This is a genomic window from Mesorhizobium sp. M1334, assembly GCF_040317995.1.
Lineage (GTDB): Bacteria > Pseudomonadota > Alphaproteobacteria > Rhizobiales > Rhizobiaceae > Mesorhizobium.
The window spans coordinates 55,197-170,539 of sequence record NZ_JAMYLM010000010.1; the positions used below are offsets into that span (position 1 = coordinate 55,197).

Annotated in this window: 97 protein-coding genes, 9 pseudogenes and 1 riboswitch (2 of these 107 cut by a window edge); of the genes and pseudogenes, 44 read left to right on the plus strand and 62 right to left on the minus strand. The window is 60.8% G+C overall.

The window, feature by feature from the left end; translation table 11 throughout:
- Nucleotides 1-204, plus strand: a pseudogene (locus NKH17_RS18530) (alkylphosphonate utilization protein) (it extends 104 nt beyond the left edge of the window).
- Nucleotides 205-551: 347 nt separating this feature from the next.
- On the opposite strand, the pseudogene NKH17_RS18535 reads toward NKH17_RS18530, so the two are convergent.
- The 10 genes and pseudogenes from NKH17_RS18535 to NKH17_RS18580 all read right to left on the minus strand — a co-directional run.
- Nucleotides 552-1,424, minus strand: a pseudogene (locus tag NKH17_RS18535) (DUF7007 domain-containing protein); the annotation flags it as partial.
- Nucleotides 1,421-1,897: a UCP036055 family protein gene (locus NKH17_RS18540; RefSeq protein ID WP_352971718.1), complete on the minus strand. Its 477-nt coding sequence runs from the start codon at nucleotides 1,895-1,897 to the stop codon at nucleotides 1,421-1,423. The gene NKH17_RS18540 and the pseudogene NKH17_RS18535, both read right to left, overlap by 4 nt.
- A gap of 97 nt (nucleotides 1,898-1,994) precedes the next feature.
- On the minus strand, nucleotides 1,995-3,740 hold the full coding sequence (locus tag NKH17_RS18545) for a ParB N-terminal domain-containing protein (protein ID WP_352971721.1): 1,746 nt from the start codon (nucleotides 3,738-3,740) through the stop codon (nucleotides 1,995-1,997).
- A gap of 663 nt (nucleotides 3,741-4,403) precedes the next feature.
- Nucleotides 4,404-4,874 carry a Ros/MucR family transcriptional regulator gene (locus NKH17_RS18550; RefSeq protein ID WP_352971723.1) on the minus strand — a complete coding sequence of 157 codons (471 nt, stop codon included), beginning with the start codon at nucleotides 4,872-4,874 and terminating at the stop codon, nucleotides 4,404-4,406.
- A gap of 957 nt (nucleotides 4,875-5,831) precedes the next feature.
- Nucleotides 5,832-10,894: pseudogene (locus tag NKH17_RS18555) on the minus strand (helicase-like domain-containing protein).
- An 86-nt stretch (nucleotides 10,895-10,980) separates the two neighbouring features.
- Complete coding sequence (locus tag NKH17_RS18560) at nucleotides 10,981-11,379, minus strand: DUF3085 domain-containing protein (protein WP_352971725.1); 399 nt, start codon at nucleotides 11,377-11,379, stop codon at nucleotides 10,981-10,983.
- Between the two features lie 10 nt (nucleotides 11,380-11,389).
- Entirely contained in the window at nucleotides 11,390-11,995 is a 606-nt protein-coding gene (locus NKH17_RS18565; protein WP_352492053.1) for a DUF1419 domain-containing protein, read from the minus strand.
- Nucleotides 11,996-12,331: 336 nt separating this feature from the next.
- Complete coding sequence (locus tag NKH17_RS18570; RefSeq protein WP_352754216.1) at nucleotides 12,332-13,231, minus strand: DUF3991 and toprim domain-containing protein; 900 nt, start codon at nucleotides 13,229-13,231, stop codon at nucleotides 12,332-12,334.
- Between the two features lie 180 nt (nucleotides 13,232-13,411).
- Complete coding sequence (locus NKH17_RS18575) at nucleotides 13,412-13,600, minus strand: hypothetical protein (protein WP_352971727.1); 189 nt, start codon at nucleotides 13,598-13,600, stop codon at nucleotides 13,412-13,414.
- A gap of 1,042 nt (nucleotides 13,601-14,642) precedes the next feature.
- A complete protein-coding gene (locus NKH17_RS18580) occupies nucleotides 14,643-15,275 on the minus strand; it encodes a hypothetical protein (protein WP_352971729.1) in 633 nt (210 codons plus the stop codon).
- Nucleotides 15,276-15,774: 499 nt separating this feature from the next.
- On the opposite strand from NKH17_RS18580, the gene NKH17_RS33425 reads away from it, so the two are divergent.
- Nucleotides 15,775-16,083, plus strand: coding sequence for a MucR family transcriptional regulator (locus NKH17_RS33425; RefSeq protein WP_502899340.1), 309 nt, complete (start codon nucleotides 15,775-15,777; stop codon nucleotides 16,081-16,083).
- Between the two features lie 188 nt (nucleotides 16,084-16,271).
- On the opposite strand, the gene NKH17_RS18590 is transcribed toward NKH17_RS33425, so the two are convergent.
- The gene (locus NKH17_RS18590) at nucleotides 16,272-16,484 is read right to left on the minus strand and encodes a cold-shock protein (RefSeq protein ID WP_352567414.1); all 213 of its coding nucleotides are present in this window, start codon (nucleotides 16,482-16,484) and stop codon (nucleotides 16,272-16,274) included.
- 706 nt (nucleotides 16,485-17,190) lie between these two features.
- Entirely contained in the window at nucleotides 17,191-17,976 is a 786-nt protein-coding gene (locus tag NKH17_RS18595; RefSeq protein ID WP_352971732.1) for a GGDEF domain-containing protein, read from the minus strand.
- Between the two features lie 295 nt (nucleotides 17,977-18,271).
- Here NKH17_RS18595 and bioB point away from each other — a divergent pair, with 295 nt between their 5' ends.
- From bioB to bioZ, 5 genes are read left to right on the plus strand one after another with little or no spacing between them, the layout of a single operon-like run.
- Nucleotides 18,272-19,258, plus strand: a complete 987-nt coding sequence (gene bioB, locus NKH17_RS18600) for a biotin synthase BioB (RefSeq protein WP_352972019.1) — start codon at nucleotides 18,272-18,274, stop codon at nucleotides 19,256-19,258.
- Entirely contained in the window at nucleotides 19,255-20,403 is a 1,149-nt protein-coding gene (locus NKH17_RS18605; RefSeq protein ID WP_352971735.1) for an 8-amino-7-oxononanoate synthase, read from the plus strand. The genes bioB and NKH17_RS18605 overlap by 4 nt, the downstream gene beginning before the upstream one ends.
- Nucleotides 20,400-21,038 carry a dethiobiotin synthase gene (bioD, locus tag NKH17_RS18610; protein ID WP_352971738.1) on the plus strand — a complete coding sequence of 213 codons (639 nt, stop codon included), beginning with the start codon at nucleotides 20,400-20,402 and terminating at the stop codon, nucleotides 21,036-21,038. Before NKH17_RS18605 ends, bioD begins: the two co-directional genes overlap by 4 nt.
- Nucleotides 21,035-22,300, plus strand: a complete 1,266-nt coding sequence (locus tag NKH17_RS18615; RefSeq protein ID WP_352971741.1) for an adenosylmethionine--8-amino-7-oxononanoate transaminase — start codon at nucleotides 21,035-21,037, stop codon at nucleotides 22,298-22,300. The genes bioD and NKH17_RS18615 overlap by 4 nt, the downstream gene beginning before the upstream one ends.
- Entirely contained in the window at nucleotides 22,297-23,280 is a 984-nt protein-coding gene (bioZ, locus tag NKH17_RS18620; RefSeq protein ID WP_352971744.1) for a 3-oxopimeloyl-[acyl-carrier-protein] synthase BioZ, read from the plus strand. The genes NKH17_RS18615 and bioZ overlap by 4 nt, the downstream gene beginning before the upstream one ends.
- A 399-nt stretch (nucleotides 23,281-23,679) precedes the next feature.
- Here the strand turns inward: bioZ and NKH17_RS18625 are convergent, their stop codons facing one another.
- On the minus strand, nucleotides 23,680-24,591 hold the full coding sequence (locus tag NKH17_RS18625; protein ID WP_352700143.1) for a DMT family transporter: 912 nt from the start codon (nucleotides 24,589-24,591) through the stop codon (nucleotides 23,680-23,682).
- A 136-nt stretch (nucleotides 24,592-24,727) separates the two neighbouring features.
- Here NKH17_RS18625 and NKH17_RS18630 point away from each other — a divergent pair, with 136 nt between their 5' ends.
- Nucleotides 24,728-25,615: a LysR family transcriptional regulator gene (locus NKH17_RS18630; protein WP_352972022.1), complete on the plus strand. Its 888-nt coding sequence runs from the start codon at nucleotides 24,728-24,730 to the stop codon at nucleotides 25,613-25,615.
- A 285-nt stretch (nucleotides 25,616-25,900) separates the two neighbouring features.
- On the opposite strand, the gene panC is transcribed toward NKH17_RS18630, so the two are convergent.
- Both panC and panB read right to left on the minus strand, forming a co-directional pair.
- Nucleotides 25,901-26,794: a pantoate--beta-alanine ligase gene (gene panC, locus NKH17_RS18635; protein WP_352971748.1), complete on the minus strand. Its 894-nt coding sequence runs from the start codon at nucleotides 26,792-26,794 to the stop codon at nucleotides 25,901-25,903.
- Between the two features lie 16 nt (nucleotides 26,795-26,810).
- Nucleotides 26,811-27,635: a 3-methyl-2-oxobutanoate hydroxymethyltransferase gene (panB, locus tag NKH17_RS18640; RefSeq protein ID WP_352971751.1), complete on the minus strand. Its 825-nt coding sequence runs from the start codon at nucleotides 27,633-27,635 to the stop codon at nucleotides 26,811-26,813.
- Between the two features lie 338 nt (nucleotides 27,636-27,973).
- Here panB and NKH17_RS18645 point away from each other — a divergent pair, with 338 nt between their 5' ends.
- The 6 genes from NKH17_RS18645 to NKH17_RS18670 all read left to right on the plus strand — a co-directional run bounded on the left by NKH17_RS18645 (nucleotide 27,974) and on the right by NKH17_RS18670 (nucleotide 34,379).
- Nucleotides 27,974-28,939 (plus strand): NUDIX hydrolase, encoded by a 966-nt coding sequence (locus NKH17_RS18645; RefSeq protein ID WP_352972025.1) that lies wholly within the window; start codon nucleotides 27,974-27,976, stop codon nucleotides 28,937-28,939.
- Nucleotides 28,940-29,004: 65 nt separating this feature from the next.
- Nucleotides 29,005-29,979, plus strand: a complete 975-nt coding sequence (nadA, locus tag NKH17_RS18650; RefSeq protein ID WP_352971753.1) for a quinolinate synthase NadA — start codon at nucleotides 29,005-29,007, stop codon at nucleotides 29,977-29,979.
- Nucleotides 29,976-31,517 carry an L-aspartate oxidase gene (locus tag NKH17_RS18655; protein ID WP_352971756.1) on the plus strand — a complete coding sequence of 514 codons (1,542 nt, stop codon included), beginning with the start codon at nucleotides 29,976-29,978 and terminating at the stop codon, nucleotides 31,515-31,517. Before nadA ends, NKH17_RS18655 begins: the two co-directional genes overlap by 4 nt.
- On the plus strand, nucleotides 31,517-32,398 hold the full coding sequence (nadC, locus tag NKH17_RS18660; RefSeq protein WP_352971758.1) for a carboxylating nicotinate-nucleotide diphosphorylase: 882 nt from the start codon (nucleotides 31,517-31,519) through the stop codon (nucleotides 32,396-32,398). The genes NKH17_RS18655 and nadC overlap by 1 nt, the downstream gene beginning before the upstream one ends.
- A gap of 52 nt (nucleotides 32,399-32,450) precedes the next feature.
- A complete protein-coding gene (locus NKH17_RS18665) occupies nucleotides 32,451-32,651 on the plus strand; it encodes a hypothetical protein (protein WP_352971760.1) in 201 nt (66 codons plus the stop codon).
- A 270-nt stretch (nucleotides 32,652-32,921) separates the two neighbouring features.
- Nucleotides 32,922-34,379, plus strand: a complete 1,458-nt coding sequence (locus NKH17_RS18670; RefSeq protein WP_502910606.1) for an NAD-dependent succinate-semialdehyde dehydrogenase — start codon at nucleotides 32,922-32,924, stop codon at nucleotides 34,377-34,379.
- 280 nt (nucleotides 34,380-34,659) lie between these two features.
- Here the strand turns inward: NKH17_RS18670 and NKH17_RS18675 are convergent, their stop codons facing one another.
- The 5 genes and pseudogenes from NKH17_RS18675 to NKH17_RS33430 all read right to left on the minus strand — a co-directional run.
- Nucleotides 34,660-36,246 carry an E2 ligase fold family C protein gene (locus NKH17_RS18675; protein WP_352971765.1) on the minus strand — a complete coding sequence of 529 codons (1,587 nt, stop codon included), beginning with the start codon at nucleotides 36,244-36,246 and terminating at the stop codon, nucleotides 34,660-34,662.
- A 4-nt stretch (nucleotides 36,247-36,250) separates the two neighbouring features.
- Nucleotides 36,251-36,691 (minus strand): Mov34/MPN/PAD-1 family protein, encoded by a 441-nt coding sequence (locus tag NKH17_RS18680; protein WP_352971768.1) that lies wholly within the window; start codon nucleotides 36,689-36,691, stop codon nucleotides 36,251-36,253.
- A gap of 44 nt (nucleotides 36,692-36,735) precedes the next feature.
- A complete protein-coding gene (locus tag NKH17_RS18685) occupies nucleotides 36,736-37,356 on the minus strand; it encodes a putative metal-binding protein (protein WP_352688818.1) in 621 nt (206 codons plus the stop codon).
- On the minus strand, nucleotides 37,353-37,658 hold the full coding sequence (locus NKH17_RS18690; protein ID WP_352971772.1) for a DUF2604 domain-containing protein: 306 nt from the start codon (nucleotides 37,656-37,658) through the stop codon (nucleotides 37,353-37,355). Before NKH17_RS18690 ends, NKH17_RS18685 begins: the two co-directional genes overlap by 4 nt.
- A 138-nt stretch (nucleotides 37,659-37,796) precedes the next feature.
- Nucleotides 37,797-38,022, minus strand: a pseudogene (locus NKH17_RS33430) (aldehyde dehydrogenase family protein); the annotation flags it as partial.
- Between the two features lie 160 nt (nucleotides 38,023-38,182).
- On the opposite strand from NKH17_RS33430, the gene NKH17_RS18695 reads away from it, so the two are divergent.
- Nucleotides 38,183-39,190, plus strand: coding sequence for a phosphotransferase enzyme family protein (locus NKH17_RS18695; protein ID WP_352971775.1), 1,008 nt, complete (start codon nucleotides 38,183-38,185; stop codon nucleotides 39,188-39,190).
- A 466-nt stretch (nucleotides 39,191-39,656) separates the two neighbouring features.
- Here NKH17_RS18695 and NKH17_RS18700 read toward each other — a convergent pair whose 3' ends face one another.
- Nucleotides 39,657-39,923: a hypothetical protein gene (locus NKH17_RS18700; protein ID WP_352971778.1), complete on the minus strand. Its 267-nt coding sequence runs from the start codon at nucleotides 39,921-39,923 to the stop codon at nucleotides 39,657-39,659.
- A gap of 333 nt (nucleotides 39,924-40,256) precedes the next feature.
- Here NKH17_RS18700 and NKH17_RS18705 point away from each other — a divergent pair, with 333 nt between their 5' ends.
- Nucleotides 40,257-41,912, plus strand: coding sequence for an MFS transporter (locus NKH17_RS18705; RefSeq protein WP_352971781.1), 1,656 nt, complete (start codon nucleotides 40,257-40,259; stop codon nucleotides 41,910-41,912).
- A gap of 212 nt (nucleotides 41,913-42,124) precedes the next feature.
- Here NKH17_RS18705 and NKH17_RS18710 read toward each other — a convergent pair whose 3' ends face one another.
- A complete protein-coding gene (locus NKH17_RS18710) occupies nucleotides 42,125-42,664 on the minus strand; it encodes a DUF309 domain-containing protein (RefSeq protein ID WP_352971784.1) in 540 nt (179 codons plus the stop codon).
- A 159-nt stretch (nucleotides 42,665-42,823) separates the two neighbouring features.
- Here NKH17_RS18710 and pmtA point away from each other — a divergent pair, with 159 nt between their 5' ends.
- From pmtA to ald, 8 genes are all read left to right on the plus strand, one after another.
- The gene (gene pmtA, locus NKH17_RS18715; RefSeq protein ID WP_352536261.1) at nucleotides 42,824-43,420 is read left to right on the plus strand and encodes a phospholipid N-methyltransferase PmtA; all 597 of its coding nucleotides are present in this window, start codon (nucleotides 42,824-42,826) and stop codon (nucleotides 43,418-43,420) included.
- 181 nt (nucleotides 43,421-43,601) lie between these two features.
- Nucleotides 43,602-43,718: riboswitch (TPP riboswitch) on the plus strand.
- A gap of 103 nt (nucleotides 43,719-43,821) precedes the next feature.
- Nucleotides 43,822-45,657, plus strand: a complete 1,836-nt coding sequence (gene thiC / locus NKH17_RS18720; protein WP_352971787.1) for a phosphomethylpyrimidine synthase ThiC — start codon at nucleotides 43,822-43,824, stop codon at nucleotides 45,655-45,657.
- A complete protein-coding gene (thiO, locus tag NKH17_RS18725) occupies nucleotides 45,654-46,655 on the plus strand; it encodes a glycine oxidase ThiO (protein WP_352971790.1) in 1,002 nt (333 codons plus the stop codon). Before thiC ends, thiO begins: the two co-directional genes overlap by 4 nt.
- Nucleotides 46,624-46,821: a sulfur carrier protein ThiS gene (gene thiS / locus NKH17_RS18730; RefSeq protein ID WP_031253541.1), complete on the plus strand. Its 198-nt coding sequence runs from the start codon at nucleotides 46,624-46,626 to the stop codon at nucleotides 46,819-46,821. The genes thiO and thiS overlap by 32 nt, the downstream gene beginning before the upstream one ends.
- A gap of 3 nt (nucleotides 46,822-46,824) precedes the next feature.
- Nucleotides 46,825-47,598, plus strand: coding sequence for a thiazole synthase (locus tag NKH17_RS18735; RefSeq protein ID WP_352971794.1), 774 nt, complete (start codon nucleotides 46,825-46,827; stop codon nucleotides 47,596-47,598).
- On the plus strand, nucleotides 47,595-48,200 hold the full coding sequence (locus NKH17_RS18740) for a thiamine phosphate synthase (RefSeq protein WP_352971797.1): 606 nt from the start codon (nucleotides 47,595-47,597) through the stop codon (nucleotides 48,198-48,200). The genes NKH17_RS18735 and NKH17_RS18740 overlap by 4 nt, the downstream gene beginning before the upstream one ends.
- Nucleotides 48,191-48,946: a hydroxymethylpyrimidine/phosphomethylpyrimidine kinase gene (locus tag NKH17_RS18745; protein WP_352971800.1), complete on the plus strand. Its 756-nt coding sequence runs from the start codon at nucleotides 48,191-48,193 to the stop codon at nucleotides 48,944-48,946. Before NKH17_RS18740 ends, NKH17_RS18745 begins: the two co-directional genes overlap by 10 nt.
- Nucleotides 48,947-49,392: 446 nt before the next feature.
- Nucleotides 49,393-50,508: an alanine dehydrogenase gene (gene ald, locus NKH17_RS18750; protein ID WP_352971803.1), complete on the plus strand. Its 1,116-nt coding sequence runs from the start codon at nucleotides 49,393-49,395 to the stop codon at nucleotides 50,506-50,508.
- Between the two features lie 741 nt (nucleotides 50,509-51,249).
- Here the strand turns inward: ald and NKH17_RS18755 are convergent.
- Nucleotides 51,250-53,934, minus strand: coding sequence for an AAA family ATPase (locus tag NKH17_RS18755; RefSeq protein ID WP_352971806.1), 2,685 nt, complete (start codon nucleotides 53,932-53,934; stop codon nucleotides 51,250-51,252).
- A 527-nt stretch (nucleotides 53,935-54,461) separates the two neighbouring features.
- Here NKH17_RS18755 and proA point away from each other — a divergent pair.
- Genes proA through NKH17_RS18770 form a run of 3 tightly spaced genes read left to right on the plus strand, consistent with a single transcriptional unit; the run spans nucleotide 54,462 to nucleotide 64,193 of the window.
- Nucleotides 54,462-60,425: an anti-phage protein ProA gene (gene proA, locus NKH17_RS18760; RefSeq protein ID WP_352971809.1), complete on the plus strand. Its 5,964-nt coding sequence runs from the start codon at nucleotides 54,462-54,464 to the stop codon at nucleotides 60,423-60,425.
- A 13-nt stretch (nucleotides 60,426-60,438) separates the two neighbouring features.
- Nucleotides 60,439-61,563, plus strand: coding sequence for a metallophosphoesterase family protein (locus NKH17_RS18765; protein WP_352971812.1), 1,125 nt, complete (start codon nucleotides 60,439-60,441; stop codon nucleotides 61,561-61,563).
- Nucleotides 61,560-64,193: an AAA family ATPase gene (locus NKH17_RS18770; RefSeq protein WP_352971815.1), complete on the plus strand. Its 2,634-nt coding sequence runs from the start codon at nucleotides 61,560-61,562 to the stop codon at nucleotides 64,191-64,193. Before NKH17_RS18765 ends, NKH17_RS18770 begins: the two co-directional genes overlap by 4 nt.
- Before the next feature lie 21 nt (nucleotides 64,194-64,214).
- On the opposite strand, the gene NKH17_RS18775 is transcribed toward NKH17_RS18770, so the two are convergent.
- Both NKH17_RS18775 and NKH17_RS18780 read right to left on the minus strand, forming a co-directional pair.
- The gene (locus NKH17_RS18775; RefSeq protein ID WP_352971818.1) at nucleotides 64,215-64,592 is read right to left on the minus strand and encodes a DUF5615 family PIN-like protein; all 378 of its coding nucleotides are present in this window, start codon (nucleotides 64,590-64,592) and stop codon (nucleotides 64,215-64,217) included.
- Nucleotides 64,593-64,596: 4 nt separating this feature from the next.
- The gene (locus NKH17_RS18780) at nucleotides 64,597-65,247 is read right to left on the minus strand and encodes a DUF433 domain-containing protein (RefSeq protein WP_258598851.1); all 651 of its coding nucleotides are present in this window, start codon (nucleotides 65,245-65,247) and stop codon (nucleotides 64,597-64,599) included.
- Nucleotides 65,248-65,666: 419 nt separating this feature from the next.
- Here NKH17_RS18780 and msuE point away from each other — a divergent pair, with 419 nt between their 5' ends.
- The 8 genes from msuE to NKH17_RS18820 all read left to right on the plus strand — a co-directional run bounded on the left by msuE (nucleotide 65,667) and on the right by NKH17_RS18820 (nucleotide 72,337).
- Nucleotides 65,667-66,224, plus strand: a complete 558-nt coding sequence (gene msuE / locus NKH17_RS18785; RefSeq protein ID WP_352971821.1) for an FMN reductase — start codon at nucleotides 65,667-65,669, stop codon at nucleotides 66,222-66,224.
- A gap of 173 nt (nucleotides 66,225-66,397) precedes the next feature.
- The gene (locus NKH17_RS18790; RefSeq protein WP_352972029.1) at nucleotides 66,398-67,723 is read left to right on the plus strand and encodes an LLM class flavin-dependent oxidoreductase; all 1,326 of its coding nucleotides are present in this window, start codon (nucleotides 66,398-66,400) and stop codon (nucleotides 67,721-67,723) included.
- 70 nt (nucleotides 67,724-67,793) lie between these two features.
- Nucleotides 67,794-68,723, plus strand: a complete 930-nt coding sequence (locus NKH17_RS18795; protein ID WP_352971824.1) for a TauD/TfdA dioxygenase family protein — start codon at nucleotides 67,794-67,796, stop codon at nucleotides 68,721-68,723.
- A 29-nt stretch (nucleotides 68,724-68,752) separates the two neighbouring features.
- Nucleotides 68,753-69,844 carry an ABC transporter substrate-binding protein gene (locus NKH17_RS18800; RefSeq protein ID WP_352971827.1) on the plus strand — a complete coding sequence of 364 codons (1,092 nt, stop codon included), beginning with the start codon at nucleotides 68,753-68,755 and terminating at the stop codon, nucleotides 69,842-69,844.
- A gap of 166 nt (nucleotides 69,845-70,010) precedes the next feature.
- On the plus strand, nucleotides 70,011-70,688 hold the full coding sequence (locus NKH17_RS18805; RefSeq protein ID WP_352971830.1) for an ABC transporter permease: 678 nt from the start codon (nucleotides 70,011-70,013) through the stop codon (nucleotides 70,686-70,688).
- The gene (locus NKH17_RS18810) at nucleotides 70,685-71,509 is read left to right on the plus strand and encodes an ABC transporter permease (protein ID WP_352971833.1); all 825 of its coding nucleotides are present in this window, start codon (nucleotides 70,685-70,687) and stop codon (nucleotides 71,507-71,509) included. Before NKH17_RS18805 ends, NKH17_RS18810 begins: the two co-directional genes overlap by 4 nt.
- Nucleotides 71,506-72,135, plus strand: coding sequence for an ABC transporter ATP-binding protein (locus NKH17_RS18815; RefSeq protein ID WP_352971836.1), 630 nt, complete (start codon nucleotides 71,506-71,508; stop codon nucleotides 72,133-72,135). The genes NKH17_RS18810 and NKH17_RS18815 overlap by 4 nt, the downstream gene beginning before the upstream one ends.
- Nucleotides 72,110-72,337, plus strand: a complete 228-nt coding sequence (locus tag NKH17_RS18820; protein ID WP_352971839.1) for a hypothetical protein — start codon at nucleotides 72,110-72,112, stop codon at nucleotides 72,335-72,337. The genes NKH17_RS18815 and NKH17_RS18820 overlap by 26 nt, the downstream gene beginning before the upstream one ends.
- A gap of 331 nt (nucleotides 72,338-72,668) precedes the next feature.
- Here the strand turns inward: NKH17_RS18820 and NKH17_RS18825 are convergent, their stop codons facing one another.
- Genes NKH17_RS18825 through NKH17_RS18835 form a run of 3 tightly spaced genes read right to left on the minus strand, consistent with a single transcriptional unit; the run spans nucleotide 72,669 to nucleotide 75,699 of the window.
- On the minus strand, nucleotides 72,669-73,499 hold the full coding sequence (locus NKH17_RS18825; protein WP_352971842.1) for an ABC transporter ATP-binding protein: 831 nt from the start codon (nucleotides 73,497-73,499) through the stop codon (nucleotides 72,669-72,671).
- On the minus strand, nucleotides 73,496-74,278 hold the full coding sequence (locus NKH17_RS18830) for an ABC transporter permease (RefSeq protein ID WP_352971845.1): 783 nt from the start codon (nucleotides 74,276-74,278) through the stop codon (nucleotides 73,496-73,498). Before NKH17_RS18830 ends, NKH17_RS18825 begins: the two co-directional genes overlap by 4 nt.
- Before the next feature lie 8 nt (nucleotides 74,279-74,286).
- Nucleotides 74,287-75,699 carry an ABC transporter substrate-binding protein gene (locus NKH17_RS18835; RefSeq protein WP_352971848.1) on the minus strand — a complete coding sequence of 471 codons (1,413 nt, stop codon included), beginning with the start codon at nucleotides 75,697-75,699 and terminating at the stop codon, nucleotides 74,287-74,289.
- 207 nt (nucleotides 75,700-75,906) lie between these two features.
- On the opposite strand from NKH17_RS18835, the gene NKH17_RS18840 reads away from it, so the two are divergent.
- Entirely contained in the window at nucleotides 75,907-76,842 is a 936-nt protein-coding gene (locus NKH17_RS18840; RefSeq protein ID WP_352971850.1) for a Crp/Fnr family transcriptional regulator, read from the plus strand.
- 19 nt (nucleotides 76,843-76,861) lie between these two features.
- On the opposite strand, the pseudogene NKH17_RS18845 reads toward NKH17_RS18840, so the two are convergent.
- Nucleotides 76,862-77,337: pseudogene (locus tag NKH17_RS18845) on the minus strand (Tn3 family transposase); the annotation flags it as partial.
- 33 nt (nucleotides 77,338-77,370) lie between these two features.
- Here NKH17_RS18845 and NKH17_RS33435 point away from each other — a divergent pair.
- Nucleotides 77,371-77,460 (plus strand): annotated as a pseudogene (locus NKH17_RS33435) (recombinase family protein); the annotation flags it as partial.
- Nucleotides 77,461-77,525: 65 nt separating this feature from the next.
- Here the strand turns inward: NKH17_RS33435 and NKH17_RS18850 are convergent.
- Complete coding sequence (locus NKH17_RS18850) at nucleotides 77,526-78,197, minus strand: glyoxalase superfamily protein (RefSeq protein WP_352971853.1); 672 nt, start codon at nucleotides 78,195-78,197, stop codon at nucleotides 77,526-77,528.
- A 3-nt stretch (nucleotides 78,198-78,200) separates the two neighbouring features.
- Between NKH17_RS18850 and NKH17_RS18855 the strand changes: the two genes are divergently transcribed.
- The gene (locus NKH17_RS18855; protein WP_352971856.1) at nucleotides 78,201-78,425 is read left to right on the plus strand and encodes a hypothetical protein; all 225 of its coding nucleotides are present in this window, start codon (nucleotides 78,201-78,203) and stop codon (nucleotides 78,423-78,425) included.
- A 20-nt stretch (nucleotides 78,426-78,445) separates the two neighbouring features.
- Here the strand turns inward: NKH17_RS18855 and NKH17_RS18860 are convergent, their stop codons facing one another.
- The 23 genes and pseudogenes from NKH17_RS18860 to NKH17_RS18970 form a co-directional block, all read right to left on the minus strand.
- The gene (locus NKH17_RS18860) at nucleotides 78,446-79,402 is read right to left on the minus strand and encodes a HEAT repeat domain-containing protein (protein WP_352971859.1); all 957 of its coding nucleotides are present in this window, start codon (nucleotides 79,400-79,402) and stop codon (nucleotides 78,446-78,448) included.
- A gap of 1 nt (nucleotide 79,403) precedes the next feature.
- Entirely contained in the window at nucleotides 79,404-79,637 is a 234-nt protein-coding gene (locus NKH17_RS18865) for a 4Fe-4S dicluster domain-containing protein (protein WP_352884581.1), read from the minus strand.
- A gap of 10 nt (nucleotides 79,638-79,647) precedes the next feature.
- Nucleotides 79,648-81,384 (minus strand): fumarate reductase/succinate dehydrogenase flavoprotein subunit, encoded by a 1,737-nt coding sequence (locus NKH17_RS18870; protein WP_352971862.1) that lies wholly within the window; start codon nucleotides 81,382-81,384, stop codon nucleotides 79,648-79,650.
- 9 nt (nucleotides 81,385-81,393) lie between these two features.
- Nucleotides 81,394-81,681, minus strand: a complete 288-nt coding sequence (locus NKH17_RS18875; RefSeq protein WP_352971865.1) for a gamma-butyrobetaine hydroxylase-like domain-containing protein — start codon at nucleotides 81,679-81,681, stop codon at nucleotides 81,394-81,396.
- 127 nt (nucleotides 81,682-81,808) lie between these two features.
- Nucleotides 81,809-82,029: pseudogene (locus NKH17_RS18880) on the minus strand (pantoate--beta-alanine ligase); the annotation flags it as partial.
- On the minus strand, nucleotides 82,017-82,073 hold the full coding sequence (locus NKH17_RS18885) for a hypothetical protein (RefSeq protein ID WP_352726026.1): 57 nt from the start codon (nucleotides 82,071-82,073) through the stop codon (nucleotides 82,017-82,019). The gene NKH17_RS18885 and the pseudogene NKH17_RS18880, both read right to left, overlap by 13 nt.
- Nucleotides 82,074-82,510: 437 nt before the next feature.
- Complete coding sequence (locus NKH17_RS18890) at nucleotides 82,511-83,296, minus strand: ABC transporter permease (RefSeq protein ID WP_352971868.1); 786 nt, start codon at nucleotides 83,294-83,296, stop codon at nucleotides 82,511-82,513.
- Entirely contained in the window at nucleotides 83,293-84,144 is an 852-nt protein-coding gene (locus tag NKH17_RS18895; RefSeq protein ID WP_352971871.1) for an ABC transporter permease, read from the minus strand. Before NKH17_RS18895 ends, NKH17_RS18890 begins: the two co-directional genes overlap by 4 nt.
- Complete coding sequence (locus NKH17_RS18900) at nucleotides 84,137-85,270, minus strand: ABC transporter ATP-binding protein (protein WP_352971874.1); 1,134 nt, start codon at nucleotides 85,268-85,270, stop codon at nucleotides 84,137-84,139. Before NKH17_RS18900 ends, NKH17_RS18895 begins: the two co-directional genes overlap by 8 nt.
- On the minus strand, nucleotides 85,246-86,361 hold the full coding sequence (locus NKH17_RS18905; protein ID WP_352971877.1) for an ABC transporter substrate-binding protein: 1,116 nt from the start codon (nucleotides 86,359-86,361) through the stop codon (nucleotides 85,246-85,248). Before NKH17_RS18905 ends, NKH17_RS18900 begins: the two co-directional genes overlap by 25 nt.
- A 264-nt stretch (nucleotides 86,362-86,625) precedes the next feature.
- Nucleotides 86,626-86,824, minus strand: a pseudogene (locus NKH17_RS18910) (hypothetical protein); the annotation flags it as partial.
- Nucleotides 86,824-87,002: pseudogene (locus tag NKH17_RS18915) on the minus strand (glutamate dehydrogenase); the annotation flags it as partial. The pseudogenes NKH17_RS18910 and NKH17_RS18915, both read right to left, overlap by 1 nt.
- Before the next feature lie 6 nt (nucleotides 87,003-87,008).
- The gene (locus tag NKH17_RS18920; protein WP_352971880.1) at nucleotides 87,009-88,961 is read right to left on the minus strand and encodes an acetoacetate--CoA ligase; all 1,953 of its coding nucleotides are present in this window, start codon (nucleotides 88,959-88,961) and stop codon (nucleotides 87,009-87,011) included.
- A gap of 178 nt (nucleotides 88,962-89,139) precedes the next feature.
- Entirely contained in the window at nucleotides 89,140-89,844 is a 705-nt protein-coding gene (locus NKH17_RS18925) for an ABC transporter ATP-binding protein (RefSeq protein ID WP_352971883.1), read from the minus strand.
- Nucleotides 89,837-90,595 carry an ABC transporter ATP-binding protein gene (locus tag NKH17_RS18930; protein ID WP_352971885.1) on the minus strand — a complete coding sequence of 253 codons (759 nt, stop codon included), beginning with the start codon at nucleotides 90,593-90,595 and terminating at the stop codon, nucleotides 89,837-89,839. Before NKH17_RS18930 ends, NKH17_RS18925 begins: the two co-directional genes overlap by 8 nt.
- Nucleotides 90,588-91,520 carry a branched-chain amino acid ABC transporter permease gene (locus NKH17_RS18935; protein ID WP_352971888.1) on the minus strand — a complete coding sequence of 311 codons (933 nt, stop codon included), beginning with the start codon at nucleotides 91,518-91,520 and terminating at the stop codon, nucleotides 90,588-90,590. Before NKH17_RS18935 ends, NKH17_RS18930 begins: the two co-directional genes overlap by 8 nt.
- Nucleotides 91,520-92,383, minus strand: a complete 864-nt coding sequence (locus NKH17_RS18940; RefSeq protein WP_352971891.1) for a branched-chain amino acid ABC transporter permease — start codon at nucleotides 92,381-92,383, stop codon at nucleotides 91,520-91,522. The genes NKH17_RS18935 and NKH17_RS18940 overlap by 1 nt, the downstream gene beginning before the upstream one ends.
- Before the next feature lie 67 nt (nucleotides 92,384-92,450).
- Nucleotides 92,451-93,710, minus strand: coding sequence for an ABC transporter substrate-binding protein (locus tag NKH17_RS18945; RefSeq protein ID WP_352971894.1), 1,260 nt, complete (start codon nucleotides 93,708-93,710; stop codon nucleotides 92,451-92,453).
- A gap of 35 nt (nucleotides 93,711-93,745) precedes the next feature.
- Complete coding sequence (locus tag NKH17_RS18950; protein ID WP_352971896.1) at nucleotides 93,746-94,522, minus strand: SDR family oxidoreductase; 777 nt, start codon at nucleotides 94,520-94,522, stop codon at nucleotides 93,746-93,748.
- Nucleotides 94,519-95,409, minus strand: coding sequence for a beta-keto acid cleavage family enzyme (locus NKH17_RS18955; protein ID WP_352971899.1), 891 nt, complete (start codon nucleotides 95,407-95,409; stop codon nucleotides 94,519-94,521). Before NKH17_RS18955 ends, NKH17_RS18950 begins: the two co-directional genes overlap by 4 nt.
- Nucleotides 95,406-97,160: a hydantoinase B/oxoprolinase family protein gene (locus NKH17_RS18960; protein ID WP_352971902.1), complete on the minus strand. Its 1,755-nt coding sequence runs from the start codon at nucleotides 97,158-97,160 to the stop codon at nucleotides 95,406-95,408. Before NKH17_RS18960 ends, NKH17_RS18955 begins: the two co-directional genes overlap by 4 nt.
- Nucleotides 97,160-97,660 (minus strand): hydantoinase/oxoprolinase family protein, encoded by a 501-nt coding sequence (locus tag NKH17_RS18965; protein ID WP_352971905.1) that lies wholly within the window; start codon nucleotides 97,658-97,660, stop codon nucleotides 97,160-97,162. The genes NKH17_RS18960 and NKH17_RS18965 overlap by 1 nt, the downstream gene beginning before the upstream one ends.
- Nucleotides 97,657-99,171, minus strand: a complete 1,515-nt coding sequence (locus NKH17_RS18970; protein ID WP_352971908.1) for a hydantoinase/oxoprolinase family protein — start codon at nucleotides 99,169-99,171, stop codon at nucleotides 97,657-97,659. The genes NKH17_RS18965 and NKH17_RS18970 overlap by 4 nt, the downstream gene beginning before the upstream one ends.
- Before the next feature lie 172 nt (nucleotides 99,172-99,343).
- Between NKH17_RS18970 and NKH17_RS18975 the strand changes: the two genes are divergently transcribed.
- The gene (locus NKH17_RS18975; protein WP_352971911.1) at nucleotides 99,344-100,042 is read left to right on the plus strand and encodes a GntR family transcriptional regulator; all 699 of its coding nucleotides are present in this window, start codon (nucleotides 99,344-99,346) and stop codon (nucleotides 100,040-100,042) included.
- Between the two features lie 439 nt (nucleotides 100,043-100,481).
- Entirely contained in the window at nucleotides 100,482-100,892 is a 411-nt protein-coding gene (locus NKH17_RS18980; protein WP_352971914.1) for an acyl-CoA thioesterase, read from the plus strand.
- Nucleotides 100,893-100,907: 15 nt separating this feature from the next.
- Here NKH17_RS18980 and NKH17_RS18985 read toward each other — a convergent pair whose 3' ends face one another.
- The 3 genes from NKH17_RS18985 to NKH17_RS18995 form a co-directional block, all read right to left on the minus strand.
- Nucleotides 100,908-101,144 (minus strand): hypothetical protein, encoded by a 237-nt coding sequence (locus tag NKH17_RS18985; protein ID WP_352971917.1) that lies wholly within the window; start codon nucleotides 101,142-101,144, stop codon nucleotides 100,908-100,910.
- Between the two features lie 50 nt (nucleotides 101,145-101,194).
- A complete protein-coding gene (locus NKH17_RS18990; RefSeq protein WP_352971920.1) occupies nucleotides 101,195-102,652 on the minus strand; it encodes an NAD-dependent succinate-semialdehyde dehydrogenase in 1,458 nt (485 codons plus the stop codon).
- Nucleotides 102,653-102,798: 146 nt separating this feature from the next.
- Nucleotides 102,799-104,178, minus strand: a complete 1,380-nt coding sequence (locus NKH17_RS18995) for an aminotransferase (RefSeq protein ID WP_352971923.1) — start codon at nucleotides 104,176-104,178, stop codon at nucleotides 102,799-102,801.
- A 98-nt stretch (nucleotides 104,179-104,276) separates the two neighbouring features.
- On the opposite strand from NKH17_RS18995, the gene NKH17_RS19000 reads away from it, so the two are divergent.
- Genes NKH17_RS19000 through NKH17_RS19015 form a run of 4 tightly spaced genes read left to right on the plus strand, consistent with a single transcriptional unit; the run spans nucleotide 104,277 to nucleotide 108,036 of the window.
- Nucleotides 104,277-105,158, plus strand: coding sequence for a transketolase (locus NKH17_RS19000; RefSeq protein ID WP_352971926.1), 882 nt, complete (start codon nucleotides 104,277-104,279; stop codon nucleotides 105,156-105,158).
- On the plus strand, nucleotides 105,155-106,132 hold the full coding sequence (locus tag NKH17_RS19005) for a transketolase family protein (RefSeq protein WP_352971929.1): 978 nt from the start codon (nucleotides 105,155-105,157) through the stop codon (nucleotides 106,130-106,132). The genes NKH17_RS19000 and NKH17_RS19005 overlap by 4 nt, the downstream gene beginning before the upstream one ends.
- 35 nt (nucleotides 106,133-106,167) lie before the next feature.
- A complete protein-coding gene (locus NKH17_RS19010; protein WP_352971932.1) occupies nucleotides 106,168-107,295 on the plus strand; it encodes an aspartate aminotransferase family protein in 1,128 nt (375 codons plus the stop codon).
- A gap of 57 nt (nucleotides 107,296-107,352) precedes the next feature.
- The gene (locus NKH17_RS19015; protein ID WP_352971935.1) at nucleotides 107,353-108,036 is read left to right on the plus strand and encodes a GntR family transcriptional regulator; all 684 of its coding nucleotides are present in this window, start codon (nucleotides 107,353-107,355) and stop codon (nucleotides 108,034-108,036) included.
- A gap of 44 nt (nucleotides 108,037-108,080) precedes the next feature.
- Here NKH17_RS19015 and NKH17_RS19020 read toward each other — a convergent pair whose 3' ends face one another.
- The 6 genes in view from NKH17_RS19020 to NKH17_RS19045 are tightly spaced (at most 29 nt apart) and all read right to left on the minus strand, a layout consistent with a single transcriptional unit that may run on beyond the window.
- Entirely contained in the window at nucleotides 108,081-109,874 is a 1,794-nt protein-coding gene (locus tag NKH17_RS19020; RefSeq protein ID WP_352971937.1) for a hydantoinase B/oxoprolinase family protein, read from the minus strand.
- Between the two features lie 29 nt (nucleotides 109,875-109,903).
- Nucleotides 109,904-111,544 (minus strand): hydantoinase/oxoprolinase family protein, encoded by a 1,641-nt coding sequence (locus NKH17_RS19025; RefSeq protein ID WP_352971940.1) that lies wholly within the window; start codon nucleotides 111,542-111,544, stop codon nucleotides 109,904-109,906.
- A complete protein-coding gene (locus NKH17_RS19030) occupies nucleotides 111,441-111,962 on the minus strand; it encodes a hydantoinase/oxoprolinase N-terminal domain-containing protein (RefSeq protein WP_352971943.1) in 522 nt (173 codons plus the stop codon). The genes NKH17_RS19025 and NKH17_RS19030 overlap by 104 nt, the downstream gene beginning before the upstream one ends.
- 16 nt (nucleotides 111,963-111,978) lie before the next feature.
- Nucleotides 111,979-112,968: an ABC transporter permease gene (locus NKH17_RS19035; protein ID WP_352971946.1), complete on the minus strand. Its 990-nt coding sequence runs from the start codon at nucleotides 112,966-112,968 to the stop codon at nucleotides 111,979-111,981.
- Complete coding sequence (locus NKH17_RS19040; RefSeq protein WP_352971949.1) at nucleotides 112,961-113,935, minus strand: ABC transporter permease; 975 nt, start codon at nucleotides 113,933-113,935, stop codon at nucleotides 112,961-112,963. The genes NKH17_RS19035 and NKH17_RS19040 overlap by 8 nt, the downstream gene beginning before the upstream one ends.
- Nucleotides 113,932-115,343, minus strand: the 3' portion of a protein-coding gene (locus NKH17_RS19045; protein WP_352971952.1) for a sugar ABC transporter ATP-binding protein. Its footprint extends 91 nt past the window's final position; only the last 1,412 of its 1,503 coding nucleotides appear in the window; its start codon lies beyond the right edge, outside the window — the gene reads right to left on this strand; the stop codon is at nucleotides 113,932-113,934. Before NKH17_RS19045 ends, NKH17_RS19040 begins: the two co-directional genes overlap by 4 nt.

Sequence of the window (115,343 nt, forward strand, 5' to 3'; positions counted from 1 at the left end):
GCGCGATGCCGCCGGCAATGTGCTCGCCGATGGCGACTCCGTCGTCCTCGTCAAGGACCTCAAGGTCAAGGGTGCCGGCCAGACCCCTGAAGCAGGGGACCGTGATCAAGTCGATCCGGCTCCGAAAATCCCGAAGAAATCGATTGCCGCCATGATGCGATCAAGGGGCTGGTGTTGCGAAGCGAATTCGTACGCAAGCGCTAAGCAGGCACCAGTATTAGGCACGCAGCAGGTCCTGCGGGATCCTGTCACGCAGTGCTGCGATTGCAGCGTCCTGCCTGGCCAGTTTGCGTGAGAGCGCATCGATTTCGTGCTGCCTTTCCTGTGTGATCGCGGCAAGGTTCGATCGATACCGTTCCAGAAAGGTCCTGGCATCAGCAGCGTTTCGGCGTTGGGGGTCGGTACGCTGGGGCTTTAATTGCGGAATAATCGCCGCCATCCGCCTCAGGATCTGCCGGTCGATCATTTCGAGTTGGCGCTGTGTCTGGCGCCGAGCCTCCTCCATGCGAAAGAGCTGTGCGCGGCGACCGGAGACGGACATTATGTGTCCCCCCCTGCCAATCCATGAAGCTCGAAGTCCCGCCATAGACGCGATGGCGCGCAACGTCGATGACGAATCCAAAGCGGCCGACATGGTATTCGTCGGTCGCAACGAGAAAGCGACGTTCCTCCGTGCCCGGTCCGCGCCTGCCGCCAGGGGTCGCGATAACCTCGGTGAAACCGGGCTGGTGCCCGGAACGGATCGCCGACACCACGATCCAGTCATCGGTATGCTTCTCGAAAAATGCCCGCTCGTCCTTTTTCGCGGATTGGCCGGGTTCGAGAACCCTCCCGTGGATCGCCTCCCAGGCATCCGGGTACCAGTCGCGGATCGACTTTTCCGCACAAGCCCTCTCGAAGTCCGTGAAGAGTTGGGGGAAGGCTTGGGCGACGGCCGCCCAATGGCAGTCCTCTTCATACCAGCCATCATTGGCACGGAGCATCTCATGGACTTTGCGATTTCGCTCCGCCGACAGATGGAACCCGCCATGGCCTGCCGTCGAGTGAGCCACGACGCCCTCGGCATAGACGGTCGCTCCCTGCGACGTTCCCCATGGCGTGTGGGCTCGGGAGTGGATTTCGCGACGTCCGAGAGCCGCGCGCTGCTGCTGGTGGAGGGCGCTCTCCTTGACATGCGCGCGAAACGCCGCCTCATCGGCAAGCTCTCCGGCATGGCCGTAGAAATCGCCGCGCGTCCATTCGGCCATGGGCCGGCGGATACGCCAGCCCGTGACAAGATAGTGCCGGCCATCGCGGGCCGGAGCCATGGCGAAGGCGTGCTCACCGACAAGGGCAACGCAAAGCCCATCGGCGCTTCGGCCAAAAGTAACTTCCGGAGAACCGGGGGGTTCGACGACATGGGTTTCAGAAGTTCGCGCAGTCATGCTGCCGTCCTCCCTTCTACGGTGTCCGCCGCTACGGTGTCGGCCACGACCTGCTGAAACACGGCGTTCGGATAGCCGTGGCGGGTCAGCCATTCCTCGGCGGCCGCGCGATTGGCGGCAAGATGGACAAGCTCCGCATCGTCGCCGGCGCGGTCGAGCACCAGGACGGAGCCGATTGCGGGTCGCTCCTTGACCGAAAACTTCAGGTCGCTGTTCACCCAAAACGTCTGGTGGACGCGCAGCACAATGGTTCCCTGACTGCCATAGTCGCCCTTGTGCAGGGTGATCGAGGCGGGCAGCGTCGTACTGCCGATGCGGGCCTCGGCCTGTTTGCGGACCAGGCGACCGCCGCCGTTGCGATTTTCCCAGGCTGCGAGCTTCTTGCGATGCCGCTCTGGCGGGCGTGGGGATCCGTCGGAATAAGTCACGATGGATGCGAGTGGAACAAGGTCATAGATCAATTGGGCGGACATAGTTTTCTCCGTGGTGCTCATGGTGGAAACAGAACCGCCGCCGGTGATGTGCCGGCGGCGGAATGATCGTTCGGAGGAAAAGGTAAGGCGCAGCCGCCTACTCGGCGGCCATCTTGTAAGGCTCGGTCTGTTCGTCAGTGAGGTCCTCCTCCTGCGGAGCGGGGTCCTCGCCGACGTAGTCATGCGCGGGCTCGACAGCCGCATCGCCGTCAAGCTCGTCCTGGTCCTCGGTCGTGCCGTCGTCCTCGGGCTGTTGCCTGGCCTCGTTCTTCTTCAGCCAGGAGGTCAGCTTTTCGGGAGTGGACGCAAACCGCGCCGACGGGTGGACGAAGCGGCCTTCCTTGAAATGCTCGACCAGGGCCGCACGGGTATCCTTGACCTTCTGACGGGGCAGGACCGATGTATCCGCGCAGGCGGCTTCCAATGCCTGCCGCGACAGGCATGATAGGAAATCCTCCGTCCCCATGTTGGCCAAGAAGTTGTCGGCGGCGATGAGGTCGCCGGCGACACGGGCGACAACGCCGCTGTCCGAGCGATTCTCCCTGCAGGACAGAACGTCGATCAGCAAGGACCGCACGGCGATGCGCAGCGTGTCCATGTCGAACGCGAGCTTGCCCTCCTTATCGAACAGGCGCGCGGCATGTTCGCCGAGGCCAGCCGGCCCGTAATAGGAGATGTCGCGGGCACCACATGCCACTGTGACATTCTGGCCGGCGAAGGCGAGAACGAGCAGCGCCATCAGCGTGTCGTCCTCGATCGGTGCGCGCGACAGCGCCTCATGCAGTGCGTCGGTACGCAGGTCGCCGATCATCTCCATGCCTTTGCGCGTCACCTCCGGACGCGGCTTTGCCGTAACGACGATATCATCGCCATCGACCGCGACATCGTCGCCATTCTTGTCCTTGGACTTTTTGGCCGCCGGCATGCGGTACGCGACCGACTGCACCTTGCCGTCACGGTCAAGATACATGGCGGTGTGATCGGATTTCGACGGCTTACCGTACACACGCTCGGCCTTGGCCGGCAGCTTCGGCTCGCCCCACTGACCGGCTTCCACGATCACGCCACGCTTGGGCACAGCGTTTGCCATCCACTCCTGCTGGGCGCCAAGAAAGGCCTCGACATCCGTCGTGTAGCGGCTGTCCTCGTCGGCCGGAGCGAACAGGTCCTCGACCCAGGCAATGCCGTAGGCCTGGGCGAGATCGTCACCGAAGCTGGCGTCGCGCGCGTACATGCGGCGCTTCGTCAGGCCCTGCGCCACGCTCCACCACGACACCTGGGGATCGGCCTTGGAGGGCTTGTGCTTCTTCCAGACCTCCTTCTGTTCATCAAGCGAAGCCGAGGCGATGGTGCGCAACTGCTGCTCGTTGGGCATGTCGCCCTTGGCCATCTGCTCCAACATGGCCGGCAGAACGTTGGCCAGCAGGCGCAGCTTCCTGATCTGGCGGACGGGCAGCGCCAAAGCGACGGCGATCGCTTCCTCGGTCCAGCCGAGCGCGACCAGCCGCTCAATGGCGCGCCATTGGTCGACGGGATTGAGCTGCTCGTGAGCGAGCGTTTCCGCTAGCGAGCGCATGGCGCCGCCATCCTCGGCCCTCTCGATCACCAGCACGGCGATCTCTTCGAGACCGGCCGCGATCGCCTGCTTCACCCGACGATGGCCGGCATCGATGACGTAGCCATTGCCGCCATCGGTCTCCAGCGCGACGACAGGCGGCTGCACGATGCCGACGGCACGGATCGTAGCCAGCAGCAGCGCGTCGGCCTGCGGACTCGATTTCGAGCGTCGCGCCTTGTCAGGGTTATCCTTCAGCGCGCGCGGGTCGACAAACTTCAGTTCCATGGGGATGCTCCTTCAAGGGTTTTGCGGACACCGCTGATCGCTGCGTCCTTCCTCGTCTTCTTCCTGAAGACATCCCCCGGCCCGCGGAGCGGGCGGGCCGGTGCACCTGCGGCCGAGCATCCCTGCCCGGCTGGCCGAGCGGGGCTAACCGCCCTGCGCAGGACGACGCGGCCGGGATCGCGAGCGGCGCGGTTGAGCGCCAGCGTCAGCGGCCCGCCCGATCTGCGAGCGGGTTTTATTCCTCCTAAGTTTTCCTTTCCTCAACCCTGCGACGTAGATCGGGGCATGGCGATAAGCGGAACGGTTCTCTGCCTTGGCGCGGCCGCTCCGTGGCGAAAGCTCACAGGCTTTTTGTTCTACGTTGGTTTTTCTGAAGAGAAACCCGGGTGCTAGCGAGGGAACCTGGCATTGTCTCATTTCGGGACTAAAGTGTTGGCATTGCGCTTGCTTCGGTCGTGGTGCCGGTGGATCCCGGTCCTGATCGCTTACTTTGATCAGGTCTAGGCTCGCCGGGCTTGAGGTGGTTGGGGTTTCTTCGCCCGGCGAGTTCCGCCACGCTAAGAACAAAGGCCGGCGCCCTCGCTGGAGCTTATCCGAATGGCGCCGGCCACGGGCGGGATTGGGATCCGCCGCGCCTTGACATAGCTGAGTCGTTACGTAGCGTCAGGTGGTGGCGGACACTTTGGCTTTCCGCTTCGCGGGTGCCTTCTTGGCTGGTGCGACGGGTTCAGCCTTGCGTCCAAGCCCGATGGACTTCGCCAGTTGCGAGCGCTGAGCGGCGTAATTCGGAGCCGTCATCGGATAGTCGCGCGGCAAGCCCCACTTCTCGCGATAGGCGTCCGGCGTCAGACCGAAGTCCGTGCTAAGGTGCCGCTTCAGGGATTTGAATTTTTTGCCGTCTTCCAGGCAGATAATGAAATCTGGCGTCACCGACTTCTTCGGGTTGACCGCGGGAGTTTGCGGCTCAACGACAGGCGCGATCGGCGTACCAAGCCCGGACAGAGACATGTGCACGGATGCGATTAGTTCAGGCAGGCCGGTAGCCGGTACAGGGTTCTTACTTACGTAGGCGGACACAATCTCCGCAGTAAGCTCGGCTAGTTCGGCGGCGCGGCGGCCGGATTCTTCTGTCAATGTGTCGGTCCTTTTGTCTGATTTGTCCCATCTCTATTTGAGCAATGTCCAGTACGCAACCGGGCCTGATCTATTCTAAGCCAATGATAGCGACCGGCATTGCGGCGCTGGGCAAGAGCGACGCCAAAATTGACGCGTTCTTTTTGGCCGCGACTTTGCTGTAGACCATAAAACTGACGGCCTATCAGCCATCTAAGTGACGGACCTATTATATGCCGATTGGCTAAAACGGAACGTCCAACGGACAAGTACGGAACTAAAGCGGTTACATTCAGACCTTGCTTGCATGGTGAAAGACTTTAGTCTTGCCGTCTTATGGTAAAGAACGGAAGTTGATCGGCACGACATAGGGCGGCCCCGCAGCGGATCAATAGCAGACTGAACTTAGGCGGCTATGGTGCGAACGCGGAAGTCGGGTCAGATGCGCTTGCAGTCCTTAAGCCCCAGGCGTATCCGCTGGCCTTCCGCGAACGCAAGGGCGAACGATTCCAGGTCGAATGATCGGGTAAGTTCTTCGCCGTTCCCAACAACACGGACGAACCACTCGCCCATGGCCTCGACTATCTCAACGGACGTGTGGTTTGCGCCGCCTTTGGTGTCGTCCGTCGCAACTGCCTCGTGTCTGGATGGGACAAGACGAACAATATGAGTGCTCGCCTTTCAGGCGCTAAAAGGCCGGCGCCTACTTTTGCGGGGGGCTCTGGCAGGCGCCGGCCGGACGGTCCAATCAGGTCCGCCGCGATGATCCAGTTAGCTGATTCTTGACGTTTACGTCATGTGGTCTGGCTGGCCGGAGCCGAGCATGACCGAAACGTGGCATCAACATGGGTAAGCAGTTCGGCGCGCCTCTGCATCGCCTGCACCCGAGCCACCTTGAACCTTTGCCGCCGGTCAATGACTGACATGAGCGGCAGCCTGTATCGAGCCTGCTATGCGGCTGCACGCGGATCCTGGCCATCAATCGAAAGACGCAAGATCGTTTTCGATTTCCGCAAGCTGCCGGCGCTTCTCAGCCAGTTCACCAGAGAATCCGAACTCGCCGCCCTGACGCGAGCGATAGGAGGTGAGCCTGAAGTCGGCATCCTCAAGACGCTGGCGGTATTGTACCTGCTCGCTCTCGAAGCCGGCCAAGGCATGCTCGAGGCGAGAAATCGCACCAAGCGGCGTGGTGGTCACCGGCAGCTCGATTTCATAATCGGCGCCGGTGCGCATCAGCATGGTGGCATAGCGGTAGCCGTCCTTGCCGAAACGCTCGCCGGAAAATGCCAAACCGAACCCGCCGATGGAGGCAATAGTGGTTTCGCCCTCCTGCTGAAGCTGCACGAGTGTCAGGATTTCCTTCATCAGCGCACGACCGGCGAGTTTGCGCTCCGTGAACGCGTCGCCCCCGACCACCATGCGGAACCCATCGCCGGTCGTCGGCACGAGGCGCTCGATATCCTTGGCCACCTCGCCGATGCGCCGGGTCGCGTATTCGATATCGCGCTCGGCGTCGCGGATCTGCCGTCGAACGGCGTGCTCATCATCAATGTGGGCCGCGCGAAGCCGCTCCAGACGGGCAATGTCCGCCTCCAGACCTGCCTTCTGCATCAGACGTGGATCGCCCGAGGCGATCGCCTTGGCCATCGCGAACTGGTTGGCCTGCCCCTCACCCATATCCTCCAACCGCCGAATGGACGTGTCTCCGGAAAGGGCGGCCGCGATGAACCGGGCCTTGCGCTCGTTGTTCTGCCACATCTGGGCGTCCATCGATCCTTCCGTGGCGTAGGCGAAGATATCGACGACATCGTGCTGGTTGCCCTGCCGCAGGATACGACCTTCACGCTGCTCGATCTGGGAGGGAAGCCACGGCACATCGAGGTGATGCAGCGCCTTGAGGCGGAGCTGCGCGTTGACGCCGGTGCCCATCGTGTCGGAAGAGCCGACCAGGAACCGGATTTTTCCAGCGCGCACATCACCGAACAGGCGCTGCTTGGCCTCCGACTTCTTGAAATCCTGCATGAACGCAATTTCCGATGCCGGAACGCCCCTGCGGACCAGTTCGTCCCTGATCCAGCGATAGGCCGAAAAGCCTCTGGTTTTCTCGACGCTGATCGTGCCGAGATCGGAAAAAATCATCTGCGCTGCGCCAGGAAGCTCGAACGGCTTGCCGTCGGCGCGGACATAGCTGCTTTGCGCTGTTTCTTGCCAGATACGGAAGGCATTGCCGATCAGATCGTTGAGCTTGTTGTCCGGCTCATTGTCATTGTCGGGATCAACCAGGCGCAGGTCGATAGCAGCGTGCCGGCCATCGGTGATAACCGACAGCAGGATGTCGTCACCGGCTTCTGCCGGACCGTCGCGTTCCTCGATCGCCTTGATGCGGGCGTCGAGCACCATCTGGTAGCGCTTGAAGGCGGCGGACGGCTTGGCGGTGATGATCTGACGCGCGCCGGTCGAAAGCGCCGGCACCTTCACATAGTCGCGAAGGTCTTGCGGCATCACCACATCCGCGAAGGAGCGGAACATTGCGATCAGCTCCGGCACGTTGACGAAGGTGGCGAAGCGCGTCACCGGCTTGTATTTGCCGGATGGCTGCAATTCGAGTTCAGTCGTGACGTCGCCGAAGGTCGAAGCCCAGGCGTCGAATTCGTGCAGGCCGCGCTGAAGCAGCGCCTCGTAACCGAGATAGCGCTGCACCGAGAACATCTCGCCAAGCGTGTTGGTGATCGGTGTGCCCGAGGCCAGCACGAGCGACCGGCCCGGATTCTTCGTCTCCACGAACCGGGATTTGACATAAAGGTCCCAGGCCCGCTCCGAGCCGTTCGGATCGACGCCCTTGAGCGTCGACATGTTGGTGGCGAAGCTGAGCTTCCTGAACTCCTGGGCTTCATCGACGATGATCTGGTCGACGCCGACCTCGGAGATGGTGAGCAGGGCATCCTTGCGGGTCGCCAGCGCCTCCAGCCGTTCCTTGAGCCCCTCCTTCAGCCGCTCGAGGCGCTTGCGCGAGACGCGGTCGTCGCTCTCGACCTTGGTCAGCAACGTCTCGTAGAGTTCCAGTTCGTCGTGGATCATCTGTTGCTCGAACGCCGACGGCACGCCGATGAAGCGGAAGGCGCTGTGGGTGATGATGATCGCATCCCAGGTCGCCGTGGCCGCACGCGACAGGAAGCGATGTCGCTTGTCCTTGGTAAAATTCGTCTCGTCGGCGACGAGGATGCGGGCGGTCGGATAGAGCGCCAGGAATTCGCGAGCCATCTGTGCAAGGCAATGGCCGGGAACGACCAACATGGCCTTGGCGATCAGGCCAAGCCGGCGCTGCTCCATGACGCCCGCGGCAATCGTCATGGTCTTGCCGGCGCCGACGGCATGGGCGAGGTAAGTCGAGCCGGCCGAGACGATGCGCCAGATGCCGCGCTTTTGATGCCCATATAGAGAAAAGGCGCCGGAGGCGCCTGGAAGTTGCAGGTGATCCCCGTTGAATCGTCGGGGCGCGATGTTGTTGAAGCGGTCGTTATAGACCCGCGCCAGCCGATCGGTCCGGTCGGGATCGGACCAGATCCAGTTCTGGAAAGCGGTCTTGATCTTCTGCAGCTTTTCCTTGGCGGCTTCCGTATCCACGACATTGAGCACGCGCTTTTCAGCCTGGCCCTCCTTCACCGTATCGAAGATCTGCGGCACCCGGCTGTTCAGCGCGTCGGCCAGGAGCTCGCCGGCATGACGGCGATCGGTGCCCCATTCGGACGTGCCGGCCGCCATCCATCCCAATTGCCGCGCCTCTACCGTCCACGATGCCAGCTCCGGCATATGATGGATCCTGATCTCGGCGCCCATCGTCTCCTTGACGAAGGCGGCAACATCGGCGGCGGGGATCCATGGTGCGCCAAGACGGGCGGTAATGTCGGAAGGCCGAAGATCGGCCGGCTGAACCTCGACCAAGGCACGGACATTGCGCTCGAAGACGGGGTCGAGGGCGGCAGCGGTTTTTGCGGCGTTGAGCTTCTCGCGGACCTGGCCGGAGAGATAAGCGTCGGCTGTTTGCCAGGAACCGGTCTCGGGATCACGGTAGACGGCGTCGCCGAGTTCGGCGATGACTGCTTCGGCATCGGCGTGCAGCAGCTCGGCGATCTGATCGACGTCGACATGGCCGCGTTCGTTGAGGACGACGGCAAGCGCATCGGCAGCACTTGTGATGATGGGTGCCGCGGGCGGCGCGATGACGCGCTCGGTGAAAATCGGACCCGGCCGGGCCGTATTGGTTTCGAGATCGTAGTCCTCGATGGAAGCCACCAGCCAGCAATCGGGATCGTCAAGGAAGGGCTGCAGGTTCGGCCGGCGATGCACTTCGCGGACCTCGCCGGTCTCGGTGTCCTCGCTGGTGGAAACGACGGTCGTGTTGATGGGGCCGAATGCCCGCACAAAATTCGACCAGGCGATGCGCAGCCTGACTTGGGCCGGCTTCCAGGGCCGGTCGAACTCCTGGGCCTTCAGGACTTCGCGCACGGCATCACGGATGGGGATCAATTTGCGGATAATCCGGCGTGCTTTTCCGGCACGCCTTCGCTCGCCCTGCCCTTGCGTATGGTGATGGTCACGGCAGCGCCATCGATCATCTGCACGAGGGCGGTATTTTTCGCGACGAAGAAACTGCCCTCGCGCACGCCGGCGCCTTCCGGCAAGTCATCGACGATATCGGCACCGGGCTCGGCGTCATGATCAATCTCGTCCGGCTCGCCGTCATAAATGGCATCCGGAAGGAGGAAGATCGCTGCGGTGAGCGCCCGCTCCAGATCGACACCGGGATGGGGCAGGCAGGAATAGGCCTCGCCGTAGGGCCCCGGGACAGTGGCATGGGTGCCGAGCACGAAATCCGGGTGGCGCGCCAACCAGCGGTTCACGCGGATCGCGCTCTCATCCTCCGTCGCGGCCCGAACTTCTTCGGTCTCGAGCCATGACAGGCCGCCCTCTGGCTCGCCGATGTTGCGCTTGCGGAAGAACAGGATGTCGACCACGACATCCGTCCCGGCGTCGGCCCGGAAACTGCCCTCGGGCAGGCGGATGGCGGCAATCAGGTCAGCGGTCTTCGCGATATGCTCGCGCGCGGTCGTGTCCGCCTTATCAAGCGTGCCGCAGCTGGTCACAAAGGCGGCGAATGCCCCCGGCTTCAACAGGTCGACGGAGCGCGCGATAAAATAGTCATGCAGCCGCAATGCCATCGACCGATATGCCCGATCGGAGCGCACGGTTCGATCCGAAAACGGCGGATTGCCGATGGCGAGATCGAAGCTCGCCGGCAGGTCGGTTCGGGCGAAATCGCCGGCTATGATCCGCGCTTGCGGCTGCAACAGCCGGGCGATGCGCGCGGTGACGGGATCGAGTTCAATCCCGGTGACGTGGGAGACGCCGCGCAGGGACTGGGGCATCAGCGCCGGAAACAGGCCGGTCCCAACGCCAGGTTCAAGAACCCGACCGCCGCGCCATCCGAGACGCTGGAGACCTGACCAGATCGCCCGGATGATGAACTCAGGCGTGAAGTGGGCATATTGGGTGCAGCGTGCGAGCGAGGCATAGTCGATCTCGCCGACGGCATCTTCCAGGTCCGAGCCGATCTCGTCCCAGCCCTTACGGAATTCGAGCTCGCCGGGGCGGCGGAAGACACCATTGGCAAGGTCGGACGCGCCGAAGCCGGTGAACCGGATCAGCCGCTCCTGCTCCTCACGCGTGGCAGGACGCTCATCGGCCTCGATCTCGGCGGCGAGCCTGATCGAAGCGATGTTGTCGCGGGCCCGATCTTTCCAGCCACGGGCCAGCCCACGATCGCCGGCAAGATGAAAGTTCAGTCCATGAACCCGTCGAGGCTTCGACGTCGGTTGGATGGCTGCAACCGCCGGCGTGACCGGCGAAGGCGCGGAAGAATCGGGATCATCTTCATCGCCCGGCCCGAAGTCAGCCGCGAAGGCCGTGACGCCAAGGCCAAGGCCGGACGAAATTGCCGTGCTGCCGAACAGGTCGATGGTAAAGGGGTCGTCATGAGCCATGGGAAATCTCCTTGGATTTGAGGGCGAGCACGATCGGGCGGACGGCGTTGGCGTCCGCGTGAAAGGGCTGGCAGGTTTGCTGGGGGTTAGCGGGCGATCAGCGAGAGCGAGACTTCGGTCTCGGTGAGTTGCACGTTGAGATGCGTGCAGCGAAGGTTGCGATCGAACAGCGGGATCAGTTGCTCGGCTTCGATGAATTCGATGCCGTCGTCGCCACCGAAATGGCGCTGCTTGTAGTGAAACCAGTCGGGGTTGCCGATCGGGTGGCATTCTTCGGAATAGAGGACGAGCGGGCGCTCGCCGTCTGCGAGTTTTCCGTTCGACAATAGGTAGACACCTTGGTCTCCAACCAGCCACAGGCCGGGGATCTCGCCCTGACCGGGCTTGAGGCCATAATAGGGATTGCGAAAACCGCCGTTGATGGCGGCATCGGTTTTTCCGCGTTCGATGACCTTGCGAACTGCAAGAATGGGAAAAGTGAACATCGCATCCCCCTCACGCGGCAACGGCCAGGGGAAGGTGGCGCAGATGCACCGGCAGCTTCGCCGCGATCTCATCATCGGTGAGCTCGTCGAGCAGCTTCGGCATGGCGCCCTGCCGGCCGCCATAACAGAGCACCGTGCGCTTGCCGCAATGCTCCGGCAGCCAGCGGTCCCCGGCATAGCCACGGTACTCGTCGTGCGTGGCGCTCCAGATATGCTCCAGCCGCTCTTCGCGCGTCATCGCCTTCACCGGCCAGGTCTCGCGCTCGACGATAGCATCGCGCATTTTGGCAGGCGATCGCGCCACATTCAGATCGCAATAGGCATGGAAGTAACGCGTTCTGCCGTCGATGCGCAGCGTGTAGAAGACGCTGGTAATGCTATCGGTAAGGAACTCGCGCAGCGCGAACATCTCGCCTCGCATCCAGAGCGGTGGCAGGATCTCCAGCATGTAGTCGTGCTCGACGGGGCCGACTTCGAACCACTCCCCGCTATAAAGAGATCCGGCATCGACGTGATCTCGTTCCGGGCGCTGCGCATGGCGATCGAACATGCGAAACATCTGCCGGCGGTCGGCGATGCCCTGGTAGACTTTACGATTGGGAAAAAAGGGGTTCATCCTCGGGCTCCTTCAGCCTTCGTCGGGCCTGAGCGCGCAGCATCCTCGTGGATGCCCATCATCTTCAGCCCTTCATGACCCCTCCCCTGCGGCCGCCTCTCCGCCCGGGCGGGTCAAGGGCCGGCGCAGCCGGGCGAAGCTTCACCCTTGCACGCGACCGGCGGGCATGCGGTAGCCGGGTTTGGTTTGATTTTCTTTTCTCCCTGCCCTCCATAACTTGGCGGTGCGAACCGGCTGTCATGGCTTCGTGGCCGCACCGTTTCGAGTTGACATGGCCATGGCAAATCCCGGGCCGGCGATCTTCGCTTCTGCGCTGCGGTTGAGTGATCGGCGCCGTCAGGCGGATGCCGCGTCCTGCAGCATCGCGTTCCAGTCTTCGGCGAGCGGCTTCAGCCGCTCGAAGTCACAGGCCACGTCGCCGGCAAGCTCACGCAGCCTCGACACGAATGCCTCGCCCTGCGGGTTGGCGTCGGTGGCCGCTACAAGCCGCCTGTTCGGGCTCCCCGCCAACATGCGAAGCGCTGTGTCCGTCGCCGGGGACCAGCCGCCGCCGGTGCTGGCATACAGCGTATCGCGCCGGATCCGTTCGATCGCGGCCAGGCTCATGGCGTCAATCGCCGCTTCGCTAACGCAGATCCGGGTGGCCTTTACCGTTCCCAACCGGAACAACACCTTGCCGCCTCCGGCCGCAAAGCCACGCCATTGCGGTCCGCGCTCCTCCCAGCCGGTGACGAGACCGGCCGCGTCGCTGTGGGCGGCCCACATGCTGCCGCGCGGGCCTTCCCTCAGAACGTTCTGAGCGATCGCAGTCGCAATGACCTGTTCGGGAATGTGCCGGTCATCGCGCAGATAGCGCCAGGTCGCCGACCCGCGCCACGGCTTGCGTCGGGCCGCCCATCGCTTCGGAACTGACTGGTCGGGTTCGGTCTCCCGAGACTGTCGTTTCCATTCCGGCTCGCTCGGCACGAACCCCGCAAGCGAGGCTACCTGCAAGAGGGCTTCCAGGAAATCGCCGCCATCCAGATGCTGTACCAGCGAATAAACATCGCCCTTTCGATCCGACAACGGGTCGAACCATCCCTTGCCATCATGGATGACGATGATGATATCGTTTCCACGACGGTATTTAACCGCTTTGCGAGTGCTTTCCTTGAAGTCGACCGTGAAGCCGCCGGTCTCCAGCACCGCGGCACAGCCGACCCGGCCGCGCAGCGCTTCTATATCCGTCTTTTCCATTTTTCTCTCCCGGCAGCCTTCCGGCCGGCCTTTCTTCAAGTCTATTTCTTCCACACAATTGGGGGAATACTCCCCAACCGCCGCGAAGAGCAAAGGGCGCAAGGGCGCGGCTTTCGCCGCGGCGCAGCCTCCCTTGCGGCCTGCCGCTCGCAAGCGGCACGCCGTGGCACAGAGGCCGGTTCAATGAACCGGCCGGCCTCCTGTGTATGGACAGTATTCGCAGATCGCCTCGACCTCGTCGCCGTCGAGGTCGTCGGCAGGAAGAACGCCGTATTCGTTGTCATCGACCCTGAACAGGATGACCGGCGTCATCAGGGTACGAGCGAGGTTCCAGGCGTGGCTCTGAGCGAGGCTGAGTTCGTGCGACATTTGTTTGGCTCCTTGGTCGCGGGGACCATTCCCCGCTCGACAGGCGCCCGTCGGGTCCAGCCGGGACCGCGATCATCGCGATGGCGAAGCCGTGAGCGACGGCACGCTTGCGTAGTCCGACCCCGCAGTGGGTTGATCGGCAAGGTCCGGGCTGGAACAAGGGAGTTAAGCCGAAAGAGCGGGAAAAGGGCTTTGCACAGGAGCCAAGTCACTCGGCACGAAACCTCGCGGATTCATGCTTGCGGCACTTGCGGCTGACTTATGCTGGCTTCGTCAAGGCCTAGGCGAAAAAACCGTTCTTCCTGTACCGACGAGACCGCCACGATAGTGGCATCCGCACAAGAACCCCATCCGGGCAATAACCATAACCGACGAGAATACGAGAGGCCCATAAGCCTGATCGGGGCTGACCGCCGATAGCGTTGTCGCCTAGGATCGGAGCTGCAAAAGCCGCGTTCCAGGATTTTGCAGGTATCGATAGGGGAGTCTGGATAGTCGACCGGCACAATCCTGCGCGCGCATCGTAGATACTTCGTTTCAGTTTCCAAGATCCAAGATCTGCACGCAACGCCGTCAGGTCCCGGAGTCTTACTCGTAATCGGAAAAGCGGACGCCGCGTGCGGCCAGTCTTGCCTCTGACGATTGCCATCACGCAAATCGGCCGAGCCTTTCGGCCAATTCTTCACCGCGATCGAATTCTCGCGCTCACAGGTAGGAATAGAGAACGACGGGCCGTGTTCAGGCTCGGTCATTCTCCGCGATCCCTCAAGGTGACGGCGTCCAGGCCAGCGAGAATTTCATCACGCTCGGCTCCCTTGAGGTCTTCGACACGATACGCCCGCTGTGCGCTTCGTCCCGACAATCGGTCGAACTGCTCAGCGGTCAGGAGCACATCTTGCGCTTGCCGCGCTTTGTGTTCTCGACAGGCCCTCGGTATGCCGCCTCGACACCTCGCTGGACTTGTTGCCGAGGTCGGTTAGCGTAAAGCTGGTCATCCCGGCTTGACCCGTAAATCGGTAAATAGCTGTTTTTGGCAATATGGCTATATTCCCTGCTTGAGGCGCACGCGGGCGAACTTGAGGAGCGCGCAGGCTATCTCGTCCTCGGTCCAGCCGGATTCCCCTGCTCGCTGAACCAATTGTTGGAGGGCCGGACCCAAGGCGAGCTGGCACTGAGGGCCGCGGTCCGGATGGTTGACCGGGTAGCCTGGTTGCACGATCGCAATGCTTGATGGCTTCATTGCAGGCCATGGGCTCTCGCCCTTCTCCTTTAGCCAAACGAGGCGCGCCAACTCATGTGTTGTTCGTGTGCGGCTTGGCAACTGCTTCAACTCGTCAATCAGCCGCTCCAGCGATCCCGCGCGTCCCAACTCCCTAAAAAAATGGTGCGGCGTGACCCTGCCGAGCCTGTGCATCTGGGCGAGGTTCCACACATAGGGATAGTCGGCCATGAGTTCGGTTCGAGGCGAGGTCTTGGACGGCTTAGCCTCGGTCAGAATGCCGCCGCCCACGAACTGATCGGCACTTCCGATGATTTGGCCCACCCTGGATGTCGACAAGCCATGTTCCTGCGCCAGGTCGGCGAAGCGCTTGCCCTTCAGAAAGTCTTCGACCAGAGCGACGTTCCTATTGCCGGTGGGGTTAAAACCCCAATAGGCGCGCAGTTTTTCCAGCATGATCCCGCTCGTAATCCGGTTGTTCACCCCCCGGCAAACCCTAACCGGCCAAATCGGCGCTTGGAAGCCCCCAAACTCACGTCATGACTATGTGCGTATGTTGCTGCGAAACCGCCAACTGACAGAATAATCAGGGAACTCCTTTTCTGACCTTGCGGCCGGCGGTGGCCATCTGAACACGAAACATGCTGGCGATCACCATAATCGTTGTTGACCGCCGACCGGATCCGCCTAAGTCGGCGTTGAAAATGGGGACTCGGAACTTGGCATTTTCCCGTTTTTCCTATCGAATCATAGCGGAACCAAGGGGAAGGCGCAGATCAAGTAGAGCATGGTTGCCCATTTCACTGGATCCTACGCAGAAACCTGATCACTCAATCCCTGATGCGAGGCTTCGTAAGCGGGACATTGAACGCTTCATGGGACAGCGCAAAAGATATACTGCAGCACTTCCATTTTGAAAAATTGCACGGAGGATCGGAGTGCCAAAGCCGGTGACGTGGCCGCCAACGGCGAGCCGGTCAGCTTGTGCACGACGGGGGAGGCAGCCCTAGCCGGACGAACATTGCAACAACTGCCGACACATTCATTGCTTTCAGCGACAACCGACACTAGCACCAACACTTGGCCGAAAATTTTTCGCGCCGCAGATGTCGTCTCAGCCTACGTCTCCAGCAATCCGGTCCCGGTGGGCGACCTCCCTGCCCTGATCGGCCAGGTGTACGAGGCCCTAGGCACAAGCGGTAGCGTCTCAGCAGCAGAGCCGCCGCTGCCGGCGAAGCGGACGCGCAAGAAGGTCGCAGCTTAGTTTCGGCAACTAGATTCGTGCTGGAGCGCGCATCTGCCATCGGCATAATCTGCATCTGCCCGGAATATGAAAAGGCGGGGCCAACGCCGCCTTCCCTTAAAAAAGCTATTTCATAAGGAATTCGCAAGCCGGGGCAGCAATCTGCTGCCCCGGCTTTGCGGTTGGGCCTGCCGGGATGAAGGAGAAAATCAGCCGGCTTTGCTGAGATTGCCCGCAGAGGACTTGCCGGTTCGGCGGTCCTGCTCGATCTCAAAATTGATCTTCTGGCCGTCAGCGAGGGTCGACATACCCGCGCGTTCGACAGCGGAAATGTGGACGAAAACGTCCTGGCCTCCATTGTCGGGCTGGATAAATCCAAATCCCTTGGTGCTGTTGAACCACTTCACGGTCCCGGTCGCCATATCTACGCATTCCTTCGTAACAATTGCATTGTGGCCTGGCCGTTGTGCCAGGCCGGTTCATATCAAGGCATTGAAATTAGACGCAGCAAGGAAACAATTGCAACATTGTTCGGATGGGCGTCACGACCGGTCAGTTAAGACAACACCGCGACCCTGCGCAATTGCTGGGCAGCCATACGCCGGGTGCGTCGGCCAATGAGCGGCTGTCAACCGAACCTAAGATCAATCCAGCTTGCCGCGTGGCGGAGCTGGATGGAAAGCAGGGAGTGGCTGCCGATCCATGGTCATCGTTCCCCACGAACTCAAGTTAGGTGAAAGCCGGTTTGTGCGCTATCGCGAGAGGAGGATTGCGCGAGTTCGGCCTGCATTGAGCAAGCTGTCAACTCGCCAGCATTTGTCGGCTGGCAGGGCCGGAGCTCAAAGGCCATCAAAACGGCATCGACCTTCAGTCGGTGTTTACCATTCGCTTCTATCTTTCGCGCAGCGGCAAGGTTCTGAGTACCGCACATAAAGGCCTGCTCCAGACAATGGAGCGGGCTTTTTTGTGTCACTTGGGAGACGGCTCCAACAATGCTGTCTACAGGAAAACGGTCCGCAAGGCTGTGCGGCTTGTGAGGTGGCTGGGGCTGGTCGTGCGAATGGGCAGGCCGAAGGCAGGCCGGTTTCGGGCAATGTTCTGCCCGCGTCAGGCTGGGCCTAAGCTGGGTTATGGCGTCACGGCCCGCAACCTGGTTGCTTCATAGTCGAACGAAACACGATTTCGCCCACGCTGTTTCGCTTCAAAAAGGCATCGTCCGGCGGTGCGAAGGACGTCTTGAGCATCTGCATCGGGAGAGATTTCCGCGCCGCCGATGCTGACAGTCACTTTCACGCCGTCCTGTTGGCCTTTCGCCATCGGACCCGCCTCGACAAGACGGCGTATGTTTTCCGCGATGGTAGCTGCCTGTTCTTTACGCGCGCTGCGTAACAACACACCAAACTCTTCTCCGCCAAGACGACCGATCGAGTCTCCCGGGCGTGTCAGATAAACGAGCGCCTTTGCAATTCGAACCAAAGCCTCGTCACCTTTGGAATGGCCGTGTTGGTCGTTGATCAAGGAGAAGTGATCCGGATCGATCAGGAGCAGTGTGTCGCATTCACCTTCGTCACGCTTTCTGTCCATTCTTGCGATAAATTCACCGCGACTGAGAAGGCCTGTCATCGGGTCGTGACTGGATACGAAGGTGAGCCTGTCGTGCGCCTCTCTCAGGGCTGTGTATGATTTCTCCAACTTGTCACATGTTTCCTGAATCGTTTCCCCCTGGGTGAAGATAAAGGCGCTAACGGGCATTCCGATCAGGATGGGGATGACGGTGCATTCCACCCAACTCAGCCAGTCGATCGGCATCTGCAGGCCAAGTCTTGCCGTGAACGACAGCCCGAAAGTCGCGACGACTGCAATTATCGTCACGACTGTAGATTTGCCCAGAATCCGTTTGCTGCGCGGCGTCATAGTGTTGCTATAGACAGTCCGGCTGAATGACATGTTACCAGCTTGATTAGGATTGTTCTGGACACACCGGCGAGGAGCCGAACCCGCGCGGTCCTCAAGGCCAGGTCGAGCAAATGCGCCCGCGTCCTGCCGACACCACGCCTCGGTCGGTTCTTGGGCCCATTATGCTGGCCGCGAGGGAAATGACATTTTGACCCGCAGTGAATTTCAGATTTCGGCTGGAAAAACCCGTCGCGTCCTGTAAACAGCGCGGGCCTGCTCACGGATAGGGGAAATCATGACGCTTGTTTCGCCCATGCAAGGTTCGACCGCAGATAGGGGAGCTGCCAGAAGCCGCCGCCTGTGGAGCCAAGCCGAAGCTCGCGCCCTCTACGAGTCTCCCTTCAACGAACTGCTGTTTCGCGCACATTGCGTCCACCGTGCGAACTTTGATCCCAACCGCGTTCAGCTCAGCCGGCTGCTGAGCATCAAGACCGGCGGCTGCCCCGAGGATTGTGGGTATTGCAGCCAGTCCGCGCACCACAATTCCGGACTGAAGGCCTCGAAGCTAATGGCGGTCGAACGCGTCATCGAGGAAGCCCGCAAGGCGCGCGATGCGGGTGCGACGCGCTATTGCATGGGCGCGGCGTGGCGCAGCCCCAAGGCGCGCGACATGGAGGTCGTGGTCGCCATGGTCGAAGGCGTCAAGGCGCTCGGCATGGAAACCTGCATGACATTAGGGATGCTCAATGTTGAGCAGGCGCAGCAGCTAAAGACAGCGGGGCTCGACTACTACAATCACAACATCGATACGTCCGAGCGCTATTACGGCGAAGTCATCACGACGCGCTCGTTCACTGACCGGCTCGAAACATTGGACAATGTTCGCGATAGCGGCATCAAAGTCTGCTGCGGTGGCATCGTCGGCATGGGCGAGGAACCGGTCGACCGCGTGGACATGCTGGTGACGCTCGCCAATCTGCCGGAGCCGCCCGACAGCGTCCCGATCAACATGCTGATCCCGATTGAAGGCACACCCCTTGGTCATGAGCGGCCAATAGAGCCGATCGAATTCGTGCGCACTATTGCGCTTGCCCGTATCCTGATGCCGCAATCCCATGTTCGCTTGTCGGCCGGCCGCACGGCAATGAGCGAGGAAATGCAGGCGCTATGCTTTTTTGCCGGCGCCAATTCCGTGTTTGTCGGCGATACGCTGCTCACGGCGGACAACCCGAGTGAGGATAAGGACACTGCGCTCTTTCGCAAGCTCGGTATTGAACCAATGGAGCTTTCCAGCTTGTGAGCGCAGGGGGCTTGCTCGACCGTTACGAGACGACGCTAAATGGGCTCGCGCGCAAGAACCGGTTGCGCGCGCTGTCGCCGCGGGCTGGCCTTGATTTCGCCTCCAATGATTATCTCGGACTTGCAGCCTCGCCGCACCTGGCCAAAGCCGTCGCAGCAGCACTCGCAGCCGGCACGCCGGTCGGCGCCACGGGGTCTCGCCTCTTGCGCGGCAATACACCGGAGCACGAGACGCTAGAAGCCGAAGCGGCGCGCTTCTTCGGCGCCGAACGTGCGCTTTTCTTCAGCGGGGGCTACCTCGCCAATTTCGCCGTCCTGACCACACTTCCGCAAAAGGGCGACCTCGTCGTCCTAGACGCACTCATCCATGCCAGTGCCCATGAGGGCGCGCGGGCCGGCCGCGCTTCATCCGTGGAGGCATCCCACAACGACGTCGGCGCCTTCGAAGACGCCATTTTGGCGTGGCGGCGTTTGGGCGGCACGGGTCGCCCCTGGATCGTGGTCGAGAGCCTCTATTCCATGGACGGCGACCGCGCGCCCCTTGCCGATCTGGCGGCACTTGCCGACCGTCACCACGCTTTTCTGCTGATCGACGAGGCGCATGCCACCGGCGTCTATGGACCCGATGGACGCGGCCTAGCGCACGATCTCGAAGGCCGCGACAATGTCGTCGTGTTGCACACTTGCGGCAAGGCGCTTGGCGCCTCCGGCGCGCTGGTGACCGGACCCAAGGTCATCGGCGACTACCTCATCAATCGTTGCCGGCCTTTTATCTATGCCACCGCCCCTTCGCCGCTGATGGCGGTGGCTGCAACCGAGGCGCTCGCCGTCCTGCATGACGAACCCGAGCGCCGCGAGCGGCTTGCAGCACTCGTCGCCTTCGCCGGCCGGGAGATCGAAGCCTGCTGCGGGGTCGCGCCGAGCGGCTCGCAGATCCTGCCGGTCATCGTCGGCGAAAACGCCCGCGCCATGGCGCTCGCCAGCGCGCTGCAGGCGCGCGGCTTCGACGTGCGCGGCATCCGCCCGCCGACGGTGCCCGAGGGCACGGCTCGGCTCAGGATTTCGCTGACACTCAATGTCGGCCAGGCCGACGTTGCAGCGATGATCAAGGCACTGGCAGAGGAATGGGAGCGAATGGCGGCATGAGCCAAACCTTCGTCATCACCGGCACGGACACCGGCATCGGCAAGACGGTTGTTGCGGCCGGTCTGGCTGGCCTGCTCAATGGCGCCTACTGGAAACCGGTGCAGTCGGGGCTCGACGGCGAAACCGATACCCAGACGGTAGCGAGGCTTGCTGAGCTGCCCCCAGAGCGGATCGTCCCGGAAGCCTGGCGGCTCGTGCGACCGCTCTCGCCGCATCGCGCTGCCGAACTCGATGGCGTTTTGATCGATCCCGACCGCCTCGTTCTGCCCGTAATGGCGCGCCCGCTGATCGTCGAGGGAGCTGGCGGTCTCATGGTGCCGCTCACGCGCAACTTCCTGTTCATTGACATGTTCGCCCGCTGGCGCGCGCCGGTCGTGCTTTGTGCGCGCACGGCGCTCGGCACGATCAACCACACGCTTCTGTCGATCGAGGCGCTGCGCCGCCGCGACATTCCGCTTTTGGGCATAGCGTTTATTGGTGGCCCTATGCCCGACACTGAATGCACGATCGCTGCGATCGGCAAGGTGCGTGTGCTTGGCCGCTTGCCTTTCCTCGATCCGCTGGCGCCCGACACTCTCCTGTCGGCTATGGCAGCGCATTTCGACATGGTGCCTTTTCAGCAGGCCAGCGTATGAGCCGCTCAGCCGTCTGGCATCCCTTTACCCAGCACGCCGTCGAACCGGCTCTGCCGAAGATCGTTCGGACCGAAGGCGCATACCTGCAGACGGATGGCGGAAGGCGCATTCTCGACGCGATAGCCTCATGGTGGGTGGTGACCCACGGCCATCGCCATCCGGCGATCGTCGAGGCAATCCGCTCAACTGCCGAAACGCTCGACCAGATCATATTCGCAGGTCTCACCCACGCGCCGGCCGAGGAACTGGCGAGCGCGCTCATCGGCCTGGCGCCGAAGGGTCTGGACTGGGTCTTCTATTCCGACAGCGGCTCGACCAGTGTTGAAGTGGCGCTCAAAATGGCGCTCGGCTATTTCCGCAACATCGGCGCGCCGCGCTCGCGTGTCGTTGTGATGGAATCGAGCTATCACGGCGACACGATCGGGACGATGAGCGTCGGCGCCCGCGGCGTCTTCAACGCCGCCTACGAACCCCTGCTCTTTGACGTCGATACCATCCCTTTCCCTGCCGCGGGCCGCGAGCAGGAAACCCTCGACGCCTTCGAGGCCTTCAGCCTTGATCGCAAGGCGGCGGCCCTGATCGTCGAACCGCTGGTCCTGGGCGCCGGCGGCATGCGGATGTATTCGCCAAGCATCCTGGCCGAATTGAAACGTGTTGCCGAGGCCTCCGGGACGCTGTTCATTGCCGATGAGGTGATGACTGGCTGGGGACGGACCGGTACGCTGTTTGCCTGCGAGCAGGCACGTATTGCGCCCGACATATTGTGCACGTCGAAAGGGCTGACCGGCGGCGCGATCCCGCTTGCCGCCACGCTCGCCACTGACGCCATCTTTCGGGCCTACTATTCGCCGGATCGCAGCCGCACCTTCTTTCATTCGAGCTCCTATACCGCCAATCCGATCGCCTGCGCGGCCGCACTTGCCAACATCGCAGTCTGGCGCGACGAGCCGGTCATGGAGCGCGTCACAACCCTCTCGCGACTGCAGGCCGAAGGGGCTCGCCGCTTTGCAGGCGATCCCCGCTTCGTCGACGTCCGGGTGACCGGCACGATTGCCGCCTTCGAACTGGCGGTTGCCAACTCCGGCTACCTGGCTGAGGTCGGCCCGAAGCTGCGCGCTTTCTTCCTTGAGCGCGATCTCCTGGTACGCCCGCTCGGCAATGTAATTTATCTCCTGCCGCCCTACTGCGTAAGCGCCAGCGAGCTTGGTCGCTTGCATGATGCGATCGACGAGGCCGCCGACCTTGTTGGGCAAGCCGGATGATCCGAGGCGCGAAGATCATCGGTCTCGGCCACCACGCGCCGGCGCGGATCGTGCCGAATGCCGAGATCGAGGCCTCGCTTGGCCTGGAGGCCGGCTGGATCGAGAGGCGGACTGGCATCCGGTCACGCCGCTGGGCCGAGCCTTCCGACACCTTGTCGGGCCTGGCCGGGAAAGCGGGAGATATGGCGCTGGACATGGCCGGCATCGACCGGGCCGCGATCGGCCTGCTGCTTCTGGCAACATCAACGCCCGATCATCTGCTGCCGCCAAGTGCGCCGCTAATCGCGCACCGTTTGGGCCTTGCTCATGCCGGCGCGGTCGATCTTGCCGGCGCCTGCGCCGGTTTCGTTTATGCGCTTACTTTCGCCGAGGCCTTCGTGCGCACCCACGGCAAGCCGGCGCTGGTCATCGCCGCCAACATTCTGAGCCGCCGCATCAACCCGGCCGAACGCGCCAGCGCGGTGCTGTTCGCCGATGCCGCGGGCGCGCTCTTGCTGGTCCCCTCGTCCGACCCGCATCACGGTGTCCTCGGCGCTTCGCTGGATTCCGACGGATCGGGTTATGGCCTGATTCAGATCCCGGCGGGCGGCAGCAGCCGGCCCTTTGCCGGAGATTTCGACATAACCGAAACCCGCATGACGATCGCCGACGGACGCGCCGTGTTCGCCAAGGCCGTCGAGATGATGGCGCGGTGTTCGGCCGAGGCGCTGGAAGTTGCGAACGTTTCAGCTCAGGCCGTGGATCGGTTTGTTCCACACCAGGCCAACGCCCGCATTCTCGATGCCGTGGCCGACAAACTCGATATTCCCCCTGAGAAGGTGGTGAGAAGCATTGCGGAGTTCGGCAATTCCTCTGCCGCGACAATTGCGCTGTCGCTGTCCCTCTCCCATCAGGCCAAGCCGTTTTTGGCAGGCGAAAGGCTTCTGCTGGCCGCGGCCGGCGCCGGGCTTACCGGCGGCGCACTCGTGATTGGCGTCTAGGGGCAATGACTAGTGCGCTTGCAAGAAGTGACGGCGAACGGCTCTCTGGGCGTTGATGTTTGCCTAGTAGGAAAAGAGCGGTCAGCTGTCATCCTGCACCATAAGGAACAGCGAATGTCGGTCGGAAGATACTCCTGGAACAGTCTGGCGCGGGCTCCCGGCATCCACCAATCGCCTGGCAAAATGTCTGCTTCGCGCGCGGCCGTCACAAACGCGCCTCGGGCGGCGGTGGAATGAGCTTCACCCCGCAGCACCTTCAGGCAAACCGCCTGCAATCAATTGTGAGTCTGGCTTTGGGCGCACCTCGGCGCGTTCGTTGCACCGTCGTCGGTGCAGGTGCAGCGGTGCCAGCAGCGACCGTTCCAACCGAAGATCGCTGAACTGGGTGCTCCAGTCCGGCTAACGTCGAATGACGATGATGCCGGCGAGTGCGATGAGACCTATGCCGAGCATGGAAGCGCCGTCCAGACGTTCCGAGAACAGTAGGACGCCCCACAACACCGCAAATGCCAGATAGGAGAAGTCGCAGGTTGAGATCATGGCCGACGGTGCCCACTGGTACGCGACAGCAGTGCCGACGCTGCCGATCAACATTGTGATACTTAGCAGCACCATCAGCCCCCATTGGCTCCAGCCTATCGGTACCCACTCGCCTATCGTCAGACTCTGCCCGCCATCGCTGCCAGCAATTATTGCCGCCAGGCTTGCCCCACCTGCCACAATGATCGCGATCAGATTGAATGTGAGTGCCAGAACGAACGGGTTTTCAGCACGGGTCCTGGTCCGCGTCAGCACCATCGCCAGGGCATAGAGAATGGCAGCCGCCAGTGGCATGAGGGTGTGGATACTGATGTCGCCGGCCTGCGGCTTCAGCATGAGTAGTACCCCCACAAACCCGAGCGCAACTCCGAGCCAACCTTGCAGGCCGACAGGCTCGCGGACCCAGAGTGCCGAGAATAGGGTAATGAACAGCGGGATCGTATAATAGACCGCGGCCGCTATCGAGAAATCGAGGCGCGAAAGCGAAGCGTAGTAGATCAGCAGACTGGACAGAAGCAGGCTGCTTCGAACCGTGGCCCAGCCAGGTCGAGCTGGGCTCAGCGATACCCGAGGCAACCTCCATTTCATCATAAAGATCAACAAGGGGATGGTGACGCAGGACCGCAAGAAGATGAATTGCGACAGTGGCATGTCCGAGATCGTGATCTTGATGATCGCATCTGCGATCGAAAGCGTCAGATCAGTCAAGATCATCGCCGCCACGGCCATGCCTACTCTGTCGGTCCCGATGGTCGTCTGACGGATCGACATGTCCACCTTCCCTTTTCGCTACCACTTCCACGCTACACAGCCGAGAGCGTTCCAACAATTCCGATCGCACGGACACACTGTCCGTGTCATTGTACAATCGCCAAGAACACCAACAGGGATGCGTCGCTTGGATAGCGTGGACGACATGATACTTCTGGCCGAAGTCGCTGAAACGGGCAGCTTTACGCGCGCCGGGGAGCGGATTGGGATGCCTAAGTCTACGGTCAGCCAGCGTATCGCCCAACTGGAGGCACGTTTGGGACTGCGGCTCCTCAATCGTTCCACCCGGCACGTAAGCCTCACCGGCAGCGGTCAAGTCTATCTCGAATACTGTCGCCGCGTTCGTGCACAGGTTTCGGCCGCGAATATGGCGATGACCAATCTGAGGGAACAGCCTGTCGGGAAGCTGAAGATCACCTGCCCGGAGGTGACAGCGACGTATTTCATGCCGAGCTTTCTACACGGATTTACTACCCAGTTTCCCGGCATCGCCATCGAGTTGATCGCCACAAACCGGCATCTCAACATCATCCGCGAGCGGGTTGATTTCGCCTTTCGCGTTGGCACAACCACAGGTCAGGACATAATCATTCGGCGTATCTCCTCCATAAAACGGGTGCTTGTGGCCGCGCCAGCATTTCTGGCAAGTGGCATTCCTCTTCGGGAACCGACCGATCTGCTCCGGCGGCGCTGTCTGGTGCATGATGCGCAACCCGAATGGGTATTCTCGTCGGACGACACACCGCTCGTTCTACGGCCACCGCCTGCCGCGACCTCGGATTCAATGGGATTCCTATTGCAATCCTGCATCGCCGGAGAAGGGGTTGCACTCCTGCCCGCTTATGTGTGCCAACCTTCCCTGGCCGTCGGCCGGCTTGTAGAGGTACTGCCGGACTGGGAAATCCCACCCTATGAAATGATGCTCATTTTCCCGCACCTGAAGAACCATTCCAAGGCGCAAGTGGCATTTCGCGATTATGTGAATACCTTCGATTTTTCACGGTTCGCCGCTGGGACACCCTGATCGACTTGGCCGATCCCAAAAAAACTCACGGGCAATTCGGATCAGGGAAGCCCCCCGTGGCGGTCACTGATTGCCGCATGTAGTCGGCTTTCTGGATTACACCAACAAGTCAACGGTGCGGCCTGTTTTGCAGCGAGACGCTCTGGTGGTGGGAGCCTACTTCAAGGGCGCAGCTAGTCAGACCCCACGTGGTGCGTAAGATCGTTCCGCCGGTGGCTGCCAGGGTATTCTGTTCGTGACCAGCTTGCAGGCGCTCCTATTGTGCCTCGAGCAAAAAAGGATACCTTACGCGGCGGCCGCGGCCTCCACGAAACCTTCGACCCTGCCTCGTGGCGACCAGACCTCGACATTGTCGATGAGCCGCGTCTGGCCAAGCCAGGCGGCGACGAGCAGTCGCGCCGGTCGGTTCGGGGCGGCGATGATGGCTACGTCCTCGTCCGCGCGCAGGTCAAGATACTCGACCTGCGAAAATCCCGCAGCAAGGATGGCCTGTCGTGCTTCAACGAGCACGCGATCGATGCAGTGGTCGCGGTCCAGCCGTCGGGCTGTCTCAAACAGGATTTCGGCCAGGCGGGGTGCTGCGCTCCGTTCGGCCGCCGACAGCCGTGCGTTGCGCGACGACATCGCCAGGCCATCGTCTTCGCGAACCGTCGGGCTCGCGATGATGTCGATCGGGATGTCGAGATCGCGAACAAGCCGCCGCACCACGTGCAGTTGCTGGAAATCCTTTTCGCCGAAGAATGCCATATCGGCACCGGTCTGTAGAAAAAGCTTGGTGACGACGGTCGCCACCCCGTCGAAATGACCGGGCCGGAACGCGCCGCAAAGCCCTTCGCTCACCGCGCTCACCGAGACCGTCGTGGCAAAGCCTTGCGGATACACATCCGCGGCGTCCGGGGCGTAGAGGATGTGGGCGCCGAGCGGCGCCAGTTTGACGGCATCGTCATACTCGGTGCGCGGATAGGCGATCAGATCCGCCGGGCTGTTGAACTGCTTGGGGTTGACAAAGAGCGTGACGATCACCCGATCGGCCTTTGCGAGCGCGGCACGCACAAGGCTGAGGTGACCCTCGTGGAGAGCGCCCATGGTCGGTACGACCGCCACTTTCAAACCATCCCGGCGCCACACGGCCACGATGCTGCGCAGTTCAGCAACTGTCCGAAGAATGGGAATGCCCACCTTGGATCTCCTCTTTTCAGGTCTTCGGCTCGTCGCCGAACACGTGTTCTGCCGCTGGAAAGCGGCGCTCACGAACGTCGTGCGAGTAGGCCGAGATGGCTGCGGAAGCCGACTCGCCCAGCTCGGCGTATCGCTTGACGAATTTTGGACGAAAGGCGCCGAACAGGCCCAGCATGTCGTCAACGACGAGGATCTGGCCGTCGCAGGCCGGCGAGGCGCCAATGCCGATGGTCGGGATCGCGATCTCCTGAGTGATCCGCCGCGCCAGGGCTTCAGGTGTCTTCTCCAGCACGACCGCGAAGGCGCCTGCTTCGGCCACCGCGACCGCATCACGCTGGATACGATCGGCATCGTCGCCCCGCCCCTGGACGCGGTAGCCGCCGAGTGCATTCACCGCCTGCGGCGTCAGGCCGACATGAGCCATCACCGGCACGCCACGCGCAGCAAGGAAGCGTATCGTCGCGGCCATGCTTTCGCCGCCTTCGAGCTTGACCGCCGCGCAGCCTGTCTGAGCGATCAGGCGGGCAGCATTGCGAAAAGCCTGTTCAGGACTTTCCTCATAGGAGCCGAACGGCATGTCGACGACCATCAGCGCCCGTTCGAGGCCCCGCCGCACCGCCTGGCCGTGCAGGATCATCATTTCGAGCGTGACGCTGAGCGTCGAAGGCAACCCGTGAAGCACCATGCCGACGCTGTCACCGACAAGCACGACATCGCAGTGAGGATCGACCAGTTGTGCAATGGGCGTTGTATAGGCAGTCAGACAGACCAGCGGCGTCCCACCCTTGCGTGTCGCAATGTCCGGTGGGGTCAAGGCCCTGATTGCTCGCGTTGCGCTCACCGACTTCCCTCACGTGACGTCAACCCGAAGCCATCTGCCACAAATTTGTGCAGATGCGAAGAAGAAATTGCAGTGCACAATAATTTGCTGACTATTTATTCCGCGAGCTGCGACGCCGCTTCGAATGAGCACGAGTGCGAAAGCGGGCTCTTAATCTCGCGCCCAGTCCACTTCCCTTGCGTCACTGCCGAGCGGCTTCGCGTTTGCGACACTCTTTGTGTAGACCGAAGGTCTAGGCCTTTACGGAGAGTGTGGTGTTGACAGGCCAAAGGGGCTGCTACACCCTAGTTAAATCGATTGAGAAGCATCTCACGGAACTCTGCCCAACCCAGGCAACCATGGACGACCGCCCAAAAGCAACACGCAACGGTAGGGCCGCCGCAAAGGCCAAGCACGTCGAAGCGGAGCTGATTGCCGTTGTCGTGTCCGTCAATGACGGTGAACCAGCGGTCCTCACCATCGGGGAGGCGGATTGCCTACCCTCGGGGCCGTTCGTGCTGGAGCATCGATCGCTGCAGTCAGGTCTAAGGGCGTGGGTCGAGCAGCAGACTGGTCATCCCCTCGGCTATATCGAGCAGCTCTATACGTTCGCTGATCGCGACCGCGCCGACGGGCGCCAGCAGCGCGTCATTTCCATCAGCTATCTCGCTTTGACCCGGAAAGAACATGCCACCGGCGCATCCGCCTGCGCCTGGCGGAGCTGGTACGATTATTTTCCTTGGGAGGACCACCGCCTCGGAACACCGAAACTGATTGCGGATGTTCTGAAGCCGCGTTTGCTTGCCTGGGCGGCTGCAGTTGAGGAGGCTGCGATTGCCCGTGAACGACGGCGGCGGGCTGCCATTGCTTTCGCGTTCGAGGACCGGCCCTGGAATGAAGAGTTGGCGCTCCAGCGCTATGAGCTGCTTTACGAGGCGGGTCTGGTGGCAGAGGCCACCCGCGACGAACGGTCGATCGCATCCGACTCAACAGCCGGGACAACGATGGTTGCCGACCATCGCCGCATCCTGGCGACGGCCCTTGCGCGCTTGCGCTCGAAGATCAAATACCGGCCAGTCGTCTTCGAGCTGATGCCGCCGGTGTTTACGCTGCTGCAGCTGCAACGGACGGTGGAAGCCCTGGCCGGCCGGCTGATCAACAAGCCCAACTTTCGCCGGCTCATCGAGCAGCAAGAACTGGTCGAGGAGACTGGCGAGACGTCCCTGGATACGGGCGGCCGCCCGGCCAAGCTCTATCAGTTCCGCCATGCCGTGCTGGACGAAACAGCCGTGGCGGGGACAAAATTGCCTCTGGCCCGGGGTTGACACTCTTATAGTCAACCTAGATATATATCCCTTATAGTCGAATGGATTATAAACGGGAGGCGCCGGTGAGCGGGACGATACCTTCGGCCGCGTCCCTGTATCAGCGCGTCCAGCGCATCATCCCCCCAGTGGAATGGGCGGCTTTCAGCGACGACATCGACGCCATTCTGGCGCTAAAGCGCGAGCGCAACGCCGTCATCCTGGCCCACAACTATCAAACCCCCGAGATTTTCCACTGCGTCGCCGATATCGTCGGCGACAGCCTGGCGCTGGCCCGCAAGGCAATGACCGTCGATGCGGACATCATCGTGCTCGCCGGCGTGCATTTCATGGCTGAGACGGCGAAGCTCCTCAATCCGGACAAGACGGTGCTCATTCCGGATCTCGGCGCCGGCTGCTCGCTGGCGGACTCGATCACGGCGGACGACGTGCGGCTGATGCGGCAACGCTACCCTGGTGTGCCGGTCGTGACCTACGTCAACACGTCCGCTGCCGTGAAGGCCGAGTCGGACATCTGCTGCACCTCCGGCAACGCGTTGGCTGTGGTGGAGTCGCTTGGCGTGCAGCGGGTGATCATGCTGCCCGACGAATACCTGGCCAGGAATATCGCGGCACAGACTTCGGTCGAGATCATCGCCTGGAACGGTCATTGCGAAGTGCATGAGCGCTTCACGCCAGCCGACATTCGCGAGCTGCGCGATGCCTATCCTGGCGTTACCGTGCTTGCCCATCCCGAATGCCCGCCGGAAGTTGTCGCGGTTGCGGATTTCGCCGGCTCGACCGCGGCGATGTCGGACTATGTCGGACGGCACAAGCCTGCGCGCGTCGTGTTGATGACCGAATGCTCGATGAGCGACAACGTCGCCATCGAGCACCCCGACGTCGAGTTCGTGCGCCCCTGCAATCTCTGTCCGCACATGAAGCGTATCACGCTCGCCAACATTCGCACGGCGCTGCAAGAAACCCGCCACATCGTGACCATCGATGCTCGAGTGGTTGATCGGGCCAGGCGTGCGGTCGAGCGGATGCTTGCCGTATGACGCCAGAGGTCGGCGACATCAGGGGAGCGCCCGTGATCATCGGAGCTGGCGTTGCCGGGCTGATGACCGCGCTTCATCTGGCGCCGCATCCCGTTTACCTTTTGTCCCCGACGCGGCTCGGGACCGAAGCCTCCAGCACACTCGCGCAAGGCGGGCTGGCGGCAAGCCTCGGCGCTGACGACAGTCCAGACCTCCATCTTGCAGACACGCTTGCTGCAGGTGATGGCCTCTGCGACGAAAGTGTGGTCAGACGCGTTTTGAATGCGGCAGACCGAGCCATCGAGAATTTGATGGACTTGGGCGTCGCCTTCGACTGCTCGTGGGACGGGACACTGCGGCTCGGGCTCGAGGCAGCGCATTCCCGTCGCCGGATCGTCCATGCCGGGGGTGACTCTACGGGCCGCGAGCTTGTACGCGCGCTCATCATTGCTGTGAGGCGAATGCCCTCGATCACAATTCTGGAAGGCATGGAAGCCCGCCGGCTCATTGTGGAAAATGGTGCCGTCAGCGGCGTGCTGGCGGCAAAAGGTGGACAGGCGATTGTCTTTCCGACCCGCCGCGTGGTTCTTGCGAGCGGCGGTATCGGCGCCCTGTTCAGAGACACGACAAACCCGCCTGGCTCATTCGGACATGGCCTGGCGCTCGCCGCCTGCGCCGGCGCGGAGCTCGCCGATCTCGAATTCATCCAGTTCCACCCGACAGCGCTCGACGTTTCGCAGTGGCCCATGCCGTTGGTGAGCGAAGCGGTCCGCGGCGAAGGCGCAGTGCTGATCAATGAACGTGGGCACCGCTTTTTGTGCGACACGCCTGGCGGCGAACTCGCATCGCGCGATGTTGTGGCCCGGGCTGTGTGGCACCAGCTTGCCACCGGACATCGTGTTTACCTTGACGCCCGGCAGTCCCTTGGCCCCCGATTCGCCAAGCGCTTCCCGGCTGTTGCCCGGCTTTGCCGCGACGCCGGAATCGATCCTGCCGTTGAGCCGATTCCGGTTCGCCCGGCGGCACATTATCACATGGGCGGCGTGGCCGTGGATGCCGCGGGCCGCAGCACGGTGCCGGGTTTGTGGGCTTGCGGTGAGGTTGCCGGCACCGGTCTGCACGGCGCCAACCGGCTTGCCAGCAACTCGCTGACCGAGGCCGTGACGACCTCGTTGTGGGTCGCGCAAAGCGTAGCTGCCGCTCCTGCGGGCTGGCAGTGGCCAAGGCTTGTCGCCACGGCACCCCCGCGACCGGACCCCTCCTCAGTTCGCCACGCAGTCTCCAATGGGCTCGGTGTTATCCGGGACGGGCAAGCACTATCCGACACCGTGGAAACGCTGCTGCCGATGGCGGTACGCAACACTGCCGCTTCCGATCCTGCTTTGATCGCGCTGATGATCGCTATTGCAGCGCTTCGACGCGAGGAAAGCCGCGGCTCGCATTACAGGTCGGACTTCCCCACACGCAGGGCGCAGGCCCGGTCTTCACGCTTGACCCTCGCCTCAGCAATGACGGTTGCGGCCGAACTTAGTCTGCGGCCCGCGGAAAGGAGTGCCTGATGACGTCACCTCCACCTCTTCCCGGTATCGTAATCGAACCGATCGTGCGTAGCGCTCTTCTGGAGGATCTCGGCAAAGCCGGCGATCTTACGAGCGACGCGATTGTGCCTTTTGACTGCAAGGCCACTTTTGCGTTCAGAGCCAGGCAGTCTGGCGTTGTTGCCGGTCTTGATCTGGTAGCCTACGCTTTCATGCTTGTTGATCCGTCGATCGACATAAATTTTGGACGTCTGGACGGCAGCAGGGTCGCGGCGGGTGAGACCATTGCTACGGTGAGTGGACCGGCGCGTGGCATGCTTGCGGCCGAGCGTACAGCGCTCAATTTTCTCTGCCATCTCAGCGGCATTGCGACGGCAACGGCCGAGATCGTCGAGGCGGTGCGTGGACAAAAAGCAAGGATCGTGTGCACGCGAAAGACAACGCCCGGCCTGCGCGCGCTGGAAAAATACGCCGTGCGTGCCGGCGGCGGCGCCAACCATCGCTTCGGGCTCGATGATGCGGTGCTCATCAAGGACAATCACATCGCCATTGCTGGCGACATCCGCACGGCCATCGAGCGCGCGCGCGCTGCCGTCGGACATATGGTCAAGGTCGAAGTTGAGGTCGACACCCTGGACCAATTGGAAATCGCGCTAAGCGCCGGGGTCGACGCCATCCTGCTGGACAATATGTCGGTCAAGCAACTCACCCGGGCGGTCGCAATGGTCGACGGCCGCGCGACCACCGAGGCCTCGGGGCGCATAACGCCGGCAACGGCACCAGCCATAGCGGCAACGGGGGTCGACCTCATTTCTGTTGGCTGGCTTACGCATAGCGCGCCGATCCTCGACATCGGCATGGATATGCCGGTCGAAGCCTGCGTCGGAAAGCATCTGAACTGATAAAATCGCGCTCAATCAAGGTGGGGTCAATTGTGGCAGCAGGGTTCGTGCTATGAAAAAGAAGGGACTGGTTACCAACCGTGGCGAGGCACTTGCCTTCATCAATGCCAATCTCAAAGAACTGCATCTGGTGGCAGCCTCTCACAAACTGCACTTGCTGGGATACCTTCTTGGGATGGCCTACATCGAATCGTACGAGATGGTGCGCAAGGAACGCTCTTATCGTCAAATCAAGATCGTAGATCAGGGATAGCGCCGCGCTGCGATTAGCCCTGTGCAGCTTCAGCTCACACAATCCAACCTTGAGCGGTTGGCCGCAACGATCAGTTGGAGTATTTGACCGCGCGGCAGGGTGACTTCGTCTGCGCGAGCTCAAACGATATGGGTCGATGCCCAGAGTGGAACCGAGTGGGCCTAGTGGCCCTTCACCGAGGCCCTATGCGATAGCTGAGGCGCGCGGATTTCCAAAATACGTCGCGTTAACCGCATCGAGGAGGATACGGGTTTGCCCCTGTACGAACCAATGCTTCGCCACCTGAAATCGCGCGAGCTGTTCGGAGCCATTGACCGGGTGCCGGCTCTTGGCATGCCAGCAGGTGAGAGGACCTTCGAGGTATCAAACCCTTCGACCGGCGAGGTGCTGGCGGAATTGCCCGACATGGGTGTCGAGGAGACGCGCGCCACAATCGACAAAGCTCATGTGGCGCAACCTGAATGGGCCGCACTGACCGCGCGCGAGCGCAGCGACATCCTCTGGCATTGGCACCAACTGATCGTCGACCACACCGACGATCTTGCAGCGATCCTCACTGCGGAGATGGGCAAGCCGCTAGCCGAAGCGAAGTCCGAGGTGGCGCATGCGGCCGCATATCTGCAATGGTACGCCGAAGAGGCCAACCGCATCTATGGTGAGACGATCTCGCCGCCCTCTGCAGACCGTCGCATGCTGGTGATCAAACAGCCGATCGGCGTCGTTGGAACGATCACGCCCTGGAACTTCCCCGCCTCAATGGTTGCGCGCAAGATCTCGCCGGCTCTCGCCGCCGGCTGCACGATCGTGCTCAAACCTGCTGAACAGACGCCCCTGGTGGCAGGTGCAATGTTTGCTCTGGCCCATCTTGCCGGCTTTCCCGAAGGCGTCGTCAACCTCATCTACGCCTCCGAAGGCGATACGGTCGGCCGCGAACTCTGCTCCAACGCCAAGGTCCGCAAGATCAGTTTCACGGGCTCCACCGAAGTCGGCCGGTTGCTCATGCGCCAGTGCTCGGACCAGATCAAGAAAGTCGGTCTAGAGTTGGGTGGCAATGCGCCTTTCATCGTCTTTGATGATGCCGACGTCGATGCTGCCGTCGACGGCGCGATCCAGGCCAAGTTCCGCAATGCCGGCCAGACCTGCGTTTCCGCCAACCGGCTTTACGTCCAGTCGGGCGTTCATGACGAATTCGTCGCCAAATTCGTGGAGCGTGTCCGTGAGCTTCAGGTCGGCGACGGCTTCGATCCAGGTGTCGCCATCGGTCCGCTGATCGACGGGCATGCACTGGCCAAGATCGAACTTCACATCGCTGATGCCTTGGCCAAAGGTGGCGCGATCCGATGTGGCGGCGGCCGGATCGGCAGCGATGGCAACTTTTTCCAGCCCACGATCCTCAGCAACGTCTCAAGGGAAATGATCGTGGCGCAAGAAGAGACTTTTGGACCCTTGGCGCCGATCATTCGCTTTGAGGATGCTGATCAGGTCGTGCGTGAGGCCAACGACACGATCTACGGCCTTGCCGCGTATTTCTATGCTTCGAACCTGAAGCGGGTCTGGCGTGTGGCCGAGGCCCTGGAATACGGCATGGTTGGGATCAACACGGGACGAATGTCCTCAGAAGCCGCGCCCTTCGGTGGGATAAAACAGTCCGGCATCGGGCGGGAAGGTTCCCGCCACGGCCTCGAAGACTATCTTGAAATGAAGTACCTCTGCATGGGTGGCATCTGAGGTGGCGTGGACCTGCGCAGGGTGTAGTTGAATGCGTAAGACCCGTTCCGCGATCGAGGTCTCCGGGCTGCCTTTACACGACCTCGAGCACAAAACATGACATGAAACGACGGGCTACTGGGGTTCGAGTTCGACCCAAGTGTCAGCTCCACATTGAGCAGACTATAGCCGCATTGGACATTCGACAGCCATTAGGTGCGCGAAGCGGCAAGATTTGCACTAAAGCGAATGTTGCCGCTGGCAAGTAGCGGGCGTGATCTATGTCCATCGCTGGGCAACGTCACAAACGGGGGCGTCGTCGACCTCCGCTTCCAAACGGACCACCTTTCGGCGAAGCCATCTCCGTCTGTGCCTCGTACTTCGCTCGGTACACGTCCAGGTAGTCCGCATCCTGACAAATGCAGCGCCCCAGCCGATCCTTCTTACGACGCTCCGTGATCACGTCACTGGGCATCTTGCGCAACAGATTGAGTTTGGCAGTGGTCCAATCGGGCGCATTGCCTGTGGCCTGCTTGACGATTTCCCCGGCCAGCATAATGCCCGCCATTGCCGACTGGAAGGCCAACGGAACCTCGACACGTACGGGTTTGCTCCCAGCCGTAAGGTCGAACACGATCCCGCCACAGATGGCGCCCTGGTAAAGGCTTCGCAAAGGCTGGCCAACGAAGGGAAGGAGCGGCTCAACGGGAATCGTCAGCCGGCAGGCGATCTGTCGCATCAAGTCCATGCTAACGGGGGCACCGTTGTGAAGCATAGGCCGCACAATATCCATTTTCCGATCCTCAAGACCGAGCGCTTCGGCAATAAGCTGGTCATCGTCAGGGACGGCTCCGTTCGGCAGGTAGAGGCATGCAAGGCATGCCATCTCCCCCTCAAAGCCGTGATGCGACACCCCAAGATCTCCGCGCTGCGTCCACGAGTTGATCGTCCAGCGAGGCAGCGTGCCTTGTAATGCAATTCGATCAGCCGTCGTATCGAGTGCGATCGCCACATGCTGCATGGAGCGCAGTGCTGGCAACGTCTGCCATCTCCTGCTGTGCCCCTCAACGGCAAGGTCGGGTCGAGCATTCAGGTATCGCCGGGCAAGCTTCACCTTGCTCTGGCCAATATCCCGCTCAAGCGCGAGCACGTAACGCTGAAGATTACCTTGGTCAACCAGCTCTGCGTCAACCACCTGCAAATACCCCTGTAAGCGGGGAACGCGGGAAAGCGCCCAGATTGCGCCGTTCCCAATTGCCCCTAGGCCAAGAAGAAACAAATTGTCCAGCAAGATGACGTCGGCAAGTGGCGGATTGGAGCGCGAGCCGGGAGCATAGTCGAACAAGGAGAACATGACGGCCTGATCGACGGTCGCACCGCTGACCTGTTTATTGAATATCTGTCGAAACAGGTTCGATGCAGCAATACATGCGGCAGCACCCGCCCCGAACGTGTTGTGGCTGTTGCCGGAACCGACAGGCCGTTCCGCGGAGAACTTTACAATCCAGCCGTCAGAGCCCAGGAACAACTTGGGGCAGGACGCCTCCGGGATTGTCGAACCGACGACTAGACAATGCGAAAGAGGCGATGACCCGCGGCGGGCGATCGTGATGCGTTCGTTGATTGACCGTGCCAGCGAGGCCAGGCTCTTGGCTAGCTTTCTCGCTTCCTCTCCCGCGGGCAAGAGACAGATGGTGGGATAGAGCCGCGACACCAATCTGATCAGGAGATCGAGCGACGCTCTGCCCTCGGTCGAGCAGGCCTGCTGATCGAACCCAATTCCAATTACAAGGCCATTGAGCAGCCCCTCGAAGTCCTTAGCGTCAAAACCTTGGAGGACTTGCGACGCTGCGGTTGCGGCTCGACCGAAATACTTCGCTACTGCCATGATCTCAATCCACGATATCGATCAGATGATTCACCAGAGGCTGCGGTACTGCTACCCAGTCGCCCGCTCTGTCGAGCCGATAAACGGCGGTCTGCGAGAGATTTACCGGGCCTCTGGCAAAGTCCGGCACGACCAGGGAAAGCGAGCCAACCGCTGTCGCTAACGCGTTCTCGTCGTCAGTATCGGAATGGTACGCGTCAGTGGGGTGGCTGTGAATCTGTGCGAGTATGCGCAGGCCGTTATCGAAGAGCCACACGTTGATGCGATGCAACTCGGCCCCATCGACGTAGACGCCGACACCCGACGCATTCCGAATAAGGCGTTGTTGAGGAATAAGCGCCCGCTCCACGGTCGCGATTTTGGCTGCGACCGTCCCTACCCAAAGGCCCAGCCCCTCATATCCAGAACGGCCTACGACTGCCAGATGCGCATGCACATCGTTCACCGCTGCACGCGGGACGATGAAGCGCTCGACAGCAGCGAGACCACTTACCTTGGCAGGGCTGCTAGGTTGATTTGAAAGCCCGCGAAGCTCATCTGCTGAATCTGATAATTGATCGTCTGAATGGGGTTGATGCCGCTCGCCCAGATTTGTTCCAAAATAAAATGCAAGGAGCCTTCGCCAGAGCGACGATGCAACAGCCATGAGTCACCTGTATGGGCTGGGTGATCGTGATATTCCTTGACCCCGGGCAGACACAGGAAAGGAATCTCGTCGGGGCCGTGAGCCTGAAGCAGCGGTTGAACGGGTAGCCGCTGTTGTTGCGCCAGACTGGCTATGGTCTCGGGCGATGCATCGTCAAGGCCATCGAGACGCATCATCTGAAAGCCAAGGCTTTTCATTGGCAGCGCGCTCCCGGTGGACGGATCAACGAATTTCACCGACGGAGGCATCAGGTCGTAGTTCGTGAAGTCCAGGCGCACTGCGCACACCAGCGGCCGAGGCGTGACCTTCACCGCAGCAAACAGCACCAATACACTGGGGAAGGTAGCCTCCAGAAGGAACCAACCCCGCCGACGGTAAGTGTCTTCTAGCTGCCGGTATCGTGCGATCTCGCGCTCAAACTTGCGTCGAGAGACCGCCTCATCGACGATCTGATTCTCAGTCAACCCGCTGCACCAGCCTTGAGGCTGAGGAAGAGCTTTTGGCCGGCAGCCATACCGATCTCCTCGATCTTCTTGCTCGCGTCAAGAACCGCGCCGCCCTCATCCTTGAGTTCCCAATTTTCAGGGGGCTGTCCTACGTTGCCTGAATCCGTAAGTGCCTTGGCGATGATCGTATGAAGGGGCGCGTTAACGTTGGCTTCGACAGAAACCGGCTCGCCATTCACAATGATGGTCAAGTTTATTTTGTTGTTTGAGCCGGTCTGTTGACCGGCAGTCTCAGGGGCAGTCTTCGGAGACTTCGCCATTGTTTACGTCCCTCAATCCACCGAATCAACTAAGCACAACCTCAAATTAGCCGAATCGAATCCCAAGTAAACCGCAGTCTTTGCCCTTCTAACCCCAGAACAACGGTTTCACAGCCTTAAGGCCGGCGGAGACGGCCGGGCGCGGCCGAGATCGCCGGTGTAGAAACAACGGGCAAGGCCGAATTCGGTGTCGTTCACGAGCGAGGCCTCTTCCTCGGCTTCGAACTTGAACTCCGGTGCGATCGGCCGAAGACCTCTTCCTCAGGGGAGCGCATCTTGGCGCCGCGTTGGCGATCACCATCGGCTGCAAGAACGAACCGCCAAGCGCATGGCGCTTTCCGCCGGCAACGATTTTGCCGCCTTTTCATCTCGACCTGCGACTTTCCAAACTGTCCTTCGCAGTGCTATGACGGCGTCGTGCTGTTCTCGGAACGTCTGACGCGGCTTCCATGCGTTCTCATCGCGCTTTCCCGGATTATCACATTATTGGGCGTGAGCGGCGTTATATTGGAGCGCCGAGCCGGATGACGGCTTCGGATTTTGTCACATCCGGATCGAACGTGTATTTGACGCCCATGATTGATATCGACAAGGATTGGCTCTCTTCCAAATACTCGCTCGGTTTTGACGCCATTGAACTGGTCGTTGACGGCGTTAATCGGACCTATCGGGCACGTGCGGGGAAGAAGCATTTCTATTTGCGGCTCTACCGCGCATCCGGAAGGCCCCTTTCGCAGATCATTGCGGAGGTAACCCTGCTGACGCAGTTTCCTGACTGCGCGGATGTGGGTGTCAGCCGACCTGTAGCCACGGCCGATCGGTCCACTCATATCCTTGAATTGGCATGTGGTGGTGGCCTTCGTCACGCTTGCCTTTTCGAAAGTGTCGATGGGGATCCGATCGAGCTTACACCGGCTGGTATGGCGCAGTTCGGAGCGTCCATCGCGCAACTGCACCTGGCCATGCCGACTGCCATTTGCGGAGACATGCGAAGCCTTGAGCCGATAGCGATAGTCCAAGACACGTTGCTGGCACTTTCTCCCATGCTTGAGAGCCGCGAAGTCTCGGGAGTGATTGAGCACGACTACCTGGCATGCATGCGGCGATCTGAGTCGCACTCCCTTCCAGCCGGCCTGTGTCACGGCGATGCCTGGACAGGCAACACTCGCGTTCACCAGGGAAAGGTCCACTTTTTCGATTTTGACGATTTTGGACACGGCCCTCTTGTTCTCGATCTCGGCACGGCGGCATGGCACTTAACGCGCGCCGAAAGTCCACATTTCGGTGACATGGTCGCTTCACTGATATCCGGATATGAAAGGGTCCGCCCGTTGTCGAAGATTGAGCTAGAGGTGCTGCCGCTTTTCATCGGCCTTGCTGAAACCCGCTCGCTGCTGTTTCTCGCGCGCTATTGTGCGTTGACCGATGACTTGTGGGCTGAAACGTTTCAAACGGCGATGGATGTATTCGCGCTGTCGCAGCACCCTCCTGAAAACTATCGCGACGTGGAATTTGGATCGCATAATGGCTAATTAGAGCTGCGGTCGTGTGGACGCTTGGCGCGACTGGATTGCCTAGTGGTCATGTAAGAACGCAAGGGCGCCGGTATGGGCCGGAAGCCCGTGCTCGCCCTCCGATTGGGCGATTGTCGTTGTCCTCCTGCTGGATCTGCACGAGCGTCAGCATCTCGCCCGTCAGCACCCTGCGATCAGCTAGAACATCTCCAAACGTCATCTTGAAGTTTGAGCCCTGCGTTCTTGCATAGCTGCATTGCACAAAGTGGGTTTGCGCATTGCACAACTTTTAGCCATTAAGCCTACAGCTGATGCACGCGATGGTTTCCTCCCATTCCATCGTATCAGCTGTTCCCCTCTGAAGGTTTTGACCTTCACACCTAAAGGGCCTCGGTTTCCGATGGCCCTTTTTTTTGGCGGTCGCCACGTCGTTAATTGCAACGCGGCGCGATCGCCGGTTAGCAACAAGCTTTGGGCGTCATTTCTATCTGGCGGAATCAACCCCTTCCGACAAAAGCCTGACCTTTGCCAGTCTTCTACGGGCCAGCGTTCGCGCCAAAAGTTCAAAGCCGCGTCCGTAACATTCAACAATGAAAGCCAGCGTTACCAAGTCGAGCAGAAAGTCGTCGATCGCATGCGTGAGCGCATCCGACCTTTGTTCAAATCGAAGTAGCAAGGCGCGCGCCTCTTCGATCGCGGCCTGGCAATCGTCTGCGTCTATCAGGGAATCGATCCTGTCAAAGATCTCCAAGCGTCCTCACTTTTCGAAAGCCACACTCAGCATCGAACGCCGCTGATGAGTGAGTTTTCAACAAAAGAAAAGGGTCGCTTTTCGCGAAAAAAATCGCTCGGCAGCGCGTCGAACGAGCATGATGTCTCAAATGACATGAGAATTCCGGCTCACCAACATGTCGTCGAAGGCGAGTGAGCCGGCCCATTTCTGCGTCTCGGCCGCCAGACCACCGGTCAGGAGGAACTGTGGCCACACCGTCGGAGACAAATGGGTCCATCTATTCTTCCAGCCGCCACGGTTCAGCCTAGATTACATGGGAAGCGACAATAACGGAAAGCAAAGGATCGCAAAATGAGTAGGGTGGCTGGATCAAACGAAGATTTGGCTGCACCAACGACCTTTGGGCCACTTCTGCAGCCCACCTTTCGCTCGATCTGGCTCGCCACGCAGGTTTCAAGCCTCGGCTGGTTGATGCAGACTGTTGCCATCAGCTGGCTGATGGCAACGATCTCGACTTCCGATCTGATGGTTGCGTTGGTGCAGGCATCATCGAACCTGCCCGCTTTCGTCCTGTCCGTTTTTGCCGGAGCTCTCGCCGACAATTTCAGCCGGCGCCGGGTGATGTTCGCCGGTCGGTGCCTTATGGTGATTGCGTCCGCGATGCTGACCGCGTCCGTGGCGCTGGGCTTTGTCAGTCCATGGATGATCCTCGGCTTCAGCTTCTTGATCGCAAGCGGCGGTGCTCTCAATGATCCGGCCTGGCAAGCGTCGGTCGGCGATATCGTGGATCGACGCGATGTTCCCGCTGCCGTCACCCTGCTTTCTGTTGGCTTCAACACCGTCCGGACTGTGGGTCCGGCGCTCGGCGGCATTGTGGTTGCCTCATTTGGCCTTATGGCGGCATTCGCGGTGACCACGCTCACCTATTTCGTACCCTTGGCTACTATTTGGCGCTGCAAGTGGAAGGTTCGCTCGTCCCCTCTTCCCCGCGAGTCGATGAGGACGGCGATCTATGACGGGCTGCGCTTCACGGCGATGTCATCGGAAATCAAGGCAGCGATCGCGCGCGGAACCCTCTTTGGCCTGGCGAGCATTGCCATACTCGCGCTGCTGCCGGTGGTTGTCCGCGACCAGCTGGGAGGAGGCCCGCTTGCCTATGGCGCGCTCATGGCCGGCTTCGGAACCGGTGCCGTCTTGGCCGGCCTCTCCAACAGCCTGTTCAGACGGAGCTTGTCGCAGGAGCGACTGATGAGGCTTTCATGCGTCGCCTGTGCGGCGTGTTCTCTCTCCCTGGCACTGACATCTTCGATTGCCGTGGCGGCAATTGCACTCGCCTTGGGCGGCGCGGGCTGGGTGACCGCCTGGTCCGGGGTTGGTGTAAGCGTGCAGCTGGCGAGCCCGCGCTGGGTCGTGGGGCGCACCATCTCGATCTACTATGCTTTGATAGACGGCGGCATCGCGCTCGGCAGCTGGGTGTGGGGCACGGTGGCCGAAAACCATTCGCTGACCTGGGCGCTAGAGGGTTCCGCTGGAGCCCTGTTGATCGTCGCTGCAGCCGGCGTTCTCTTTCCGCTTCGAGAGCGCCGCGACTCCGAGCCCGATCCCTTAGAGGAATTCGATGCCCCAGCTGTCTCTCTCAATTTGAAACCGAGGAGCGGCCCGATCGTGGTCAAGATCGAATATCTGATAGCCGAGAGAAATCTCGAGGCCTTCCTCGACCTCATGCGGCAGCGGCGCCACGTACACAGCCGCGTCGGTGCTCGGAACTGGACGCTCCAGCGGAACCTGCAGAAGCCTATGCATTGGACAGAAACGTTTCGCACGCCGACCTGGACGGACTACCTTCGCCTCAATCATCGTCTGACGGAAGTGGACAAGGAACTGGACGAGCGTGTCTTTCAGCTGCACGCGGCCGAGACCCCACCTCAAATGACACTTTCCATCGAGCGGCCGACAAGCTCGGCCCGCAAGCCCGAGCACTCAGCTTTTCGCCATCCCCGTCATTGAAGCCTGGCCGGCATCTCTGTCATCAATCGATTGGCTACGAGCGCGACCGGTCAGCCCCGACCTTCAAGACCATCGACATCGAAGCGGCCGCGAGTTGCCCATAAAACATTACTGCACTCTTATTGTTTGTGACGCATGCGGGTGGTGAGCGGTTTTCACAGCCCATTTCCTGCTACAAAGCTAGCTGGACACTTGAACCACTGAATTGCCGATCAAACGCTCTCGGATACTGGTGCGAGTATGAAATCAAAGACAGGTTCAGGCTGGGCAGGCTTTGGCTCCCGCAGAACAACCGGGTAAGCTACGATCGCTTGGGCATGTGCAGCGAGCGCGGCAGGTGTCATTCCCAGTGCTTTCTCAAACAGGCCGCCCGGCACTCTCACCACCTGACGAAAAAGCCCTGCAGCTCTTGTCGCATGGCGCGCCGCAGCGACCCGCTTTCCCTCACGGATCTTCACGCCGGCCGCCGCCAACAGGATCAGTCCCTTGAAGAACAGGCGGTGCTGAGCGCTTTGTTTCGCAGCCTGCCAGAGAGGCTCCCAGGCTTCATGGGCTTCCCAGTAGTAGCCGTGATTGAAAAGGTCGATTCCCCATCGAAACACATCTGAGCCAAGCGCTTCGCCAACGGCGACGGTCACCGGATCTGATCGGTAACTGTGGCCCAAGGGATCACGCACCGGATGCGGATATTTGCCGGGCAGATACGCATAGCTCGGGAAACTTTTTTCGGGCAGCAGGCGAGGGCGAAACATAGGCCCAGCAAACATGAAAGTGCGTTAATGGGCAATTCATGCTGACCGCGTCGTGACAGGCAAGCAGTCTTAACGGGCTTGTAAAGGGTGGCGAGATTGGCCAAAACGCGCTTTGCCAAATTCATGACGTTGGGTAAGCGGCTGACGCAGGGAGAAGATATGATTTTGCGACTGAAGGAGCGGCTCGGCAAAAGGTTTGAGGAAGAAGTCCAATTCTTCAAAGGCTGGCAGAAGGACAAGAAGGGCGTGGGAGCCCTTATTCCCACTTCGGTTTATGCGGCACGCCGGATGGCAAGCGTGGTGAACCCACGGTCAGGATTGCCGATTCTGGAGCTTGGCGCGGGAACCGGTGTCATCACAAAGGCGATCCTCGCCAGGGGAATCAAGCCGCGCCAGCTGGTTTCAGTCGAATATTCCAGGATTTTCTACGACGGCCTGGTGCAACGCTTCCCGAATGTGGACTTCAGATTGGGCGACGCATTTGCGCTGGACGAAGCGCTGGGTGAGCGCAAAGGTGAACAGTTCGATTGTGTTATAAGTGCAGTCCCGCTGTTGAGCTTTCCAATGCAACAGCGTGTCGCGCTGGTTGAGGATCTGCTTGCCCGTATTCCTGCCGGCCGGCCCGTGATTCAGATCACATACGGACCTCTGTCGCCGGTGATCAAGATGCCAGACCGTTACGTGGTTTCCCACTATGACTTCGTCGTCCGCAACATACCGCCGGCACAGCTCTGGACTTATCGTCGAGCAGTCTAGCCAAATCTGGACGGTTTCCTTCTCTGAGGGTTCCGCTGAGTGGTGGCCTTGCACCCAAACAGGATGTGGAACAGAGCAGGGGCAGATGCCAGATTGCCAAGAAGACGACGCGGTCCTGGTTGATTTGACAGTGGGCGGGCCAAATGCGCTTGACAAAGCCGCGCCGGCCCGTTCAACCTGAGGCATTCACCAGGGGAGTCCCGGCAAGGGGCTGAGATACTGCTGGCTTTCGCGGCGCAGTGACCCGTTGAACCTGATCCAGTTCATACTGGCGTAGGGACGGTGCAAGCGCTTTGCGGGAGTTTACGCCCGAGGTCCTGTTTCGGCAGGTCGACAGAAGCGTCTTTTCATCCTTCCGGCACAGAACTGGGTCTCCAATGCATGAGCAAAGGAGCCTCAAGATGAATGCGCTTACCCCCGCCGTGTCGACGGGACCGCTGCCCGCCTCGCGGAAGATCCACAAGCCCGGCACCATCCACTCGCAGATCAAAGTGCCGATGCGCGAAATCTCCGTCCATCCGACAGCCGGCGAGCCGCCCGTTACCGTCTACGATCCGTCGGGCCCCTATACCGACCCGGCTGTCGAAACCAGCATCGAAAAAGGCCTGGCCCGACTTCGCCGCGAATGGATTTTGGCGCGCGGCGATGTCGAGGGCTGTGACGGCCGCCATGTCCGGCCGGAGGACAACGGATTCGCGACGGGCGAACGCCTGACGCCGGAATTTCCCATCCGCCACCGACCGCTCAAGGCCAAAGCAGGCAAGGCGGTGACGCAGCTTGCCTATGCGCGCGCCGGCATCATCACACCCGAAATGGAGTTCGTCGCCATTCGCGAGAACCTTGGTCGCGAGATCCTGCACGGCAAGCTTGAGCGCGACGGCGAGGCTTTCGGCGCGACACTGCCCGATTTCGTCACGCCCGAATTCGTGCGTGACGAGGTGGCGCGCGGACGGGCGATCATTCCCGCCAACATCAACCACCCCGAGAGCGAGCCAATGATCATCGGCCGCAATTTCCTGGTCAAGATCAACGCCAATATCGGCAACTCCGCCGTCACATCGTCGATGGCTGAAGAGGTCGAAAAGATGGTGTGGGCGATCCGCTGGGGCGCCGATACGGTGATGGACCTGTCGACCGGCCGCAACATCCACAACATCCGCGAGTGGATCGTCCGCAACTCGCCGGTGCCGATCGGCACGGTGCCGCTCTACCAGGCGCTCGAGAAGGTTGGCGGCATTGCCGAGGATCTGACCTGGGAGGTGTACCGCGACACGCTGATCGAACAGGCCGAGCAAGGCATCGACTATTTCACCATCCACGCCGGCGTGCGGCTGCATTACATCCCGCTGACGGTCGATCGGGTTACCGGCATTGTCTCGCGCGGCGGCTCGATCATGGCAAAATGGTGCCTGCACCATCACCGGGAAAGCTTCCTCTACGAGCACTTCGCGGAGATCTGCGACATCTGCCGCGCCTATGATGTGTCCTTCTCGCTCGGCGACGGCCTTCGTCCCGGCTCGATCGCCGATGCCAACGATGCGGCGCAATTCGCCGAGCTGGAAACGCTTGGCGAGTTGACGAAGATCGCCTGGGCGAAGGATTGCCAGGTGATGATCGAGGGGCCTGGCCACGTGCCGATGCACAAGATCAAGCAGAACATGGACAAGCAACTCGCTGTCTGCGGCGAGGCGCCGTTCTATACGCTTGGACCGCTGACGACCGACATCGCGCCGGGCTACGACCACATCACCTCCGGCATCGGCGCGGCGATGATCGGCTGGTTCGGCACCGCCATGCTCTGCTATGTCACGCCGAAGGAACATCTCGGCCTTCCCGATCGCAACGATGTCAAGATCGGCGTGATCACCTACAAGATCGCCGCCCATGCCGCCGATCTGGCGAAGGGTCATCCGGCGGCGAAAGCCAGGGATGATGCCCTTTCCCGCGCGCGCTTCGAGTTCCGCTGGGAGGACCAGTTCAACCTGTCGCTTGATCCAGAAACCGCGCGGTCTTTCCACGACCAGACCTTGCCCAAGGAGGCGCACAAGGTGGCGCATTTCTGCTCGATGTGCGGGCCGAAATTCTGCTCGATGCGTATTTCCCACGACATCCGCGCCGAGGCGCAGAAGGAGGGCATGGCGGCGATGGCGGCGAAATACCGCGAGGGCGGCGATCTCTACATGCCTGCGGGCGAGACCGGCGCACCGCTCATACCTCAGCCACGTGAGCCATCATGAAGGTCTTGGTCAAAGGGGCCGGCGTCGCCGGCCTCACCGCCGCCTTCGAGTTCGCCGCACGCGGCGTGGCGGTTACCGTTGCCGAGATAAGGCCTGCCCTTGGCGGCAATGCGTCGTGGTTCGCCGGTGGCATGTTGGCGCCATGGTGCGAGCGTGAAAGCGCCGAGCAGCCGGTGCTGGATCTCGGGCGCGGTGCCGCCGACTGGTGGGATGCCGCAACGCCCGGCCAGGTGACGCGGGCCGGAACGCTGGTCGTGGCCGCGCCGCGCGATGCGGGCGAGCTCGACCGGTTCGCCAGCCGCACGACGGGCTTTCGGCGCGTCGAGGAAGATGAAATTGCCTTGCTGGAGCCCGACTTAGCCGGCCGCGTCCGCCGCGGATTGCTCTTCGCCGCTGAGGGCCATCTTGATCCGCGCCAGGCGATGGCAGCACTTCATGACAAGCTCGCGGCCACGGGTGTTGAATTCCACTTCGGCGCCGACGCCCAGCATGTTTTTGGTTTCGATCGTCAGATCGACTGTACGGGAATGGCGGCGCAAAATGACTGGCTGCGCGGCGTTCGCGGCGAAATGCTCACCCTGCGTACACCTGATATCTCGCTGTCGCGCCCCGTCAGGCTGCTGCATCCGCGCTTTCCACTCTATGCAGTGCCGCGCACCGACCACCGTTTCATGATTGGTGCGACGATGATTGAAAGCCAGTCCGGCGGACCGGTCACGGCGCGCTCCATGATGGAGCTGCTGGGTACCGCCTATGCCCTCCACCCGGCCTTTGGGGAGGCCGAGATCGTTGAAACCGGTGTCGGCGTCCGCCCAGCCTTTCCCGACAATTTGCCGCGCGTCGAAACGAACGGTGAAATCATCGCGATCAACGGGCTCTATCGTCACGGTTTTCTCCTGGCTCCCGCCATGGCGCGCCAGGCTGCCGACCTGGTTTTCAGTCAAGACAGAACCAAGGAGCTTGCCCATGAAACTGATGGTCAACGGCGAAGCGCATGAGGTTGCCGCCACCACGCTAGAGGCGCTGCTTGCCGCGCTTGACTATGAGGGCGATTGGCTGGCGACGGCCGTCAACAATGACCTCGTGCACAAAGCCAACCGGGCGGAATTCCAGTTGAACGACGGCGACCGGATTGAAATCCTCTCGCCCATGCAGGGCGGCTAGGCCATGATCGAGCTTTATGAAGCCGAGCTTCCGTCCCGCTTGCTTCTTGGCACGGCTCAATATCCTTCGCCGGCCATCCTTGCCTATGCAGTCAGGGCATCGGGCACGGCGGTGGTAACCGTGTCGTTGCGCCGTGAAATGGCACGCGGCAGGGCTGGCGAAGAATTCTGGTCGTTGATCCGCTCGCTTGGTGTCAGAATCCTGCCCAACACTGCTGGCTGCCACTCCGTCAAGGAAGCGGTCACGACCGCAAAAATGGCGCGCGAAGTCTTCGGTACGAACTGGGTCAAGCTTGAAGTGATCGGCAACCACGACACCCTGCAGCCGGATGTGTTCGGTCTGGTCGAAGCCGCCCGCATCCTGTGTGAGGACGGTTTTGCTGTATTCCCCTATACCACCGACGACCTTGTCGTTGCCGAGCGGCTGCTTGCGGCGGGCTGCAAGGTCTTGATGCCGTGGTGCGCTCCGATCGGTTCCGCTCTCGGACCGATCAACATCACGGCGCTGCGCTCGATGCGCGGACATTTCCCTGATGTTCCGCTGATCGTGGATGCGGGGCTCGGACGGCCGTCGCACGCGGCAACCGTCATGGAGCTCGGCTTTGACGCCGTACTCCTGAACACCGCGGTCGCCAAGGCGGCCGATCCGGTCGGCATGGCGCGTGCGTTCGGCAAGGCGGTCGAGGCCGGTCGTGAAGCTTTCAGCTCGGGTATGCTTGAACCGCGCGACGTCGCCGTGCCGTCGACGCCGACAATTGGCAGGGGGGTTTTTTCATGAAGCTCGATCCCTTCTACCTGATCCTCGACAGCGCCGCCTGGATCGAACGGCTGGTGCCGCTTGGCGTTAAGCTGGTTCAGTTGCGCATCAAGGATAGGGACGAGGCCACGCTGCGGACGGAAATCCGCCGCGCGAACGACGTCTGCGCGGTCCATGGTTGCCAACTGATCGTCAACGACTATTGGCGCACGGCAATCGAGGAAGGCTGCGACTTCGTCCATCTCGGCCAGGAGGATTTGGCTGCGGCCGACCTGCTGGCGATTAAGTACGCCGGATTGAAGCTCGGGCTTTCCACGCACGATCATCTAGAACTGGAAACGGCCATCGCTGCCGAGCCCGACTATATCGCGCTCGGCCCCATCTATCCCACCGTCCTGAAGCAGATGAAATGGGCGCCGCAAGGGCTCGAGCGGATCAGCGAGTGGAAGCATCGGGTGGTACCCATTCCCCTAGTCGCCATCGGCGGCCTCAACCCCGACCGGCTCGACGGTGTCTTCGAGGCTGGTGCGGACAGCGCGGCGGTGGTCACCGACATCACGTTGAATGCCGATCCCGAAGCGCGCACGCGAGAATGGATCGAAAAGACAAAGCCATGGCGCTGAGGCGAGAACCGCATGTGCTTGTGGTCGGCGGATCAGACTCCAGCGGTGGGGCTGGAATTGCACGCGATATCGAGACGATCTCTTCCATTGGCGTGCGCACCTGCCTGGCTGTCACAGCGGTGACGGTGCAGACGCACGACGCCGGCATGGAAATCCATCCTTCGCAGCCCGATCTTGTGGCCGATCAGATGCGCGCCGCGCTGCAGGCCAACGAGGTGGCGGTAATTAAGATCGGCATGCTTGCAACGGCCGAGATCGTCGTTGCCGTCGCGGCTGTGCTACGCGAAAATCCACAGGTGCCGGCAGTACTCGACCCGGTGCTGGCCTCCACGTCAGGCCGGGCGCTGCTGGACGCAAGGGCCATCGCCGCCATGAAATGCGACCTGATGCCCCTTTGCCGTCTCGTCACACCCAATCTCATCGAGCTGGCGCTTTTTATTGGCTCAGAATTGGCGGTGGATGAAGACGGCGCAGTGTGGCAAGGCCAGGAATTGCTGGTGGCCGGGATGCAGGCCCTGCTGATCAAGGGCGGCCATGCATCGGGACTTCGATCGACCGATATTCTGTTGCGCTTGGATCAAGAACCAATCCGCTTTGACATGCCGCGCCTTGCCGTATCGATGCGCGGGACGGGCTGCATGCTGGCCAGCGCGATTGCGGCACATCTGGCAAAGACCTCACTCGAAGACAGCGTCCGCAAAGGCAAACTGTTTGTTTTCGGGAAGCTTCAGAAGGCAGCCGAATGAGTGACGCTGCCTCAGTCACTCTAATGCGACGGCGCGGCGATCAAGTCCATCCAGCGGTATGCAGATAGCGCCCTGCCGGCGGGGAGAAGACCGGCAGGTGCCCCCGCGCATAGCTCGCGACCATTTGGCAGCAGGATATTGGCGGCAGGCGGTGGTTTTACAGCAGCGCGGCGCGATCGCCCATTCGTTTTGCCAAGCCGTCATTGGGACGGCGTCCGAGACAGACTGGATCCGGCGCCTCCTTCTGAAAAGCCTCGAGAATAGCGATATCGATCCTGTCGGGCGGCAATTTTCGGGATTCCTGCGGTTATTTGGCTATTTCGCGCAACAATTATCGAAACCTGCCCGTCCGCACAAGCGCATTCGCAAACACTTGCGTGCCGATTCATGGTTCACTCCGACCATGCAGGGAGTGAGCCCAAAAGGGCCCGGATCAGGAGAAGAAAATGCGCGTCGGTTGCCCCAAGGAAATCAAGAACCACGAATATCGTGTCGGCCTCACGCCAGGCTCGGTCCGCGAATATGTTGCGCACGGCCATGAAGTGCTGGTCGAGACTGGTGCCGGTGCCGGCATCGGCGCCGATGACAACGCCTATCGTGCAGCCGGCGCCACCATTGCCAAGACCGCCGCCGACGTGTTCGCCAAGTCGGACATGATCGTCAAGGTCAAGGAGCCGCAGCCCAACGAGTGGGCGCAGCTGCGCGACGGCCAGATCCTCTACACCTATCTTCACCTGGCTCCCGATCCGGAGCAGACCAAGGGCCTGCTCGCCTCCGGCGTCACCGCGATTGCCTACGAGACCGTGACCGACGACCGCGGCGGCCTGCCGCTGCTGGCGCCGATGTCGGAAGTTGCCGGCCGCCTGTCGATCCAGGCCGGCGCCACGGCGCTGCAGAAGGCCAATGGCGGCCGCGGCGTGTTGCTCGGCGGCGTGCCCGGCGTGCTGCCCGGCAAGGTTACGGTGCTCGGCGGCGGCGTCGTCGGCCTGCATGCGGCCCGCATGGCGGTCGGCCTCGGCGCCGACGTTACCATCATCGACCGCTCGATCCCGCGCCTGCGCCAGCTCGACGACCTCTTCACCGGCCGCGTGCACACACGCTACTCGACCGTCGAGGCGCTGGAAGAGGAATGTTTTTCGGCCGATATCGTCGTTGGCGCCGTGCTGATCCCCGGTGCCGCGGCACCCAAGCTCGTCACCCGCGAAATGCTGTCTGGCATGAAGGAGGGCTCGGTCCTCGTGGACGTCGCCATCGACCAGGGCGGCTGCTTCGAGACCTCGCATGCCACCACCCATGCCGACCCGACTTACGAAGTCGATGGTGTCATCCACTACTGCGTCGCCAACATGCCAGGCGCTGTGCCGGTCACCTCGGCCCACGCGCTCGCCAACGCGACGCTTCATTATGGCCTGCAGCTCGCCGACAAGGGCCTGAAGGCGCTGGTCGACGACCACCATTTGCGCAACGGCCTCAATGTCCACAAGGGCAAGATCACCAACCGTGCGGTCGCCGAGGCGCTTGGCTATGAACTGGTCGAGCTGAAGGCGGTGCTCGCCGCCTGATTCGACTTCAATATTTCCTCCGTCAGCCCGCCGGTTCATCCCGGTGGGCTTTTTTTTGGCAAATTGGTGAGTGGCGTCTTCCCTCCCTTTCCGTGAACGACGCGGTGCAGGCTCGTCGGCCCGACATGCTGGTCGACGATGAGGCTGAACGTGCCAGCCGAAGTACACCGGCGCGACCGGACGCATCAAACGATGCGCGCAGCGGGGGACATAGGAAACGCCGACAGAACGGTGGCCCGGCCTCCGCGACCCCGGCACGAGCATGGTCGGTGGCTTATCGGCGCTGTGAAGACTGCCGGCCCATGACATGCACCTGCCGCTGGCACGGCTTTCGCGCGTGACTGCGAGGTAGGGCTTCGGTCCAAGACCATGTCCTCATCGCCCCTGGTGGCCTCGTACCAGGAAATCGAAGCGCGCAATTGGCCGGGGCGGCGGAGCCGGGCCTTTTCCGAGGACGTCAAGTCACGTTTAGGAAGGGCGCGTTGGAATTCGTGAGGCCCTGACAAATTCTCGCCTCAAGGTGTCCGCGCTCATGCCCCATTGTCCAGTGAATTTCCCGGCGTTGCCTGAGACGGTTCGATCCGCCAGCGGCTCGTAAACCCCAAGCCCCCCGCCCACGGGTCAGTGTCGGATCGACCAATCTCATTTGTGCGACGATCCAAAATGGCCGACGTCAGAAGCAAGAGCGATGCGCAAGCGCTTGACCGCCAGGTGACGATGGCGACCACGATATTCATCAAGCTAGAGCATGGTCGCCTTGGGAGGCTGCTCGAATTCAATCCGACGCTTTTCGGCATCCTTCTTTCGTTTGATGGTGTCGATACGATATTGGTCGATCCCATCAAGATCGCCCTTCATATCGGCTGGTATTGGAACTGGAATGGCCTTGGCGGACGCCATGTCATGTCCAGAACGCTCCGAAACTCGCTTCATGGCCCAATAGATTCGCTTGTGGTCTTCGTCCTCGACAACAACACCCTTCAGGCTCTGCGTTTTGACATCGCTGTTAAATCGCTCGACGACTTTCCCAAGCAGGATTTCTTCAACAAGCCTCTCCCAGGTTTCCCGAAGATCGGTGTAGAAATCCTTCGCCGACCTTCGCCAGGCATCGGTCGTGAAATCAGTGGCGCCGTCGAAGCTCTTCAGGCGCGTCTTGAGAGTGTCGATGCGCTTCGTGACAGACTGTGCGATCCACGGCTCGTCAGTTTCGCTAATCAAGCCAAAGCCAGCGGATTCGGACTTGTTGATGTAGTTTCGAACAAGAGGAATCGGCGGATTGGCCTGCGCGGCAGCGTCAACCACTTCATTGAAGAACAGAAGATTATGCGTGAAAATGATGATCTGACGTCCTGTGGCCGCTTCTTTCACCAGCCTTGCCGCGACCCGCCTGATCCGAACATGGTCGAGAGACGACACGGGGTCGTCAATGATTATACCTTGACGCGACGTGTCTCCTCCGACCTCGGCTAGGAAGCAGGCCAGGGCAAGCGCGCGCTGCTCTCCTTCGCTCAAGACCTTGCTGTTTGGGATTGCTTTTGCCGCGTTGAGCCCGACCTCGAAATAGCTCTGCCCATCCTGACTACGATCATTAACTGCGAACGGGATGTGCGTTAACGCCAGGGCCTCAATCTCGGCGACGACGCGCTTTTCGAGATTCTCCATGACGAGGCTTCGTCGAAGCGACGTCATCTGCCGTGACACCGAGCCTGTTTCGACAGCGTCGCAGCATGACAGAAGCTTGCGTCGCTCTTCGAGATTCGCCAGGCGCGCGACAACGATAGTGAGATCGTCGCCCAGTTTTTTCCGATCCTTGAGTGTATCGCGACGAGCTCTATCGATAGCGCGATTCCCGTCGTCGGCCGCTGCCTTGTCGTCTGTCAGCGCTTCGGCCTCTAGCGCCTCCGCCTCCGCTCGGACTTTCGATGCAACTGGCGCTGCAAGTTGCGGGAACGCAGCGTACTCGGATAGCGCAGCCGCGCCGGCAATTGCATCACGCCTTTTACCAGCGGCGACATAGTATGCCACGATCAGCGCCACCATCGCCTTGCGTGCGGCGGACAGATCGCCAAACTCTCCGAGAGCTGCCTCAACCGCCTCCGCGGTCGCAATGGCGAGTCCTTTGATTTGGCGAAGGGCCTGTTCATGGGCAAGAGATGCGACTTGCGCCGCCTTATTTGCGGCGCCCGTTACGAAGTCATTGAAGGACCGGATCCGCCCCGCGGCGTCTGCCGTCATCGGCTCCTGGCAGAGCAGGCAACGATCGCCTTCCTGATCTGGCAAGTGCTGATGATCGGTGCCAGTGACGCTTGCTGCATAGGCTCGGGCATGGTCGAACATAGACCGCCAGGGAGAAAGTCCAACGCCGCTCAACGGCATAGTCGCGAAGGCGCCTGAAGCGGCGAGGTGTGCAGCCTTTGCTGTCGAATCGGCCGTTGCATAGAGGTTACGATAAATCTCGACGGCGTCCGCTGAGAGAGCCGCGTCGATCTGTTCGGATGCTGTCAGCAGTTTTTCCAAGGCCGCCTTGGCACGCCGACGTTTTGTGGCCATCGTTGAAGGGTCGCTTGCCAGAGCCTGTTCGAGCCCAGCGAGATCAGCCATCTCCTGCTCCGAGAGCGCCGCGAGTTTTTTGATTTCGGCGGCGGAAGGCATCACGTCCTTTGACTTGATCTCGAGACGAGCCAGCAGCTTTGCGACCGCGCCGGCAGCTGTGTACCCACCTGGTAATGGTGTCTTTAGGTTCTTTTCGATCGCTTTGATTTCTTCGCGGAAGTCGGCTTCGAGCTCGCTGCGGTGACGTCCATGGCTTTCGAGAAGCGCGACGGTTGCGGGCAGAAAACCGATACGGTTTTGCTTGTCGACGTAGAGACGAGCGTTCGCGGAATCGAAAACGGAAATTCGGGCAATTGACGCCGGCGGCAGCGTTCCGTCCTTCCAGTTGATGGGCGTCGGTTCCGTAGCACCCTCTTCGAGAAACCGGACAAGGACCTCGGCCGGCGGTTTGGCGCCGATCTCGAACACGTTGCCAAGAAGATCATCCGCCGTCAGGCTACGGCAAAGCTTCTTCGCGATCCGGCAATAGCCGCTCTTTCCGCTTCCATTGTCGCCGTAGATAATGGTGATGCCATCGGTGGCGAAACGCAGTTGCTGCTCTTCGGCGAGGCGGTTCAAATGCTTGACGGGGCCGAGTGAGCAAAGCACCGCGCGCGGCTCGTTCGAACTGTTGGCCCTCAAATGCTCCGCCGAGAGCGGAGAACTTTCGGGCAGATCGACGGTAAATCCACCGACGTGGCGGACCTGAGCTGCTACACCGGCCTTATCCTCCTGCTCGAGGTTGAAGCCCGGCCGCACGGCGTGTCTTCTTAAGGCATCCCTGATCCAGTCATGCTGCTTATCCGCCCATTCCAAAAGTCCAACTTCGGCCATTCCTGCCCCCCCGAATCTTGTTATCATTATACTTGTTGATCTGTTCCGATTCTGTAAATTCGCACGTTGGGACAAACTTTCCTCGCGATGGCGCATAGGGTGCTGAAGATGCTCCAGGTAAATGAGCTGCCTCACCCCGCCACGTCAGCAAACAGCCGGAATGCTTTTGGCAGGCGGCAACGCGCACGGGAAAATAGAGCTGGAAGTGCGTACCTTTTGACAGTTTATGGGCGGACTTCGACCGCCACTCACCGATAGGCCTATAGAGGCTCGCCGTCCTTGTCGGGCTGGGCTCCGAGTCCGCGATAGGCGCCACGACCGACAGTCTGAAACGCGGCAGAGACGCATCGTCATCGAGCTGCGATGGCGCTCGCGCAGGCGCGTAGCGCTTGGTCCATGGCGACCCTTATCTGGGCGGTACCATCTTTAGAAATCCATGCCGCTGGACATAAGCAGCGACCATGCCAAGAATTTACTTTCAAATTCTGGCCGCAAAGTTCTATCGTAAATGAAATAGGGGACGGGGCATGGAAACGAGTTCGGAGACTGGCGATGCCGCCGGTATATCAGCCGCGCCCGTAATAGAAGTCGTGGCCGACATCGCCGTCAGCTTTACATATGCATCCTTCCAAAATGCTATTCCGGTGATCCGGTCTATCGCGCTCAACAACCCAACCCAGCAGAGTTTCGAAAAATGCACGCTCGAGCTGACATCAAACCCGCCATTTTTGCGCGCCAAGAGCTGGACAATTGATCGGATCCTTCCCGGCGATCGGCTGCCCTTAAGCGACCGAAAAATCGATCTCGACGCCAGCTATCTGGCCGGCCTCAACGAGGCTGAGCGCGGGGAGATAACGCTGCGCCTGACCTCAGGAGGCGCAGTGCTGGCCGAACAGCGCGTTGCGGTGCGCCTACTTGCTCGCGACGAATGGGGCGGCGTCATCGATATGGCGCAACTGCTGCCTGCATTCGTCATGCCGAACGACCCCGCGATCGCAGGACTGCTGCGTTCCGCAGCGGAGCGGCTCGCAGCGCATGGTCATGCCTCCAGCCTCGATGGCTATCAAAGCGGCAATCCGCAACGCGCATTCATGCTGGCGGCCGCAATTTATTCAGCCGTTGCTGGTCTATCCCCGCATTATGCAGAGCCTCCTGCAAGCTTCGAAAGCCGAGGCCAAAAAATCCGACGTCCCTCAACAATTACGGCGGAGAGGCTGGCTACCTGTCTCGATGCCAGTCTGTTGTTCGCCTCTGCCCTGGAGGCGACAGGCCTGCACCCAATCGTGCTTATGTTCCAGGGCCACGCTGCCGTCGGCGTCTGGATGACACAAAAGACGCTCGCCAACGCCATCGAGACCGATGCCATGGAGATCCGCAAGGCGCTGGCATCGCGCGAACTGATCGTGTTTGAGACGACAGGCGTAACGCATCGGCCGGCGATGACGCTGGAGGCTGCGCAACGAGCAATCGAACAGCGGCTCGACGAAACGCAGGTGGGCACCTTTGTCGCCGCCATCGATATCCGCCGCTCGCGTAGCGGCGGCATTACACCGCTTGCCTCGCACGAACCGATGCGTCGCAGCGTGGATACCGAAGTGGCAACCGAAATCGCGCTGCCGCTGCCAGCGGCACCGGCCGTGACAGCCCTGCCTGCCGACATCGTCGAGGTGAAGCCGACGACAGCTGCCGGGCGGATCGACCGCTGGCAGAAAAAGCTTCTCGATTTGACACTGCGGAACCGCCTGCTCAATTTTCCGGACTCCAAGAAGACAATTCCATTTCTTTGCACTGACGTCGGCTATCTCGAGGATCGCCTGATGGCGGGCGCTTCGATCAGGCTCATATCACTGCCCGAACAGAATCCATTGGGCGAGCGTGATGCTGGCCTCTATCGCGAAGTCCATGGACGTGACCTGCAGCGCGGTTTTGCAGCAGAAGCGCTCCTGCGCGACGAGCTCTCCTCGACGCTCGATGGACACCAATTGGAATCCCGCCTGATCGATCTTTACCGCCAAGTTCGCAACGACTTTGCCGAGGGTGGCGCGAATACGCTTTTCCTGGCGGTCGGCTTCCTGCGCTGGAAGAAAAAGCCGGAGGACGAGCGCAGCTATCGCGCGCCATTGTTGCTCGTACCGGTCAAAATCGAGCGCCGCAGCGCAACATCGCGGTTTACCTTGCGCTTTCATGAAGATGAGCCGCGGTTCAATGCGACCTTGTTGCAGTTTCTCGAGCGCGACTTCGAGCTCAAACTGCCACAGTTCTCCGGTGAGCTACCCGAAGACGAAAGCGGCGTTGATGTGCCGCGTCTGCTAAGTCTCATGCGTCAGGCAGTGCGCGACGTTCCCGGCATGGAGGTGGTGGACGAGACGGCGCTCTCGACCTTTTCCTTCGCCAAGTTTCTCATGTGGAAGGATCTGGTCGAGCGTACCGATGCGCTGCGCGAAAACCGCGTCGTACGACATCTGATCGACACGCCGGAGATAGCGTTCGAGGGCAGTGGCGCATCATTCCGGGACGAGCGCGAACTCGACCGGCACTATGCCCCCTCCGATATCGTTTCGCTGCTGCCGGCCGACTCTTCCCAGACCGCGGCAAGCCTTGCCGCCGCTGAGGGCCGCGACTTTGTCATCATCGGTCCTCCCGGCACTGGCAAGAGCCAGACCATTGCCAACATGATTGCCAACTGCCTTTCAGTTGGCAAAACCGTGCTGTTTGTGGCCGAGAAGACGGCAGCACTTGATGTGGTGTACCGCCGCCTGCGCGAACATGGCCTGGGCGCGCACTGCCTCGAACTCCATTCCAGCAAGGCGGACCGACGCAACTTTCTCAACCAGCTCAGGACCAGCTGGGAAAGTGGCGTGCGCGTGGACGCAGCCGAGTGGATTGCGATCAATGAGCGGCTTCGCGTCCGTCGTGACGAACTGAATACCTATGTCGAAGCGCTGCATCGGTGCCATGTCAATGGTCTCACGCCCTATCTGGCGCTTGGCATCGCTCTCAAGAACAAGCAACAGCACGCTCCGGGATTATCGTGGCCATCGCGCGATGGCCATGACGAGGCAAGCCGGCTGGCGCTGGAGCATATTGCCGCCGAAACAGGTCTCGCATTTCAGTCAGTGGAGATGCGACCAGTCTTGCGTCTCATAGATGTCACCGAGTGGACGTCAGGCTGGCAGGACAATTTGCTCGAAGGGGCAAAGACCCTCAAGAGTGCGTCCGAGGTTCTAGCCATCGCACTCGACGCCTTCCTGGTGAGCATCGGCCTGCGCGCCAAAGGCGATGCGTCAAAAGCAGAGCTCGAAGCGCTGCGAAAACTGGCAGGGGCGCTCCAGGACAGTGCCGGCTATGACGTCAGCATTGTCTTTGATCGAGATTTCGCCCAGTTACGGGGAGCCCTCGCGACTCTCAATGATGCAATCGGGGACTATCGCGCGTGTCGTACGGGCCTGTCGGCACACTATGACGAGGCTGCTGTTGCGGGCATACGGGTAGAGGACATAGAGCAGCAATGGCAACAGGCCGCTTCTGCGTTCTGGCCAAACAGTCAGTTGGGCAAACGCAAAGTCCAGAAGCTGCTTCAAGGCTATGTGACAGAGGGCGTGGCCGATCCTCAGCACGACTTGCCGCTGTTGCGCGTGATGCAGGACCGCCGCGCCACTGTTGAAGCCAACATCCTATCTGGCAAGCCGATCGGATTTGCCGCACTTGATACCGACACCCATCGTATCGATCAGATACTCTCGATCGCCGAAAGGCTTCGACAGACGCTACGCCTGCCTGGCCTCGGCACGGAGGATCTCAGAGCGCTCCTCCAAGCAATCGCCCCGAGCCTGCGAAGCGGTGAGGCAGATAGCACGATGCGCCACGGGGCAGCCCGCTTCCTTGCGGCTTCTACAGCATTCGAGGCTGCGAGGGCCCAATTTGCGATCGCGGCTGGAAAGACGCCTTCGTGGGCAGGACATGATAACCCGCTGACCGAATTGACGACGGCGATGGGAGACTTGCTCGATGTCCGTCATCTTCTGCGGGACTGGACTTCGTGGTGCGGCATTCGTCGCAGAGCTGTCAGCCAGAATCTGGGAGCGTTGGTCGACGATATCGAGGCGGGTCTAGTGCGACCAACCGAAGCTCAATCCGCGTTCCGCCTGGCTTATGTACGCTGGTGGCTGCCGGCCACGCTGGATGCCGATCCAGTGCTGCGAGATTTCCGCCGCTTCCAGCACGAGCACGCCATCGAAGATTTCCGGGAGATCGATGATCTAGTCCGCGCTCAAGCAAGCCTTCGCGTCATCAGTGCCATCGCTCATGGTTTGCCGGCTGTGCAAAGCGTCCCGCGCAATTCCGAGTTGGGCCTGTTGCGCCATCAGATGGAATTGCAGCGGCCCAGCAGGTCAATCCGCGAGATGATCGGCGCTATGCCGTCGAGCTTTGCCAAGCTCGCGCCCTGCATGCTGATGTCGCCTCTTTCAATCGCTCAATACCTACCCCCCGACCAGGCGCTGTTCGACGTAGTCATTTTCGACGAAGCATCGCAGATCACCACCTGGGACGCCGTCGGTGCCATCGCGCGAGCCCATCAAACCATTATCGTAGGCGATCCCAAGCAGTTGCCGCCCACCAATTTCTTTGGCCGCAACGAGGAGGACGAGGATGTCGTCGAACACGAAAAGGATCTTGAGAGCATTCTCGACGAAGCCAAAGCGGCCGGCATCCCGGTGCGGGACCTGCGCTGGCATTATCGTAGCCGCAATGAGTCGTTGATCGCCTTTTCCAACCATCACTACTATCAGAATCGGCTCATTACCTTCCCTTCCCCAACGGTGGAAGATCGGGCAGTGCAGCTGCGAAAAATCACGACCGGCATCTACGACCGCGGAAAAAGTCGCACCAACCGCATTGAAGCTCAAGCAGTCACCGACGAGGCGGTCAGCAGGATGCGGCGTTGGCTGGCCCTTCCAGAAAAGGACCGACCCACGCTCGGAGTCATCACCTTCAACGCGCAACAGCAGTCGCTCATCCTCGACTTCTTCGACAAGGCGCGACAGATGGAGCCGGCTCTTGAATGGTTCTTTGCCGACGATCGTATTGAACCCGCCATCGTCAAGAATCTGGAAAATGTCCAGGGTGACGAGCGCGACATAATCCTGTTTTCGATCACTTTCTCGCAAGACAACGCCGGCAAGCGCTCCATGGATTTCGGCGCGCTGAATCGGGACGGCGGCGAACGCCGGCTGAATGTCGCGGTAACGCGTGCACGGCAGGAACTGATCGTATTTTCAGGTTTTACCGCCGACCAGATCGAGCCCAACCGGACCAAGGCGATCGGTGTACAGCATCTCAAAACCTTCCTTGATTTTGCCGAGCGCGGCGCCGTGGCATTGCCAGCGCAGGAACGCGGATCGGTTGGGGCTTTGGAATCCCCATTCGAGGAGGCTGTAGCCGCCGAGCTTGAGAAGCGCGGATGGACCATCGTTCCACAAGTCGGCATTTCTGGCTTCCGACTGGATATAGGGATCCGGCATCCCGATCTCGCCGGCGCCTATCTGGCTGGGGTCGAGTGTGACGGCGCTGCCTATCACAGTTCTGCCACGGCGCGAGATCGAGACAAGGTCCGAGAGCAGGTCCTTCGAGGCCTCGGGTGGAACATTGTCCGGGTATGGTCAACCGATTGGTGGTTTGATCTCGAAGGTTGCACCGAGAGGCTTCATGCCAGCCTGGCCGCGCTGCTCGAGGAAAGCCGTCGCAAGCAAGCTGAACAACAGGAAAGTGAAGGGGCGATCCAATGGGACATGGGACATAAGATCGACTCCATAGACCCATTGCCAGCCGAAGAGTTTGCCTCGATCAGCGAACCTGAAGACTTGCCGGTGAAATTAGAGCCAGAACTTGTCGCCGCTCCCGTGGCAACGATAGAGCACCCATCAGCATCTGGAGCAATTTTGCCTGCTGCCGCGAATTCGACGCATGATTCAGAACCGTCGGACGATCGTTATCGCCTCACTGACCTATCAACATTCGCTACCAGCCCGGATCACTTTTACGACTTCGCCTACCGAGGCACTTTGCGGACCATGGTCGACGCAGTGATCCAACAGGAAGGTCCGCTGCGAGAAGACGTCCTTGCGCAGCGCATCGCACGGGCGCATGGCTGGCTCAGAACGGGCAACAAGATTCGGGAGCGTATCGACCTGCATCTGCGCGATTTCGATAGAACTGAAGAATCCAGCGGCAGCTTCCTATGGAAGAAGGGGGCGGTGGTCGATCTGCTTGATTATCGCATGCCGTTTGACGCCCATGCCCGCCGGTCCATTGCCGACATTCCAATCGCCGAGCTAGCCGCTGTCGTTGTCGTGAACAAAGACGTTCTGGAACAGTCCGACCCCGCTCTCGACCTTGCACGTCTGCTCGGTGTCGAGCGACTTGCGGCGATATCACGCTCCCGGCTGGATGAAGCCATCGATCGCGCCCGGCGCAACCTGGCATCGACATAGTCTCGGAGACTCCATGTTTCGATTCATCCACAGCTCCGATCTTCATATCGGCAAGCGGTTCGGCAACATGCCGGAGGATCTGCGCGGGCGGCTCCGTGAAGCGCGCCATGGCGCGATCAGCCGGCTGGCAGAGCAGGCACGCGTCCATGGTGCATCTACGATACTTCTGGCCGGCGATACGTTCGATACCGAAACGCCCACTCCAGCGATGTTGCGGCAGGCCATAGCCGAGATGAGCCAGAGCGCGCCCCTGCGCTGGATATTGCTGCCCGGCAACCATGATTCCCTGTTGGCTGATCAATTGTGGAGTGCAGCGGGCAGCGTTGTGCCGGACAATGTCCTGCTGGCGATCCGGCCCGAAGTCTCGACCATTGCCGCAGGCGTGGCGCTGCTGCCTGCCCCGTGCACGACCCGCCGGCCCGGTCGCGACCTTACTGAGTGGATGGACAGCGCCGTGACGCCGCAAGGCGCCGTCCGGCTTGGCCTTGCTCATGGCGCCATTCAGTCCTTTTCCGAGGATTCCGCAGCGTCCGACATCATTGCACCAGATCGCGCGGCCAAGGCCGGCCTCGATTACCTGGCGCTGGGCGACTGGCACGGCCCTGTCGCCATCAATGAGCGCAGCCGCTATAGCGGTGCGCCAGAACCTGACCGTTTCAAACATGACACACCCGGCCAGGCCCTTGTCGTTTCCATTGCCGGGCCCGGCGCCATGCCCGAGATCGCGGCCGTCGAGACAGCCAGCTTTTCCTGGAAAACCGCTCCCCTGCATCTGCTGTCTGGTGACGACAGCGCGGCGGCATTTGAAGCGTTGCTTCCACCGGCACATCTGCGGCGTCAGACTTTGCTGCGAATTGCCGCGTCTGGCCGGGTGCGGTTAAGTGAGCGAACCGTCCTTCAAGCGGCGGTCGCGGCAGCCGCGCCCGATTTCGCCTATCTGGAGCTGGACGGGAACGGGCTCGCGACCGACTGCGAAAGTGGCGATTTGGATCGGATCGATCGCTCCGGTGCCCTTCGCGAGGCAGCGCAGGCACTGTTGGATGAGAGCACCGACGAAACCCGGTCGGCTGTCGAACGCGACATATCGCGAGAAGCACTGGTTCGACTGTTCAGCTATTGCGAGGCGATGGGATCATGAAACTTACGGCCCTTCGGCTCCACAACGTCAAACGGTTCGCCGGGCAGGGCGTCGCCATCGAAAACATCGGCGACGGCGTCAACGTGCTTTGCGCGGTCAATGAGTTCGGCAAATCAACCTTCTTCGAAGCGCTGCACGCACTCTTTTTCCAGCCCCACACGGGAACGCCCGAAGGCGTGAGACTGTTGCGGCCTTATAGTGGGGGCAATCCGGTGGTGGAGGCCGACATCACCACTTCAAAAGGACGCTATCGGCTTGCCAAGCAGTTTTATGGAGGCAAGCTGGCCAGCGTTATTGACCTCGATCGGGGGCGACTGTTGGCTCAAGCCGATGAGGCCGAAGCCTTTATCGGCAAACTAATCCATGGCGGAAGCGCAGGACCGGCAGGATTGCTCTGGGTTCGCCAAGGGGTCACCGGCATCGAAAGGCGCAGCAAAAGCGAGGAGGACGGCGAAAAACGCGTGCGCGAAAGCCTATTGTCCTCGGTTCAGGGGGAAGTTGAAGCCCTGACCGGCGGGCGGCGCATGGCCGAAATCACCGCGGCGTGCGAAGAAGAACTCTATAGCCTGGTCACATCAACGCTGCGTCCCAAGAGTGGTGGTCTCTATGCGGCAGCGCTGGATGAGCGTGATAAGCTGCTGAAAGACGAGCAGCGTCTCAGCGCCGAAGTCACCGGTCTGCGCGATGCGCTCGACAAGCGGCGCATGGCGTTGGCGCGTCTGTCTGAGCTTGAAAACCCCGAAGAAGGCGCTACCCGGCGGGAAGGCATCTCGGCCGCCGAAGCCGCGGTCGAGGCCGCCAAATCGCACAGCGAAGCCCTGAAGGCTGCTGAAGCGGAAGCTGCGCTAGCGGCAATTCACCACGACGCGGCGAAGCAGGCCCTCGATAGTTTTCGGACCGCGCTCAAACGAGCCGCCGATTTGCGCGAGCAGTCGGCGATTGCGCAGCTTCGCCGCAGTGAGGTTCTCGATCGTCGCGCTTCTGCCATAGCCGAAAACGAACAAGCGATGGCCGAAGTTCAAGCAGCCGAGCAGGAAGAGCGCGAAGCTCGCGAACTGCTGGCGCGGCTGGATGCGACCCTCTTGGCGCGCGACGCAGCCGAACAACTGGCCAGCCTACACAACCGGTTGAAACAAGCCGAAGTCGCCAGAACCCAGATCGCAGACGGAGAGGCAGCGCTGGCGATGCTGGCGGTGCCGGAACAGGCTGTCGAGCAGCTGCAAGCGCTCGAAATCGAGAGCACCAGCCTTCGTGCAGCTCACCTGGCAACCCTGCCGACGCTATGCATGGAATACCGGGACGGCGCCGCCGATTTGGTGGCCATCGATGCCAAGCCTTTGGCCCATGGAGAAGACCGAAGCTTTGCTGGCACCGTGCGCCTGGATATTGCTGGCATCGGAGCTTTGACCCTGCGCTCAAATCGGCCGCAGCAAGCCGACCGGACCATCGAAGAAACCGAAGCAAAGCGCTACAGCTTGCTTGCGGCCCTTGGTGTCGACAGCCTCATGACGGCACGCCAGCGCCTGGTTGAAGCGCGCGACAAGGCCGCCGAAGTGGGCTTGGCGCGTCAGCGGCTCGGCGATCTCGCGCCCAAGGGAATTCAGCAATTGCACGAGGAGCTTGCCCGACTGAGCGCCCTCGCCGCCGGGGACCTCGAACTTAAGGTCGATTCGCAACAAATCCGGCAACACCATGCAGCAGCCCAGCAGCGTGTGACGACAACACGCAACAATGTGCGCGAGGCCCTGCCCTTGCGCAGCCATGCCGACGAGGCCGTCATGGCCGCGGAGACGGCTTACGTGACCATCCAGGCGGAACTGACCAGCCTCGAGGTCATATTGGGACCTGATGCAGCACGCGAGGAAAGGGAGCGCTTGCTCCTCACCGAAGCCACCGCCCGACAAACTCTGCGCGAAGCGGCCGAAATGCGCGCTGCGCCCCTGCGCGAAGGCGCTCACGATCTCACCAGCGCCGAAGCCGTTCTGCGCCGTGCCCGCTCGGTTCAGGATGCAGCCACGCAGGAGGCAGGTCAGTTGCGTGTAACTCTTGCCGATCTCAATGGCCATATTCGCACCCGGTCCGAGGACGCGGTGGAAGAAGCTTGGCGAGAGGCCACAGAAAAATTGGAAGTCGCTGAAGCACGAGCGAGACGCTTCGAAAGCGAAAAGGCCGTCCTCGACAGGCTGCGCACGACGCTGGTCGCTGCGCGCTCAGCGGCACGCGATCTATATCTCAAGCCGGTCATGTCCGAGCTGCGGCCACTGCTCAGACTGCTATTCGACGACATCTCCATAGTTTTCGACGAGAATACACTGTTGCCGCAGACCGTTCGTCGCAATGGTCAGGACGAGGATGTCGAGAGGTTGAGTGGCGGCATGCGAGAACAGCTTTCGGTTCTGACCCGGCTGGCTTTCGCCCGTCTGCTGGCCAGCGACGGCCGACCCACACCGGTTATTCTTGATGACGCGTTGGTTTATTCCGATGACGACCGCATTGAGCGCATGTTCGACGCATTGCATCGTCAATCACGCGATCAACAGATTCTCGTTTTCTCCTGCCGCCAACGCGCGTTCGCAAAACTCGGCGGAAACATTTTGCGGATGAGCGACTGGCAACCGGATCGATCATAAGCGGAGATCGCGCAGCCTCAGCTAGGGCGACGGCAACTCGTATCGTGTTACGATGGCATTGCCGTTTTCGATCTCGATTTCGATAACCTCATTGATCAGGAATTCCTCTGGGCCAAAATCTTCGAGGAGAGCATCGAAGAGCTCTCTCTGCTTTTCAGGCCCGACCTGAGGGACGACGATGATCAGGCCGGCGTGAACCGGTTCTTTGGCATAGAGCTTCCTGAAGTCCTTGGCATTGTTGGTGACGAAGGTGAAATCCTCCTCGACAATGAGGGGCATGAGGTCCCAGTCGGTTTCGCCGCTTAGCCCAAGCCAGTTGACGTGGTTTGCTTCATGTCCGCGTTCTTGGGCTACCGCAACCAGAGACGTGTGCAGGCACTCATCGATCAGAAACCTCACGAGGTCACACGCGTCTCGACCTGGCCGACGGACGTGGGTCGCCCTTCAAGACCACGCGCTTCAACGACTTGATTTTCACGCCCTTCTCGAACAGCTTCTTGGGGCGTCCACGAACAGGGTGCGCGGCGACCCACATCCTGGCGAGCTCTATCACGCGCGGCGTGAGCTTTGGATATCCCTCCAGAACCTCCGCTTCATCTGCGCCTTGCGCTAGCATCGTCGTGATCATGCGAACAGGGATGCGGGTTCCTTTGAACACAGGCTCTCCGCCCATCACCCCTTTAACGCGGCCGATGGCAGCCTCTGCCTCATCGAGATCGACAATGCGCGCTTTCAGTTGTTTACGCGCCTCGGCGACGTCGACGATCAGCAGGTCGTCGGCCCTTACGGTCTTGGCCTTTGGGGCAGCTTTGATTTCCTCGAACAGGCGGTGGCGACGATCAGCGGGCAATGTCGCACCCACGCCATACCAAAGCTTGAGCCGCAGCAAATCCTCGCCGGTCAACGCCCGTCGAACCACCCCACCGACGCGCCGAGCAGTGCTCGGCACAGTATCGACAATGCGTTTGTCGATCGCATTGTGTACCGCCTTGATGCCGATCCCGCTGACGGCGGCAGCCTCTGCGGGGGTATAGATGCGAGCAAGCGCGCCCATTATTCTTCTCCTTGCAAAGAATAATATAGGCCGTTCGACTTCCTTCGTAAAGGCACGCGTCTTTGGAATCACGGGGTTAGCAAAGGCGGCGGCGAGCCAAGAGGCCTCACAAACCCGTAAGGCTCGAGGCGCAGATCAAGTCTTCAGAATTCAAAGTGCCCCATTACCAGCGCCTCCCGATCTTCCAGCGCTTCTTGATGCCTACCGCGTATCGAATGCTAATTGCGCCTGCGCCATGGCAGCGTCAGATACGCGATCGCATTGGCCTGATCCGTCTCAGTTTGCATCCAATGAACCAATTGCAGTCGATGTTCCGCAAACTCCATCCGATTGGGGACAGTTTTTTGAAATAGGCTCTCTCTTTTAATTCTATCGAATCGATAGGGTTAAGTGGCGCTGATCGCTTTGAGGAGCCAGAAATGTCGAAAAAGTTCGTGATAGGGGTGTCGGGCAATCTTACTCGTCCTTCGAAGACGAGAGCATTCGTCGGCCACATAGTCGGCCAGGTAGCGAAGAAGATCGGCGCATCTTCGGCTACTTTCGATATCGAGGATTTCGGACCCTCCTTTGCACAGGCCAGGCGGCTTAGCGACCTTGATGCATCGGCCCGAGACATAATCGAGCAATTGACGGGCGCCACTGTCCTGGTGATTGGCTCGCCGACGTTCAAAGGCAGCTACACTGGGCTATTCAAGCATTTCTTCGATCTGCTGGAGCCGACCTCGCTTAAGGGAAAGCCAATCATCCTCGCGGCGACTGGGGGCGGCGAACGTCATTCCCTCGTCGTGGAACATCAGCTTCGGCCGCTCTTCGGCTTCTTCGAGGCGTTGACCATCCCGACAGGTATCTACGCCTCCGACCGGGACTTCGCCGATGGCGTTATCATATCCGAAGGCATCCGCAACCGCACGGAGCAAGCAGTAACCGAAGCGTGTCGGCTGGTTGGAGAGACGGGCAGCATCAGCCTGGCCGCCTAGGCATTGTTCGGCCGATAGACGACTCCGGCAACTTGTTGGCCGACAGCAACGCCGCCGAAATCCTGACAGATCGCACACTCCCGTAAAACGTCGTCCTCATCGTGAATTTCTATTGTTGACTGAAAAGGAGACTGAAGGTGAGCAAGGTTGGAAAGCTGCGGCTTGGCGCCTTTATGTATCCAGCTGGCCACCATGTGGCGGCATGGCGCCACCCGGACACGGCCGCGGATGCGACGACGAGCCTCAGGCAGCGCATCGCATTTGCCCAGGCGGCAGAGCGCGCGAAATTCGACCTGATCTTCCTGGCTGATGGGGTCGCGGCCCATACGGATGATCTCAAATCCCTCTCCCGGACTGATGAATGGGCCGCCGGCTTCGAGCCTTTGACGCTGCTGTCGGCGCTCGCCGTAGTGACGGAACGCATCGGCCTGGTGGCAACAGCCTCCACCACGTTCAATGAGCCGTTCAACCTGGCACGCAAATTCGCCTCGCTCGATCAGATCAGCGACGGCAGGGGCGGCTGGAACCTCGTGACCTCGTCCAATCCGCTCGAATTGGAGAATTTCGGCAACATCAGCCAGTTCGCCCATCAGGACCGCTATGCAAGGGCGGAAGAGTTCGCTGATGTCGTGCTCGGCCTATGGAACAGCTGGGAGGATGATGCCTTCCTGCGCGACAAGGATAGCGGCCTTTTCTTCGACTCGGAGAAACTGCATATCCTGGAGCACCGCGGACGGCATTTTCGGGTGCGCGGGCCGCTAACGGTCTCGCGCTCGCCGCAAGGTCACCCAATCGTCGTCCAGGCGGGCTCTTCCGAGGCGGGCAAGGAATTGGCGGCCCGCACCGCCGAGGTTGTCTTCACCGCCCAGCGAACGCTGCAGGAGGCCCAGCACTTCTATGCCGACCTCAAGAGTCGCCTCGAAAAGTATGGCCGCCATCCCGATGATTTGAAGATCATGCCGGGCGTCTTTCCAGTGGTGGGACGAACGGAAGCCGAGGCGCGCGAAAAGCTCGAGGAGATCCAGTCGCTGATCCATCCCGACGTCGGGCTGGAGCTCCTGTCGAACCTCTCTGGCGGGGTCGATCTTTCCGCCTATCCGCTCGACGGACCGCTACCGGACCTGAGCGAGACCGAGCGCGGCAAGAGCCGCCAGCAATTGATCATCGATCTCGCCCGGCGGGAAAATCTCACCATCCGTCAGCTCTACGAGACCATCGCCGGGGCGCGCGGTCATTGGCAGCTCGTCGGGACGGCTGAGACAATCGCGGACGAGCTCGAAGAGCGCTTCAACAAAGGCGGCGCCGATGGCTTCAACATCATGCCGCCAACCGTGCCCGGCGGGCTCGACGATTTCATCGAGCTGGTTATCCCCGAGCTGCGCCGCCGCGGCCTGTTCCGCACCGAATATGAGGGCCGTACCCTTCGAGAGAACCTCGGGTTGAAACATCCCGCTCATCGTGCACCTCACCGCGAGCCTGACAGTCAGGCGGCCGAGTAACTCACTCCCAGTCAACGAACCCGGCAAAGGGCCGAGCCACGCCGGCGGCCCAACCAAGGAGCAGTCCGTCATGACCACATCAACCCAAGCCACCGCATACGCGTCCTCGCTGACGATCAAACCGGTCGCCGGCCGGATCGGCGCCGAGATCGCCGGCATCAAGCTTTCGGGCGACCTTTCCGACGAGACGATAGCAGCCATCAATGCCGCTCTGCTGCAGCACAAGGTGATCTTCTTCCGCGACCAGGATCAGCTGACCGATGCCGAGCAGGAGCGCTTTTCCAAGCGTCTTGGCCATCTGGTTCCACATCCGACCGAGCATGTACGCAACGGCACGACGTCGATCCTTGAACTTGACGCGTCGCGAGGTGGCCGCGCCGATGCCTGGCACACCGACGTCACCTTCGTCGATGCCTATCCCAAGATCTCGATCCTGCGCGGCGTGACCATTCCCGAGGTCGGCGGCGATACGGTCTGGTCCAACACAGTGGCGGCCTACGAGAGTCTGCCACCAGCGCTCAAGGCGACCGCCGAACAGCTGTGGGCAACCCACAGCAACGCCTATGATTATGCCGCCCAACGCCCGCATGCCAGCGAGGCCGATCGCCGCCACTATGAGGAGGTTTTTGCTTCCACCGTCTACGAGACCGACCATCCCGTGGTGCGCGTCCATCCGGAGACCGGCGAGCGCTCGCTCATACTCGGCTCCTTCGTGCAGCGTTTCGTCGGCTATTCGAAGAGCGATTCCGAGCAGCTCTACGCGCTCCTGCAGTCACATGTCCTTCGGATCGAGAACACGGTGCGCTGGCGCTGGCGAGCAAACGATGTCGCCATCTGGGACAACCGCGCAACCCAGCACTACGCCGTCAACGACTATGGCGACCGCGCCCGTGTCGTGCGCCGCACCACTCTCGACGGCGACGTGCCAGTGAGTGTCGACGGCCGCCGCAGCGTCGCCCGCAAGAAGCTAGTTCGCGACGCCGTCGCCAACGCCGCCTGACCCCTTCCCTCCACCAAGGATCCTCACTCATGAAATTCGCGCATATCGCAGCCCTGATCGCCGGCCTTCTTGCCACTGCTCCAGCGTCGGCCGAGACCCTCATCCGCATCGGCTATCCCGGAACCGGCATCGACGACCGGCCCTATGCCTATGGCGACTACATCGCCGTGGCCAATGTGCAGCAGCTTGTCGAGGCTGAATTCAAGGACGTGCCGGACGTCAAGGTCTCCTGGACTTTCTTCCGCGGCGCCGGCCCGGCTCTCAACGAGTCGCTCGCCGCCGGACAGCTCGATTTCGCCGCTGGCCTTGGCGACCTGCCTTCGATCGTCGGCCGCTCGCGCGGCCTGCAGACGAAATATCTGGCCTCGGCCGGCAGCCATGATGCACTTTATCTCGCGGTACCCCCGGATTCGCAGCTCAAGACCGTGGAGGACCTGAAGGGCCATAAGGTGGCGCAATTCCGCGGCACCAATTTACAAATCGCCACCGACCGCGTTCTCGAAAAGCACGGCCTCACCGAAAAAGACATCCGCTTCGTCAGCCTCGACTCGAATGCCGCCACGGCCGCGCTCGTGTCGGGCAATGTGGAGGCTTCCTTCGGCGGCTCGGAATATCTCGACCTCGCCAAGCGCGGCGCGGTCAAGATCATCTACTCGACCAAGAACGACGACCCGACGCTTGGACGCAATTCCGGGCTCCTCGTCACCGCGGAGTTCGAGAACGCTCACCCCGAATTCACGGCCAAGGTCGTGCGCGCCTTCGTCAAGGCCGCGCGGTTCGGCTCAGACGAGGTCAATCGCCAGGCAGTCTTCGAGCTCTGGTCGAAGGCCGGCCTGCCGGTCGAAAGCTTCGAAGCCGATTTTAAGGACGAACGCCTGGCCCATCGCCTGTCGCCCATCGTCGATGACTTCATCATCGCGCGCTACAAGGACCAGGCCGAGCGCGCCAAAACCTATGGCCTGATCAAGAAGGACGTCGATATCGACAGCTGGTTCGAGACCAAGTACCTCAAGCAGGCCCTGCTAGACCTCAAGCTCGAAAATTACTGGTCCACCTTTGACGCAAAGGGCCAGAAAGTGGCCGAGGGTGAGGTCGAACACACCAAAGCGGCGAGCAACTAAGATGAGCGGCGGCCAAACCGCGGTCCAGACCGGGCATGAGGACAGCACCACCAGTGCTGCCTCCACTTGCCGGCGCATTCTCCCGGCCGCTGGCGTCCTGGCTCTCGGCCTCATAGTGCCGCTAGGGCTTCTGACGGCCTGGACCGTTGCCGCTCTGCTCGGCCAATTGCCAGAGCAGATCCTGCCGCCGCCGTGGATCGTGTTCGACACTTTGTTGGAAGGCATCGAGGACGGCTCATTGCTTTCCAGCACGGTGACGAGCCTTGAGCGCGTCGCGGAGGGATTTGCTGCCGGTGCGCTGGCGGGCCTCGTCTTCGGCACGGCGGTTGGCCTGTCGAAGACCCTTCGCGAATTCGTCGACCCGCTGTTCCTGACCCTCAGCCAGGTCCCGACCCTCGGCTGGATGCCGATCGTCATTCTCATCGTCGGCATTGACGAAGGCTTGAAGATCATCGTCATCGGATGGTCAGCTTTCATTCCAGTGGTACTGAACACATCCCAGGGCGTTCGCGACGTTCCGGAGGCTTATGTGGAGCTTGGCCGTGTCCTTTCGTTCAGCCGCTGGTCGAAACTCACGATGATCGTGCTGCCCTCCGCCGTCCCGTCTATCTTTACAGGGCTGCGAGAAGGCCTTGCCAACGGCTGGCAAACCTTGGTTGCGGTTGAACTCATCGCATCGTTCGAAGGGCTCGGATACCTGATGGCCTATGGCCGCCAGCTCTTTCAATTGGAACTCGTTCTTTCGGCCATGATCGTGGTCGGCCTGATCGGATTGGTGATCCATGGCCTGCTCACGCTTGCCGAAAACCATCTGCAACGTTGGCGTCCGGAGACCCCACAATGAGCCTGATCACGATTGCGGGTCGGGAGCGGCTGTCGCACAGCGCTCTCATCGCACCGCCGCCCCTCCGCTTCATCGGCCGACATTTGCGGCCGCTTGCGGTACCAATCGCGCTGCTTGTGATTTGGGAGTTGCTCGCCCATGCCGGCGCTGCTGACCCGCGGTTTCTACCATCACTGGATGAGGTGGTGGCCCGCGGCGTGGCAGAGTTCAGCCGCGGTGGCCTGGGGTTCAATCTTCTGGCGAGCCTGGAGCGTGACCTGATCGGTTTCGTGTGTGGCAGCGTGGCCGGAATCGCGCTTGGTCTGGCGATCGGATTTTCCCGCCTCATCGAACGCCTGCTCGGGCCGGTGCTGCTGGTACATCGCCAGATCGCCCTCTTCGCTTGGGTTCCCCTGCTCTCGATGTGGTTCGGCGGAGGCGAGGCCGGCAAGGTCGTCTTCATCGCGCTCGCGGCGTTCCAGCCGACCTTGATCAACACCTGGCAGGGCGTGTCCGGCATCCCACGCAGCTATCGCGAGCTTGCCGACGTGCTGACCTTCAGCTGGTTCGATTTCGCCCGGATCATCGCCCTTCCGGGTGCGTTGCCGCAAATCTTCACCGGCCTTCATGCCGCGCTGATCTACGCCTGGACTGCGACGGTGGGGGCCGAGCTTTTGCTCAACATCGCACCAGGTATCGGCGGGCGCATGAACGAGGGCCAGCACCTGTTCCACATGGATCTATTGCTGCTGTGCGTTCTCCTCCTCGGTGGCGTCGGCGTGGTCTTCAATGTCATCGCCGGCTCCCTGGAGCGTCGTCTTCTGCGCTGGAGGATCCCATGAGCCGCCCTGTCGCCATTTCCGAACGGGGACGTGGCCAAAGCCACGCATTGGAGATTGCCGACGTCAGCAAGAGGTTCAGTGTCGCCGGCCGTCAGGTTCAGGCGCTGTCCCATATCCATCTTGCCGTCGACAAAGGGGAGTTCGTCAGCATCGTGGGAGCCTCGGGTTGCGGCAAGTCCACCTTGCTGCGGCTCGTGCTTGGCCTCGACACTGATTACGACGGCGACATCCGGGTCGATGGACTAAGGGTGGAACGGCCGGGTCTCGACCGCTCGATCGTTTTCCAGGAGCACAGGCTATTGCCCTGGCTCAATGTCGAGGCCAATGTCGCGGCCGCGCTGCGCCAAAGCCGGTTGGGCGCTGCCGAGAGAGGCGAACTCGTTCGCGATCATCTGCATCTCGTCGGCCTCGATCAATTCGCCAAAGCCTATCCCGCGCAATTGTCGGGTGGCATGGCACAGCGTGTAGCGATCGCCCGTGCGCTCGTGACGAAGCCGCGCTTTCTGCTGCTTGACGAGCCGCTGGGGGCCCTTGACGCGCTGACCCGTGCGCTTGCAGGACGAGCTTCAGCGGATCGTCCGGCACGAGGGCACGACCGCCGTGCTCGTCACGCACGACGTCGATGAAGCGGTCTATCTCGGAGATCGGATCGTCATCATGCATCCCCACCCTGGGCGGATCGCCACGATTCTGCCCGTGACCGAGGCCGTGTCTCGCGACCGCTCCGATCCGAATTTCATTCGGCTTCGCGACGAGGTTTTGTCCTGGCTTGGCGTGTCGCGGACTGGAAACGATGCTGACGCCGAACTCGCTCGCCGCAGTGCCTGACCGTCGACATGGCTTCAAGCAGCGCCTCAGCCTCGTTGACCTCCGGGCTATCGCAGACCTAGCCGGCATCTACCCTCGGATCGTTCCAGACGACCGCATAGATCTCCGGTCGGACAGGAGTACATCGCATTTTCTCGGCCGACTTCTTATGGTGTCAGGCCGCGCAAGCAAAGGCTTCGAAATTCCTCGTCCTACGACAGGTATTGGGCTATCGGCCCAAGCTGTAATCTTGGCCAATTTTAAGGACGGATACGGAGCCCATAGATTCCCGAGTTCATGAACCGTTGAGGTTCGCCCGGATGGCTACTGTCGAGACTGCCTCGACACCCACTCACAAGCCCAAGGGAGAAAGCCGGGGCAAAGTATCCCCTCGCCTGTCGCTGTGAAGCAGATGCAGGCAACGCTGTTTCAGGCGCATGAACTCGCCCGAGGCGATGATCTCGGTCATGCGCGGCCTCTCGAAAGGCACGGTGATTTCCTCGTGGATCCGGCCGGGCTGGGCCTGCATGACGATGATCCGGTCGGCGAGCAGCAGAGCTTCGTCGATATCATGGGTGACGAATAGGATCGTCTTGCGGAATTGCTCCCAGATATCGAGCAGCAATTCCTGCATTCGAAGCCGTGTCAGGGCATCGAGTGCCCCGAAGGGCTCGTCCATCAGCAGCAGCCGTGGCTGGTTGACGAGAACACGCGCGATCTCGACGCGTTGCTGCATGCCGCCGGACAGCTGGCCGGGATAGCGCCCAGCAAAGCCGTTCAGGCCGACGAGATCGAGCATTTTCTCCGCCTCGAGACGCCGTTGTCCGCGCTTGACGCCGCGCATCTTGAGGCCGAAAGCGACATTGTCGCGCGCATTCTTCCACGGAAACAGCGTGTGGTGCTGGAAAACGATGCCGCGTTCCGGATGGGGGTCTTTTACGGGCTCTCCATCGACCGAAAGGACGCCGGCAGCTGGCTTGATGTGTCCCGCCAAGGCGCCGAGCAGGGTCGACTTCCCGCAGCCGGATGGCCCCAGAAGACAGACGAATTCGCCGGGAGAGACTTCGAAGCTCGCATCAGTGACGGCTTCGAACGCACTGCTGCCGCGACCGAGCCGGATCGAAACATGATTGGCCTCGATACGGCCGGTTGCCGCGCGAAAGCTGCGCTGATGGGTCGTCATTTGCTGTCCTTCGTGTACCATGGAAGAAGTGCCGCCCCTGCCGCTCGCAAGAGGGCGCTGCTTCCCATGCCGAACAGCCCGATCAGGATCATGCCGACGATGATTTCAGGATAGTTTTGCAGCGTGTAGGATTCCCAGGTGTAGTAACCGATACCGAACTGGCCGGAGATCATCTCGGCGGTGACGAGACAAAACCAGGACGTGCCCATGCCGATGACCAGGCCCGTGACGATGTTCGGCGCCGCGCCTGGAACGATGACTTCCAACAGCATCGCCGTCTGGGTGCTCCCCAAGCTGCGCGCAGAGGCGATCAACCTTGGATCGACGCTTTCCACGCCATGGACGGTGTTGAGCAGGATCGGAAACAATGCGCCCGTGAAGGTGATGAAAATCATCGAGAGTTCCGACGACGGAAACATCAGAACCGCAAGCGGAATCCAGGCAACGGCCGGGATCGGCCGCAGGAACTCGATCGGGGCTTGCAGAAAATCCCCGAGCCACCGTGAGCGCCCGATGACGAGACCGAGACCGATGCCGATCACGGCGGCGATGCCAAAGCCGGCCAGAACCCTTTCCAGGCTGCTCGAGACATGGGCAAAGAACTTGGGCGAGCGCAGGAAATCCAACGCTGCCGACACGACATCCACGGGCAATGGCACATTCTCGAACGTGACAATGCCGAGATTCAGTCTGAGGCTCGATGCCATCTGCCAGAGAATGAGGCAGATGGCGAGGGATCCGGCCCGGCGCAACCAGCGCCCTAGGTGGACACGCGTCATGGCCAGCCTCAATTGCTGGCCAGGATCGAGTCCTTGGCGGCAGCGAAATCCAGCACCTTGCCACCATGATCCCTGGCCCATTTCTCGGCGTTTTCCTTCAGCAGGAAGGCGCCGACTTCGCCGCCGTCGGCACGCACGAACCAGGCCTGATTGCCGAGCAGCTTAATGCCGCTTTCACGGTCCTGCGCATAAAACACCCGGACCGGCTTGCCCTCACCCTCAATGGCCTTGAGCGCCTTGAATGCGTTCTGCGGCGACGCATAGTGTCGGACGAGCGGCTCACCCTGGATCCAGATCTCAGCCACGCGCTTGGGATCGCTGATCGCTTCACCGGTGGCAGCATCCTTGGCGTTCAAAGGCAGTTGGGCATAGTTCTTGAGCGAGGCATCATAGTCGAGCCCAGACGCCTTGAATGCGGCCTTTATGAACCGGTCATCGACAAAGCTGTTCACGTCGAGGGACTGGTCGGTCTTTTTCAGGAGCCTCAAAGTGTCGATCGCAGTAGCGACAGCCTGGCGGTATTCCGGCTTCCAGGTTAAATCACGGGTCTGAAGCCCGAGCGGTCCATGGAACAGGTAGTCGACCTCGGCATCGACGCCCGTCACCTTGGCGATCAGCTCACTGTATTTCTCCGGCTCCCTGGCGATCAACTGATCGGCCTCGATTGCGGCGCGAAGATAGGCAACAACGATCTCGGGATATTTTTCGGCATAGTTGCCATCGACCAGGGCACCGTGGAAAGTGGGCGTCTTTGCCTGCGATCCGTCATAGATCTTGCGGGCGAAGCCGCGCCAGGGGAACAGTTCGGCAAAGGGGACAAAATCGGCATGCGCCTCGATCTGGTTTGCCTGGAGGGCCGCGCCGGCAACTTCAGGCGCCTGGGTGATGATCTTCACGTCGCTTTCGGCGTCCCAGCCCTGTGCCTTGACGGCACGCAGCAGCATGCCGTGTGAGGTCGATGCGAATGGGACGGAGATGGTCTTGCCCTTGAGCTCCGAGAGCGACTGGATGGGCGAAGCGGTCGGCACGACAATGCCATTGCCGCTGCCGTTCACGCTGCCGGACAGCACGGTGATGAACAGGCTCTTTCTTCCTGCCTTGATATGGGCGAGACCGTTGAACGAGCCGGGGAAATCCGCCATCACGCCGAAATCAAGCTTTCCGGCGATCTGCTCATTGGTGATCGGCGCGCCGCTCGTGAAGTTCTTCCACTGAATATCATAGGTGACGTCTTTATACTTGCCGTCGTGCGGCAGGTATTTGTCGAGCAGCTTCAACTCACGGATCAGCAATCCGCCCGTGGCGGTATTGATGGTGGTGTCCTGCGTGCCAATCGCCACGCGGATGGTTTCGGCATCCGCGGAAGAAGCAAAGCCGGCCGCCACAAGGGCAAGGGCAGCCAAATGTGTGCGAAAATTCATGGTTCCTACCTCGTGATTTGATGCCGGCATTCAGCGGCTGGATTTGCCGACGCAGTGGCGATTGCCAACCGCTGTCCCGCAAATTTAGGTGCCGATCGGCTGAAGGCTAAGCAATTACTTGCACGATTTCGGAGCCGGTCTTGGATGCGCGGGCATCCGGCCGGTTTTCGCACGGATTAAAAACATCGTTCTAAAACAAGTAGTTAGATGCGCCGTTCGAAATTAGGGCACAAGAATCATCTACGTCAGGTATGGACGGCGCAATTATATTCCTTTTTTGTCTATAGAATTTATATTCTTTTACGCGTTTTCACGACGTGCAAGGAGCCGGATATGAGCCTCGAAATGCTTTCGACCGATTTTGAAGCTGAGCGTAAGAAACATGAGCCGGTGCTCGAACTGCCCGAGCAGGTCGTACTTCCCGGCGATCGGGCGCTCTTTCTCAGCGAAAGCGTGGAAGGGCTCGACGACGGCGCGCATTTTCTCGATACCCTGACATCAGACGAGTGGGCGAAACTGAGGGCGCATAGCCGACGTCTTGCTTTTGCGACCGGTCAGGCGATCTTCACCCAGGGCGATAGGCACGGTGGCATTTTCATCATCGAAAGCGGCAAGGTTCACGTCTTCTACACGGCACCGTCAGGACGCGAAATCACCCTCGCCTACTGGACGGCGGGGCATTTCATTGGTGGTCCCGAAATGACCGGCGGTGGAATCCATATCTGGTCCGGAGAAGCATTGAGTGAATGCCGGATGTTGTTCATACCGGCCAATGCGTTGAAGAAGCTCGTCGTCGAGCTTCCGAATTTCGCGCTCTGTCTTCTGCAGGGGCTTGCAGCGAAGGGCAGATGCTATTCGGCGATGGCTCAGATGCTCGGCACGCGTTCGGTGATTGAACGTCTGGCGCAGTTCCTGGTGAATCTCGGCAACCTTCATGGCGTGCGCGATGGACGGGCAATCGTCATCAACGCCAAGGTGACGCATGACCAGATAGCGGCCATGGTCGGCTCCACACGCCAATGGGTGACGATGATGATGAAGCGCTTCCAAAACGACGGGCTGGTAACGGTGACGCCGCGCCATATCCGCATCGAACGCCCTCATGCGTTGATGGAAATGGTTTCGAAGCGCGCGGCCGGGTGAGAAAGCTCGTTTGCGGCAGCTAAGGTTTTGGCAAACGATATTCTCCGGTGAGATTGATGTGCTTCCCGAGCGGCGCGACATGGGCCAGCAGATCGGTCGATAGGAGCTTTCCCTCGCGGTTCTGGTTGGCAACGACTTCGCCCAGCTTCATGGTGTTGGAAAAGATGATGATGGCGGCGAGTAGGTTCATGCCGGCGATCCGGTAATGCTGGCCCGCGGCGGACCGGTCGCGGATTTCGCCCGGTGGAAGCTTATGGCTCGCTTCAGCGCGTCATGGGCCTCGCCCTTGTTGAGCCCGATCTGGGCGCGGCGTTGCAGATCTGCATCCAGAATCCAGTCGATCATGGTTGCCCGCTCGGCGCGGCGGACCTCGCGCAAAGCTGTGCCAAGTTCGTTCTGCCGCGGATATGAGGTGAGCTTGCGCAGGATCTGGCTGGGCGCGATGCTTCCAGCTGCAATGGTAGCGGCGATGCGCAGGATATCGGGCCAGTCGCGCTCGATCATGGCGTGATTGATTATCAGCTGATCCTCGCAGCCGCCAGAGCGCGCGGGCGAAAGTGAGGGCGAAAATTTGCCCTCACCAAAGCGCACGTGCGTTTCGCTCAGGCCGCCATGGCTTAGTGTGACACGTCCGTTTCCGAGCTGTGCAAGGAACTCGGGAGAGCGTGTCACGTAACGTGACCTTAGAAATTATGGCCGGCGGGCTCTGGGGCAGGCGTAACGCTTCTGATCTCTCGGAGACGTGCCCGTTCGGCCGCGCGCAGTTTATCCAGTTCGCGCGGCGAAATCTTTACACTCTGCTTTTCACTCAAAGCCCAGACATGCCCGAATGGATCGAAAAAGCTTGCTACTCTCTTGCGCTCATCACTGATCTCCAGACCGTGCCGGATCATTCCACCAGCAGCAATGGCCTGCTGAAGCGCCTTCTCGGCATCCTTTACAGTGAGGGAGACAATTGGATTCACCGCGCCATTCGCTTTCGGAAAGAATGGGCCTCCGCGATGGGGCTCCGCCTCGCGCTTGGGGTTGGCACCAGATACCGTAATTTTCATCTCGCCAAAATCGAGATCTATCGCATAAAGAGTGCTGCTATCTTCATGCGTCGTCTCGTGAGCGGCACGAAATGCGGCCCTATAGAACGCGGCAGCTTCTCGCTGGCGCCCGTGCTCAACGTAGACGATGACGGTGAGTTGTCTTTCGTTTTCGCAAGCAGCACTGAGAACTTGCCAATTTGCAAAGCCGAATTGGCGGGCAACGATTTCAAGGCAGGCGCTGTTAGAAAGCAGCAAACCGTGCTCCTCCAAAACCTTGCGAAGCACCTTGGCCATAGATTTCGAGTCAGAAAATGAAGGCATAGTTTGATCCTCAAAGGGCGCTTCTTTGTCAGTGCTTGCATTGCTGACGGTCGCCCATGGGGGTCAAACCAGGATTTCCGCATCTTCGCCATTCCAGAGGAGCAAGCGGCCGGCTACACGGTGCCAAATATCAAATTATTGACAGAGACTGATTCGCGCAAGATCGAGCTGACGCGAGCGGACTTTTGCTTGGCGCAGAATTTCGCCCCATCCCGCAACGTCCCCTGAGATGGGGCTTCGGCTTGCAACTAACCGAGCCGCGTTAGCGCCCAGCGAACGGTCTTGCGTACGTCTGGATCGGCGTCGCCGATATGCGCCATGAGAGCATCCCGCGACGATGGATCAGCGATTTCACCGAGCGCCGCCGCGGCCTCCTTGCGCAGCGAGGCCATGTCGCTGGTCAACAGCTCGGAAATCTGCCGTACCGCCGATTGCGCCTTGAGCTTGCCAAGCGCATTCAGGCATTTTTGCCGAACCTGCCAGTATTCGTCGGAAAGGCCGGCGCTCAGTCCGTCGATGGCCGAGGTCTGGCCGATATGGCCAAGCGATTCGGCCGCCGCGGCCCGCACCTGCCAGTTCTCATCGTCGAGGGCAGCCGTCACGGCGGCCGCTGCGGCGGGCTGGCTCGTGAAGGACAAGGCGTTGACCGCAACCGACCGAACGGTGGCATCGGCATCGCGCGACGCGGCGATGAGCGACGGCAAGGTCTCTTCCAGCTTGAGATAGGCAACGACGCCGAGCGCATGTGCGCGCACATTGGCATCTTCATCCCGCATCGCCGCCAGAGCGGGGCCGAGTGCGCCGCGCGAACGCAACGCTTTCAGCCCGCGAAAACCGGCAGCCCGGACGAAGGCGCGCCCATGACTGACGAGCGGCAGAATGGATACAGCGACCGCCGGATCCTTCAGCTCAGCAAGGCTATCGGCTGCGGCCTGGGCCACCGCCAAATCCTGATCCGCCGCCAGACGGGCCAGGCCCGCAGCCGCCTCAACGGTGTCGAACTCGGACAGTGAGATCGCCAGCTGCAAACGCACTGTCGCGTCGAGGTCGGCAACTGCGGTCAGGAGATGCGGCAGCACATCCGCGCTCGCGGTTTCGGCAAGATCGATCACGGCAAGCCGTCGCACGGCCGCGTCTGCATCGTTCAGACGCTCGCCGATTTCCTCGATGTCGCCAAAATCTTCGAAGGGATCGAATGCAGTCATGTCAGCGCAACAGATAGGGGATGTTGACGGTTACAGCGCCGGTCGGACAATCCTTCTCGCACGGCATGCAGTACCAGCACTCGTCGAATTTCATATAGGCTTTGCCAGTGAGCTCGCTGATGCGCAGGACATCCAGCGGGCAGACATCGACGCAGACCGTGCAGCCTTTGTCGGCGATGCATTTCGCCTCGTCCACGACGACGGGAACGGTTGTGGGTGAAAGCGCAAGCGGCATGGCTTCCTCGTCAGGCTTGATTGGAAACGCGCAGACGGTCATAGGCCGTCCGCTCCTCGTTCTCGATCGGAACGATGTAGGGTTGGATGGGCCGCTTCTCAGAAACCAGGCGGCCGTCGACCTTGCGCAGGAGCGTATGGCAGAACCAGTTGTCGTCATCCTTTTTGGGATAATCGACGCGGTTGTGATAGAGCCCCCAGCGGCTCTCCGTCCGGAAGAGCGAGGCATGGGCCGCCATGTCGGCGCAGTCGAGAATGGACGACACTTCGAGCGAACGCATCAGTTCATGTGCGTCGCGTGCGACAAGGGCGGTTTCGAGATCTTCCCTGATCTCCGCAAGCCGCGCCTGGCCGATCTGCATCCTGGCCGTCACCTTGGGCGGCTGCAGATAGTCGTTGACCAGCCGCCGGGCCTTGTATTCCAGCTGGTTGGGCGGGATGCCATCCTCGCGCCGCGTCGGTGCCAACACCCGCTCGCGCTCCGCCCGGACAAACTCGCCGTCGAAATCCGCAAGGTCGGTTTCGAGCGCGACTTCGGCAGCGTGCTCGCCGGCGACGGCTCCATTGGTGAAGGCACCGAGCATATAGTTGTGTGGCACGCTCGCCATGTCGCCCGCAGCATAGAGGCCCGGCACCGTGGTCCGGGCGAATTCATCGACGAAAACACCCGACGCGCTGTGACCCGAACAGAAGCCGATTTCGGAAATGTGCATTTCGATCATCTTTTCGCGGTAATCGGTGCCCCGCGCCTGATGGAACCTGCCGCGCGACGGGCGCTCGACCTTGTGCAGGATCTCTTCGATCTCGCCGACCGTGTCGGCATGAAGGTGGTTGAGCTTCAGGAACACCGGCCCCTTGCCCGACTGTAGTTCGTTGTAGAATTCCTGCATCATCTGTCCCGACCAGTAGTCGCTTTCGATGAAGCGATTGCCTTCGCTGTTGGCCGTATAGGCTCCGAACGGACCGGCAACGTAAGCGCAAGCCGGGCCGTTATAGTCCTTGATCAGCGGATTGATCTGATAGCATTCGAGATTCGCGAGCGCGGCACCCGCATGATAGGCCATGGCATAACCATCACCGGAATTGGTCGGATTCTCATAGGTTCCGAAGAGATAGCCGGAATGCGGTAATCCGAGCCGGCCCGCCGCGCCCAGGCACAGGATCACGGTCTTGGCACGCAGCACGAGGAATTCAGCCGTGCGCGTGTTCACCGCAATGGCGCCCGCGATCCTGCCGTCCTTGGCGGTCAACAGGCGCGTTGCCATGAAGCGGTTGGAGACCAATATCCTTTCGCGCTTGATCTGCCGGTAGAGCGCCTTCTTGACGGTATCGCCATTCGGCATCGGCAGCACATAGGTTCCGAGATGGTGGACCTTCTTCAGGTCGAAATCGCCATTGGCGTTCTTCTGGAAACGGATACCGAAACGGTCAAGTTCTTGGATGATGTCGTAGCAGCGCGAGGCATACTTGAAGACCGGCGCCTGATCGACAATGCCGTCATTGGCGATCGTGATCTCCTTGGTGTATTGCTCGGGCGTCGCATATCCTGGAACGACGGCGTTGTTCAGCCCGTCCATGCCCATGCAGATAGCTCCGGAGCGCTTCACATTGGCCTTCTCGAGCAGGACGACATTCAGCGCGGCATTTTTCTGCTTCGCCTTGAGCGCCGCCATCGGTCCGGCCGTGCCGCCGCCGATCACCAGCACATCGCAGGTGACTTCCGACAGTCCTTCGACAAAATGATCCATTCTCGTTCCTCACGCCTGAGAATCGGCGATTTCGCGCAAATAGCTCCAGGGATAGATGCCCCGGTCGTGACCGTCGGAGAAAACCAGACGTATGGCATATGAACCGATCGCCTCTGCGCTCGTCACGGTGACAGCCTCGAACGAATGTTCGTCGCCCTCGATGTCTGCCCGGACCTGCTGCGCCGCCCGGCTGCGCGCTCGCAACATGGATGCCGGGATGAGCGAGACCGCACCGTCATCCCATGTAACGCAGAGATGGCTGCGCGCGGCGGCGACCTTGAGCTCAAGAGGTATCACGGCGGTTCCTGATGGTTCGCCCCCATCTTAGGGACCAGCGGAACAGAGACACGCAATAAATTGCCTGCGGCCAGCATGCTTATTGAAACCGGGATAAATCGGGGCGGAACAAAAGCCGTTCCAAGCTCGGACGGAACGCGCCGCACAGCCCTTCGCTGATGTCGTTCACGGCAACAGTAGTGGCGAATCCTTCCGGGCTATCTCGATGCCATCCGCGCATAAAGGAGGTGCGCCAAGCGGCGCCAGCTTGGCGGCATCCTCGTCCTCGGTGCGCGGATATGCGGCGAGCTCGGCCTGGCTGTTGAACTGCTTCGGACTGACGAAGAGCGTCACGATCACCCGGTCGGAGCCGTTCCATGGCCCAGCGACGTCCGCACGAATGGAAGGCCCATCGTGACGTTGACGCCGCTGTCGACATCTAGGTCTTCAGAGGGATATCTCCATTCCTATCCCTGCAGGCTCGCCCATCGTCAGTGCGACAGGCTTTTCGTGTACATCATCGTAGCGGTCACCGGAGCTGGCGAAGCCGTCAGTAATCTGCGCAGTATCTTCCGCAGGCCCGAGAGTTCCTCAGTCTTCCGGTCGCTGGCCTCCAGCTTGGCCAATGCGATCGACTGCACATCTGCGCGCTCCCGGTGTGCGTCGCTATAGAGCGACAAAGGTTGCCTGTATCCTCAACCGAGAGGCCAAGGCCACGCGCCCGCTGCAACGAACCGCAGGCGATGCACGTCAACGGCTGAGAGAGTCACGTTCGTCGCACAAAGCGGCTGCCAGCAGTCGATGGCCCGAAAAGCAACTTTTCGGGCCGTCCTGGGAGGCGACTTCCGCTTCACTGGAAGCGGATGTCGGAGAGTCGGTGCACGACGTAGATCAGCAGTATGGTCGCAAGTACCATTATCGCCGAAATCGCATTCACCGTCGGGCTGACGCCGGCACGCATCTGACCCCAAATCACGATCGGAAGTGTATTGTCGGATCCGATCGTGAAGAACGACACGCTGAACTCGTCGAGCGACCACGCAACAACTAGAAGCGCCGCACCTACCATGGCACTCCGTATCAGAGGCAACGTGACCCGGTAGAATGCCTGTGCGGGGTTCGCTCCCAGTGTTGCCGCTGCTTCGGGGATCTGCGGGTCAAGGCTCGCAATTCGGCTGGTGAGTGTGAACACCATGAATGGCAGAGTTATCACTACGTGGCCGATGATAGCGGTCCATACCGAAAGACCGATGCCAAGGCTCGTGAAGAACGATAGCAAAGAGATCCCGAGCAGAAGGTGCGGCAAGAGCAATGGCAGCGCCATCAAACCAGCGAACAGCGATGCACGACGGAATCTGAATCTGGCGATGGCGAAGGCTGCCGAAGTGCCGATCAGTATGCAGCAGATCGTGGTGCCGAGCGCGACGAACACACTGTTGACCGCAGCCTTACGCATGATCGGGTCGCGCGCGACAGACATATACCATTCCGTCGTCGGCCCCTCGAAAGGGAAAGCCGCAAGTCCTTTCGCATCGAAGGAAAAAAGGACCACGACGGCGATAGGAGCGAAGAGAAATACCAGCAGGATTGCCGTGTATAAACTAAACGCAAAAGTCGAGAGACGTCCCTGGTTCATGGTCGATCCTTGATTCCAATACGCCTCAGCAAAGCGGTGACCGCCCATAGGAATATCCCCATGGAAATTACCAAGCTGAACGCAATTGCGGACCCGAGCGGCCAGTCAAATGAAAGACCAAATCGACCGACCACAGCGTTCCCGGCAAGCTGCGCATTGGGTCCGCCAAGAAGTTGAGGGGTGACGAAATCGCCAGCTGCGATGACGAACGTCAGCGCAAACGCGGACACGATACCGCGGCTGGCCATTGGCACGGTGACCCGGAAAAAGGCACCGAGCGAAGTGGCGCCGAGGCTCTTCGCTGCCTCGATACATTGCGCCGACACCCCGGAAAGGGCCGAAGCGAGCGGAACTATTGCGACCGGTACGAGGATGCTTGTCAAAGTCACGATCACGGCAGCTTTGCTATACGCGAAGGTTTCCAATGGCGCGTCCGTGACACCCGTCCAGCTCAACAACTGGCTGATCGCACCATTGCGGCCGAGGAGTGACCGCCATGCGTAAATCCGCACGATGTAGGCTGTGAACAGCGAGACCATCACCAGGAGCAGAATAGCGGTCCCTGCCCGCCGAAGCGGGCCTAGCGTGATCGCATATGCCAACGGAAACGCAAGCACGACTGAGGCCAGCCCGATCGCCGATCCCATCCAAAGAGATCGCAGCAGAATCTCACCGAACAGTGGGTCCGTGAAGATCTTGATGTAATTCTGTGGTGAGGTACCGAACGAAATGTCGGCGTAGCTTGTGCTACCAAAAGAATATGCGAATAACACGCCGCATGGGATAATGAAGAAGACGGCCATGAAGAGGCTGGCCGGCGCAGCCATGAGGTAAAACTGCCTAGCCATTGGTGTCGTCTTCGATTTGCGCGACCGAGTTGTCCGGCCAGCTGAGAAGAACGCGGTCACCTTGCGAGAATGCGCCGCCTCCGCCGGGGAGAACCGGTTGCTGGACCATAACGCTTTGCTCGCCGACCTGAACCAGGTAGCGCCTGAATGCGCCTTGAAAGATTGCCTCACTAACCTGTCCGGTTGCCGAATTTGGCTGGGACACGACACACGAGACGTTCGGCGCCACCTCAATCTTTATGGACTCGGGTCGGATGCAGACGAGGCCCGCTCCCGTGTCTCGATCATCGTGAGCATCGAAGCGGATGTTCATATCAGCCGATTGAAGCAAGGACTTATTTCCGTCACGGCGGAGCGACCCGGTGAAGATGTTCGCTTCCCCCAAAAACCTTGCGCTGAACAAAGTTTTCGGGCGGCTATAAACCTCCTCAGGTGAGCCACGTTGAACGATGGTTCCGCTGTTCATAAGGACGATCTCGTCGCTCATGACCATCGCCTCGTCCTGATCGTGTGTGACGAACAGGAAGGTCGCGCCGATGCTACGCTGCAGCTGCCGAAGTTCGAGCTGCATGGCTTGGCGAAGCTTGAGGTCCAGTGCTGACATCGGTTCATCGAGCAGCAAAACCGGTGGTCCGGCAGCAAGAGCGCGCGCGAGCGCCACTCGCTGAGCCTGGCCGCCGGAAAGCTGATCGATCGGGCGATCTGCAAAGGCGCTCAGCCTGACGATCTCAAGAAGCTCGCCAACGCGATTGGCAGCCTTCTTTTTCTCCACCCGTTGCAGCGATAGCGCAAACCCGACATTTTGGCTTACCGTCATGTGGGGAAACAGCGCGTAACGCTGGAAAACGAGACCAACAGGGCGGCGATGCGGCGGCGTCAGCGACAGATCTTTCCCCGCTATCACAACGCGCCCTGTTGATTGACGATCCAGCCCGGCGATGATGCGCATCAACGTCGTCTTGCCGCAGCCTGACGGACCAAGCAAAGAGACAAAGCGGCCAGGCGCCACGTCGAGCGAAATGCTCGACAGGGCGGTGAATGTGCCAAACTGCTTAGTGACCCCTTGGACCGAGACTGCGGAATTTCCAACTCCCTGCGAGATCATGACAGCTTGATTCGTTCCCAAGCTTCGGTCCAATCGCGCATGGTTGCGATTTCACCCTCGGCCTCAAGGGCCGGCGGAATATAGAACGTGTTCTTTTCCAGGAAGGCCGGAAGGTCTTCGTAAGGATAAAGCTTTCGCTGATCCTCAGGCAGAAGCGCAACCGCATCGGCGTTCACAACGCCACAGCCGATTGCAGCGCCGATGATGGCGTTGCCCCCTGCGGAAAGCATCTGATTGAGGAACGCGTAAGTCTGCTCCAGATGCGGCGCCTTTGCGGCGATGCAATATGAGTCACACCAGAGGAATGTGCCGTCTTCCGGTGGAACATAGGACACTCCATCGATGCCCTTCGCCTTCAGCTTGGTGTCGATAAACCGCCATCCTAGTACACTTGCTTGTGCATCCCCGCGAGCCAGAACGTCAGCAATGTCACCAAAGCTTGGCGCAATCGTAGTCAGGTTGGCCTTGACCGGCATGAAAGCTTCGGCAGCCTGACTGACCTGATCCTTGGTCATGTTGGAGAAATCAGAGGATTTGAATAGTGCCCGTGCGAAGATCCAGAGGTTTGCCGGATCATCCAGCGTGATGAGCTTTCCGCGGTACTTCTCATTGCCGAGATCGGCCCATTTCTGAGGAAGATCCTTGAAAAGGTCAGCGCGGTAGCTCATCGGATAGTCGCTCCAGCTCACAGGCACGGCATAGTTCTTGCCTTCCGACTGCTGCCACGACATGTTACGGAACTGGCTGAAGAAGCGCTCGCTGCTAGGCAGTTTCGTCGCGTCAATCGGCTCGACCAGCTTTGTCCTGATCAGGGGCTCGACGGCACTGATGCCGGGCGTGACAACGTCAATCGACCCCACTCCGCCGCTACGAAGTTTCGTTACAATCTCAGCATTGCCGGTGATGTATTGGGCATCCAGGGTGAGACCCTGCGCAGCAAGCGTTCCCATTGCCTTGGGGTCATCGTAACCCTGCCAACCGAGGTACTTGAGCGTGGCGTTGAGCGCTTCGGCGCTTGCTGCCGCTCGCGCGCTCATTGAAGGATATACTGCAATCATGCCGACGGCGCCAAGAAGCGCTCCTTGGCGAACAAGGAATTCACGACGATTCATCTTTAGTCTCCCGGTTTTGGCCGCCAGCTTCCCGTGCTGATCGGCAATGTGATCGTTGATCAAAGATCAACGCGAGTCAATAGCATTTTCCGGCGATTCTTCAGGCTTTTGAGCGGTGCGCATCGACGGCAAAACTGAAAGCGCTGCCGGCTGGCTCGGAGGCGCTGTTTCGGCCAACCGAGCAGAAACGATTGGGGCATCTCAGGCAAGGCGCCCTTATTCTCAAACTTCGAGCCCTCATAGGCGACCCGAGCGACCACCGGGTCAGTCAGTCGTCATCAAGCTCGCATTCCCACGAGCTGCAGCGGTGTTGATCGAGGTGGAAACCTCCTCGTCGAGCCAGTTGAGGCAGTAGGTCTCGATCGCGTCAGATCTCATCCGTACTCGCTGTCTGAACCAGCACCAGTGGCCCATCCAGGGCAGCGATCTTATTGTTGATAGCACACGCGCGATCTGCGTTACCCGCCATCCCGTGAAGCTGTACATCCTCCTACGAAGACGGATACCGAAGCGAACCGTGTAGGTGGAGTTGCATGCGCGTATCCGTTCCGCCAGGCCCTCCGGCAGATCGAGTGGCCAAAAGCTCGACCGATATAACTTTCGACACTTTCAAGGAAAGACACTTCGCCCGCCGCGGCCATAATTATCTACTTGGCGAGAAGTGCTTTGGCGGCCGCAAAGAGCTCCAGCGCTTCCGGATTGGCGAGCGCTTCCTTGTTCTTCACCGGTCTGCCATGCACGACGTCGCGGACCGCGAGTTCGACGATCTTGCCGGACCTAGTGCGCGGGATGTCGGCGACCTCGATGATCTTGGCAGGCACATGCCGGGGCGAGGCGCCGGTGCGGATCTTTGTCTTGATCTTCTTTTCGAGATTGGCGTCCAACTCTAGCCCGGGTGCGAGGCGGACGAAGAGGACCACGCGGACATCGTCGTCCCAGTCCTGGCCGATGCAGATGGCTTCCGCGACTTCATCGAGCTGTTCGACCTGATTGTAGATCTCGGCGGTGCCGATACGGACGCCTCCGGGATTGAGTGTGGCATCCGAGCGGCCGTGGATGATCACGCCGTCATGTTCGGTCAATTCGGCCAAATCGCCTTGGCACCAGACATTGTCGAAACGCTCGAAATACGCCGCGCGGTATTTCGCGCCGTCCTTGTCGTTCCAGAAGCCCACCGGCATCGATGGGAAGGCGCGGGTGCAGACCAGCTCGCCCTTCTCCCGACGAATCGGCTTGCCGTTGTCGTCCCAGACATCGACCGCCAGGCCGAGTCCTGGTCCCTGAATCTCACCGCGCCACACCGGTTTAACCGGATTGCCGAGCACGAAGCAGGAGACGATGTCGGTGCCGCCGGAAATGGAGGCGAACTGGACGTCGGGCTTGATGCTGTCATAGACGAAGGAGAAGCCCTTCGTAGATAGTGGCGAACCGGTCGAGGTGATGAGGCGAAGCTCGGAGAGATCATGGGTCTTCAAGGGTTCGATGCCGCCTTTGCAGATGGCATGGATATATTTGGCGGAGGTGCCGAAGACGGCGAATTTCTCTTCCGCTGCATAGTCCCACAGCACGTTGCCCGTGGGCGCGAACGGCGAGCCGTCGAACAGGCAGAGTGTTGCGCCGCTCGCTAGCCCCGAGGCCAGCCAGTTCCACATCATCCAGCCGCAGGTGGTGAAGTAGAACATCTTGTCGCCATCGCCGACATCGGAATGGAAACGGTGCTCCTTCAGATGCTGCAACAGTGTGCCGCCGGCTGAGTGGACGATGCATTTCGGAACACCGGTCGTGCCGGAGGAGAAGAGGATATAGAGTGGGTGGCCGAACGGCAATTGCTCGTATTCAACCCGCTTGGCGGTGTAAGGAATCGTCGCGGCGTCAAAGGTCCGCGCATTGGCGAGCGATGTGGCCAGCGCCTCGGCATCGCCGGCATATTTGACCACCATGACCGGGCAGCCGAGCATCGGCGCCATGGCGCGGACCTTGTCGCCGACATCCTGCAGCTTGCCATTGTACCAATAAGCGTCGCAGGTGATGAAAAGCTTGGGCTCGATCTGGCCGAAGCGGTCCAGCACGCCCTGTTCGCCGAAATCAGGCGAGCAGGACGACCAGATGGCGCCGATCGATGCGGCGGCCAGCATGCAGGCAATGGTCTCCGGCATGTTCGGCATCATCGCCGATATCCGGTCGCCCCTGCCCAACCCCATCGCGCGGAATGCCTGCTGCAGCTTGGAGACGGAGGAGTGGAGCTGATCCCAACTCCAGCGGTAACTGACCTTGTCCTCGCCGCGGAAGATCAGCGCATCCTCGGGACCATGCTTGACTGGTAGGTTTTCGGCGAAATTTAGGCTGGCGTCAGGAAAGAAGCGAGCGTCGAGCATGACGTCGCCGTTGATGAGATCGCGGGGCCCGGGCTGTCCAATCACGCCGCAATAATCCCAGACGGCAGACCAGAAAGTCCCGCGTTCATCGATTGACCATTGTTGAAAGGCATCATGGTCGGGTAGATCTGCCTTGTAGGTCCACGCGCAGAATTTGCGAAATGTCGTGATTGCGCTCGTGTGAATTTGGTCTGCGCCGGGCTGAAATAAGGGTGAGTCGATCATCGACGAGTTCCTTTAAATCAAACATATTGGCGGCCGCGGGACAGATGCCAGACCGATGCGATGGAAGGCGCTGGGCACAACCGGATTTGATCGCCAACCCGCTAGGAGGAAGAGAGGTTAGTTGCGCCGCGATGAGTGCGCATGGCGGCATCGACACAAGTCCTGCATCTCGGGATAGCTAGCCTAGGTAGGATGCTATGACTGCAGGATCGTCCCTTATCTCTGCTGCTGGCCCGGACAATGCAACGCGCCCCTGCTCAACGACATAAGCATGTTGTGCATACTCAAGCGCAAGCATGGCGTTCTGTTCAACGATCAACACACCAATCCCGTTTTCGCGCGAATAGTCGCTGATGGCCGAGATGAGCTGCTCTTCGACCATGGGGGCGAGTCCAATGGACGGCTCATCAAGCAGAAGCATTTTCGGCTGCGCCATCAGCGCGCGGCCGAAAGCCAGCATCTGCTGTTCACCGCCGCTCATTCTACCGGCTTGTTGTTTTTGACGGTTGGCGAGCACAGGAGAGAGTTCAAATATCCGCTCCAGCGTCTTGCGCCGCATTGCGGGATCAGGCCGAACGGTCGCGCCAAGCAACAGATTCTCCAAGACTGACAGTTTCGGAAAAAGCTCGCGTCCCTCGGGCACAAGCGAGATGCCTTTTCGCACGATTTCATCCGGGGCGAGCCCATTGAGCCTAGCACCGTCCAACCGGATCTCGCCGGAAGCGAGTTTGACGAGACCACAGATAGCATTCATCAGGGTCGTCTTTCCCGCGCCGTTGCTGCCGACAACTGCAGTCACTTCCCCAGTGCGGGCCGTGAAGCTCATCCCATTGAGCGCGCGGACGCCACCATATTCGAGCACGAGATCTTTCGCCTCAAGCATCACTATTCCTCTTCTGACCAAGATACGCCTTGATCACTTTAGGATGACGTCCGATTTCGTCAGGCGTTCCTTCAGCAATGACGCGGCCAAAATTCAAAACGGTGATCCTGTCACAGAGACGCATCACCGATTTCATGTCGTGCTCGACGAGCAAAATCGAGATTCCATCTGCCCGAAGCTGTTCCACCCGTGTCGAGACTTCGGCTTTTTCGGTTGCATGCAGCCCTGCCAACGGTTCGTCCAGGAGCAGTATTCGAGGGCGGGTCGCCAGCGCGGTTGCGATGCTTAGGACGCGCCTCATGCCGCCTGGAAGGTTACCGGCAGGTTCTTTGGCGCGTGAAGCAAGCCCCATCCGCTCAAGTGCCTCGAACGCAGCAATATTGATCTTCGCGGTCTCTCCGGTCGGTATCCATCTCTTGGGGTTCCACGCCGATCCATGTGCAGCTCGGACGCCGAGCGCCACGGCTTCCAGCAGGGTCCCCGAAGTGTAGATCCTCGTAAGCTGAAATGTTCGAACCAGGCCCAGTCTGGCAACACGATGCGAGGCGAATCCTTCGACGCGGACACCATCCAGGCTGACGTCACCAGCAGAAGGTTTCAGGCTTCCGCTTATCAAGTTCATCGTCGTCGATTTGCCCGAACCATTCGGCCCGATAAGGCCGCGGATCTCCCCCCGTCCGACCTTGAGCGACACTCCATCTACCGCTTTCAAGCTGCCGAAGATCTTGCTTATATTGTTGACCTCAAGCATTCTTAGTCCTCCAGGCCATGAGGCGGCCACGCGCCCATTGTCCGAAGAGTATTGCGATGATGACAAACACCCCCCAGATCATCGGAACGAACTCAGGGACAAATCTGAAAGTTTCTTCGATCAGCGTAAGAAACAACAGTCCGAGAATTGGACCGGAAAAACGGGACGTGCCTCCGATCACGCAGGCCGCGACGACCTTGAACATCAGCATGGCATTGATGTCCGACGGCGAGACAATGCCGTTGTAAGTGGCGAATAAACCTCCGGCTATTCCGGCGCCGAATGAGCCAAGTATGAACGCCAAGGCGCGCAACGCCCAGGCATCGATCCCGATTGACGACGATAGTGGCTCGTCCTCGCCGACAGCCTTGATCTTCAATCCCGTGTCGGAGGCATCCAGTGACGCGTAGAAGATGCCCAGCAAGACCAGCACAGCAGCCACCAGGCATAGGAACTCCAGCGTCGACGACGGGTTGGGCAGAATTTCGGGTCGCTCGATGAAGGCGATGCCCGATGTGCCGCCAGTGATTTCCCGGAATTGAATGAAGCATTGGCGCAGGGCCTCTCCCGCCGCAAAGGTCGACAGGAAGAAGTAATATTGTCGGGTCCGAAGCACGGGGTAGGACAGCAGCCCCGCAAATAGCGCCGCGAACAAACCCCCTGCGGCGATCGCCACGAGCACCGGCAGGTCGAATGGCGGCTTCGTAAGGATTGCGACGGAATAGCCGCCGATCCCCATGATGGCGATATGCGCGAACGACCAACCTCCCATTGTCGTGATGGTGCGATACGACAGCACCAGGATGGACGTCATGCCGAAGAGCACGAGGACACCAAGCATGTAGTTGCTGCCGAGGAGGCCGCCGACGACAAGCGCGGCGCCCAGTGCGCACACGGTCAGTAAATCGCGTCGGAACGCACTCATTATTCCTTCTCCCCGAACAGGCCCGATGGCTTAACACTCAGGACGAACAGCATGACTGCCGCGCTCGTGAGAGCGAGAAAACGACCGGCACCGAACTGAGACATGAGGGTATCGAGGATACCGAAAATGGCAGCAGCAGCGACCGCACCCCAGATGTTGCCAATACCACCAACGATGATGATGATGAACGCCTTCCATAGCGCACCCGCGCCCATGAAGGGGGAGATCTGGCTGATCGGGCCCATTGCCGCACCGCATATCCCCGCGATCGACGATCCGAGGATGAGCGTAAGTCGGCCCACCTTCTCGGTTCGTATACCTTGCAAGAGAGCGCCGCGCGGGTTTTGAGCTACCGCGCGAATGCGCCGACCTGCCTCGGACCTCATGAGGAAAAACCAGAGACCGGCTGCCAGCGCTGCGGCTGCCCCGATGACGACGAGCCTCGATGCCGGAAGAATGGCGCCGCCGAAGTTCACGACGCCTCGAACGGGCGGGGCGATCGAAAGACCAACGGGCCCAAAGATTTGAACGACAATCGTCTGAATTACATACGACAACGCAAGCGTCGATATGAAAATCGCCAATGGCTTGTCGCCGAGGGGCACGACCATTGTCCTGTGTAGCACCAGGCCGAGGAGCCCGGTCACCGCCGCCGCAACGATTGCACCGATGGCCCATGCGACAGGACCACCCACCTGGGGTGAGAGAGTCGAAATACAGAGATATGTTGCGTACGCGCCGATCATGAAGAATTCGCCATGGGCGAAATTGATGATCCGCATCACTCCGAAAACCAATGCCAGACCGAGGGCGAAGCAAAGGTAAAAAGACGTCAGCGATAAGCAATTCAGTAAGATTTGCATCGGGTCTATCACCTGAGAGAGGTCGGAGTGGCCGCGGTAAGTCCGCGGCCACCTATGCCCATAAGCCTCACTTTGCCGAGACTTGGCCGCCTTCAGACAGTGCCGGCAGCGCTGCGTCTTTGTGAGCACTCCACCAGGCAGCCACATCAACGACGGCGTCAACCTTCACACCGCCCTTGTCGTCCGTCACGTAGACCGGAAGAGGGGTCATCAGCCAGTTGTTGGCGCCGAAGAGTTCCGATCCACCCCAGCGCGAGGGTCCGAAAAGAGGCTGGTCCACAGTGTCGCTCGCGAAAAGCGCGTCCCGCACACCTGCACCGGTGGGATCGGAGGACTTCTGAATCCCGGCCTCGATCGTTGTCATCGCTGCGTAGGCGACCGACGCGAGTGCCGACCATTCCTTCTCGCCGAACTTCTTGACGTAAGTCTTGTAGAATGCCGACACGCGCGGGCTGAAGTTCGGCTCCGAAGCATCGACGACATAAGCGCTGAAGATGCGGCCAGCGACTTCTGAAGCCGGAACACGTTCCGTTACCAGGCCCATGGTCCAGCCTTCGCTGCCGTAGAGCCCTTTGTAGCCCAACTGCTCCATCGACTCGATGAACAGGGCTTGCTGTCCAGGTGTGAAGCCCAGTTCGACGACAAGGTCGGGATTGGATGCCATCACCGGTGTGGCCAGACCGAGCATGTCCGACGTCGATGCCGGATCATAGGGCTGCGAGTAAACGATCTCGACGCGATTCAGGTAGGGAGCGAGGCCTGCCTTGTAATAGGCGATCGCCGCCTGGCCGAAGGAGTGGTCGGCCGTCACGATTGCGACACGCTTGATTTCGGGCCGGGTCTCCAGAAGATGGCTGACAAGAAACATGTACGACGCCGGCGAGCCGGTGACCGAACCGATGAGGAACGGATACTTGGCGCTGAGATAGCCAGCACCATAGCTTGTTGTTAGGACCTTATTTTCTGTGGTGATCTCGGCGACGGCCTGGCGTGAAGCAGGGGTGAAAGTCTGGAGAATGAAGCTCACCTTGTCGTCGAGAATCGCACGGCGGAACGCGTTCAGCTCATCACCGGCGGTATAGCAATTGTTGTCGTAGCCGGTTACCTCGATCTTATGCTTCTTCCCGGTTGCGTCAGCGATACCGCCGTTCGCGTTGAATTCTTCGGCCCAGATCTGGACACCGCGAGTGATCGGAACGCCCCATTGAGCGCACTCGCCTGCCTGTGGCTGGACCACTCCCACCTTGATCGTATCTTCGGCGGCCGCCGACGTTCCTAGAGCACCGGCAAATGCGCCGGCGATCAGCAGTCTTGTAAGCACGTTCATGTCACTTCTCCCTTTGTTGAAGTTCCCCGATTTTTTTATCTGAGTATCTCGGTGTTCCCGCAGACACCCAATGACTGCCCCGAGATCGATCTGCCCGCGTCGGACGCGACGAAAACCGCCAGATCCGCAATTTCCTCAGGTTCGATCATTCGACCCAGTGATATCGTCGCCACTTCCTCGGCCTCGATTTCGGCGAGCGGGCGTCCGGTAAGTTCTGCCCGGGCGGACATCACTCGCTCCATGCGTGGCCCACGGACTGAGCCGGGAAGGATTGCGTTCACGCGGATGCCGAACTGGCCGACCTCCATCGCGAGCGATTGGGTAAGGCCGATCACGGCCCACTTGGCTGCCGCGTAAGGCGTCCGCATCGGCATGCCCAGTCGTCCTGCCGCCGAGGACATGTTGAGGATGACCCCCGACCGCTGTGTCTTCATCCCGGCCATCACACCGCGAATGAACAAGAATTGGGCGGTGAGATTGACATCGACCGTTCGCGCCCAGTCCTCGGGCGAGACGTCCTCGATCGCAGCCGTCGGACCGGCGATGCCGGCATTGTTGAAGAGGATGTCCACTCCGCCACCCAATCCCGCGAGCATCGACTGGAGAGCGGGCGGAACACTGGCGGGGTCAGCCACATCGCATATGACCGCAGTGGCTTCGGGATATTCCGAGGAGAACGAGCTAACCGAAGCGGGATCAATGTCACAGACTGCGACCCGCGCACCGGCTTCAATCATTTTCTTGGCGACGACCCTGCCAATCCCGCTGGCACCGGCAGTGATGATCGCGCGCTTGCCAGAGAGAGGGCTCATGCTGCTGCTCCCAATCCAAGGTGATCGCGGGTCGCGGCGGATGACATAATCCGCACACCCATGCGTTCGACGATTTCGCGCGCACGCTGCACAAGCGCGACATTCGTCGCCGGAACACCCCGGTCGAGCCAGATATTGTCTTCGAGACCGACACGCACGTTCCCACCAAGCAGAACGGCCTGGGCGACCATCGGCATCTGCATGCGGCCAACGCCGAAGGCGGACCAGACAACGTCGGCGCTGCGGGCTGCATCCGCCATGGCCTTCATTGCCGTCGTGGTGGCCGGAGCGCCCCAATTCACGCCGAGGCAAAATTGGATCATGGCAGGCCCGGCGAACGCGCCTTCGCCGATGAGCTTCATGACGAAGTCAAGGTGGCCGGTGTCGAATACCTCGAGCTCCGGTTTTACACCGTAACCCCGGATCAAAGCCGCCCCTTCGCGAATTTGCTCGGGCGTGGAAATGTAGACCAGATTGCCTTCCCCGACATTGTATGAGCCGCAGTCGAGCGTGCAGATGTCGGGCCGCAGCGCTTCGACGTGGAGGAGCCGGGTTTTCTGGTTGACGAGATCTGTGCCCGCGACGGCCTTGGTCGGATTTTCGGCGTCGAGAACGAGATCGCCGCCCATGCCCGCCGTCATGTTGACGATGATGTCCTTGTTGTGGTCACGAACGCGGTCAAGCACTTCTGCATAGAGTTTGACATCGCGACTTCCCTCCGTCGTCTCCGGATCGCGAACATGGACATGCGCGATCGCGGCACCGGCTTCGGCGACGGCCAGGACGTCGGCCGCGATCTGCTCTGGAGTCACGGGGACATGCGGGTTCTTCTTGGGGGCCGCACCGGCGCCGGTAACGGCACAGGTGATAAAGATTTCGTTGTTCATGCCTGTTGTCTCAGCTTGGAGGTTTCGTCTGAAAGAATTTCAAGAGTTTTGGGGTCGATCGCCACGCCGTAGTCCCGGCGTGCGGCATCCGCCGAAATGTAGCCGTCGATCACGTCTTCGCGCACACGCTCGGGATCGCGGGAGCGCGCAACACCCCAGCCGCCGCCACCCGTAGACAAGAACTCGAATGCCTCGTTCGGCCCAAACTTGTGGGATGACAGAAGCGGAGAGCGCCAGGTGCCATCGGGCCTTGGACCACCAATTATCTCGCGGCGCCCATCGCCATATTCCTGCAGCAGCATCTGTACGGGGCTCCTGCCGCCGCCGTTTACGCCTGGGCTTCCCTCGATTGTTCTGGATGTCTCGATCGAAAGCTCGCCGCCATTGAGAAAGCGGAACTTGAACCGCGCGCCCAGACCGCCCCGGTTCTCGCCCGGGCCGCCGGAATCCTGGCGAAGGTCGAAGGCTTCGACGACGACTGGGTAGAGCAACTCGGCCGCTTCCGCTGGCATGTTGGTGCAGTTGCCCAACGGATCCAGAGTCACATTCAGCCCGTCATTGTACGGCGTTCCGCCCCAGCCGCCCGCCGGGATGTCCGAGAAGACATCGATGCGCCCACCGGGACCGCGAACCGCGGCAACGAACCAGTTTGCATCAGCGCATGTAGGAGCGATCGCAAGATCGGGAATGGCCTTTGCCACCGCCTGCCAGATCGCGCTCTGCACTTTGCCGGAGGTTACCGTGGTGCAGCCGACGACGGGAGCGGGCCAGCGCGCATTCAGCCAGCAGTCATCCGGAAGGCTCAATGTGATTGGCGCAAACATGCCGGCATTCGGCGGAGCGTCAGGCGCCAGGAAGAACTGCAAAGCAGTGTACACGGCGGCGGTTGTGTTCGCGAACGGCGAATTGATCGCACCAGCAACCTGGGGATCGCTGCCCGCGAAATCCACATGCAGGTTTGAGCCCGATACGGTCAGCTTGACGCGCGCCCAGACCTTGGCATCGGTGATGCCATCGGAGTCCGCGTAGTCGGCGCCTTCGTAAACCCCATCCGGTATCTTTTCGATTTCCGCACGAACGATCCGTTCGGTGTAGCGGATCATGTCGTCCATTCCCTGGAGCAGGGTCGCACGGCCGTATTTGCGCGCAGTAGCCTGGAGTTCATCTTCAGCAGCCAACAGGGCGCCCATGTGGGCTTGCAGGTCGCCCCGGATGTAATGCGGCGTGCGCGTGTTTCGCAGCAGGATTTCGAGAAGGTCCGGATCGACCTCATAGTTGCGATAGAGCTTCAGTGGGGGAAGGCGAAGCCCTTCACCGGCGACGTGCGTTCCGAAGCCTTGGCCACCGGGGCCGCCACCACCAAGATCCATCCAGTGGCCCCGGCTTACCGCGAAGCCGATCAGCACGTCTTCATGGAAGACAGGCATGGTCAGCGTCACATCATTGATGTGGGTGCCGCCGTCATAGGGGTCATTCAGCACCACGACATCACCCGGCCGGAGCATCTCGATGCCGAACTTCCGTGCCACTGCCTGGACGCTGAAATGCATCGCCGCCAGATGAACGGGACAGTTCGCGGTCTGACCGACCAGACGCAGCGTGGGATCATAGATCGCGTTCGAAAAGTCGAGATTTTCCGAAAGGATCGGCGAGAAAGATGACTTCTGCAGAATCACCGTCATGCGGCGGCAGACATGTTCGAACGTGTTGCGAAGGACTTCGAACGTGATCGGGTCGATTGGGGTAACCATTATGACCTCTCCAAGATGCAGTTTCGGCCGGAGTCAAAGCGTGCCACCCAACCCGGTGGAATGACGATGCTGGTGTGCGGATCTTCAATCAGAGCAGGGCCGCTGACATCGACCGCGCCGGCGGCATCGTGAACCAGACTGTCGGTCCAGCCGCCAAACCAGACCTTGCGTTCGGCCTGACGTGGCGTGCCGATCGCGGAACTCGTGCTGGATTGCAGAATGCCAGCGGGTGATGGCGCTTCCGCCGTCACTGCCAGTGCGACAATCTCCACGGGGAAATCGTCGGACCGGACACCGAACTCTCTCTTGTGCGCGCTGTGGAAGGCCTCAGCCAGTCTATCGAGGTCGCATCGCTCGATAGCTTCCCGGTCCTGCACGACGTCCACTTCGAAAGTCTGGCCCGCATACCGCATGCGCATCACGAAGCTTACCTGCACGCCACCTGGACTGGCGCCCTGCCCAAGAAGGGCTTCGACGGCTGCGTCACCGAGGTTCTTCAAACGAAGGCCGATTTCATCGAGCTCTTTGGCGGCCAGCGGAGCGTAGTAGAAAACTTCTTCGTCGTGCTTGATTGCCAGTCGCAGCGCTCTCCATAAGCAGAGGCAACACCGGAATATCTTGGGACGATGACCGTCGGCGTGCCGAGTGCCTCGGCGACTGCGCAGGCGTGCAGCGGTCCTGCTCCGCCGAAGCTCGCAAGCGCGAAATCGCGTGGATCTCGGCCGCGAGAAGCAAGAACAAGCTTGACGGCTTGTGCCATAGCCTCAGTCGCGATCCGAAGCATGCCTTCGGCACATTCCTCAATGCTGAGGTTCAACTGAGACGAAAGGGTCTCTACGGCCGCGCGAGCCGCTGCGACGTCCAGTTTGAATTTACCCGAAAGGTCCGGGCTAATCCTGCCGAGCACCAGATTTGCATCCGTAATCGTCGGCCGCGTTCCACCTCGCCCATAGCAGGCAGGCCCGGGAACCGAACTTGCGGACATGGGGCCGACGCGGAGTGAGCCACCGCTGTCGATCCAGCCGATCGACCCCCCGCCGGCGCCGATTGAGCGGATGTCAAGCATCGGCACTGCGACCGGAATGTCGAACTCTATTTCATATTCGCGGGTGATGAGGCCCTGGCCATTCTCGACGATGGACGCGTCGAAACTCGTTCCGCCCATGTCGGTATGAATGATGTTCACCCAGCTCGCAGTGCGCGCTATCTCAGACGCATATCCGACGCCGCCCGCGGGCCCCGACTCCACCAGTTCCTCGACACGAAGACGAGCCTGGTTGACGGACATCATCCCGCCATTGCTCTTCAGGATCATGAGATTGCCGGTAAATCCCGCTTCACGGAGCCGGGCCTCGAGACGCTCGAAATAGTCGGCCATCACCGGTAGGATCGTGGCTCTAACCGAAGCCAGCGTGAAGCGCGTGTGCTCTCGGAACACCGGCTTGACATCCGCCGAGGGAATTGCCCGCACGCCGGGCAACGCCGCCGTGATGATTTCGGCGACCTTACGCTCGTTTGCCGGGTTCGCGTAGGAGTTGATCAAGCAGATAGCCACGGACTTGATGCCAGCCGCTGCGATGGCCTCGATAATGGGCTGAAGCTCTGCGGCATCAATTTCCTTCTCAACCTTCCCGGACGCATTGGTTCTTTCGTTGATCGTGTGGCGATGCCGACGACGGATCAGTGGCTCAGGCTTGGTTTGATAGGGCCGATAAAGATGTTCGCGGTGCATTCGGCCGATTTCGAGCACGTCGCGGAAGCCCTCCGTCGTGATCATCGCAGCATCCGGGAAGGTTCGCTCGATCAGTGCGTTGGTCGCGGTCGTAGTGCCATGGACAAGCAGCTCAATCTCGTTCGGCGCGATGCCGGCATTTGCGATGGCGTTCAAGACACCGCGCGACCTTTCCTCAGGGGTCGTCAGAACTTTACCGGTTCGCTCTTCACCGGTCGCACTGTTGACCGCGAACAGGTCCGTGAAAGTCCCTCCCACATCAATACCAACTTTCCACATTTCAGCTTCCCATTTTTTGATCGTTGATCAAAGAATTGACCATAAAATAGTTTGTGTCAAGGCCCCGGTTTCATGAGATATCTAAAATGCCGTACCTAGCCTTTTTTGATCGTTGATCAAAGGAATTATTCTCGCTATGCTCACATCCGTCTCATGCAGATCAGGAGTGAAAATGCCAGCGACCAAGTTTCCCGTGCTTCGGCCGCGGCCAAGAAACTCAGATCTGGAACATGTTTATGCAGAGCTAACTCGTTCAATCATGATGGCCGAGTTTGCACCTGGTCAGAAGCTGAAGCTCGACGACCTGGCCAGCGCATTCGGCACAAGCCACATGCCGGTTCGAGAGGCCCTCAATAGACTTGTCATGGCTCGCGCGCTGCAGGCCGAGACGAGGCGAACTCCCTTCATTCCAGAAGCGAGCGTTGAACGTCTTCGCAATCTGCTTACCCTTCGAACAGATCTTGAAGGCAAAGCGGTGGCGATGACGATCGAGCGCGGCGACAACGGACTTGCCGATCAGCTGGCCCAGATAAATGCCCGGATGGACACCGAAGCGGAGCGTGGCGCATTAGGGACGCGGGCGTATTTGCAACTAAATCACAAGTTTCATTTTTCGCTGTATGAACGATGCGGAAATCCTGAACTTGTGAACCTGATACAATTGCTTTGGATGCGTTACGGACCGTTGTTGAGCCTGCTGAAGACGACTCCAATGTCGTTCTCAGGGCATCGGCATCACGCAGAAATAATTGCCGCCGTGAGATCGGGCGACAGCGCCAAAGCTGTTCAGAACCTAGTCGCCGACCTGCAAGAAGCTGGAGACGCTATCGCGACAGCTTTGTCCACAAAAATGCAAAAAGCACGGCTATAGATCGAGCGCACTGTAACACTTTGACCGCAATCCCTGGGTTGCGCGTTGATCTTGAGAAGGACGAACGAAAATGGAAGAATTGGAAAACGACCCGCGCATTGCGAGGGCCGTGCTTGGCGGTGGGATGGTATGGATCGACGCTGGTAGCGAGCGACCCACGACCACGGCGTCGGGCGAGTCTAAGTTGGGGCTCAGGCATTCCGATGCCCCCGTCGCTCATTTGGACTCGCAAGCTTCTTTTCACGATGCCGGCCGCTGTTTCGGTTGGGCATTGCTTCTCGGGCAACTGGAGCGGGTAGTCCGAAAAGGATGCGTGGCGCGATTCCAAGTGAAGCTAGCGTCTGCGCTGCCCATGAGTAATTCAGCCTTGTCGGAGTGAATGGCCAAGCATGGGTTAGCCTGCCGATGACGATTCCCGCCAACTCGTAGGGAGGTTATCTTGATTGACGAAATCGACAGTTTTATTGGTGTCGCGCAGCTGTGGATGTGCGACGAGTTTGGTCATATGAACCGCCGATTTTACGCGGCCATGTTCGACGACGCTACATTGGTCGTCTTGCGGTTCTTAGATGTTGATGACCGCCAAGACTCCCTTGGATGGGCAGACGTCAGGACCGAGACCGATTTTCGCGCGGAGGTGACCGCAGGAACCATTCTCAAAATCCGGTCTTCGGTCACAAAGATTGGGAGAAGTTCGGTCACGATTCGGCACGTCATGACGAATTCGTCCAATGGTGAGACTGCTGCGGTGGAGAGCTGCGTATCGGTTCGGTTTAATCTCCAACGACGTGAATCGAGCGAGCTAGGTGCAGCTATTGTCACTCGCGCGGAGCTATTGTTTGCCGCGTAGCAGAGCAGGCAGCTCTTATGTCGTCATCCTGGAACAGCCCGCCGGAGCTGCTGGAGCCATTTCTGCGATATAGGAACTGGCCTGCAAAAAGGCGGTTCCGTAGCTCACATAGGCCGGATTTTTCCCGGCACGCATGGCGTCCGCCAAGGGCATCTGCTGAGAATACGTGAGAACGAGTGTTCCCGGCTTGCGATGAGCGATATCTGACTTAACCGGGTGATGCCCACATAAAAAGGCGACGCTGCTCGCCATCGTAACCTTCGCCGCTACAATGCTATGGATCAGATAAGTGTCCACAACGCCTAGAGCCCAAGTCCGCCGATGCAGACATATTTGGTTTCGAGGTAATCCTCGATGCCCTGATGTCCGCCTTCCTTGCCGAGGCCGGATTCCTTGACGCCGCCGAACGGCGCTTCCGGCGTGGTGATGAGGCCTTCATTGACGCCGACCATGCCGTATTTCAGCCCTTCCATGACGCGGAAGGCGCGGCCGAGGTCGCCGGTGTAGAAATAGGCGGCCAGGCCGAACTCGGTGTCGTTGGCAAGCGCAATGGCTTCCTCCTCGGTCTCGAACTTGAACACCGGGGCGATCGGGCCAAAAATCTCTTCCTTCATGAAGCGCATGTCAGGCTTCGCGTCGGCGATGACGGTCGGCTGGAAGAATGAGCCGCCAAGCGCGTGGCGCTTGCCGCCGGCGACGACCTTGCCGCCCTTCGACGTGGCGTCGGCGATGAATTCCTCGACCTTCTCGACCGCCTTCACGTCGATCAGCGGTCCCTGCTGCACGCCGTCCTCGAGGCCGGAACCGACCTTCAGCCCATTGCTGGCGGCGACCAGCTTCTCGACAAACTTGTCGTAGATGCCGGCCTGCACGAGGAAGCGGTTGGTGCACACGCAGGTCTGGCCGGAATTGCGGTATTTGGCGGTGATGGCACCGGCAACGGCACGGTCGAGATCGGCATCGTCGAAGACCAGGAACGGCGCGTTGCCGCCGAGTTCCATCGAGACCTTCTTGACGGTGACGGACGACTTCTGGATGAGAATCTTGCCGACCTCGGTCGAACCGGTGAAGGTGATCTTCGATATCAGCGGGTTGGCGCAGATCTCGTCGCCAATATCGCTGGCCGAGCCGGTCAGAATGTTGACGACGCCCTTGGGGAAGCCGACTTCCTCGGCAAGCGCGCCCCAGGCGAGACCCGAGTAAGGCGTCTGCGAGGCCGGCTTGACCACGGCGGTGCAGCCGGCGGCAAGTGCCGGACCGAGCTTGCGGGCAAGCATCGAGGAGGGGAAATTCCACGGCGTGATGGCGGCAATGACGCCGACCGGCTCCTTGGTCACCAGGATGCGGCGATCGCCCCACGGTGATGGCACGACATCGCCATAGGTGCGGCGGCCTTCCTCGGCAAACCACATGATATAGGCGGCGGCCGAACCGATCTCGCCCTTGGATTCGGCGAGCGACTTGCCCTGCTCGATGGTGAGCAGCTCGGCCAGCACATCCTGATTGTCCATCATCGCGTCATGCAGCTTGCGCAACAGCTTCGAGCGCTCAAGCGCGGTCGTCTTGCGCCAGGTCTTGAAGGCTTCGCTTGCGGCTTCGATGGCGCGGCGGGTTTCCGCCTTTCCCGACTTCGGCACGGTGCCGATCTTGAGGCCGGTGGCAGGATTGTTGACGTCGACCGTCTGGCCGGAATCGGCCTGCACCCATTCGCCATTAATGAGATTGGCCTGCCGCATGAAATGACTGGTTTTCTGCAGCATGGTCTAGCCTCCGCTCGGCTTATGGTGATCAGGATTCGATATGCTGCGGCTCGCGCCTTAGCGAAGCGCCCTTGTCGCACGGCAGAACGACACGGCCATACGTGCTCGTGCCCAGGCGCGATGTCTCGCCTTCGGGCCCCGGAGGTTCATGTCGACTGGCCGGTCCGCGCATGAGCCGCCGCGGTCTCATCAAGAGCTGCCCGAATGCCGTCAACCATGGCATCAATCTCGTTGGGGGTGATCACATACGGTGGGCAGATCGCTAGCACGTCGCCCATGTTGCGGATCATAACCCCGTGCTCGCGGCACCGCCGCTCGACATCCGTGCCAATCCGGAGCTCCGGCGCGAAGGCGCGACGGGCGGCGCGATCCTCGACGATCTGGATGCCCGCGATAAAGCCGCGGCCGCGGACCTCACCGACGAGCGTATGGTCGCCGAGCGCTTCGGCGAGCGCGCCATGCAAGCAGTCGCCGAGACGGCGCGCCTGGCTCACGAGATCGATCTCGCGGTAGATCCTGATCGCCTCGGCGGCGACGGCCGCTGTCACCGGATGGCCGGAATAGGTGAAACCGTGGCCGAACACGCCGACCTTGTGGGCCTCATCGGCGACGCACTGGTAAACCTTGTCGGAGATAATGACGCCGCCAATGGGCAGATGACCGGATGAAAGCCCCTTGGCGACCGACAGCATGTCCGGTTCCATGCCAAAAGTCTGGCTGCCGAACCAATTTCCGGTGCGTCCGAAGCCGCAGACCACCTCGTCGGACAGCATCAGGATGTCGTATTTGCGCAGCACCGCCTGAACCTTTGGAAAATAACCTTCCGGCGGTACCAGCACGCCGCCGGCGCCCATGATCGGCTCGGCGATCATCGCGGCAATGGTCTCGGGCCCCTCCGCCAAGATCAGGGCCTCGAGTTCCTGGGCCAGGCGCGTGGCGTAGTCATGCTCCGCCTCGCCGGGCAGACCATCGAGATAATGGAACGGCCGCGCGGCGAATATGACGGGAAGCGGCGGCAGGTTGAAGGACTTGTGCATATGCGGCAGCCCACTCAGCGCCGCGCCCATGATCGTACTGCCGTGGAAGGCGCCAAACCTGCTGATGATCTTGCGTTTCTCCGGACGCCCCCGCGCGGCCTGGTAATACCAGGCGAGCTTGACCATGGTGTCATTGGCTTCGGAACCGGAGCCGACCAGAAAGACGCGCGCGTTGTCGAACGGCGCCAACGCGGTAAGCTGTTCGACGAGTTCGACGGTGGGCTCATTCGAGCGGTGATTGAAAGTGTGGTAGACGGCGAGCTTGCGCATCTGGCGGTCAGCCGCGGCGGCCAGCCGGCTGTCGCTGAAGCCAAGCGAGGCGCACCAGAGCCCGCCCATGCCCTCGATATAGCGGTTGCCCGCGTCATCCGTGACGGTCGCGCCTTCGCCGGCGACGATCGTCAACGGACCATGATCCTCATGCAGGCGTGGATCCGTTTGGGAATGAAAGTGCCTGGCCATGTCCAGCACGCGCGATTCGTTGTTCATCAAAATTCTCCTTGCGACCAGATAGGCGGTTGCTTCGGCGAGGAATATCTTATAACTTATAAGTTGTCGAGAAAAATTGATCCCGAGAGTGACGCCCAATGGCCAACGCACCCACTCCTTCAAACAACGCCCTGCCACCCGACGTGGAGCGGATCGCCCTGTTGCGCGACAGGGCAGAGTTCGTACGGCTCGAGACGCTGCGCCTCATCCAGATCGCCAAGGTTGGGCATTATTCGTCAGTGTTTTCCTGCGCGGAAATATTCGCCACGCTGTACTACGATGCGATGCGGCTGAGGCGCGGCGAGCCGCAATGGCCGGACCGTGACCGCTTCCTTATGGGCAAGGGACACGCCGCGGTCGGCCTTTACCCGCTGCTGGTCGACTGGGGCTTCTTCTCCAAGGATGTCCTCGATGGCTACACCCGGCTCGGCAATCCGCTTGGCGATCATCCCGACATGCGCAAAGTGCCCGGCGTCGACTTCAGCTCCGGGTCGATCGGCCATGCCTTGTCCGGCGGTCTCGGCATGGTGCTCGGCGCCCGTGCCACCGACCGGCGCTTCGATGTCTATGTCCTGCTCGGTGACGGCGAGATGCAGGAGGGCCAGGTCTGGGAAGCGGCGCTATCCGCCGCCCATCACAAGGCCGGCAATCTGATCGCCATCGTCGACCGGAACGGATACCAGCTCGACGGTCAGGTCGACGACATCATCGGCATCGAACCGTTGGCCGACAAATGGGCGGCGTTCGGCTGGCGGGTGCACGAGGTCGATGGGCACGACGTCGTCGCGCTCGCGTCGCTGCTGCGACAGTTGAAGGCCGAGGCAGATCGCACCCGGCCCGTCTGCATCATTGCCAAGACCTCCAAAGGCAAGGGCGTTGGTTACATGGAAACCGAACCCGGCTGGCATCTGGGCTATCTCGCACCATCGGACGAGGCCTTGGCCGCCGAAGAGATCAAGCGGGGAGGCAAAACACAATGAATGGCCCGATCGATACCAACTCCTGGCAGTACCGCCAGATCAACGCGCGCGCGCCTGGCCTGAGTTATCTGGCCAATGCGCTCATCGATCTGGCCGAAGAGGGTTATCCGGTCGTGGCCGGTACGGCAGACCTGCAATATTCCAACGGGCTGGTGCGGTTCGCGCAGCGCTTTCCCGAACGCTTCACGCAATTTGGCATTTCCGAACAGAATATGGTTTCGGCTGCTGCCGGCATGGCCAGCACCGGCGCCATGCCGTTCGTCGCCACATTCGCTTCTTTCCTGGCGCTGCTGTGCTGCGAACAGATCAGAACCGACGTCGCCTATTCGGCTCTGCCGGTGCGGCTGATCGGTCATCATGCCGGTATTTCACTCGGCTTTTACGGCACCTCCCACCATGCGACGGAAGATCTTGCCATCATGCGAAGCATTGCCGACCTCACCGTCGTCGCGCCGGCCGACGGCCCGCAACTGGCGGCCGCCGTCAAGGCGTCTGTCAATCATTCGCAGCCGATCTACTTCCGCATTGGCCGCGGTCAGGAACCACTGGTCTATGACGACGGCGTCGACTTCCAATTCGGCAAGGCGATCGTTCACGGCGAAGGATCGGACCTGACCATCATCGCCTGTGGCTCGATGGTCCATCCCTCGCGGGAGGCTTACCGCGCGCTACGCGCGGCGGGCAAATCCGTCGGGCTGATCGACATGCATACGATCAAGCCGCTGGATACCAAGGCTGTGCTCGCGGCCGCGGCTCACTCCCGCTTCGTTCTGACGATCGAGGAACACAACATCCTCGGCGGTCTGGGCGGCGCGGTGGCGGAAATCCTGGCGGAGGCGGGCAGTCCGGCACGGTTGATACGCCATGGCATCCGCGACGAATACAGCCTGATTGCGCCGCCAACACATCTCTACAAGCACTACCGGCTGGACGCGGCGGGGATCGAGGCCACCGTCCGCGAAGCTCTCGGCTGAGCGGCGGACAACCATAGCCATGCACGGACATTACGATGACCGATCAGAATAACACCGCCCGACTCATTGAGCGCGCCAGCGCGGTGATGCCGGGCGGATTGCTCAGCCCGAGCCGCAGGCTCGGCGCGCCGCATGTCTTTGCCCGGGCGCAGGGTGCGTTTCTCTACGACGTCGATGGACACCAGTACACCGACTTCCATTGCGGCTTCGGCGCCAATGTGCTTGGCCACTGTCATCCGGCGGTGCGTGAACGCATCGCTGCGGTCTCCCAAGACATCGATCTTGTCGGCGCGGGAACGATGCGGCTGGAGATCGAGGTGGCGGAGGCGCTGGTCGACTGCATCCCTTGCGCGGATCTCGTCGCCTTCTGCAATTCCGGATCGGAGGCGACCTATCACGCCCTGCGCCTTGCCCGTGCCGCCACCGGTCGCAAGCGCATCATCAAGTTCCAAGGCGGCTATCACGGCTGGCACGACTATGTCGCCATGAACGTACAGTCGCACGCGCAGGCGATCGGCAAGTACGACCCCATCAGCGCCGGCATCCTCGATGATGCCGCCCGTCACACCATCGTGCTGCCTTACAACGATGCCGGCGCCGTCGAGGATTATCTCAAGGCCAATCCGGGCGAGGTCGCGGCGATCATCATCGAGCCAATCGCTCACAATATGGGGTCGGTGATGGCGACGGATGTTTTCCTGCGCGACCTGCGTCGCCTGACCAGCGAACATGGCGTCGTCCTGATCTTCGACGAGGTCATCACCGGCTTTCGCCACGCGCTCGGCGGCTATCAGTCGATCGCCGACGTCACGCCTGATCTGGCGACCTTCGGCAAGGCGGCCTCGTCAGGCTATCCGGTCGGCCTGGTGGCCGGTCGTCGCGATCTCATGGAGCTTGTCGGTAGGACCGGCGAAGGATCCGTATTCATGGGCGGTACATTCAACGGGACACCGTCGACGCTCGCCGCCATGCAGGCGACCATCGACGAATTGTCGAAACCAGGCTTCTACGACCGTCTTTTCGCGCGTCTCTACTGTCAGGGAGCCATGACCGGGCGACGATTGAGAAGTCACTGGATGTTATCGAGACCATCCTGCGCAAGCTCTCTGCTGGGAGACCCGCCAGTTCTTAGCCTTTTTCGCAACCGGACTTATAGGATATAAGAGCTGCTCGTACCTATCCGTTGCCGATTCGGTGCGGCCAACATGCAGCGGTGGACCATGAGCACGATGCAGCCAATCGAGCAAGGCAGTCTGTCGGCGAGAACTTATATTTCGCTGCGCGAAGCCCTGATCGCCGGCAATTTCCGGCCCGGCGAAAGGCTGTTGATGCAGGATCTGGCGCAACGGCTGGGCACCAGCGTCACGCCTGTGCGCGAGGCCTGTTTCAGGCTCGTCAGCGAGCAGGCGCTGGAACTGCGGTCGGGGCGGTTCATCACCGTTCCGGAGCTGACCCGGTCGCGTTACTGGCAGGTCCGACTCATTCGCATTGCGCTCGAGGGACTAGCGGCCGAACTCGCCGTCGAACATGTTTCGGAGACCGACATTGAAAAACTTGTCGAGATCCATCGCGATTTCGTGGCCGGCGAAACGTCCGGCGATGCCGACCGCGCCCGCCGCGCCAATCGTGAATTCCACTTCGGCGTCTACCGCCTGTCCAAGATGGATATGCTGATCGCCCAGATCGAAAGCCTGTGGGTCTCGATGGGCCCTATCCTTAACGTGTATTATCTGCAGGCCGAGAACGATTACATCGGTGCGGAGGAGCACGAGACGCTGATCGAAGCGTTCCGGACCCGCAACAAGAAGGTGGCGCGTAAGGCGATCGAACGCGACATCGTGCGCGGTGGCATGAACCTGTTGCGGTATTTCGACGAGCAGGACGCGGCCGCCAAGCGGGCGTGATCGAAGCCGCCGGTCATTTGCTGGCGACCTCTCTTCGCGCTGGCTCAGGCCGCCCGAAGGCGCGCGGTGGCATCCTGGTCGACGACCCAGACGCCCTGCTCGGCGTCCAGCACCAGGGCCACCTTGTAGGATTGGCGAGCCGCTTCGCTCGTCAGCCAGCCGCGGTCAACGCTGGCCGCGACACGGCGGACATCGCGCTTGGTCGGGTCGCCGTAGCCACCGCCGCCACAGGCAACGAACTCGATGCGCTCGCCGGCGCGACACGCCTCCTCATGGAACGCAGGCAATTCCACCAGCTTGCCGTCCGTGCCGCGCTTGGCACTATGACTGGCCTTGGCGTCACCGCCGCCGAGCACGCCACGCGGCGGAAAGGTTGTGCCGTCAGCCGAGTAGACCAGTGTCATCTCGTGGTCGACGGGATAGAAGATACCGCCCACCGCGGGGGCGCCCTCGAACTCGCCAATGCCTTGCGTGTCCGCCACCACGCCGCGCGATTCAATGATGATGGGATACATGGATTCATCCACCTCCACGGAATCCAGCGCGATCAGGCCGCCATTCGCTGGACCGCAATATGTCAACCAGCCATCATAACCGTGACGCGCTCCGCCGCCGGCGTAGCCAATGAAGACCTGGTTAACGTAGGGCTGCCCATCCTTGAACGGATCCTTGCCTGAAATCACGCCGATCCCCGCTGGCAGGTGCGAGCCGCTCTCGGCCTGGCCATAGGGTTCTCCCATCGTCGAGAACACGCAATTGCCGGCGATGATCAACCGGTCGTTGACATTGGTGGTCGCCACCGAGGTGCCTACGGGGTAGCGGGGTTTGCCAACCACGCTTCCCTCCCGCATCAACACCTTGATCCGGCTCTTGGCGCCCTCGTTGTGCGGGATGCCGTCGTCGAGATTGTTGAAGACGCCAATGCGGCACGAGCCCGTGCAGGTGTTTTCCGAAAGGTTGAGACCACCAGGGACGTTATCCATGTTGTCACGCACATCGACCGTGATCTCGCCGGCTTCAGGGTCGACATCGATGGTGATCCGGACCGGGATGCCCTCCTCCGCCACGCCGGGGACCGGGTCATGGCGGACCTCGTAGGAGAACTTGCCCTTCGGCAATTTGGCGATTTCGGCCATGGCGCGACGTGCACCGTAGTCGAACCAGTCCTCGACAAAATCCAGCAGCGTGTCGCGGCCGTATTTTTCAAGCAGTTCCAATAGACGGCGTCGACCGGTCCTGCAGGCGCCGATCTGGGCGCGCACGTCGCCCAGCCAGATGTCTGGAACACGGTTGCGCATCATGCCGATGCGCAGGATGTCCTGCTTCTCCCTGTGCTGTTCGACCACGCGCACGCAGGGAAAGTGGATGCCTTCCTCATAAACGTTCTTGGCGAATGGCAGATAGGTCGAAGGCGTCGGCGCGCCGGTATCGGCGTGATGGGAAAGCGCCACGGCCCAGAACAGCGGCTTGCCATCGAAAAAGATCGGCATCGCCATGATCAGGTCGGCATGATGGGTGCCGCCCGTGTATGGGCAGTTGTTGAGGAAGATGTCGCCGTCGGCGATATCGTCGAACAACTCCGTTATCGGACGGGTCGCCAGATCCATCGACATGACGTGGATCGGCAGCGCGTCCTCGGTGGAAACGAGGCGGTGATCATAGGTCAGGATCGCACAGCTCAGGTCGCGGGCGTTCTTGATCACCGCCGAGCGGCTGGCCCGCATCACGACCAGCGTCATTTCCCGCACGACCGCCTCGAACCGGCTTTTGAGAACCGACATCAGGAACGGATCGACGCGGCGCGTTGGCGTGTCCAGGCGAATGACAGGTGAATTCATTTTGCGGTGCCTTGTCGGGAAGGTTTGAGTCAATCGACTGTGACGACGATGTTGCCTTGCGGGTCGACGCGCCCGCGATGTCCGTCCTTCAGGAAGGCGGTGAACGTCGTCGCCTCAACCAGGCAGGGGCCGTCAAGCGCCGCCCCCGCGCCCAGCTGGTCCATGTCGTAGACGGGCAGAGAGCTCGTCCGCCGGGTTTCATGCAAATAAGCTGGCCGATAGGTCTTGGCGATCGGCGCTGTCGCCTGGTCGGCCAGCCTGAAGTCTTTCCAGGCGTCCTGATTGGCCCGCTTGCCCACCGCGCGCAGCTTCCAGTTGGTGAATTCGACGACGTCGCGGTCGGATCTGATTGAATAAATGCGTTCGTGCATCTGATGAAACGCTTCGACGAGACCTGGCAGTTTCGCCGCGTCGAGACGCGCCTCATTGGCCTCGAAATGGACCTCGATCTCCCAGGACTGGTATTCGTAGCGACCAAGAAAGGAGAACTCGAAACGCCGGAGATCTGGCTCAACGCCGGCCTGTTCGAGGAATGCCTCGCCCGACACCTTCAACCGCGCCAGGATGTCGGAGACGCCAGCGGCGTCGAAGCGCCGGGTCGAGGTCAGGAAAACCGCGCTTTCCTCGCGCGTGATATCCGAGATCAACCCGCCGAACGCGCTCAACCCAGCCATGAAGCGCGGGATCATGTAGCGTTTCAAGCCCAATATGTCGGCCATCTCGGCGATGTGGATGGCGGTCGCACCGCCGCCGCAGACAAAGAAACTGTCGCGTGGGTTTATGCCCTCGCGAATGGTGATTTCCTCGATGGCCCCGACCATGTTGTGGTTGCTGGTGGTCTGGATGGCGTAAGCCGCGTCGAGCAGCGGGATGCCGAGCCGCGTCGCGATGCTCGCGACCGCTTTCTCGGCCAGTTCGCGGCTGATCTTGATCCGCCCGCCGAGGAAATAATCCGGGTCGATGATGCCGAGCACGACATTGGCATCGGTGACCGTCGGCGCGGTGCCGCCCGCCCCGTAGCATGCCGGCCCCGGCCGCGCGCCAGCGCTCTGTGGACCGACCCGCAGCAGGCCGCCATCATCGACCCAGGCAATCGACCCGCCGCCGGCGCCGACCGATCTCACATCGACTTTCGCGATGCCTAGTGAATCGTCGTGGATCATGCTGTCCGGGGTGACGATGATCTGGTGGTCACGCAAAGCCGAGACGTCGAAGGTGGTGCCGCCCATGTCACCGACGATGACGTTGGCTTCGTCGCTCAGCGCCAGCGCGGCCATCGGCGCCAGCGTCGGCCCCGACATGACGCTGTAGATTGGCCGCCGCAGCATCTCGGCGGGAGGCATCATTCCACCGACGCAGTTGGCCAGCAGCAGCTCGCCCTGGAAACCAGCCTGCGACAGTGCTTGCCGCAAGTCCTCGATATAGGTTCGCACGATCGGATTGATCGACGCGTCAATGGCGGCCGCGATGATGCGCTTGTACTCGCGCGACATCGGATTGACTTCATGGCTAAGCGTGACCGGAATCTCCGGCCATGCCTGCGCGATGATATCGCGCACCATAGTTTCATGGATGGGATTGACGACCGACCAAAGCAGACCGACCGCTATCGCTTCGACCCCATAGCGCCGGAAATCGGCTATCGCCGCCTCGACATCGGATCTCGACAAAGGCGTGAGCTCCCGCCCGCGCGCATCGACGCGGCCCCGCCGTCTTCGTCAGGTGGCGGGGAACGTAAGGCTCGGGATAGTCGAGCCGCCACTGGAAGGCACCCTTGCGCGGCCCCTCGCGCAAAACGAGGATGTCCTGATGTCCTTCGTTGAGGATCAGGCCGACCTTGACGGTCTTGCGCTCGACCAGCGCATTGGTCGAGACGGTCGAGCCGTGTACGATCAAATCGATCGCGGTCATGAACGTCGCCGGATCGAGCCCGTATCCGGCGGCCGCGACGTGCAGCACGTTGATGAACCCCTTCTCGAATTCGCCGGGGGTCGTCGGCGATTTAAAGATCGAGATTTTCCCACCGGGCTCGGAAACCAGGCAATCGGTGAACGTTCCGCCGATATCGATGCAGACTTGATAAGCCATTTAAGGTCCGAAGCTGTTAGCGTTTCTTGTGATCGCGGCCCAGTATCAGGCTGGCCAGAATGATGAGACCCAAAAGAACCTGCTGCAGATAGCCGTCGACCTGCATGAGATTCATGGCGTTGGAAATGACCGTGATGAACAGGGCACCGAGCAGAGCCGCGGTGACGCCTCCCTCGCCGCCGGTCAGCCGCACGCCACCGACCACCGCCGCCGCTATCGATTCCAGGGTCAGGTTGCCGCCAAGATTGGGCTCGCCCGACCCGGTGCGCGCGGTGAGCAGCATGGCGCCAATCGCGGCCAGCAGCGAGCAGACCACGTAGTCGATCGCAACGACACGTCCGGTGCGAACGCCCGCCGCCTTCGCCGCGCGCGGGTTGGCACCGATGACATACAGGCCGCGGCCGAACACGGTGAAGCGCAGGACCAGGAACAGCAGTGCGAAACACAGCGCGGCGAACACGATGGGCACCGGAATGCCGATCACCCGTCCCTCCGCCAAGGCCTCCGTGAAGGCTTCGGGAATGCCCGGCACGGGAAAGCCGCCGCTGACGGTGGATGCCAGCGCCATGACAATGTTGGCCATGCCGAGCGTCGTCACCAACGGGTTGATGCCGATACCGGCGATGAGGAAGCCGTTCAGCCCGCCGATCAGCAGCCCGACGCCAAGGCCGGCGGCGATTCCCCACAGGATGGGCATATCGCCGGTTCCCGTCATCACCATCGCCGATATGACGCTGACGAGCGAGACGGTAAAGCCAAGCGACAGGTCGAAGCCGCGCGTCAGCAGCACCATGGTCTGTGCCATGGCGAAGAGTGCGAGATAGCTGGTCTGGATCGCGATGTTCCAGAGATTGCCGCTTGAAACAATGCGCGGGTCGAGCAGACCGAGACCCAGCAGGGCCAGGAATACGAGCCCCGGCAGCTTGGCCTGCGACGCGAACTGGCGGATGTCCGGGCGAGCGCGGTCAAGAACAACCGGAGCCGCCATGTCTGGACGATCAGACATTGGCCCGCCTCCCCTGAACAATTCGGTCGAAAGCCAGTGCGCCGATGAGCACCGAACCCAGCACCAGCGTCTGGAATTTGCTGTCGATCTGCGTGAGGTTCATCGCATTGGCGATGATCGTCAGGCACAGCGCCGCCATGGCGACGTTCTCGGCGCGGCCTGAGCCGCCGCGCAATGAAACGCCGCCGATCACCGCCGCTGCGATCGTCTCCAGTCCCAGCGTGCCGCCGATCGTCGACTGGCCAGAACCGATGCGAGCGGTGATCAGCACGCCGGTGAGCGCGGCCAGAAGACCGGAGAGCACATAGGCGGTAATCAACACACGGTGGGTCCGCACGCCAGACAGCCGGGCGGCGCCGACATTGCCGCCGACGGCGTAGAAGTGACGTCCGAGCGCGGTCCGACGCTGCAGAATGATGGCGATGGCGATCACCGCGATCGCCAGCAGCAAGACCGGCGGCAGGCCAAGCACCTGGCCTCGCCCGATGGCATCGACGAAGGCGTCGGAAACGCCATAGATCGGGATGCCCTGCGTGTAATAGAGCGTAAGTCCCGCGACGGTCGACAACGACGCCAATGTCACCATGAAAGGTGATAGGGAAAGCCGCGCCACCAGCGTGCCGTTTACCAGGCCAACACAGGCGCCGCTGGCCAAGGCCATCGCCACCGGCACCAGCAGCTGGAGCCCATGCGCGTCGGGCATCGTGGCCATCGCCGCGGCAGTGACCACTGAGGCCAACGCCATGGTGGCGCCGACCGACAGATCAAAGCCACCAGTGGTCATGACGATCATCTGGCCGATCGCCGGAACCGCCAGGAAGGAGAAATTGCGCAGGACGTTGAGGATGTTCAGGCGGTTCAGAAAACGCGGTTCGATGATCGCGGCCGCGGCCGCAACCGCCACCAGAAGCAGGATGACGATCCCGCCGGTTTCCACAAAACGGCGCCGCAGCGTGTCAGGGCTCATGCCGCCTCCGTGGCGCCGGTTTCGGCGTCGAAATAGTGACGCAGCACAGTGGCCTCGGTGATGCCGTCGGCTTTGAGTTCGGCGACTATGCGCCCCTCACGCATGACATAGACGCGGTTCGCCAGATGAACGAGCTCTGGCAGTTCGGACGATGACAGCAGAATGGCCGCGCCATTCTCCACCAGGCTTTTCATCAGCCTGTAGACCTCGCTTTTGGCGCCGACGTCGATGCCAACCGTCGGTTCATCGAAAATATGGACCGAGACCGGGCGCATCAGACCGCGCGCCAGCACGAGTTTCTGCTGGTTTCCTCCCGAAAAGGAGGACGCCGCGCGTTCCGGCGCCATCGGTCGGAGACCCAGTGTCTTCAACGGAGCGGCTATCGCCCGGCGCTCGCGCCACGACTTGAGCAGTCCGCCCTGGGACAGTCTCGGATCATCGAGCGCCGCCATGGTCACGTTCTCGCGGCCCGGGCGGCCAAGCGCCAGTCCCTCGGCGCCGCGATCGGCTGGGTAGTAACAAAGCCCGGCACGCAACATGCTGTGCGGCACTGGCGCTCGAACCACCGCGCCATGGAGTTCGATCTCACCGGACGTCACACGCTCCAGGCCGAACACGGCTCGGCAAAGTTCGCTACGACCGCAGCCAACCAGGCCCGCCAGGCCGACGATTTCTCCAGCCCTGACCGTGATGGAGGCGTCCGACACGGTACCGGAGACACGCAGCCCCCTGGTCGCCAGCACGATTTCGGCGGGGCGCTGGCTGATTGACGGATACAGTCGTTCGACCGGCTGGCCGACCATCATCTCGATCAGCGTCGCGTCCGATGCCGCGGCGATGGCCACGGTGTCGATCTTACGCCCTCCTCGCAGCACCGTGACACGGTCCGCGAGCCGACGGATCTCGGCCATGCGGTGCGACACATAGATGATACCGACGCCCCGCGCCTTGAGGCCCGCGATGGCGGCGAACAGTTTTTCCGCTTCACCGTCGGTAAGCGACGCGGTCGGTTCGTCCAGGATGAGGATTTTGGCATCCGAAAGCATGCCCTTGGCAATCTCGACCATCTGCTTTTGCGCCCGGGTCAGCGTTTCGATCTTGCTGTCCAGCTCGACGTGGAAGCCAATGTCGCGGAAGCGTTCTTCCGCGCGGGCACGCATCGCGCGCCGATTCAGGAAAAGCCTTCCCTTGATCTCGCGTCCAAGAAACAGGTTCTCCTCGACCGTGAGGTCGGGGACGAGACTGAATTCCTGGAACACAGCCGCCACCCCGGCATCGCGGGATTTCTGTGGGGTCAGCGCGGAAACGGTTTGGCCGTCGATACGGCAAGAGCCTTCGGTCCAGCCGTAGGTTCCCGCTATCAGATTGATGAGCGTCGACTTGCCGGCGCCGTTTTCGCCGAGAAGGG

Excerpts from the sequence above, each read along its gene's own strand:
- NKH17_RS18800 (WP_352971827.1), top strand. The coding sequence starts at position 68,753 with ATGAAATTCGCGCATATCGCAGCCCTGATCGCCGGCCTTCTTGCCACT.
- NKH17_RS18665 (WP_352971760.1), top strand. The coding sequence starts at position 32,451 with ATGAAAAAGAAGGGACTGGTTACCAACCGTGGCGAGGCACTTGCCTTC.
- NKH17_RS18945 (WP_352971894.1), bottom strand. The coding sequence starts at position 93,710 with ATGAACGTGCTTACAAGACTGCTGATCGCCGGCGCATTTGCCGGTGCT.
- NKH17_RS18985 (WP_352971917.1), bottom strand. The coding sequence starts at position 101,144 with ATGGCGAGCAGCGTCGCCTTTTTATGTGGGCATCACCCGGTTAAGTCA.
- NKH17_RS18955 (WP_352971899.1), bottom strand. The coding sequence starts at position 95,409 with ATGAACAACGAAATCTTTATCACCTGTGCCGTTACCGGCGCCGGTGCG.
- NKH17_RS18975 (WP_352971911.1), top strand. The coding sequence starts at position 99,344 with ATGCCAGCGACCAAGTTTCCCGTGCTTCGGCCGCGGCCAAGAAACTCA.
- NKH17_RS19020 (WP_352971937.1), bottom strand. The coding sequence starts at position 109,874 with ATGAATTCACCTGTCATTCGCCTGGACACGCCAACGCGCCGCGTCGAT.
- bioZ (WP_352971744.1), top strand. The coding sequence starts at position 22,297 with ATGATCCGAGGCGCGAAGATCATCGGTCTCGGCCACCACGCGCCGGCG.
- NKH17_RS18560 (WP_352971725.1), bottom strand. The coding sequence starts at position 11,379 with ATGTTCACTTTTCCCATTCTTGCAGTTCGCAAGGTCATCGAACGCGGA.
- pmtA (WP_352536261.1), top strand. The coding sequence starts at position 42,824 with ATGATTTTGCGACTGAAGGAGCGGCTCGGCAAAAGGTTTGAGGAAGAA.
- NKH17_RS18745 (WP_352971800.1), top strand. The coding sequence starts at position 48,191 with ATGGCGCTGAGGCGAGAACCGCATGTGCTTGTGGTCGGCGGATCAGAC.
- NKH17_RS18990 (WP_352971920.1), bottom strand. The coding sequence starts at position 102,652 with ATGCTGCAGAAAACCAGTCATTTCATGCGGCAGGCCAATCTCATTAAT.
- NKH17_RS18840 (WP_352971850.1), top strand. The coding sequence starts at position 75,907 with ATGCGCCGTTCGAAATTAGGGCACAAGAATCATCTACGTCAGGTATGG.
- NKH17_RS18655 (WP_352971756.1), top strand. The coding sequence starts at position 29,976 with ATGACGCCAGAGGTCGGCGACATCAGGGGAGCGCCCGTGATCATCGGA.
- NKH17_RS19015 (WP_352971935.1), top strand. The coding sequence starts at position 107,353 with ATGAGCACGATGCAGCCAATCGAGCAAGGCAGTCTGTCGGCGAGAACT.
- NKH17_RS18710 (WP_352971784.1), bottom strand. The coding sequence starts at position 42,664 with ATGTTTCGCCCTCGCCTGCTGCCCGAAAAAAGTTTCCCGAGCTATGCG.
- NKH17_RS18870 (WP_352971862.1), bottom strand. The coding sequence starts at position 81,384 with ATGGATCATTTTGTCGAAGGACTGTCGGAAGTCACCTGCGATGTGCTG.
- NKH17_RS18625 (WP_352700143.1), bottom strand. The coding sequence starts at position 24,591 with ATGTCGATCCGTCAGACGACCATCGGGACCGACAGAGTAGGCATGGCC.
- NKH17_RS18570 (WP_352754216.1), bottom strand. The coding sequence starts at position 13,231 with ATGGAAAAGACGGATATAGAAGCGCTGCGCGGCCGGGTCGGCTGTGCC.
- NKH17_RS18935 (WP_352971888.1), bottom strand. The coding sequence starts at position 91,520 with ATGAGTGCGTTCCGACGCGATTTACTGACCGTGTGCGCACTGGGCGCC.
- NKH17_RS19035 (WP_352971946.1), bottom strand. The coding sequence starts at position 112,968 with ATGTCTGATCGTCCAGACATGGCGGCTCCGGTTGTTCTTGACCGCGCT.
- thiS (WP_031253541.1), top strand. The coding sequence starts at position 46,624 with ATGAAACTGATGGTCAACGGCGAAGCGCATGAGGTTGCCGCCACCACG.
- NKH17_RS19030 (WP_352971943.1), bottom strand. The coding sequence starts at position 111,962 with ATGGCTTATCAAGTCTGCATCGATATCGGCGGAACGTTCACCGATTGC.
- NKH17_RS18890 (WP_352971868.1), bottom strand. The coding sequence starts at position 83,296 with ATGAACCAGGGACGTCTCTCGACTTTTGCGTTTAGTTTATACACGGCA.
- nadC (WP_352971758.1), top strand. The coding sequence starts at position 31,517 with ATGACGTCACCTCCACCTCTTCCCGGTATCGTAATCGAACCGATCGTG.
- thiO (WP_352971790.1), top strand. The coding sequence starts at position 45,654 with ATGAAGGTCTTGGTCAAAGGGGCCGGCGTCGCCGGCCTCACCGCCGCC.
- NKH17_RS18735 (WP_352971794.1), top strand. The coding sequence starts at position 46,825 with ATGATCGAGCTTTATGAAGCCGAGCTTCCGTCCCGCTTGCTTCTTGGC.
- msuE (WP_352971821.1), top strand. The coding sequence starts at position 65,667 with ATGTCGAAAAAGTTCGTGATAGGGGTGTCGGGCAATCTTACTCGTCCT.
- NKH17_RS18645 (WP_352972025.1), top strand. The coding sequence starts at position 27,974 with ATGGACGACCGCCCAAAAGCAACACGCAACGGTAGGGCCGCCGCAAAG.
- NKH17_RS18835 (WP_352971848.1), bottom strand. The coding sequence starts at position 75,699 with ATGAATTTTCGCACACATTTGGCTGCCCTTGCCCTTGTGGCGGCCGGC.
- NKH17_RS18825 (WP_352971842.1), bottom strand. The coding sequence starts at position 73,499 with ATGACGACCCATCAGCGCAGCTTTCGCGCGGCAACCGGCCGTATCGAG.
- NKH17_RS18940 (WP_352971891.1), bottom strand. The coding sequence starts at position 92,383 with ATGCAAATCTTACTGAATTGCTTATCGCTGACGTCTTTTTACCTTTGC.
- NKH17_RS18580 (WP_352971729.1), bottom strand. The coding sequence starts at position 15,275 with ATGCTGGAAAAACTGCGCGCCTATTGGGGTTTTAACCCCACCGGCAAT.
- NKH17_RS18860 (WP_352971859.1), bottom strand. The coding sequence starts at position 79,402 with ATGACTGCATTCGATCCCTTCGAAGATTTTGGCGACATCGAGGAAATC.
- NKH17_RS18740 (WP_352971797.1), top strand. The coding sequence starts at position 47,595 with ATGAAGCTCGATCCCTTCTACCTGATCCTCGACAGCGCCGCCTGGATC.
- NKH17_RS18995 (WP_352971923.1), bottom strand. The coding sequence starts at position 104,178 with ATGAACAACGAATCGCGCGTGCTGGACATGGCCAGGCACTTTCATTCC.
- NKH17_RS18575 (WP_352971727.1), bottom strand. The coding sequence starts at position 13,600 with ATGTCGCACGAACTCAGCCTCGCTCAGAGCCACGCCTGGAACCTCGCT.
- NKH17_RS18815 (WP_352971836.1), top strand. The coding sequence starts at position 71,506 with ATGAGCCGCCCTGTCGCCATTTCCGAACGGGGACGTGGCCAAAGCCAC.
- NKH17_RS18565 (WP_352492053.1), bottom strand. The coding sequence starts at position 11,995 with ATGAACCCCTTTTTTCCCAATCGTAAAGTCTACCAGGGCATCGCCGAC.
- NKH17_RS19005 (WP_352971929.1), top strand. The coding sequence starts at position 105,155 with ATGAATGGCCCGATCGATACCAACTCCTGGCAGTACCGCCAGATCAAC.
- NKH17_RS18615 (WP_352971741.1), top strand. The coding sequence starts at position 21,035 with ATGAGCCGCTCAGCCGTCTGGCATCCCTTTACCCAGCACGCCGTCGAA.
- NKH17_RS18790 (WP_352972029.1), top strand. The coding sequence starts at position 66,398 with ATGTATCCAGCTGGCCACCATGTGGCGGCATGGCGCCACCCGGACACG.
- NKH17_RS18970 (WP_352971908.1), bottom strand. The coding sequence starts at position 99,171 with ATGTGGAAAGTTGGTATTGATGTGGGAGGGACTTTCACGGACCTGTTC.
- NKH17_RS18830 (WP_352971845.1), bottom strand. The coding sequence starts at position 74,278 with ATGACGCGTGTCCACCTAGGGCGCTGGTTGCGCCGGGCCGGATCCCTC.
- NKH17_RS18950 (WP_352971896.1), bottom strand. The coding sequence starts at position 94,522 with ATGAGCCCTCTCTCTGGCAAGCGCGCGATCATCACTGCCGGTGCCAGC.
- NKH17_RS18695 (WP_352971775.1), top strand. The coding sequence starts at position 38,183 with ATGACGGCTTCGGATTTTGTCACATCCGGATCGAACGTGTATTTGACG.
- NKH17_RS18540 (WP_352971718.1), bottom strand. The coding sequence starts at position 1,897 with ATGTCCGCCCAATTGATCTATGACCTTGTTCCACTCGCATCCATCGTG.
- bioD (WP_352971738.1), top strand. The coding sequence starts at position 20,400 with ATGAGCCAAACCTTCGTCATCACCGGCACGGACACCGGCATCGGCAAG.
- NKH17_RS19010 (WP_352971932.1), top strand. The coding sequence starts at position 106,168 with ATGACCGATCAGAATAACACCGCCCGACTCATTGAGCGCGCCAGCGCG.
- NKH17_RS18905 (WP_352971877.1), bottom strand. The coding sequence starts at position 86,361 with ATGAATCGTCGTGAATTCCTTGTTCGCCAAGGAGCGCTTCTTGGCGCC.
- thiC (WP_352971787.1), top strand. The coding sequence starts at position 43,822 with ATGAATGCGCTTACCCCCGCCGTGTCGACGGGACCGCTGCCCGCCTCG.
- NKH17_RS18545 (WP_352971721.1), bottom strand. The coding sequence starts at position 3,740 with ATGGAACTGAAGTTTGTCGACCCGCGCGCGCTGAAGGATAACCCTGAC.
- NKH17_RS19040 (WP_352971949.1), bottom strand. The coding sequence starts at position 113,935 with ATGAGCCCTGACACGCTGCGGCGCCGTTTTGTGGAAACCGGCGGGATC.
- NKH17_RS18595 (WP_352971732.1), bottom strand. The coding sequence starts at position 17,976 with ATGACGCCGCGCAGCAAACGGATTCTGGGCAAATCTACAGTCGTGACG.
- NKH17_RS18670 (WP_502910606.1), top strand. The coding sequence starts at position 32,922 with ATGCTTCGCCACCTGAAATCGCGCGAGCTGTTCGGAGCCATTGACCGG.
- NKH17_RS18810 (WP_352971833.1), top strand. The coding sequence starts at position 70,685 with ATGAGCCTGATCACGATTGCGGGTCGGGAGCGGCTGTCGCACAGCGCT.
- NKH17_RS18850 (WP_352971853.1), bottom strand. The coding sequence starts at position 78,197 with ATGCCTTCATTTTCTGACTCGAAATCTATGGCCAAGGTGCTTCGCAAG.
- NKH17_RS18765 (WP_352971812.1), top strand. The coding sequence starts at position 60,439 with ATGTTTCGATTCATCCACAGCTCCGATCTTCATATCGGCAAGCGGTTC.
- NKH17_RS18675 (WP_352971765.1), bottom strand. The coding sequence starts at position 36,246 with ATGGCAGTAGCGAAGTATTTCGGTCGAGCCGCAACCGCAGCGTCGCAA.
- NKH17_RS18690 (WP_352971772.1), bottom strand. The coding sequence starts at position 37,658 with ATGGCGAAGTCTCCGAAGACTGCCCCTGAGACTGCCGGTCAACAGACC.
- NKH17_RS18920 (WP_352971880.1), bottom strand. The coding sequence starts at position 88,961 with ATGATCGACTCACCCTTATTTCAGCCCGGCGCAGACCAAATTCACACG.
- proA (WP_352971809.1), top strand. The coding sequence starts at position 54,462 with ATGGAAACGAGTTCGGAGACTGGCGATGCCGCCGGTATATCAGCCGCG.
- NKH17_RS18925 (WP_352971883.1), bottom strand. The coding sequence starts at position 89,844 with ATGCTTGAGGCGAAAGATCTCGTGCTCGAATATGGTGGCGTCCGCGCG.
- NKH17_RS18780 (WP_258598851.1), bottom strand. The coding sequence starts at position 65,247 with ATGGGCGCGCTTGCTCGCATCTATACCCCCGCAGAGGCTGCCGCCGTC.
- NKH17_RS18755 (WP_352971806.1), bottom strand. The coding sequence starts at position 53,934 with ATGGCCGAAGTTGGACTTTTGGAATGGGCGGATAAGCAGCATGACTGG.
- NKH17_RS18960 (WP_352971902.1), bottom strand. The coding sequence starts at position 97,160 with ATGGTTACCCCAATCGACCCGATCACGTTCGAAGTCCTTCGCAACACG.
- NKH17_RS18705 (WP_352971781.1), top strand. The coding sequence starts at position 40,257 with ATGAGTAGGGTGGCTGGATCAAACGAAGATTTGGCTGCACCAACGACC.
- NKH17_RS18895 (WP_352971871.1), bottom strand. The coding sequence starts at position 84,144 with ATGGCTAGGCAGTTTTACCTCATGGCTGCGCCGGCCAGCCTCTTCATG.
- NKH17_RS18930 (WP_352971885.1), bottom strand. The coding sequence starts at position 90,595 with ATGCTTGAGGTCAACAATATAAGCAAGATCTTCGGCAGCTTGAAAGCG.
- ald (WP_352971803.1), top strand. The coding sequence starts at position 49,393 with ATGCGCGTCGGTTGCCCCAAGGAAATCAAGAACCACGAATATCGTGTC.
- NKH17_RS18590 (WP_352567414.1), bottom strand. The coding sequence starts at position 16,484 with ATGGCGACCGGGACCGTGAAGTGGTTCAACAGCACCAAGGGATTTGGA.
- NKH17_RS18770 (WP_352971815.1), top strand. The coding sequence starts at position 61,560 with ATGAAACTTACGGCCCTTCGGCTCCACAACGTCAAACGGTTCGCCGGG.
- NKH17_RS18865 (WP_352884581.1), bottom strand. The coding sequence starts at position 79,637 with ATGCCGCTTGCGCTTTCACCCACAACCGTTCCCGTCGTCGTGGACGAG.
- NKH17_RS19000 (WP_352971926.1), top strand. The coding sequence starts at position 104,277 with ATGGCCAACGCACCCACTCCTTCAAACAACGCCCTGCCACCCGACGTG.
- bioB (WP_352972019.1), top strand. The coding sequence starts at position 18,272 with ATGCAAGGTTCGACCGCAGATAGGGGAGCTGCCAGAAGCCGCCGCCTG.
- NKH17_RS18795 (WP_352971824.1), top strand. The coding sequence starts at position 67,794 with ATGACCACATCAACCCAAGCCACCGCATACGCGTCCTCGCTGACGATC.